General features: G+C 72.7%; 103 protein-coding genes and 2 pseudogenes (2 of these 105 running past the window's edge). 53 read left to right on the top strand and 52 right to left on the bottom strand.

Annotated elements, in window-relative coordinates; all coding sequences use genetic code 11:
* Positions 1–1,550, bottom strand: a pseudogene (locus tag OG490_RS02450) (AMP-binding protein); its annotated part reaches 115 nt to the left of the window's first position; the annotation flags it as partial.
* 363 nt (positions 1,551–1,913) lie between these two features.
* On the bottom strand, positions 1,914–2,375 hold the full coding sequence (locus OG490_RS02445; RefSeq protein WP_330294607.1) for an ATP-binding protein: 462 nt from the start codon (positions 2,373–2,375) through the stop codon (positions 1,914–1,916).
* A 323-nt stretch (positions 2,376–2,698) separates the two neighbouring features.
* Between OG490_RS02445 and OG490_RS02440 the strand changes: the two genes are divergently transcribed.
* Positions 2,699–3,634, top strand: coding sequence for an alpha/beta hydrolase (locus OG490_RS02440; RefSeq protein ID WP_330294606.1), 936 nt, complete (start codon positions 2,699–2,701; stop codon positions 3,632–3,634).
* Between the two features lie 368 nt (positions 3,635–4,002).
* Here the strand turns inward: OG490_RS02440 and OG490_RS02435 are convergent, their stop codons facing one another.
* Positions 4,003–4,458: a GNAT family N-acetyltransferase gene (locus tag OG490_RS02435; RefSeq protein WP_330294605.1), complete on the bottom strand. Its 456-nt coding sequence runs from the start codon at positions 4,456–4,458 to the stop codon at positions 4,003–4,005.
* A 129-nt stretch (positions 4,459–4,587) separates the two neighbouring features.
* Between OG490_RS02435 and OG490_RS02430 the strand changes: the two genes are divergently transcribed.
* Entirely contained in the window at positions 4,588–4,728 is a 141-nt protein-coding gene (locus OG490_RS02430; RefSeq protein ID WP_330301197.1) for a hypothetical protein, read from the top strand.
* On the opposite strand, the pseudogene OG490_RS02425 reads toward OG490_RS02430, so the two are convergent.
* From OG490_RS02425 to OG490_RS02405, 5 genes and pseudogenes are all read right to left on the bottom strand, one after another.
* Positions 4,701–4,835, bottom strand: a pseudogene (locus OG490_RS02425) (IS630 family transposase); the annotation flags it as partial. The gene OG490_RS02430 and the pseudogene OG490_RS02425 sit on opposite strands and share 28 nt — an antisense overlap.
* Before the next feature lie 56 nt (positions 4,836–4,891).
* Positions 4,892–5,533 carry a gamma carbonic anhydrase family protein gene (locus tag OG490_RS02420; protein WP_330294604.1) on the bottom strand — a complete coding sequence of 214 codons (642 nt, stop codon included), beginning with the start codon at positions 5,531–5,533 and terminating at the stop codon, positions 4,892–4,894.
* Between the two features lie 236 nt (positions 5,534–5,769).
* Positions 5,770–6,795: a LacI family DNA-binding transcriptional regulator gene (locus OG490_RS02415; RefSeq protein ID WP_330294603.1), complete on the bottom strand. Its 1,026-nt coding sequence runs from the start codon at positions 6,793–6,795 to the stop codon at positions 5,770–5,772.
* A gap of 156 nt (positions 6,796–6,951) precedes the next feature.
* Positions 6,952–8,613 (bottom strand): carboxylesterase/lipase family protein, encoded by a 1,662-nt coding sequence (locus tag OG490_RS02410; protein ID WP_330294602.1) that lies wholly within the window; start codon positions 8,611–8,613, stop codon positions 6,952–6,954.
* A gap of 355 nt (positions 8,614–8,968) precedes the next feature.
* Positions 8,969–9,706: a phosphatase PAP2 family protein gene (locus OG490_RS02405; RefSeq protein WP_330294601.1), complete on the bottom strand. Its 738-nt coding sequence runs from the start codon at positions 9,704–9,706 to the stop codon at positions 8,969–8,971.
* Positions 9,707–10,531: 825 nt separating this feature from the next.
* On the opposite strand from OG490_RS02405, the gene OG490_RS02400 reads away from it, so the two are divergent.
* The 6 genes from OG490_RS02400 to OG490_RS02375 all read left to right on the top strand — a co-directional run bounded on the left by OG490_RS02400 (position 10,532) and on the right by OG490_RS02375 (position 19,094).
* Positions 10,532–11,797, top strand: a complete 1,266-nt coding sequence (locus OG490_RS02400) for an MFS transporter (RefSeq protein WP_330294600.1) — start codon at positions 10,532–10,534, stop codon at positions 11,795–11,797.
* Between the two features lie 89 nt (positions 11,798–11,886).
* Positions 11,887–12,819 (top strand): 5'/3'-nucleotidase SurE, encoded by a 933-nt coding sequence (gene surE / locus OG490_RS02395; RefSeq protein WP_330294599.1) that lies wholly within the window; start codon positions 11,887–11,889, stop codon positions 12,817–12,819.
* A gap of 89 nt (positions 12,820–12,908) precedes the next feature.
* Entirely contained in the window at positions 12,909–14,546 is a 1,638-nt protein-coding gene (locus tag OG490_RS02390; protein ID WP_330294598.1) for a carboxylesterase/lipase family protein, read from the top strand.
* Between the two features lie 312 nt (positions 14,547–14,858).
* Positions 14,859–16,376: a lipase family protein gene (locus OG490_RS02385; RefSeq protein WP_330294597.1), complete on the top strand. Its 1,518-nt coding sequence runs from the start codon at positions 14,859–14,861 to the stop codon at positions 16,374–16,376.
* A gap of 114 nt (positions 16,377–16,490) precedes the next feature.
* Positions 16,491–17,996: a hypothetical protein gene (locus OG490_RS02380; RefSeq protein ID WP_330294596.1), complete on the top strand. Its 1,506-nt coding sequence runs from the start codon at positions 16,491–16,493 to the stop codon at positions 17,994–17,996.
* A gap of 6 nt (positions 17,997–18,002) precedes the next feature.
* Complete coding sequence (locus tag OG490_RS02375) at positions 18,003–19,094, top strand: beta-ketoacyl-ACP synthase 3 (RefSeq protein ID WP_330294595.1); 1,092 nt, start codon at positions 18,003–18,005, stop codon at positions 19,092–19,094.
* Positions 19,095–19,152: 58 nt separating this feature from the next.
* Here the strand turns inward: OG490_RS02375 and OG490_RS02370 are convergent, their stop codons facing one another.
* Entirely contained in the window at positions 19,153–19,923 is a 771-nt protein-coding gene (locus OG490_RS02370; RefSeq protein WP_330294594.1) for a lysophospholipid acyltransferase family protein, read from the bottom strand.
* A 172-nt stretch (positions 19,924–20,095) separates the two neighbouring features.
* On the opposite strand from OG490_RS02370, the gene OG490_RS02365 reads away from it, so the two are divergent.
* Together OG490_RS02365 and OG490_RS02360 are read left to right on the top strand one after the other, a co-directional pair.
* Positions 20,096–20,347, top strand: coding sequence for an acyl carrier protein (locus tag OG490_RS02365; protein WP_330294593.1), 252 nt, complete (start codon positions 20,096–20,098; stop codon positions 20,345–20,347).
* The gene (locus OG490_RS02360) at positions 20,347–21,549 is read left to right on the top strand and encodes a beta-ketoacyl-[acyl-carrier-protein] synthase family protein (protein WP_330300744.1); all 1,203 of its coding nucleotides are present in this window, start codon (positions 20,347–20,349) and stop codon (positions 21,547–21,549) included. The genes OG490_RS02365 and OG490_RS02360 overlap by 1 nt, the downstream gene beginning before the upstream one ends.
* A gap of 67 nt (positions 21,550–21,616) precedes the next feature.
* Here the strand turns inward: OG490_RS02360 and OG490_RS02355 are convergent, their stop codons facing one another.
* On the bottom strand, positions 21,617–22,552 hold the full coding sequence (locus tag OG490_RS02355) for an ion transporter (protein WP_330294592.1): 936 nt from the start codon (positions 22,550–22,552) through the stop codon (positions 21,617–21,619).
* Positions 22,553–22,757: 205 nt separating this feature from the next.
* On the opposite strand from OG490_RS02355, the gene OG490_RS02350 reads away from it, so the two are divergent.
* Positions 22,758–24,113 (top strand): CoA transferase, encoded by a 1,356-nt coding sequence (locus OG490_RS02350; RefSeq protein ID WP_330294591.1) that lies wholly within the window; start codon positions 22,758–22,760, stop codon positions 24,111–24,113.
* 67 nt (positions 24,114–24,180) lie between these two features.
* Here the strand turns inward: OG490_RS02350 and OG490_RS02345 are convergent, their stop codons facing one another.
* Complete coding sequence (locus OG490_RS02345) at positions 24,181–25,950, bottom strand: putative Ig domain-containing protein (RefSeq protein WP_330294590.1); 1,770 nt, start codon at positions 25,948–25,950, stop codon at positions 24,181–24,183.
* A gap of 260 nt (positions 25,951–26,210) precedes the next feature.
* Here OG490_RS02345 and OG490_RS02340 point away from each other — a divergent pair, with 260 nt between their 5' ends.
* The 3 genes from OG490_RS02340 (at position 26,211) to OG490_RS02330 (ending at position 31,877) form a co-directional block, all read left to right on the top strand.
* Entirely contained in the window at positions 26,211–29,243 is a 3,033-nt protein-coding gene (locus tag OG490_RS02340; protein WP_330294589.1) for a LuxR family transcriptional regulator, read from the top strand.
* A gap of 28 nt (positions 29,244–29,271) precedes the next feature.
* The gene (locus OG490_RS02335; protein ID WP_330294588.1) at positions 29,272–30,918 is read left to right on the top strand and encodes a serine/threonine-protein kinase; all 1,647 of its coding nucleotides are present in this window, start codon (positions 29,272–29,274) and stop codon (positions 30,916–30,918) included.
* 71 nt (positions 30,919–30,989) lie between these two features.
* A complete protein-coding gene (locus OG490_RS02330) occupies positions 30,990–31,877 on the top strand; it encodes a DUF4436 family protein (protein ID WP_330294587.1) in 888 nt (295 codons plus the stop codon).
* 96 nt (positions 31,878–31,973) lie between these two features.
* Here the strand turns inward: OG490_RS02330 and OG490_RS02325 are convergent, their stop codons facing one another.
* From OG490_RS02325 to OG490_RS02295, 7 genes are all read right to left on the bottom strand, one after another.
* Positions 31,974–33,419 (bottom strand): glyceraldehyde-3-phosphate dehydrogenase, encoded by a 1,446-nt coding sequence (locus OG490_RS02325; RefSeq protein ID WP_330294586.1) that lies wholly within the window; start codon positions 33,417–33,419, stop codon positions 31,974–31,976.
* Positions 33,420–33,511: 92 nt separating this feature from the next.
* Entirely contained in the window at positions 33,512–34,234 is a 723-nt protein-coding gene (locus tag OG490_RS02320; protein WP_330294585.1) for an NADPH-dependent FMN reductase, read from the bottom strand.
* Positions 34,235–34,302: 68 nt separating this feature from the next.
* Complete coding sequence (locus OG490_RS02315; protein ID WP_330294584.1) at positions 34,303–35,070, bottom strand: 3-hydroxybutyrate dehydrogenase; 768 nt, start codon at positions 35,068–35,070, stop codon at positions 34,303–34,305.
* 117 nt (positions 35,071–35,187) lie between these two features.
* The gene (locus OG490_RS02310) at positions 35,188–36,612 is read right to left on the bottom strand and encodes a 3-hydroxybutyrate oligomer hydrolase family protein (protein WP_330294583.1); all 1,425 of its coding nucleotides are present in this window, start codon (positions 36,610–36,612) and stop codon (positions 35,188–35,190) included.
* A gap of 35 nt (positions 36,613–36,647) precedes the next feature.
* Positions 36,648–38,144, bottom strand: coding sequence for an extracellular catalytic domain type 1 short-chain-length polyhydroxyalkanoate depolymerase (locus OG490_RS02305; RefSeq protein WP_330294582.1), 1,497 nt, complete (start codon positions 38,142–38,144; stop codon positions 36,648–36,650).
* Between the two features lie 184 nt (positions 38,145–38,328).
* Complete coding sequence (locus OG490_RS02300) at positions 38,329–38,973, bottom strand: CoA transferase subunit B (RefSeq protein WP_330294581.1); 645 nt, start codon at positions 38,971–38,973, stop codon at positions 38,329–38,331.
* Between the two features lies 1 nt (position 38,974).
* Positions 38,975–39,799, bottom strand: coding sequence for a CoA transferase subunit A (locus OG490_RS02295; protein WP_330294580.1), 825 nt, complete (start codon positions 39,797–39,799; stop codon positions 38,975–38,977).
* Positions 39,800–40,141: 342 nt separating this feature from the next.
* Here OG490_RS02295 and OG490_RS02290 point away from each other — a divergent pair, with 342 nt between their 5' ends.
* Together OG490_RS02290 and OG490_RS02285 are read left to right on the top strand one after the other, a co-directional pair.
* Entirely contained in the window at positions 40,142–40,762 is a 621-nt protein-coding gene (locus OG490_RS02290; protein WP_330294579.1) for a hypothetical protein, read from the top strand.
* Positions 40,763–40,872: 110 nt separating this feature from the next.
* Positions 40,873–41,391 (top strand): proline dehydrogenase, encoded by a 519-nt coding sequence (locus OG490_RS02285; protein WP_330294578.1) that lies wholly within the window; start codon positions 40,873–40,875, stop codon positions 41,389–41,391.
* Between the two features lie 29 nt (positions 41,392–41,420).
* Here OG490_RS02285 and OG490_RS02280 read toward each other — a convergent pair whose 3' ends face one another.
* Positions 41,421–42,005 (bottom strand): MepB family protein, encoded by a 585-nt coding sequence (locus OG490_RS02280; RefSeq protein ID WP_330294577.1) that lies wholly within the window; start codon positions 42,003–42,005, stop codon positions 41,421–41,423.
* Positions 42,006–42,093: 88 nt separating this feature from the next.
* Entirely contained in the window at positions 42,094–43,062 is a 969-nt protein-coding gene (locus OG490_RS02275; protein WP_330294576.1) for a LysR family transcriptional regulator, read from the bottom strand.
* Between the two features lie 71 nt (positions 43,063–43,133).
* Between OG490_RS02275 and OG490_RS02270 the strand changes: the two genes are divergently transcribed.
* The gene (locus tag OG490_RS02270) at positions 43,134–43,973 is read left to right on the top strand and encodes an NAD-dependent epimerase/dehydratase family protein (protein WP_330294575.1); all 840 of its coding nucleotides are present in this window, start codon (positions 43,134–43,136) and stop codon (positions 43,971–43,973) included.
* A 15-nt stretch (positions 43,974–43,988) separates the two neighbouring features.
* On the opposite strand, the gene OG490_RS02265 is transcribed toward OG490_RS02270, so the two are convergent.
* Positions 43,989–44,741, bottom strand: coding sequence for a GntR family transcriptional regulator (locus OG490_RS02265; protein ID WP_330300743.1), 753 nt, complete (start codon positions 44,739–44,741; stop codon positions 43,989–43,991).
* 291 nt (positions 44,742–45,032) lie between these two features.
* Here OG490_RS02265 and OG490_RS02260 point away from each other — a divergent pair, with 291 nt between their 5' ends.
* Genes OG490_RS02260 through OG490_RS02240 form a run of 5 tightly spaced genes read left to right on the top strand, consistent with a single transcriptional unit; the run spans position 45,033 to position 49,864 of the window.
* Entirely contained in the window at positions 45,033–46,199 is a 1,167-nt protein-coding gene (locus OG490_RS02260; protein ID WP_443065736.1) for an ABC transporter substrate-binding protein, read from the top strand.
* Positions 46,199–47,098 (top strand): ABC transporter permease, encoded by a 900-nt coding sequence (locus OG490_RS02255; RefSeq protein WP_330294574.1) that lies wholly within the window; start codon positions 46,199–46,201, stop codon positions 47,096–47,098. Before OG490_RS02260 ends, OG490_RS02255 begins: the two co-directional genes overlap by 1 nt.
* Positions 47,086–48,078 carry an ABC transporter permease gene (locus OG490_RS02250; protein ID WP_330294573.1) on the top strand — a complete coding sequence of 331 codons (993 nt, stop codon included), beginning with the start codon at positions 47,086–47,088 and terminating at the stop codon, positions 48,076–48,078. Before OG490_RS02255 ends, OG490_RS02250 begins: the two co-directional genes overlap by 13 nt.
* Positions 48,079–48,083: 5 nt before the next feature.
* Positions 48,084–49,202, top strand: a complete 1,119-nt coding sequence (locus OG490_RS02245) for an ABC transporter ATP-binding protein (protein WP_330294572.1) — start codon at positions 48,084–48,086, stop codon at positions 49,200–49,202.
* Complete coding sequence (locus OG490_RS02240; protein WP_330294571.1) at positions 49,199–49,864, top strand: HAD family hydrolase; 666 nt, start codon at positions 49,199–49,201, stop codon at positions 49,862–49,864. The genes OG490_RS02245 and OG490_RS02240 overlap by 4 nt, the downstream gene beginning before the upstream one ends.
* A gap of 6 nt (positions 49,865–49,870) precedes the next feature.
* On the opposite strand, the gene OG490_RS02235 is transcribed toward OG490_RS02240, so the two are convergent.
* The 4 genes from OG490_RS02235 to OG490_RS02220 form a co-directional block, all read right to left on the bottom strand.
* Positions 49,871–50,191 (bottom strand): hypothetical protein, encoded by a 321-nt coding sequence (locus OG490_RS02235; RefSeq protein WP_330294570.1) that lies wholly within the window; start codon positions 50,189–50,191, stop codon positions 49,871–49,873.
* A 63-nt stretch (positions 50,192–50,254) separates the two neighbouring features.
* Positions 50,255–50,737, bottom strand: a complete 483-nt coding sequence (locus OG490_RS02230) for a hypothetical protein (protein ID WP_330294569.1) — start codon at positions 50,735–50,737, stop codon at positions 50,255–50,257.
* A gap of 121 nt (positions 50,738–50,858) precedes the next feature.
* A complete protein-coding gene (locus OG490_RS02225; protein WP_330294568.1) occupies positions 50,859–51,242 on the bottom strand; it encodes a cupin domain-containing protein in 384 nt (127 codons plus the stop codon).
* 11 nt (positions 51,243–51,253) lie between these two features.
* Positions 51,254–51,427: a hypothetical protein gene (locus OG490_RS02220; RefSeq protein WP_330294567.1), complete on the bottom strand. Its 174-nt coding sequence runs from the start codon at positions 51,425–51,427 to the stop codon at positions 51,254–51,256.
* Positions 51,428–51,604: 177 nt separating this feature from the next.
* Between OG490_RS02220 and OG490_RS02215 the strand changes: the two genes are divergently transcribed.
* Positions 51,605–52,417 carry a GntR family transcriptional regulator gene (locus OG490_RS02215; protein ID WP_330294566.1) on the top strand — a complete coding sequence of 271 codons (813 nt, stop codon included), beginning with the start codon at positions 51,605–51,607 and terminating at the stop codon, positions 52,415–52,417.
* Here OG490_RS02215 and OG490_RS02210 read toward each other — a convergent pair.
* Positions 52,407–53,006 (bottom strand): phosphonate degradation HD-domain oxygenase, encoded by a 600-nt coding sequence (locus tag OG490_RS02210; protein ID WP_330294565.1) that lies wholly within the window; start codon positions 53,004–53,006, stop codon positions 52,407–52,409. The genes OG490_RS02215 and OG490_RS02210 overlap by 11 nt on opposite strands.
* Complete coding sequence (tmpA, locus tag OG490_RS02205) at positions 53,003–54,121, bottom strand: 2-trimethylaminoethylphosphonate dioxygenase (protein ID WP_330294564.1); 1,119 nt, start codon at positions 54,119–54,121, stop codon at positions 53,003–53,005. The genes OG490_RS02210 and tmpA overlap by 4 nt, the downstream gene beginning before the upstream one ends.
* Positions 54,122–54,421: 300 nt before the next feature.
* Between tmpA and OG490_RS02200 the strand changes: the two genes are divergently transcribed.
* Positions 54,422–55,498 carry a DUF2330 domain-containing protein gene (locus OG490_RS02200; RefSeq protein WP_443065927.1) on the top strand — a complete coding sequence of 359 codons (1,077 nt, stop codon included), beginning with the start codon at positions 54,422–54,424 and terminating at the stop codon, positions 55,496–55,498.
* Between the two features lie 43 nt (positions 55,499–55,541).
* Here the strand turns inward: OG490_RS02200 and OG490_RS02195 are convergent, their stop codons facing one another.
* The 3 genes from OG490_RS02195 to OG490_RS02185 form a co-directional block, all read right to left on the bottom strand.
* A complete protein-coding gene (locus OG490_RS02195) occupies positions 55,542–56,285 on the bottom strand; it encodes a phosphatase PAP2 family protein (RefSeq protein WP_330294563.1) in 744 nt (247 codons plus the stop codon).
* A gap of 135 nt (positions 56,286–56,420) precedes the next feature.
* Complete coding sequence (locus OG490_RS02190; RefSeq protein ID WP_330294562.1) at positions 56,421–57,350, bottom strand: alpha/beta hydrolase; 930 nt, start codon at positions 57,348–57,350, stop codon at positions 56,421–56,423.
* A gap of 270 nt (positions 57,351–57,620) precedes the next feature.
* Positions 57,621–58,673, bottom strand: coding sequence for a zinc-dependent alcohol dehydrogenase family protein (locus OG490_RS02185; protein WP_330294561.1), 1,053 nt, complete (start codon positions 58,671–58,673; stop codon positions 57,621–57,623).
* 91 nt (positions 58,674–58,764) lie between these two features.
* On the opposite strand from OG490_RS02185, the gene OG490_RS02180 reads away from it, so the two are divergent.
* A complete protein-coding gene (locus OG490_RS02180) occupies positions 58,765–58,893 on the top strand; it encodes a hypothetical protein (protein WP_330294560.1) in 129 nt (42 codons plus the stop codon).
* Between the two features lie 77 nt (positions 58,894–58,970).
* A complete protein-coding gene (locus OG490_RS02175; RefSeq protein ID WP_330294559.1) occupies positions 58,971–59,546 on the top strand; it encodes a GNAT family N-acetyltransferase in 576 nt (191 codons plus the stop codon).
* Between the two features lie 16 nt (positions 59,547–59,562).
* Here the strand turns inward: OG490_RS02175 and OG490_RS02170 are convergent, their stop codons facing one another.
* Together OG490_RS02170 and OG490_RS02165 are read right to left on the bottom strand one after the other, a co-directional pair.
* Entirely contained in the window at positions 59,563–60,351 is a 789-nt protein-coding gene (locus OG490_RS02170) for an ATP-grasp domain-containing protein (protein WP_330294558.1), read from the bottom strand.
* Complete coding sequence (locus tag OG490_RS02165) at positions 60,348–61,340, bottom strand: ATP-grasp domain-containing protein (RefSeq protein ID WP_330294557.1); 993 nt, start codon at positions 61,338–61,340, stop codon at positions 60,348–60,350. The genes OG490_RS02170 and OG490_RS02165 overlap by 4 nt, the downstream gene beginning before the upstream one ends.
* A gap of 334 nt (positions 61,341–61,674) precedes the next feature.
* Between OG490_RS02165 and OG490_RS02160 the strand changes: the two genes are divergently transcribed.
* From OG490_RS02160 to OG490_RS02130, 7 genes are all read left to right on the top strand, one after another.
* Complete coding sequence (locus OG490_RS02160; RefSeq protein WP_330294556.1) at positions 61,675–63,369, top strand: ATP-binding protein; 1,695 nt, start codon at positions 61,675–61,677, stop codon at positions 63,367–63,369.
* On the top strand, positions 63,366–63,767 hold the full coding sequence (locus OG490_RS02155) for a roadblock/LC7 domain-containing protein (RefSeq protein ID WP_215035734.1): 402 nt from the start codon (positions 63,366–63,368) through the stop codon (positions 63,765–63,767). Before OG490_RS02160 ends, OG490_RS02155 begins: the two co-directional genes overlap by 4 nt.
* Positions 63,764–64,135: a DUF742 domain-containing protein gene (locus OG490_RS02150; RefSeq protein ID WP_330294555.1), complete on the top strand. Its 372-nt coding sequence runs from the start codon at positions 63,764–63,766 to the stop codon at positions 64,133–64,135. Before OG490_RS02155 ends, OG490_RS02150 begins: the two co-directional genes overlap by 4 nt.
* Positions 64,116–64,817, top strand: coding sequence for a GTP-binding protein (locus OG490_RS02145; protein ID WP_443065735.1), 702 nt, complete (start codon positions 64,116–64,118; stop codon positions 64,815–64,817). The genes OG490_RS02150 and OG490_RS02145 overlap by 20 nt, the downstream gene beginning before the upstream one ends.
* The gene (locus OG490_RS02140; RefSeq protein ID WP_330294554.1) at positions 64,814–66,052 is read left to right on the top strand and encodes a cytochrome P450; all 1,239 of its coding nucleotides are present in this window, start codon (positions 64,814–64,816) and stop codon (positions 66,050–66,052) included. The genes OG490_RS02145 and OG490_RS02140 overlap by 4 nt, the downstream gene beginning before the upstream one ends.
* A complete protein-coding gene (locus tag OG490_RS02135; protein ID WP_330294553.1) occupies positions 66,049–67,284 on the top strand; it encodes a cytochrome P450 family protein in 1,236 nt (411 codons plus the stop codon). Before OG490_RS02140 ends, OG490_RS02135 begins: the two co-directional genes overlap by 4 nt.
* Positions 67,285–67,374: 90 nt before the next feature.
* Entirely contained in the window at positions 67,375–68,106 is a 732-nt protein-coding gene (locus OG490_RS02130) for a DUF7873 family protein (protein ID WP_330294552.1), read from the top strand.
* Between the two features lie 431 nt (positions 68,107–68,537).
* Here OG490_RS02130 and OG490_RS02125 read toward each other — a convergent pair whose 3' ends face one another.
* The 3 genes from OG490_RS02125 to OG490_RS02115 all read right to left on the bottom strand — a co-directional run bounded on the left by OG490_RS02125 (position 68,538) and on the right by OG490_RS02115 (position 70,957).
* On the bottom strand, positions 68,538–69,269 hold the full coding sequence (locus OG490_RS02125) for a zf-HC2 domain-containing protein (protein WP_330294551.1): 732 nt from the start codon (positions 69,267–69,269) through the stop codon (positions 68,538–68,540).
* Entirely contained in the window at positions 69,266–69,847 is a 582-nt protein-coding gene (locus OG490_RS02120) for a sigma-70 family RNA polymerase sigma factor (protein ID WP_330294550.1), read from the bottom strand. Before OG490_RS02120 ends, OG490_RS02125 begins: the two co-directional genes overlap by 4 nt.
* Positions 69,848–69,955: 108 nt before the next feature.
* On the bottom strand, positions 69,956–70,957 hold the full coding sequence (locus OG490_RS02115; RefSeq protein WP_330294549.1) for a DUF1996 domain-containing protein: 1,002 nt from the start codon (positions 70,955–70,957) through the stop codon (positions 69,956–69,958).
* 145 nt (positions 70,958–71,102) lie between these two features.
* Between OG490_RS02115 and OG490_RS02110 the strand changes: the two genes are divergently transcribed.
* Positions 71,103–71,846, top strand: coding sequence for a DUF1838 family protein (locus OG490_RS02110; RefSeq protein WP_330294548.1), 744 nt, complete (start codon positions 71,103–71,105; stop codon positions 71,844–71,846).
* Positions 71,847–71,878: 32 nt separating this feature from the next.
* Here OG490_RS02110 and pip read toward each other — a convergent pair whose 3' ends face one another.
* On the bottom strand, positions 71,879–72,841 hold the full coding sequence (gene pip, locus OG490_RS02105) for a prolyl aminopeptidase (protein WP_330294547.1): 963 nt from the start codon (positions 72,839–72,841) through the stop codon (positions 71,879–71,881).
* A 453-nt stretch (positions 72,842–73,294) separates the two neighbouring features.
* Here pip and OG490_RS02100 point away from each other — a divergent pair, with 453 nt between their 5' ends.
* Entirely contained in the window at positions 73,295–75,070 is a 1,776-nt protein-coding gene (locus OG490_RS02100; protein ID WP_330300739.1) for a S8 family peptidase, read from the top strand.
* A 224-nt stretch (positions 75,071–75,294) separates the two neighbouring features.
* Positions 75,295–78,060, top strand: coding sequence for a helix-turn-helix transcriptional regulator (locus OG490_RS02095; RefSeq protein WP_330294546.1), 2,766 nt, complete (start codon positions 75,295–75,297; stop codon positions 78,058–78,060).
* A 24-nt stretch (positions 78,061–78,084) separates the two neighbouring features.
* Here the strand turns inward: OG490_RS02095 and OG490_RS02090 are convergent, their stop codons facing one another.
* From OG490_RS02090 to OG490_RS02075, 4 genes are all read right to left on the bottom strand, one after another.
* On the bottom strand, positions 78,085–78,990 hold the full coding sequence (locus OG490_RS02090; protein ID WP_330300738.1) for a glycoside hydrolase family 19 protein: 906 nt from the start codon (positions 78,988–78,990) through the stop codon (positions 78,085–78,087).
* Positions 78,991–79,153: 163 nt separating this feature from the next.
* Positions 79,154–79,564, bottom strand: a complete 411-nt coding sequence (locus OG490_RS02085) for a rodlin (protein ID WP_330294545.1) — start codon at positions 79,562–79,564, stop codon at positions 79,154–79,156.
* A gap of 383 nt (positions 79,565–79,947) precedes the next feature.
* Positions 79,948–80,139: a DUF5302 domain-containing protein gene (locus OG490_RS02080; RefSeq protein ID WP_330294544.1), complete on the bottom strand. Its 192-nt coding sequence runs from the start codon at positions 80,137–80,139 to the stop codon at positions 79,948–79,950.
* A gap of 81 nt (positions 80,140–80,220) precedes the next feature.
* Entirely contained in the window at positions 80,221–80,664 is a 444-nt protein-coding gene (locus tag OG490_RS02075) for a MarR family winged helix-turn-helix transcriptional regulator (protein ID WP_330294543.1), read from the bottom strand.
* 143 nt (positions 80,665–80,807) lie between these two features.
* Here OG490_RS02075 and OG490_RS02070 point away from each other — a divergent pair, with 143 nt between their 5' ends.
* From OG490_RS02070 to OG490_RS02060, 3 genes are all read left to right on the top strand, one after another.
* Complete coding sequence (locus OG490_RS02070) at positions 80,808–82,358, top strand: MFS transporter (RefSeq protein ID WP_330294542.1); 1,551 nt, start codon at positions 80,808–80,810, stop codon at positions 82,356–82,358.
* 149 nt (positions 82,359–82,507) lie between these two features.
* Positions 82,508–84,256 (top strand): glycosyl hydrolase family 18 protein, encoded by a 1,749-nt coding sequence (locus OG490_RS02065; RefSeq protein ID WP_330294541.1) that lies wholly within the window; start codon positions 82,508–82,510, stop codon positions 84,254–84,256.
* A gap of 74 nt (positions 84,257–84,330) precedes the next feature.
* Positions 84,331–84,957 (top strand): HutD/Ves family protein, encoded by a 627-nt coding sequence (locus tag OG490_RS02060; protein ID WP_330294540.1) that lies wholly within the window; start codon positions 84,331–84,333, stop codon positions 84,955–84,957.
* Here the strand turns inward: OG490_RS02060 and OG490_RS02055 are convergent.
* Positions 84,945–86,093 (bottom strand): FAD-dependent oxidoreductase, encoded by a 1,149-nt coding sequence (locus OG490_RS02055; protein WP_330294539.1) that lies wholly within the window; start codon positions 86,091–86,093, stop codon positions 84,945–84,947. The two genes, OG490_RS02060 and OG490_RS02055, sit on opposite strands and share 13 nt — an antisense overlap.
* An 81-nt stretch (positions 86,094–86,174) precedes the next feature.
* Here OG490_RS02055 and OG490_RS02050 point away from each other — a divergent pair, with 81 nt between their 5' ends.
* Together OG490_RS02050 and OG490_RS02045 are read left to right on the top strand one after the other, a co-directional pair.
* Positions 86,175–86,780 carry a TetR/AcrR family transcriptional regulator gene (locus OG490_RS02050; RefSeq protein WP_330294538.1) on the top strand — a complete coding sequence of 202 codons (606 nt, stop codon included), beginning with the start codon at positions 86,175–86,177 and terminating at the stop codon, positions 86,778–86,780.
* A 169-nt stretch (positions 86,781–86,949) separates the two neighbouring features.
* Entirely contained in the window at positions 86,950–90,345 is a 3,396-nt protein-coding gene (locus OG490_RS02045; protein WP_330294537.1) for a CARDB domain-containing protein, read from the top strand.
* An 18-nt stretch (positions 90,346–90,363) separates the two neighbouring features.
* Here the strand turns inward: OG490_RS02045 and OG490_RS02040 are convergent, their stop codons facing one another.
* Together OG490_RS02040 and OG490_RS02035 are read right to left on the bottom strand one after the other, a co-directional pair.
* Positions 90,364–92,178 (bottom strand): galactose oxidase-like domain-containing protein, encoded by a 1,815-nt coding sequence (locus OG490_RS02040; protein ID WP_330294536.1) that lies wholly within the window; start codon positions 92,176–92,178, stop codon positions 90,364–90,366.
* A gap of 162 nt (positions 92,179–92,340) precedes the next feature.
* Entirely contained in the window at positions 92,341–92,700 is a 360-nt protein-coding gene (locus OG490_RS02035) for a DUF6204 family protein (protein WP_330294535.1), read from the bottom strand.
* A 247-nt stretch (positions 92,701–92,947) separates the two neighbouring features.
* Between OG490_RS02035 and OG490_RS02030 the strand changes: the two genes are divergently transcribed.
* Entirely contained in the window at positions 92,948–93,172 is a 225-nt protein-coding gene (locus OG490_RS02030) for an acyl-CoA carboxylase epsilon subunit (protein ID WP_330294534.1), read from the top strand.
* A gap of 99 nt (positions 93,173–93,271) precedes the next feature.
* On the opposite strand, the gene OG490_RS02025 is transcribed toward OG490_RS02030, so the two are convergent.
* Complete coding sequence (locus OG490_RS02025; protein ID WP_330294533.1) at positions 93,272–94,906, bottom strand: FAD-dependent oxidoreductase; 1,635 nt, start codon at positions 94,904–94,906, stop codon at positions 93,272–93,274.
* Between the two features lie 286 nt (positions 94,907–95,192).
* On the opposite strand from OG490_RS02025, the gene OG490_RS02020 reads away from it, so the two are divergent.
* The 7 genes from OG490_RS02020 (at position 95,193) to OG490_RS01990 (ending at position 100,506) form a co-directional block, all read left to right on the top strand.
* The gene (locus OG490_RS02020; protein ID WP_330294532.1) at positions 95,193–96,302 is read left to right on the top strand and encodes a SchA/CurD-like domain-containing protein; all 1,110 of its coding nucleotides are present in this window, start codon (positions 95,193–95,195) and stop codon (positions 96,300–96,302) included.
* Positions 96,303–96,424: 122 nt separating this feature from the next.
* Positions 96,425–96,871 carry a cupin domain-containing protein gene (locus tag OG490_RS02015; protein ID WP_330294531.1) on the top strand — a complete coding sequence of 149 codons (447 nt, stop codon included), beginning with the start codon at positions 96,425–96,427 and terminating at the stop codon, positions 96,869–96,871.
* Entirely contained in the window at positions 96,868–98,151 is a 1,284-nt protein-coding gene (locus tag OG490_RS02010) for a beta-ketoacyl-[acyl-carrier-protein] synthase family protein (RefSeq protein WP_330294530.1), read from the top strand. The genes OG490_RS02015 and OG490_RS02010 overlap by 4 nt, the downstream gene beginning before the upstream one ends.
* Complete coding sequence (locus tag OG490_RS02005) at positions 98,148–99,383, top strand: beta-ketoacyl synthase N-terminal-like domain-containing protein (RefSeq protein WP_330294529.1); 1,236 nt, start codon at positions 98,148–98,150, stop codon at positions 99,381–99,383. Before OG490_RS02010 ends, OG490_RS02005 begins: the two co-directional genes overlap by 4 nt.
* A 31-nt stretch (positions 99,384–99,414) precedes the next feature.
* Positions 99,415–99,672: a phosphopantetheine-binding protein gene (locus OG490_RS02000; RefSeq protein WP_330294528.1), complete on the top strand. Its 258-nt coding sequence runs from the start codon at positions 99,415–99,417 to the stop codon at positions 99,670–99,672.
* Position 99,673: 1 nt separating this feature from the next.
* A complete protein-coding gene (locus tag OG490_RS01995) occupies positions 99,674–100,153 on the top strand; it encodes an SRPBCC family protein (RefSeq protein ID WP_330294527.1) in 480 nt (159 codons plus the stop codon).
* 20 nt (positions 100,154–100,173) lie between these two features.
* Positions 100,174–100,506: a TcmI family type II polyketide cyclase gene (locus OG490_RS01990; RefSeq protein ID WP_330294526.1), complete on the top strand. Its 333-nt coding sequence runs from the start codon at positions 100,174–100,176 to the stop codon at positions 100,504–100,506.
* A gap of 127 nt (positions 100,507–100,633) precedes the next feature.
* Here OG490_RS01990 and OG490_RS01985 read toward each other — a convergent pair whose 3' ends face one another.
* Positions 100,634–101,035: a hypothetical protein gene (locus tag OG490_RS01985; protein ID WP_330294525.1), complete on the bottom strand. Its 402-nt coding sequence runs from the start codon at positions 101,033–101,035 to the stop codon at positions 100,634–100,636.
* A gap of 175 nt (positions 101,036–101,210) precedes the next feature.
* Between OG490_RS01985 and OG490_RS01980 the strand changes: the two genes are divergently transcribed.
* The 3 genes from OG490_RS01980 to OG490_RS01970 are packed head-to-tail and all read left to right on the top strand — an operon-like array spanning position 101,211 to position 103,914.
* Positions 101,211–102,443, top strand: coding sequence for a sensor histidine kinase (locus tag OG490_RS01980; RefSeq protein WP_330294524.1), 1,233 nt, complete (start codon positions 101,211–101,213; stop codon positions 102,441–102,443).
* A complete protein-coding gene (locus OG490_RS01975; protein WP_330294523.1) occupies positions 102,431–103,087 on the top strand; it encodes a response regulator transcription factor in 657 nt (218 codons plus the stop codon). Before OG490_RS01980 ends, OG490_RS01975 begins: the two co-directional genes overlap by 13 nt.
* Positions 103,084–103,914 (top strand): hypothetical protein, encoded by an 831-nt coding sequence (locus OG490_RS01970; protein ID WP_330294522.1) that lies wholly within the window; start codon positions 103,084–103,086, stop codon positions 103,912–103,914. The genes OG490_RS01975 and OG490_RS01970 overlap by 4 nt, the downstream gene beginning before the upstream one ends.
* A 3-nt stretch (positions 103,915–103,917) precedes the next feature.
* Here OG490_RS01970 and OG490_RS01965 read toward each other — a convergent pair whose 3' ends face one another.
* From OG490_RS01965 to OG490_RS01950, 4 genes are all read right to left on the bottom strand, one after another.
* Positions 103,918–105,336, bottom strand: a complete 1,419-nt coding sequence (locus tag OG490_RS01965; RefSeq protein WP_330294521.1) for a GH1 family beta-glucosidase — start codon at positions 105,334–105,336, stop codon at positions 103,918–103,920.
* Positions 105,337–105,407: 71 nt separating this feature from the next.
* Entirely contained in the window at positions 105,408–106,241 is an 834-nt protein-coding gene (locus OG490_RS01960) for a carbohydrate ABC transporter permease (protein ID WP_330294520.1), read from the bottom strand.
* Positions 106,238–107,128 carry a carbohydrate ABC transporter permease gene (locus OG490_RS01955; protein WP_330300737.1) on the bottom strand — a complete coding sequence of 297 codons (891 nt, stop codon included), beginning with the start codon at positions 107,126–107,128 and terminating at the stop codon, positions 106,238–106,240. The genes OG490_RS01960 and OG490_RS01955 overlap by 4 nt, the downstream gene beginning before the upstream one ends.
* Positions 107,129–107,197: 69 nt before the next feature.
* The gene (locus OG490_RS01950; RefSeq protein ID WP_330294519.1) at positions 107,198–108,505 is read right to left on the bottom strand and encodes an ABC transporter substrate-binding protein; all 1,308 of its coding nucleotides are present in this window, start codon (positions 108,503–108,505) and stop codon (positions 107,198–107,200) included.
* Positions 108,506–108,754: 249 nt separating this feature from the next.
* Between OG490_RS01950 and OG490_RS01945 the strand changes: the two genes are divergently transcribed.
* The gene (locus OG490_RS01945; protein ID WP_330294518.1) at positions 108,755–110,404 is read left to right on the top strand and encodes an FAD-dependent monooxygenase; all 1,650 of its coding nucleotides are present in this window, start codon (positions 108,755–108,757) and stop codon (positions 110,402–110,404) included.
* On the opposite strand, the gene OG490_RS01940 is transcribed toward OG490_RS01945, so the two are convergent.
* The 3 genes from OG490_RS01940 to OG490_RS01930 all read right to left on the bottom strand — a co-directional run.
* Positions 110,367–111,419, bottom strand: coding sequence for a LacI family DNA-binding transcriptional regulator (locus OG490_RS01940; RefSeq protein ID WP_330294517.1), 1,053 nt, complete (start codon positions 111,417–111,419; stop codon positions 110,367–110,369). The genes OG490_RS01945 and OG490_RS01940 overlap by 38 nt on opposite strands.
* 114 nt (positions 111,420–111,533) lie before the next feature.
* A complete protein-coding gene (locus OG490_RS01935; protein ID WP_330294516.1) occupies positions 111,534–113,057 on the bottom strand; it encodes a glycoside hydrolase family 64 protein in 1,524 nt (507 codons plus the stop codon).
* Positions 113,058–113,077: 20 nt separating this feature from the next.
* Positions 113,078–113,185, bottom strand: the final stretch of a protein-coding gene (locus OG490_RS01930) for a glycoside hydrolase family 16 protein (protein WP_330294515.1). 1,440 nt of this gene lie beyond the right edge of the window; the window shows 108 of its 1,548 coding nt (coding positions 1,441–1,548); its start codon lies beyond the right edge, outside the window — the gene reads right to left on this strand; the stop codon is at positions 113,078–113,080.

Genomic DNA, 113,185 nt, shown 5'->3' with positions numbered 1-113,185 from the left:
GACTGGAGCTCCAGGACGGTCGCCGGCCCGGCCGGGACACCGTCGCGCAGCACCACGTACGCCTTCACGAGCATGCCGCGCCGCTCGTCGGGGACCCCGACGACACCGCAGTCCACCACGTGGGGATGACCGGCCAGGGCCTTCTCGACCTCGGGCCCCGCGATGTTGTAGCCCGAGGAGACGATCATGTCGTCGCTGCGGGCCACGTACCAGAAGTAGCCCTCGGCATCGCGGATGTAGGTGTCGCCGGTGATGTTCCACCCGCCCCGGACGTACGTGGACTGGCGCGGGTCGTCGAGATAGCGGCAACCGGTGGGACCGGTCACGGCGAGCAGGCCGGGCTGCCCGTCGGGGACGGGCGTACCGTGCTCGTCGACCACGGCGGCCCGGTAGCCGGGCACGGGGCGGCCCGTGGAACCGGGCCGGATGTCCTCGTCGGCCGCGGAGATGAACACGTGCAGCATCTCGGTGGCACCGATGCCGTCGATGATGCGCAGCCCCGTAGCGGCGTGGAACTCCTCCCACACCGCGGAGGGCAGCGGCTCGCCCGCCGATACGCAGCGCCGCAGGCCGGCCAGCCGGCCGGTGGCGCCCTCGGCCATGATCGCCCGGTAGGCGGTGGGCGCGGTGAACAGGACGGTCACCCCGTGCGCGGCGACCAGGTCGGCCAGCTGCCGGGGCGTCGCCTGCTCGATGAGCAGGGTCGAGGCCCCGACGTGCAGCGGGAAGACCACCAGGCCGCCGAGGCCGAAGGTGAAGGCGAGCGGCGGGGTGCCGGTGAACACGTCGTCGGGGCCGGGCCTCAGGACGTGCCGGGAGAAGGTGTCGGCATTGGCGAGCACGTCCCGGTGGAAGTGCAGGGTGGCCTTGGGCCGCCCGGTGGTACCGGAGGTGAAGGCGATCAGCGCCACGTCGTCCGCGGCGGTGTCCACGGTGTCGAAGACACCGTCCTTGGCATCGCAGAGGGCCGAGAGGTCACCGGGGCCGGGGCCTCCGTACGGGATCACTCGCAGGGCGGGGGAGGTCGAGGTGTCGGTGGTGGCTACGGCTACGGCTTCGGTGGGCGCTGAGGTGGTCGCTCCCGCCGAGGTGAGCTCGTCGAGGTAGCGGTGGTCACACAGGGCGACGGCGGGCCGGCTGATCCCGCACAGCTCGGAGAGCTCGGCGGCGCGCAGCAGCGGCACGGTGGTGACCGCCACGCAGCCGGCCTTGAGCACGCCGAACCAGGCGGCCACGAGCCAGGGATTGTTCGGCCCGCGCAGCAGCACGCGGTTCCCGGGCACCAGGCCCAGGTCCTCGGTGAGCACCTGGGCGACCTGGTCGGCACGTCGGCGCAGTTCGCCGTAGCTCCAGCGCTCGGTCGGAGTGAGCAGGCAGGGGCGGTCGGGGCCCCAGCGCTCGACGGCGTCGTCGAGCAGGCTGCGGGCGCAGTTGAGCCGGTCGGGGTAGTTCAACTCCGGCAGATCGAAGTGGAGTTCGGGCCAGAGGGAGAACGGGGGAAGCCGGTCGCGGCAGAAGGAGTCGGCATGCGCCGAAGGGGAGAGCTCCATGGGGCGGCACCTCAATCAGGGAGCAGCAGGGGAGATGGGGCAAGTATCTCGATATTTTGGCGTCCGTCAATTCTTCGCGATATTTCGATGAGCGGTCGGGGCTCCGGCGCCGGGTCCGGGGCGGCTTCGGAGCCCCCTTCGGCGCCTTCGGTGGCGCCCCCTTCGGCGCCCTTTACGGGGTCACCCGGCGACCCCTTCGGTGCCGCCCGGGCGGTCGCCGCAGGCGTCACTCCGGGGAGGTGGCCCGGGATGTCACCCCGGCCGCATGCGCCTCATTCGACGGCTCTCCGCGGGTCCCCCCGGGGTCCTCTCGGGTGCGCGGCACCGCACTTCCGGAGTCCTGCGCGCCCGCGGCGGCGGGCCTCAGGCGGCCGGGACGCGTACGCGGACGGACTTTCCGAACTCGTGGGCCGTGACGGTGAGTTCGCCGCCCGTCTCGGCCGTCATCAGCTGCACGATCAGCAGGCCCCGCCCGTCCTCGGAGTCCGGGTCGACCTCGGCCCGCGGGTGCGGCAGCCGGGGGAGCGCGGCCGCCCCGTCGGAGACCTCGAGCTGCAGCCATCCGCCCCGCAGGGTGATCCCGACGCGCATGCGGCCGGTGGCCGCGGCGTGCAGGACGACGTTGCCGACGAGTTCGCTGACGGCCAGCAGCAGGACGTCCGCGATGTCGGCGGTGACCCGCCAGCCTTCGAGGAGGGTGCGGACGCGGGACCGGACCTGGGGCACGGTGGCCGCGGTGGGGGTGGCGGCCCAACGGGCGAATCCGCGGACCGGGGCGGAGGTGTCGACGACCGGGCCGGCGGGGGAGGGGGCGGTGGTGAGCATGACGTGCTCCCGGAGGGGAAGGCGACGGCACCCACGCTGTGACTCGTGTAACCGGCAGCCAATTCGGACTGCCCGTGGTCTTGTGGTCTGCGGAAACGCGTCGCTAGAGTCGTGATTACACGTGTAACACGCTAAGTCTCACCAGGGCCCCGCGCAAGCATTTCGGACATACGTTACGAAGCCGTGCCCCACGCCTGTGCCTGGACCTGAACCCGGACCCGGATTCGTCGGCCCCCGAGGCCGCGCAGATTGGAAGGCCTGCAATGACGCAATCGCCCCCTGTCACTGCTGTCACCCCTGTAGCTGCTGTCCCTGCCTTCGACATGGCTGATATGACGTGGCCGCCTCCGCCGTTCCTGGCGCCGGTGGCACCGGTCACGGACGCGGAAGGGGTCCGGCACTTCCACGGGGTGACGTACGCGACGACCCCGGGATTCCGGCCGCGACTGCTGGACGTGCGGGTCCCGGCGGGCGAGGGACCGTTCCCGGTGGTGGTGTGGATCCACGGCGGCGGCTGGCTCGACGGCGACCGCCGCTACCCGCCGCCGACCGTCCCCGCCGAGCTCCTCCACGGCACCGTCACGGCCGCCGGCCTCGCGCTGGTCTCCATCGACTACCGGCACAGCCTCGAGGCACCCTTCCCCGCCCAGCTCCACGACGTGAAGGCCGCGATCCGCTACATCCGCAAGTTCGCATCCGCCCTGGGCCTGGACGGCGACCGGATCGGCGTCTGGGGAGAATCCGCGGGCGGGCACCTCGCCGCCCTCGCGGGCCTCACCGGCCCCCACACCCCGGAGGCGACCGCCCTGGAAGGCACCCACGGTGTGGGTTCGGGTGACACCAGCGTCCGCGCGGTCGTCGACTGGTACGGGGTCTCCGACCTGACCACCCTCGCCGACCACCCCATGCCCGCCATGCCCCCCATGCCCGCCGGGATGGAGTTCCCCGACCCCTACACCGCCCTCCTCGGCGGCACCGAAACCGAACGCCCGGCCCTGGCCAAGGCCGCAAGCCCCGTCACCTACGCCACCGAGGGCTCCAACCCTCCCCCGTTCCTCCTGATCCACGGAACCCACGACGGACTGGTCCCCTACAGCCAGAGCGAACAACTCACCACCGCCCTCACCCAGGCCGGAGGCCACGCCACCCTGCGCCCCGTCCCCGACGCCGACCACATCTTCCTCGGATCCCCCGACATCCAAGACATCGTCACCGAATCCGTCACCTTCCTCACCCACCACCTCACCGCGAAGGCCTGACGACACCCCGCACTCCCGACGCCTGAACCGGCCCCGCGTGCCGGCCAGGCGAATCGGAGGGGCGCCCGCGTGAGCCGCGTACGCGGACGCGCACGGGCGCCCCGGCGGACCGGCCTGGGCGGAGCCCACGTACAACACACGGGTTCCACGCGGCTGTTCAGGCGGTGCCACCGGCTCCGGACGCCGGGTGCGGCAGGACGGCCCAACCCCCCGATCCTCCCGCCGCGGGGGAGGCCGGGAGTCTCAAGCCGAACTGCCCAGCCCGGGGGAGGTGCTGGTGCCCGGGACCGCCGGGGGGCGGCCACGGGCGCCGGGCGCCGCCGCGGAGGGGGCGGCGGCGCCATCAGCACATGGTTGGAACGGACTCGTCACGCCGGAGCCGCGTAGCAATGCACGGTCACCGTCCGGGTCGGACCCCACCGCTGGTCGACGGTGCCCAACAAGGTCCACCCCAGGCGTTCGTACAGGGCTGCTGCCGACTTGTCGGCGGCCAGGACGTCGAGGACCGGGTGCAGGGCACGTCGTTGCGCATCCTGCACGGCCCGCGCCATCAGCCGGGCGCCGATCCCATGGCCGCGGGCCGCGGGTGACACGAACAAGCGGCTCACCACAGCGCTGCTCTCGACGGGAGCACCCTCGCGGCGGCTCCACAGCCCTGCTGCCGCATCGCCGTCTCCGCTGCGGGACAGGCCGATGTGGCCCACCACGCGCCCGTCCAGTACCGCCACCCAGGCCGCGAGCAGGGAAGGCTGCGTCAGCCACTCGCCGGGGTACTCCGGCCAGTTCAGCGGGTAGCCGTCGCAGCCATGGACCTCCGCCAGCACCTGGACGCATCCGTCCAGATCGGACCTGTCGCGCCGCCGTATGAGGCAGGGCGAGGATTCCTCGCCGGTAGAAACATCCTGTGGGTTCACCGAAGCATGCAAACACAACCCGGCCGACCAGGCACGTCCGTGATCTGGCCGAACTCGCCGGTGAAGACGGTCTACGGGCGCCACCGGCTGTATCTGCTGCGGCGGGTCCCATCCGCGGCCGACGCCGTGGGTGATGTGGACTGGGGCGGCCCCGGCCGCCTGCCCACGTACTTCGGATAGAGGGAGTCGAAGCCGTCGGCGTTGGAGTTGTGGATCACATCCCGGACCCGGTCCGCGCTGGTGAACGTCACCTCGGCGATCTTCGCCACGGGCATGCCCTGTGCGGATGACCAATCCGGACGGCGCGTCACCTCAGCACAGCGCAAGGGTCGCTGATGCGGCGCTAGCCGGGATTCAGAACCTCATCGTCCGCGTGCGTGCCGAACTCGGCGACGCGCACCTCCGCGATGCGCTCGTACCGGTTGATCCGGTCGGTCCACTCCGCGTCGACGCCGAACGCCACCTGCGCGAAGCCCACCCGCCCGACGGCCTCGGCCAGGCCCGGATCTCCAGGGGCCAGCAGCCGCACCGGCGCGCCAAGCGCCACGGTGTGCGGCGGCACGAAGTACTCGTCCGGCAAAACGGTGCGCGCATGGACGAGCGCGCCGACAGCGACGACCGAGCCGGCCCCCAACCGTGCGCACTGCAGGACCGTCGCCGCGGTCGCCACATAGACGCACCTGCCGACCTCACAGCCCAGCAGCGTGGCATGCGGCCCCACGAAGACGTGGTCGCCGAGAAGCACCGGCTGATCGCCGGCGACCGCAGACCCGCGCAACACCGCGTTCTCGCAGATCACCGTCGCCTCCCCGACCTCGATCCGAGACCCCTCGGCATCGAGCACCGCTCCGTACATCACCCGCGCCCTCGGCCCCACGCGGACATCACCGACGAGCGTGGCCGTCGGGGCGACGTAGGCGGTGGGATGGACCTGCGGTTCATGTCCGCGGTGCCGGATGCGGATTCCCTGCGCTTCAGCGATCATGAGCGGATTCTCGCCCGACCGACCGCGAGCATGCTGGCGAATTTCCGATGTCGCGTTCGCCGAGACATGCACTAGTGCCGCGTCAGGCAACGTTCGCCCCGTCGCGACGCCCGGCACGCACTCTCACCGCACCGGCCGGAAGGTCAAGTACGTCCAGTACGAGCCCTTCCGGCCGGTGCGGTGAGAGCACGCACCGGACGCCGCTCCTTCACGGGCGAACATTGCCTGACGCGGCACTAGCTGGTCTGGCGGTGGACCAGGACTGCCTCTATGTCCGGGAACGGGGCGGTCGTGCCCGTCTCGATCAGTTCGTGTACGGCGTCCGCGATGAGGGCGGGTGGGGCCAGGTCCAGGCGGATCGAGGTCAGGGCGGGCTGCTGGAGGGCGGAGAGGACCAGGTCGTCGGAGCCCACGATCGCCACGTCGTCCGGTACGACGATGCCCTCCGCGCGGAACGCGTGCAGCAGGAGCGCTGCGTACTCGTCGTTGTAGGCGAACACGGCGTCCAGGCCGAGGCTCGGCCAGCGGCGGGCCAGGTCGGTCGCGGACTCGCGGGTGTAGGCGAGCTCCACCGGGACGACGGTGGCCATGTGGCGGGCGGCCACGGACTCGGCGCCGGCCAGGCGGGGGGCGGCGAGGGCGCCGAGGCCGCGCTCCTGGGGCATGACCACGCCGATACGGGTCCGGCCGCGGGCGATCAGGTGCTCCGCGGCGATGGCGCCGATGCGGGCGTGGTCGAAGCCGATGGTGTGCACGCCCGGTACGGGGTGGGACGCGAAGGCGAGCAGCCCCCGTACCCCGGCGCGCCGCAGCAGCTCGGCGGCCTGCGGGGTGAACCGGTCGCCGTCGAGGGCGATGACGGCCGCAGGCCGCAGCTCGGCCCAGGCGCGGGCGGCGTCGAGGGGGTCGGTGAAGCGCCCCGCGTGCAGGACGGCGGTGTAACCGTGCCGGTCGAGCTCGCTGTGGAGATCGTCGACCCAGTCGCTGACGAGGCGCCCGACCGCGGAGATCGACGAGGGCATCAGGACGAGGTTGCTGCGACCGGCCCGCAGGGACCGGGCAGCGGCGTGCGGCACGTAGCCGAGCTGTTTGGCGGCGTCGAGCACGCGGGCGCGGGTGGCTTCGCTGACGCGATGGCCCTGGGTGTCGTTGAGGACGAAGGAGACCGTGGCCCGCGACACCCCGGCCAGACGCGCCACGTCGGCACTGGTGAGCGACGTGCGGGCGGGGGTGGGAGTGGTGGCGGGAATGTCTTTGGCCATGACGTCCCTCGACGCTCCTTTTGATCGGCTCGCTGCCTTCCCTTCGAAGGTTACACGAGTTAGATCAACGGAGCGCGGGGCCGCCCAGACGTGCGGGCCCGCCCGCCGGGGCCGGGGCCGGGGCAGGTGCCGGGCCCGGTGCCGACGCCGCTCCGGTCAGGTCGCCTGCGGGGGCCGCGGGGCCGCCGCCTCGTGGAGCCGCCGGGAGTCCCCGGCCAGGTCGTCCAGGGCGGTGACCACGGAGTCGAAGCGCATCGTCGTGCGCGTGTCCTTCCCGTACGGGTTCCAGTGCGGCATGTCCGGATGGTTCGGGTCGCCGGTGCGGGCGAAGGCGATCCAGGCGCGGTGCATGGTGTGCGCGAGCCCCTCGCGGACGGCCGGGTTCAGTCCCGCGGTGAAGGGTGCGTGGGCCCACTGGTCGAAGTTCGCGAAAACGAAGGGGAGTTCCAGGCAGTGCGCCGCACCGAGCCGGCCCTCGTGGGCGGGAGAGGGGAGGTCGAACTGGTACGCCCACACCGGCCGGCCCGCTGCGGCCCTGGCCTCGGCCAGGCGGACGGCGGGGACCCGAAACAGCTCGTCCGTGATGAGGTCCATCAGGACGTCGGCCGGCCGGGCGCCCGGCCGGGTGCGCTCGTACGCCGCGTACACGTCGGGCGCGGCCTCCGTCCCGAAGGTGTCCGCGATCCGGCCGGTCACCTGCTCGCGGTCGGCGGCGGCGAGGCCCTCGTTCAGGGCGAACCCGAAGTTGGCCTCCTCGCGGGTCCAACCGATCATCACCTCGAGACCGGCCGCGGCCCCGTGGAGCAAGGCCTCGGCCGGGTGGCGGTGCAGGGTGACGTCGTCGACGACGGGCAGGAACGGTGTCGGCCAGTAGCCCCAGCGCATCGTCCGGGCGAAGAGCCCGCCGCCCGCGCCGATCAGCGCGGGCCAGGGCAGGTCGCGCAGCTCGGCCAGGGTCTTGACCCCGGCGATCTCGAGGAAGGCGGCGGTGCGCTCCGCGTAGGCCTCGGGGGCGGGGAGGTCGAGGCCGAAGGGCGGGCTCATCAGGATCACGCGCCGGATCAGGCCCTGGGTTTCGGGGAGTCCGGCGAGGGCGGCGGTGGACACCGCGCCGCCCGACTGCCCCGCGACGGTGATCGAGTCCGGGTCGCCGCCGAAGGCGGCGATGTTCTCCCGAACCCAGCGGAGGGCGGCCAACTGGTCGGTCAGCCAGTGGTTGGCGCCGCTGCCCTCGCCGAAGTCGGCCCCGTCGTAGGGGGATTGGTCGCCGGAGTCGTGAGAGGCGTCGGACTCGCCGCCGCCGGCGCTGAACCCCGTATCGGCCCCATCGGCCCCCGTAGCGCTCTCCGGGCCGGTGTAGAGGTAACCCAAGGGGCCGATGCGGTAGTTGATGCCGACCACGACCAGGTCTCCGTCGCGGGCGAAGGTCTCGCCGGAGTACACGGGGAGTGACCCCGAGCCGGAGACGAAGCCCCCGCCGTGGATCCAGACCAGGACGGGACGCCGGGCGTCGTCGGCCGCCGGTGTCCAGATGTTGAGGGTCAGGCAGTCCTCGTCGAAGGGAGGTGATCCGTGCCCGCCGAGGACCGGGTCGCCGCCCTCCATGTACATCTGCGGGGCGCTGGGGCCGTCGGCGGTCGCGTCCCGGGTACCGCTCCAGCCGGGATGCGGCCGGGCGGGCCGCCAGCGCAGGTTACCGACCGGGGGTTCCGCGTAGGGCACGGCCCGGAAGACGGCGAGCCCGTCCTCGATCGCGCCGCGCAGTCGTCCTGCGGGCAGGTCCACCACTGCCTGGTCCGGGCCTGGGGTGTGAGCCATGGGCCAATCCTTCCTGGGGCGCGCGCCGAGTGCACGCCGACCTGTCGAGAGTATGGCGTGAAATTGTCGAGCGTCAATGTTGCTCGATGTCCGGGCGCCTCGCGGGTGGGTGGGTAGGTGGGTCCGGGCGGCGCGAGGACAGGCCGGGTCGCGAGGGGCCGGGGTTGCGAGAGGTCGGGGTTGCGAGAGGTCGGGGTGTGGCCTGAGCCGGGCCGGGGCCCGAGCCGGGCCGGGGCCCGAGCCGGGCCGGGCCCGGGCGGGCCGGCCCGGCCAGGCGGGCGGGTCTCCGCTCGCACCCCGGCCACCCCGGCCGCCTCGGCCGGGCCCCTTTCGCGCCCCGCCCGGCGGCCTCCGCTCACATCCAGAGGGTGTCGGCCGCCCTGCGCTCCGCCTCCGTCTCCAGCAGGGGCGCGAACGCCCGCCACAGCAGAAGGCAGGTGCCCGCGGCGGCCAGGGCGCCGCCGACCGTGTCGGTCAGCCACTGGGCGTGCAGCCAGGTGCGGCTCCACATCATGGCGACGGCGTACCCGGTGCCGAAGAGCCACCACCAGCGCCGGGCGGCGCCCGGCGGGAACAGCATCACGGCTACGGCGATCACCAGGGCCACGGCGCTGAAGACCTGGCCGGAGGGGTACGAGCCGTCGTTGACCAGGACCCAGGTGTACGGGGGCCGGGGCCGGTCGGCGAGCTGCTTGAGGGGCATCACCACGAGCACGCTGCCCGCGATGGCGGTGGTGAAGACGAAGAGCGCCGACCGCCAGCGCCCGTACATGCACAGGCAGGCCATCACCAGCAGGGGCAGGACCGTCCCCAGCGGGCCGCCGAGGCGGTCGAGCACGGTGGCGAACCCGGTGGCCGCATCGCCGGGTGAGCCGTCGGTGGAGCCGGCCCAGGAGTCGTCGAGGCCCTGGAAGAAGGGCCGTTCGTCCAGGCGGAGGAGCAGCCCGATCAGCAGGGACAGCAGGATCAGCGCCGTGCCGGAGACGACGGCATGGCGTGGCGGGGCCGCGGGTGTCGCGTGGCGCGGTGGCCGGGCGGCGAGCGGGGGCTGTGCGGGGGAGGAGGTGGGGAAGGGGGCGGGGGAACGGGGCATGGCGGGGCCTTTCGCGGTCGCCTCCCCGGGTGGTGGGGGCACGCGGGAGAGCGGTGTGCGGATGTGGGGCGGGATTTGGTGAAGCGGCCCGGACGGGGCGGGCCCGGAGGCGGGGTCGCAGGAGTGGCGCGGGCCCGGCAGGCGCGGCTTCGGGGCCGCCGCCCGGTGACGGTGTCGTCCGGTTGCGGAGCCGTCGCGGTGCGGCACGGAGTATTGCGGAAGCGTGGCCGCCGCCACAAGGGCAAGAGGGTTTCCGGTCACGACGGGGCTGGTCAGTGGCTGTGGATACGTGGTTACACGTGCCTGGCTAGGCATTCGTCCATGGGTCACGATCTGGGGAGCGACTCGCACCGACCCTTGGCGGGAACGTGGATTGGGTGCTACACAGTGTCCAAGCACCGGAAGTGACACGTGTAACAACATCGCGTTAACCGCACCGCGCCAACCGCACCGCGCTCATCGCACCACGTGGATCGTGCAGCTCACCCGTCGCACCGCGACACGTGAACCAGCACGTCGGCCGTAGGCGGCCGCGGCATCTCCCGGTGACGCCGCAGCTCGTCCACGACAGCGGTGGCAACAGCAGAAGCAAGAGCACCAGCACCAGCACGAGAACCAGCAAGAGCAACAGCGAAACGGCGTCTTCCCCGTCCCTGCACCGCCCTCCGGCGCTGCCCCTGGTCCGCACGCGGTCCGCCCGCCCAGTGCCCCGCACCCCGTCCGCACCTCCGGGCCGCACGCCACCTCCCTGCGGAAGCCCGCCGCGGAAGTTCTCCGCGTCACCTCCCCACGCCCCTCCCCGTTCCGTCCCCCCGAGGAGTCGTCATGGCCACGAACGAGCTCACCGATCCGCCGCCGTCCGTCCCGGCCGATCCCGAACCTCCCCACCGCCGCGGACTCCTGCTCCTGCTGCTGGTCGCCAACTCCGCCATGATGGCGGTCTACATGGGCGTCGGTTCCGTCCTGCTGCCCACCCAGATCGCCGCGATCGCCGGCGACGACAAGGTCGCCGTCCTGGGCCTGATCGGCGGCGTCAGCGCGATCTTCGCGACCGCCTTCAATCCGATCGCCGGCGCCCTCTCCGACCGCAGCGGCCGCCGCAACCCCTGGGTGCTGGGCGGGGCCCTCGCCTCGCTCGCGGGCCTCGCCTTCCTCGGCAGCGTCAGTACCGCCCTGCTCGTCGGCATCGGCTGGTGCCTGATCCAGGCGACCATGAACGTCTACCAGGCCGCCGTCACGGCGATCGTGCCCGACCGGGTGCCGGTCGCCCGGCGCGGGACCGCGTCGGCGCTGGTGGGGCTGGGATTGCCCATCGGCGGCACGGTCGGCGTGCTGATCGCCTCCCAGACCTCCGAGCATCTGCGCATCGGCTACCTCGTCTTCGGCGGGGTCATCGCCGGAGCCGCGCTGCTGCTCACCCTCTTCTGCCGTGATGTGCCGCGCCCCGAAACGGCGGCGGCCCCGGCCGCGACCGCCGCCCCCAGGGGGGCCCAGGTCAAGGCGTTCCTCTCGTCCCTCGGCCACCACGACTTCCGGTGGGCCTTCATCGGGCGGGCCCTGATGGTCCTGGGCTACTTCTCGGTCGTCGGATACCAGCTCTACATCCTCGACGACCACATCGAACTCCCCGATGGGCTGACCGCGCCCGCCGCGATGGCGGTGCTCACCCCGGTCTCGATGGTGGCCATGGCCGTCTCCACGGTGGTCGGCGGGATCCTGTCCGACCGCTGGAACCGCCGCAAGGTGTTCGTCGGGGTCTCGGCGGCCCTGGCCGGGCTGGTCATGGTGGTTCCGGTGGTCAGCCCGACGTGGACGGGCATGCTCGTCTTCAGCGCGCTCAACGGCCTGGCCTTCGGATGCTTCATGGCCGTGGACACCGCGCTCGTCACCCTCGTACTCCCGCGGGCCGAGGACGCCGCCCGCGACATGGGAGTCCTCAACATCGCGAACGCCGGGCCGCAGATCATCGCCCCGTTCGTGGCCTCCGCGGTCGTCACCGGCCTCGGCGGGTACACCCCGCTGTTCCTCGTGGGCGGCGCGCTCTCCCTGATCGGCGCGCTCGCGATCCTCCCGATCCGCAGCGTGCGCTGACCCGGATCCGGACCTGGACCCGGGTCACGACCCGGATCTGCCCGTCGCCTTCCTCCCCTCTCTCCGATCCCTCTCCCAAGGAGCCTTCCGTGCAACGCAAGCGAGTTCTGCCATTGGCCGCCATGCTGCTCTGCGCGCCCGCCCTCGCCGGTACGGTGCCTGCCGCGGCCGCGGCTTCGCCGCAGGCCGGGCCGGCTTCCGCCCCGGTGCCCGCGGGCCCGCTGCGGATCCTGCTCACCAATGACGACGGCTACAACGCGCCCGGCATCCGGATAGCGTTCGAGCGGCTGACCGCAGCCGGTTACGACGTCACCATGGTCGCGCCGCTCACCAACCAGAGCGGCGCCGGCACGAAGACCTCGAACACCCCGTCCCTCACGGTGCGCCACCCCGAACCGAAGGTGTGGGCCGTCGACGGCACCCCCGGCGACTCGGTGGCCTTCGGCCTCTCCGAGGTGTTCGCGGGGCAGGCTCCGGACCTGGTCGTCTCGGGCACCAACTTCGGCCCGAACGTGGCCGGCCTCGCCACCCACTCCGGAACGGTCGGCGGCGCCATCGCCGGCCTGGAGGGCGGCGTACCCGCCATCGCCCTGAGCACCGGCGGGGTCACGGCCCCCGACCCCGTGACCACGGTCAACGCGATGGGCCCCACGGTCGACTTCGCGATCAAGCTGATCGAGCGGCTGCGTACGCACGCCAGCCCCGGCGGCCCCCTGCTGCCCAAGGGCGTCGGCCTGAACGTCAACCACCCCGTCGTCGGCGCCGACGGCAAGGGCACACCGGCCGGGCTGGCGTCGACCTTCCAGGACCCGCAGCCGCTGCTGAAGGCCGACTACACCGACGCGGGCGACGGCACTTGGAAGCTCGGCGTGAAGGTGGACCTGCGGACCCCGGCCCGGGGCGGTGACGTGGAGGCGGTGAGCGCGGGCAAGATCGCCATCAGCCCGATGAACGCCGACTGGAACACCGGCCCGGCCGACTTCGCCCTCACCTCCACCCTGATCGCCGGGCTGCGCCCGTAGTTCCCACCGCCGGCCGGGGGCGGGGGGCGGGGCGCGCCGCGCTCCGATGTGCCCGCTGCCCCCGGATCCTTTCGACACCAGGAGTACGGATGCGATGGCTCTCGACCCGGATCGCCCGGGTCTCTCCGGCAAGACCCTTATCCGCTACGGCATTTGCGCTGGCCGTCCTGTTCGCCGCAGCCCTCCCGGCGGCGGCGGCCGCCTCGCCGGGCAGCGGCCCGGGCGGCGGCCCGGACGGTTCCTCCCGTCCGGTGGTGGCCCTCGCGCAGGGCGCGCTGCGGGGTCGGGCCGAAGGCGGGGTGCAGGAGTTCCTCGGCGTCCCCTATGCCGCCCCGCCGGTCGGCGAGTTGCGGTTGCGCGCCCCCGCGGAGCCGCAGCGCTGGAGCGGGATCCGCGAGGCCGACCGGCAGGCGCCCGCCTGTCTGCAGTTCTCGCCGTTCGGGCTGCGGGATCCCCGGGCGGTCAGCGAGGACTGCCTCTACCTGGACGTGTACCTGCCCCGGGGTGTCCGCGCGGACGCCCGGCTGCCGGTGATCCTGTGGATGCACGGGGGCGCGTACAGCCAGGGCACGGGCACCCAGTTCGGCGGCGGTGCGATGGCCGAGCTCACCCACAGCGTCGTGATCAGCATCAACTACCGCCTCGGCCAGCTCGGTTATCTGGGTCTTCCCGAACTGACCCGCCAGGACGCGCGGCACTCCGGCTCCTTCGGCCTGATGGACCAGATCGCGGCGCTGCGCTGGACGCGCGAGAACATCGGCGCGTTCGGCGGGAACCCCGGCAACGTGACGGTCTCCGGCCAGTCGGCGGGCAGCGGCTCGGTGTGTGCGCTGCTGGCCGCGCCCTCGGCGGCCGGGCTGTTCCACCGGGCCGTGCTGCAGAGCGGGCCGTGCACGCTGCTCCGTACGCCGGACAGCGCGCGGGCCGAGTCCGAGGCGCGGGCCTTCGCGGCCGGGGCGGGCTGCGCCGATCCGGCCGCCGCCGTCGCCTGCCTGCGGGCCGCCCCGGGGGCGGCGCTGGTGGACGCGGCCCGCACGGCAGCGACTTCGGGTCCGGCGTCGGGTGACGGCCTGCTGCCGCAGGAGCCGGCCGTCGCCATCGCGGCCGGGACCTGGAACAAGGTTCCGGTCATGATCGGGAACACCCGCTCCGAGGACCGCTTCTTCGTCGCGCTGACCCAGCCGGGTCTGACGGAGCAGCAGTACGCGGAGCAGGTCCTGGCGGGCTACGGAGCGGCGGGACCGGAGGTGCTGGCCCGCTACCCGGTCGCCGCCTACGGATCCCCGTACCTGGCGCTGTCGGCCCTGATGACCGACTCGACCTTCGCCTGCGAGACCGCCGCGACCGCGCAGCTGTTCGCCCGGCAAGTACCCACCTTCGCCTACGAGTTCGACGACCCCGACTCGCCGACGCTGGCGGGGGCGCAGGTTCCGGGCCTGGACGAGTCGAACGCGCACAGCGCCGAACTGGCCTATCTGTACGAGTTCACCATGGGCGACCGACCCCTGACGCCCGTCCAAGTCGCCCTGGCCACGCGGATGAAGCGCTACTGGGGCGCCTTCGCCCGCTACGGCGCCCCCCTGGCGGCGGGCCAGACCCCGTGGCCGGTCACCGGACCGGCGGGCGCGGTCCTGACCCTCAGCCCGACGGCGACCCGGATCGACCCGGCGTTCGCGGCGGACCACCAGTGCGGATTCTGGAAGGCCCAGCCGCCCCGGTCGGTCTGAGAACGGTCTGAGGACGGCCGGAGCGTCCGCTCGTCAATGCGGGACCCCGACGATCATCCCTTGGAGCGCGCCGGAATTACGGCGGGCACGGGGAGGGCGGCCGCCGCGCCGGGCGCCCGACGGGCTCCGGCGTCGGCGGGGTTCCGGGGACGTTCCGGGCTCCTGGAGGGGGGAGTCCGGAGCGTGAGAACGACGGCGGCCCGCGTGGAGTGGATCACGCGGGCTGCCAGCATGCCGGTGCAGGCAACGGCGACCAGGCAAGGCCGTTGCGCAGGCATGAGAGGCGGGAACGTGACTGCTCAGGCTCAGGCAGTGCAGGAAACAGCTCGGTCGCTGCCCTCGCGGCGAGGCTCCGCGGCTGCCGCCGAGAACGGGCCGGAGAAGCCCGAGGGGGGCCCGGTCGCAGGCCGGTCGACCGCCGGGCCGATCGCCGGGCCGACCGACCGGTTGCCGGTCGAGTCGACCGGCCGGTCCACCGTCCTCGGCCGGACCGACGCCGAACTCTTGGTGACCGCTTCGGTGCTGCTGGCGGACGCGGCCCTCGCGGCGAAGCAGGCGGGCGCGGAGCTGACGGGCGCGCTGACCAGTCGGCGGCTGGGGCTGGAGGCGCTGCGGCGTCCCGGCTGGGCCCTCGGCGCGGCGGTGTCCTGCGTCAAGGCGCTGACCACGGCTTCGGGACTCGGCTTCGGCGCCAACGGAGGACTGCTCGGTGAACTGGCCCGGACGGCAGGGAACATGACCTACCGCCGCCCGGCAGCGGTGGCCATGGCCGTCGACGCCTTCGCCATGCGGATCAGGGCGATCGCGGCCGAACACCCGAACCTGGACTCACCGCTCGCCAGGCGGCTGACGGACGCCATGGTGGCCGGGAACCGGCTGGAGGCGCTGCGCGCCATGCACGCGCTGATCGAGCGCCTCGGGGTCACGCGCGCCCTGACCACGATCAGCCCCGTGATCATGGAGCTCCTCGCCCTGATGGGCCTGCTCGACGAGAACCCGGGCAACGACGGCTTCTCCTGGGTGACGCTCGCCGGCGGAGTGCCGGCCACCGACCCGTTCCTCGGGCTGCCCAGCGCCCTCCTGAAGTACCTCAACCCCGGGCCGGGGCGGGCCGAGCGGACGGAGGCGGACTCCATCCTGGCGAAGGTGCTGACCACGTCCGCCAACGACATCGTCAGCTACATCAATGACATCGGGGCCCTCGGCAACCACGGACTGGTACTGCTGCGCCGCGTCGAATGCGCCGACGGCGCCGTCCGGTACGTCCTGTTGATGCCGGGGACCAGCTTCGCGCTGCTGAGCAACAGCACCCCGCAGGACGTGGTGGGCGCCTTCGACGGGGTGCTGCGCACCGATACGACGTACACCCGCGCCGTGCGGAAGGTGCTCCTGCGGGCCGGGGTGCCGGCCGGGTCGGAGCTCATGTTCGTCGGACACAGCCTGGGCGGGCTGACCGCGATGAACCTGGCGGCCGACGTGGAGATCTCCTCCCGCTACCGGGTCACGCACGTGGTCGCCGTCGGCTCCCCGATCGACGGCAAGCGGCCCGCCGACCACACCACCCAGGTGATCAGCCTGGTCAACAACCACGACGTCATCCCGATGCTGGACGGGCGGGGGCCGGCCTCGCCCAATGACATCCCCGACAGCTGGGTCGAGCTGGCCTGGCTGGACGAGTCGTACGACTATCCCCTCTCGCACGCGCCGCAGGCCTACTCGGACACGCTGCGCGGGGCCATGGCGGACCACCGGGAACGGGTCAACAAGCTGATCGGCGCCTACGACGGCGAGATCGTCGGCAACCAGCCCTACATGCTGCGCGACAGGTAGCCCGAAGCGACCCGAGGCAGTCCGCGGAGCCCCGTAGAGCCCCGTAGAAACCTCAGTCAGCCTCAACCGACCTCACGCCAGCTCGAGTCAAGTGATCCCGAGGGAGACCTTCCGATGGCTTCTGCCGACAGTACGACCACGGCGGTGCGGCGCCCCGCGAGCGCCTGGGCCCTGGAGAACGCCGTGTTCAGCGCGGCCATGGCCGCGCAGCGCCTGCCCTGGACCGACGCTCCGGCCCGTGCGCTGGGCCTGGACGCACTGACCCCCGACGGGGTGGCGCGGTCCCTGCTGGCGCACCTGCGGCGCACCCGCTCCGGGCGGCCGGTCCGGCTGCGCACCCCGTTCGGGGAGTTCCTCGTACCGCTGACCCCCGCCGAATCCGAAGCCCTTCTCGACCGGGCCGGGGAGGAGGGGCGGTCGGAGCCTCCGGTGGGGCTCACGGCGGGCGGGCACCGGTACGGGCTGCCGCCGCACGCGGCGCTGCACACGGACCCGCACCGGGACCTCACCGCACCGGACGGGGACCTGTCCACCCACGTGGGCCGGGCGGTGGAGGAGGCGATCGGGGCCCGGCGCACGGACGGCACCCTGGAGTGGCAGGACTGGCACGACACCATGATGCGGCTGAGCCGACGCCTGGTGATGGGCAACGAGGCCGCCGAGGACACGCTGCTGAGCGAGCTCGTCGCCCGGTCGCAGGCCGCGGGCACCGACACGGCGGACCGCAGGGCCCGCGAGGAATGGGCCGCGGCCCTGCGGCGCCGGCTGGCCCCGTACCTCGAGAACCCGGACCCCGCCTCCCTCGTCGGCAGGCTCGTAGCGCCGGAATCGGGGCCGGACACGGACACGGGCACCGGCGCGGGCACGTCCACGCACACGTCCACGGACACGGTGGGCGGGGCCGCCGTGCACGCGCTCGCCCTGGTGTCGCTGGCCGCCACCACGATCGCCCTCCAGGCGCTCGCCCTGCACACGGTGGAGCCGACGGCCGCACCGGAGGAGTCCGTGGACCGGGCGCTGCGCCACTACCCTCCGGTGGCCGCCGCCGTGTACCGGGTACGGGCCTCCTTCGTCTGGGAGGGCCTCGCAATCGACGCCGGGACGGAGATCCTGTCCGCGCCGGGCTGGCTGGAGCCGCCCAAGGAGGCCGCCCTCCCCGGCGCCTGGCCCTCGGCGCTGTGCGCGGGACCCTCGGACTGCGCGGCGACCCGGTTCGCGGCGCTCGTCGCCGCGGAGATCGTGCGCGCGCTCACGACGGCCGCGCGGCCGTTCCTCGTCTCGCCGGTCCTCACCGCGGACCGGCTGCCCGCGACGCTCGATCCGCGGACGCTGCTCGTGTCGGTCGGGGAACTCTCCGCGCACCCCACCGGAAGGCGGGTGCCGACCGCGGTACCGGCCTCGGCGCACGGCTGCACACCCGCGACCTACGGAGTCCTCGCGCGGGCCAGCGCGGAGCGGCTGGAGTCGCACGCCGAATCCCTGGCGGCCTGCGCCGAGGATCCCGGCTGGAACGAGGACGAGGCGGGCGAGAAGTTCCGCATGGTGCTGATCGGCCACGCCGAGCGCTGCGCGAAGGCCGCCGACGGCGTCCGCCGCGCGGCGGACCGGCTGGAGGGCTGAGCAGAGATGACCAGCGACATCCCCACCCCCGCAACCCCGCCCGTACCGCGTCAGGGCCGCGCCGCGGTCCTGGCCGGGCTCGGCGCCTATGTTCCCCCGCGCGTCCTCACCAACGCCGAGCTGTGCGGGGAGCGGCCGGTCGGCGACGAATGGATCCGGACCCGCATCGGTGTGGGCAGCCGCCGCATCGCCGACGGGGAGGCCACTGTGGACCTGGCCGTACGGGCCGGCCGGCGCGCGCTGACCTCGGCGGGCGCGCACGGGAGCCACGCAGCGGGCGGCAGGCGTGCGGGGGCCGACGCGGTCGTCCTGACCACCATCTCCCCGGACCGGCTGCTGCCTGCGGGCGCTCCCGAGGTGGCGGCGCGCCTCGGGCTCGGCACGGTACCGGCGTTCGATCTGGGGGCGGGTTGCAGCGGCTTCCTCTACGGCTTGGGCGTAGCGACATCGATGATCGTCGCCGGGACCTTCGACCGGGTCCTGCTGGTCGCCTCGGACGTCTTCAGCGCCTTCCTCGACCCGAAGGACTGGCTGATGTCCGCCATCTTCGGCGACGGGGCGGCAGCCGTGCTCCTGCGCGCCGGCAGCGCCGACGAGCCCGGCGCGTTCGGGCCGTTCGACCTGGGCAGCGACGGTTCGCAGGCCGACCTGCTGGAGATCCCGGGCGGCGGTGCGCGGGCGCGCAAGCGTGCGTTCGCGGATCCGGCCGAGGAGTTCTCGCCCTACTTCCGGATGGACGGGCCCGCCGTGCGCAAGCAGGCGGTCGTCGGAATGTGCGATTCGGTGACCCGGGCCCTGGACCTGGCCGGCTGGTCGCTCGCGGACCTGGACGCGCTGGTCGCGCACCAGGCGAACCAGCGGATCCTGGACGGCATCTCCGACGAGTTGAACCTGCCCCCGGGGAAGGTCCTGTCGCACATCGAGACCCACGGGAACACGGCGGCGGCCTCGGTACCCGTACTGCTGGCGCAGGCGGCCGCCTCCGGGACGCTCACGCCGGGCCTGCGGGTGGCGCTGACCGCGTACGGCGCCGGACTGGCCTGGGGGTCGACCACCTTGGTCTGGCCCGATGTGCGCCCGGTGACGCAGGAGGACTGAAGCCGCGACGGCCGGGCGCACGGGACGGCGCCCGGCCGACGGGTTCACCGGGGCGGGGCTACCAGAAGGGCGTTCCGCGCCGCTGCCGCTCCCGGTCCACCAGAGTCTGTACGGCGTCCTGCGCCTCGGTGCACAGCGACCGGGCCGCCGCCGACCGGGCACCGTAGGAGGTGGGCCGGGGCGGCGCCGGGATCGGCTCGCCCACGGTGACGAGCCACTTCGAGGGCAGCGGGAAGACCGGGGTCAGCGGGAACCAGGGGAGGTCGAAGAGGCGCGCCAGGGCCGGGATCTGACCGAGCCTTGGGTACGCCTCCTCGGCGCCGATGATGGACACCGGGACGACGGGGGCGCCGGCCTGCACGGCGGTCACCGCGAATCCGGGGCTGAAGGGGCGCAGCCGGTACCGCTCGCGGAAGGGCTTTTCGAGACCGGAGATTCCCTCGGGAAACACTCCGACGAGTTCACCGGCGGTCAGGTGTTCCAGTCCCAGCAGCGGGTCCACCGGAAAGGCGCCGTTCTTTCGGGCGTAGGAGCCGATGACCGGAAATCGGAACATCGCCGGTGCCGCGGGGAAATGCGGGGTGCGCTGGAGATTCCGTGCGAGCGCCTTCATGAGGATGAAGGCGTCGAGCCCCCAGGAGCCCGAGTGGTTGGCGACGATCACGGCGGGCCCGTCCGCGGGGATGTTCTCCCAACCGGTGCTCTCCAGCCGGAAGTAGTCGTCCATCAGCCAGTCGAGCAGGTGATCCCATGCGTCCTCTCCCGCCTCGCCGAGCCGCTCCCTCGCGTACCTGAGCTCGGCGCCGCCCACCTCGATCACATCGGTCATGCTTTCCGACACAAGTAGTCTCCGCTTTCACAATTCGAGTCAACTGGAAGAGGGCAAGAAGCAGATTTTTGAGTAATCGTCCGGTCGTGATATTCCTCTGAGCATCCCTTTCCTCACCGGTTGTCGGCGCCACGTTGCTTCAATGGCCGGAATATCGCAAATGAGAGCTGCCGTGACCACTTCCGCACCCGAATCCGTGATGGACCTGATCAGTGAAATCCTCGTCGGAACGTTCGAGGTCCCCGCGGACGAAGTGACGCCGGACGCCCTGATGCGGGATCTGCTGGTCGACTCGCTCATGGTGGTCGAGATGGCCATCGCCGTTCACGAGGCGCTGGGCGTCAAGGTGGACGAGGAGGAGCTGAAGGACACCACCCTCGCCCGGTTCGCCGAAGTCCTCGAAGCGCGGCGGACCAGCCGTTGATCAGGCGCCCGGAGGTCGTCGTGACCGGGCTCGGCCTGGTCACTCCGGCCGGCTGCGACCGGGACACCACCTGGGAGGCCGTCGTGGCGGGCCGCTCGACCACCGCGACCGATCCCGCGCTGGCCGGACTGCCCGTCTCCCTCAGCTGCCGCGTACCGGAGCTGGACCACCCGGTCCTGCGCTTTCGCGGAGCGGCCCACCTGGATCCCGTCGACCGCTTCGGCCTGGTGGCCGTCGCCCAGGCGCTCGACCACGCCGGACTCGATCCCCGCGCCTGGGACGGCAGCCGCGTCGCCGTCGTCACCGCCGGGTCGGTGGGCGGTGCACTGACCCAGGAAAGGGCCCTTGCCCGGATGGCGGAGCTCGGCCCCGGGTTCGTCTCCCCCTACTTCCTGCCCGGCTATCTGGTGAACATGGCGTGCGCCAACATCGCCCTGCGGTTCGGAGTGACGGGCCCCTCGCTCTTCTCCTCCACCGCCTGCGCCTCGGGCACCGTGGCGATCGGCCTCGCGCGCGACCTCCTGACGACCGGCCAGTGCGACATCGCCCTCGTCTGCGGTGCCGACGCCTCGCTCACGCGCCTGATGGTGACCGGCTTCACCCAGCTGGGAGCCCTCTCCGGCACCGGGTCGCGCCCCTTCGACACGAACCGCGACGGTTTCGTCGCCGCCGAAGGCGCGGGCGCGCTGGTCCTGGAGCGCCCCGAGCACGCCGCCGCCCGCGCCGCCCGGCCCCTCGCCAGGCTCATCGGATACGCCGCCACCACCGACGCCCACCACCTGGTGTCCCCGCACCCCGAGGGGCGCGGAGCCGAGCGGGCCACCCGGGCCGCCCTCGCGGACGCCGGCATCGCCGCGCACGAGGTGGACCACGTCAACGCGCACGGCAGCTCCACCCGGCAGAACGACACCGTCGAAGCCGCCGTCCTGCGCCGGGTGTACCCGCACCGGCCGCCCGTCACCTCGGCCAAGGGCGCCCTCGGCCACACCCTCGGGGCCTGCGGGGCCATCGAAGCGGCGCTCACCGTCCTGGCCCTCGCGCAGGACACGGTGCCGCCCACGGCCGGGCTCACCACCGTCGAACCCGGCCTGGACATCGACGTGGTCGCGGGCAAGGCCAGGGACCACAAGTCCTCGGTCGCGGTCAGCAACTCCTTCGGATTCGGCGGGCACAACGCGGTGGCCGTACTAGCCCGCGCCTGAAGGCGTACCGGTACGGGAAAGGGCGCCCACCCGAGGCAGGGGGGCGCCCTCTTCCGTACCGGTACGGCTATCGCGCGCCCGCCGAGGCATGCGCCGGCTGCGCCGAGATCCCGGTCCCGTCCGCCGCTGCCGGCAGCACCTGACCGGGATCGAGCTGGGCCTCCATGTCGTCCAGGGCGCTGCGCACCGCCGCGATCCGCAGCCGCAGTTCGTCGGCCGGGTCCACCACGCCGTTCCGGGACTCCCTGAGTGCTGCCTTCTCGCTCTCCTCCTCCATCTCGCGGGCCTCCTCGAGGGCGTTGAGGACCACGCCGATCAGCACGTTGACCAGGACGAAGGAAGCGAAGAGCACGTAGGACGCGTAGTAGAGGATGCTGAAGGGGGAGACGGCGAGCCCGGCGTGGACGGCGTCCCCGAGTCCGTCGAGCGTCATCAGGAGGAACAGGGTCAGCCCGGCCCGGCCGATCGAGCCGTAGTGCGCGGGGTCGCTCCCCGCGAAGCTGATCCATCCGATCATCGCGTAGACGTAGATGATCAGTGCGCCCACGAACAGGAAGCTGACGGTACCGGGGAGGCTGCGGCCCACGGCGACCAGCAGGACCCGCAGCTGGGGCATGAACCGCGCGGTCCGCAGCACGCGTGCCAGCCGCAGCAGCCGCAGCAGGGTGGTGTTCTCCCGCAGGAACGGAATGAAGGCCGAGGAGACGACCAGGAGGTCGAAGACGTTCCACGGATCTTGGAAGAAAGCTTTCGGCCGGTCGGCGTGCGCACCCAGCCGGATCAGCATCTCCAGCGAGAAGGCGATCACGCAGAATCGTTCGGTCGTGGTGAGGACGGCGCTGTACTCGGCGGACAGGCCGCTGTACGTCTCGATGCCCAGCAGCGCGGCGTTGAAGAGGATCACCGCGAAGACGATGAGCGAGAACGCCGGCGCCTCGCACACCTCACGGCAGTGCGCGGCGAACCTTTCGCGCCCGGTCTCCACCGTGGTCGGGTCTGTCATCGTGCTCCCTCGTACAGCCACCGGCCGACCGGCCCTCACCTGCCGGCCTGTGCCGCGACGGAGGGATGCGGCCGCCGGGGCGCTGATCATGTTCCGCGTCGTGTAACGCCCGAGGGGCGGATTCGAGACGCCCTGCGCCGCCACATCGCCCGATCGGGGCACGGGGACCCGCTCCGGACGGCGTCCGGGCGAGCAGGATGGGTCCATGAAGAGTCATGAGGGCGGGACGGCGCAGGCATGGGCCGCGCTGGGCGGGGCGGGCGGGCTGGCGGATCGGGTCGGCTACGGAGGTGCGAGCGGGCTGGCGGACGGACCGCTGCCGGTACGGGAACTCGCGCGGGCCGCGGTGGGGGTCTGCGCGCTGGCGGCGGCCGAGCTGGCCGCCGTACGGGCCGGGGGCCGGGCTCAGGACCTGGCTCCCCTGGTGGTGGACGAAGGGGCCGTGGCCACGGCGTTCGTCAGCGAGCGCCACCTGCTGGTCGAGGGGCGGACGCCGGTGTCGTTCGCCCCGCTGTCCGGATTCTGGCGGGCCCGCGACGGCTGGGTGCGGACGCACGCGAACTACCCGCACCACGAGGACGCGCTGGTCCGCGTACTGGGAGCGGGCACCCCCGAGGGCGTGGCGGCGGAGATCTCCCGGCGGGCGGCCGTGGAAGTGCAGGAGGCGGTCTACGCGGCGGGCGGCCTGGCGGTGGCGGTGGCCCCGGAGTTCGGAGCGCCCCAACCGCTGGTGGACATCACGAGGTCGGGCGCCCGGGGGCGGCACCTGGGCCCGGGCGCCGGGCCCTCGTCGCCGCCGCTGGACGGGGTCCGGGTCCTGGACCTGACCAGGGTCATCGCCGGGCCGGTCGCCACCCGGACCCTCGGACTGCTGGGCGCCGACGTGCTGCGGATCGACGCGCCGGGACTCGCGGAGTCGGACGACGCGTACGCCGACACCGGGTTCGGGAAAAGGTCCGCGCTGCTGGACCTGGGCACCGCGGCCGACCGGTCGGTCTTCGAGGGGCTGCTCGACGCGGCCGACGTGGTGGTGACGGGCTACCGGCCGGGCGCGCTGGAGCGGTACGGGCTCGGGGAGCGGGAACTGCTCGCGCGGCGGCCGGGGCTGGTGGTGGCGCAGCTCTGCGCCTGGGGACGGCAGGGCGCCTGGTCGGGGCGCAGGGGCTTCGACTCGCTGGTCCAGGCCGGCTACGGGATCTCCGCGGCGTACGGGGACGAGCGCGGACCCGGGGTGCTGCCGGCGCAGGCGCTGGACCACGGCACGGGGTACCTGATGGCGGCCGGTGTCCTACGGGCCCTCGCGGACGGCGGTGGGAGGTCGATGCGGTTCTCCCTCGCCGGAACGGCGTCCTGGCTGGTCCGCGACCTGCCGGCCACGGCCATGGCCACCGCCGGGGCTCCGGCGCGGGATTACCGCCCGGAGCCCTGGCTGAGGGAGACGCAGTCGGGCTACGGAAGGCTGCGGTACGCCGCTTCGCCGCTCGGAGTCGGCGCCCGGGGCGACGGCGCCTGGAGCGTCGGCCCGTCCCGGTGGGGGACGGACCGGCCCGTCTGGCTCTGATCCCGTGCGGGCCCCGGCCGGGGTGACCGGCCGGGGCCCGCACGCAGGGCGTCACCGCACCAGCGGGCTAGAAGTAGACGTTCCAGCTCACGTTGACCGAGGAGGACTTGCCCGCCGCGTCGGTCACGGTGAGGGTGCTGCCGCCGAAGCCCCAGGTGGTGGGGGAGCCGGTGACGACCCCCGTGGCCGGGTTGAGGCTCAGGCCGGCGGGCAGCCCCGTGGCCTTGAAGGCGTAGGGCCTGGTCCCGCCGGTGACCTGGAGGGCGAGGCTGACGGACTTGCCGATGTAGACGACCTGGTTGCCGGGGTTCTGCAGGACCGGGGCGGTGCCCGTGACCGTGGTGAGCGTCCAGGAGAACGTGGCCGAGCCGGCCTTGCCCGCGTGGTCGGTGGCGGTGACGGTCACGCTGGAGGTCCCGGCCGTGGTCGGGGTTCCGGTGATCGTCCCGGTCGAGGAGGCGATGGCCAGGCCCGCCGGGAGGCCCGTCGCGGACCAGGTGTAGGGGGCGGTGCCGCCCTCGGCGCTGTTCTTCAGCTCGACCGCGGTGCCCACGACGCCGCTCTGGGCGGAGACGGCGGACACGGTGACGTTGCCGGGCTGCGGGCTCGAAGTGACCAGGGTGGCACCGAACTTGGCCAGGGCCTCGTTGACGGGCTGGAAGATGGTGAACTTCTCACCGCTGCCCGAGGTGCAGGTGGCGCTGCCGCCGCCGGAGTGCAGCCCGACCGCCTTGCCGCCGGTCGCCGTCACGTAGGACCCGCCGGAGTCGCCGCCGGCCGAACAGGCGCTGGAGTAGGACAGCCCGTCGACGACCACGTTGCCGTAGTCCACGCTCTGGTCGACCTTGGTGACGTCGCCGCAGCGCATCCCGGTGGTCTGCCCGGAGCGGCATATCGCCGTTCCGACGACGGCGTCGGCGGAGCCGGTGACCGTGACATCGCCTTGTCCGAAGCCCGAGACGGTGGGAACGACGTTCCAGCCGGGCTGGTCCACGTCCACGATGCCCATGTCACCCTCTTGGGCGTTGACGCTGCCGACGCCGTTCTTGTTGGACGTGCCCACCCGGGTCCCGTCCTTGCCGTAGGCGGCCTGGTTGGCGTCGTTGGTGCAGTGTCCGGCGGTCAGGAACGCCTTGGTGCCCCCGCTGGTGCGGGTGACGGGGAAGCCGATGGAGCACGGGCTCTCGGTACCCGGAATCCACTTCTCGCCGCCGACCACGTCCGACTGCTGGCGCGGGGCGTCCGAGGTCTCGCTCACGTGGACGAGGTCACCGAACGCGCTGATCCTCGCGACGAAGGCTTCGGTGGACGCGTCGCGCGCCGACCGGTTCACGGTGACGTCGATCCGGTTGTTCCGGGCGTCCGGACCCCAGGAGACCACTCCCGCGACGCCGGCGCCCACAGCACCCCGGACGGCGCGCGCCGTCGCATCCAACTCGGCGCGACCGTAACGGACTTGATGGGCCACCGCGCCCGCGTCCCGCACCAGCTCCGCGTCCGCGGCAGTGGTGACCGCCGCGTTCAGCCGCCCGGTCGAGGAGTCGAACCACATCCCCGAGACCCGGTCTCCGGCCCGCTCCCGGACGAGGGTGGCGGCCCGGTTCGCCGCCGCCTCGGCCCCGACGCGGTCGCGCACTTGGGCCGCGGTGAGGTGGAAGTCGCGCTGCATGGCCTGCAGGATCCGCGGGGGCACGGACGGTCCGGGCTGCGCCGCCGGCGCGCCCGGGGTGGAGGAGGTGGCGTGTGCGGGCAGGGCGCCCAGGCCGCCGAGGACGACGGCGGCCGTAACGGAGGCCCACAGGGCCCTGCTTGACGGCCTGTTCGACAGATTTCGCACGGAAATCCCTTCGTGGGGGGTGTATCGGAGGGGTGGGCCGGTACCTACGGAGTGCACGATCGGCGGGGAAGCCCGGTCGGCTCGGGAACTCGTCCCACCCCTGGAGCCCGTATCCGAGGGGAGTCGCAGAACCGGGCTCCGGGGTGGCCAACAGAGTCGTCCCGGAGTGGTGTTGGGGGCATCGGGGGAATCCCTTGACTCGGCCACCCGCCCGCCCCGGCCGTTGTCACCGGGCCGGCCGGCGCCTACGGTGCCCCCTCGTGAGGCCAGACACGGACATCGACGGCAACGCCCGGAATCGGGCGGGTACGTACTCGGGACCGGGCGCGGCGGGTGCGGGGGTGGGTACGGGAGCCGGTGCGGCCGCCCGCGTCGTCGCGGTGCTGGAACGCGAAGGGCGGGTCTCGCTCGCCGGGCCCTGGGGCGCCGGCAAGACGACCCTCCTGGAGGAGGTCCTGCGCACCCTGTCCGCCCCGCCCGAATCGCCTGCCCGCCCCGACGGGCCCGGCCGGACGGTGCTGCGCGTGACCACCGTCGAGGGCGATCAGGAGCACGCCTTCGGCGCACTCGCACAGATGCTCACCCACTGCACCCCGGCCGAACTCGGCTCCCTCTCCGGCGCGCAGGCCCGGGTGGTCGACCGGATCCTGCACCGCGGCGCACAGGACCCCCTCGACGCGTCCGCGCAGTTGCCCGCCCGGATCGCGGTGACCGCACTGCTCGGCGCGGGCGACCGGATCCTGTCCGTGGACGGCGCCCAGTGGCTCGACGCGGCCAGCGCCGACGTACTCGGCTACGCGCTGCGCACCCTGGCACCCCCGCGGCTCACCGCGATCATCACCGAACGGGTCCAGGGCCGGGCCCAGGCGGCCGCGCGACTCCTCGGGGGCCACCCCACCCAGATCGACGTCCCCCTGCTCGACCCCGAGGAGACGGCCGCCCTGCTCTGCGCCCACGGCCTGCCCACCCGCTGGGCCGGGCCGCTGCAGAGCCACTGCGGCGGCCACCCCCTGCTGACTTCCCTGTCCTGCAAGGCACTTGCCGCCCTCCCCGCATCGGAGCTCCGGCGGCCCGCCATGCCCGCGCAGGCGGTCGACGCGGCCGAGACCTGGCTGCGGGCCACGCTGTCCGCGCCCGCCCGGCACACCCTGATGCTGGCCTCCCTGACCAGCCGCCCCACGCTGCGCCTCCTCCTGAGGGCGGGCCGCTCCGACGCCGAGGAACACCTGGCCCAGGCGAGGGCCGCCGGAGTGCTGCGGGCCGCCCCCGCGGCCGGTGGCCCGGCCTTCGCCGGCCCGGCCGTCGCGGGCCCGACGATGCCTGCCTCCGCAACCACCGCCCCCGCCGACGCCGTTCAGTTCCCGGCGGAGGCCCTGGCCCAGGCCGCGGCCCGCTCGGAAGGCCGCCCGCGACGGGTGTCGGCCCACCTGACGCTCGCCCTGGCCGTCGGAGACCCGGTCCACGAGGTCCGCCACCGGGCACTCGCCGCGGACCTGCCCGACCAGGGCCTGGCCGAGGACACGGAAAGTGCCGCGGCCACCGCCCGCGGAGCGGGCGAACGGGCCCTGGCCGCCGAACTCTTCCTGCTCGCCGCCGAGATCACCCCGCCGACCCGGGCCGCCCTGCGCATCCGGCGGCTCTCCTCCGCGGCCCAGGAAGCGGCCTGCGCGGGCTCCGTCGACATTGCCCGGCAGGCGGCCGACGCCCTGACCGCGACCCGGGCGGACCCCGCCGACCAGGTCACCGCACTGCTCGCCCTCTTCGACGCCCACGGCCAGGCCCTGGCCGGCCTGGAACCGCTGCTGGCCCGCTGCCGGGAGCTGGCGGCGGGCCACCCCGAGCTGCTCGCCGCCGTGGAGCTGCGTGCCGCGATCGCCGCCAACCTCGCGCACGGAGCCCCCGGCCTGGCCCTGCGCGCGGCCACCCGGGCCGCCGAACTCGCCGCGGTCGGCGGCCACCGCCCCCTGCAGGCCGCCGCGCTGACCATGCGGGCCCGGATGGAACGCGTCCTCGGCGCCGCCGAAGCACCCGACACCCTCACCCGGGCCCTCGCCCTCGGGATCCCCGCCCAACACTTCGGCATCCGCAACAGCGCCCAGTACCTCGCCGCCCGCCACGCCGTCTTCGACGACCGGCTCCGCGAGGCCCGTGAGCGGCTCGTGGAACTCCTGGCCCTCGCGGACCACGAGGGCGAAGCCGAGGACCTGGTCGACATCTGGCGCAGCCTCGCCGAAGTCGACACCCGGCTCGGCGCGTGCGCCCCCGCGCTGGCATGGGCCGACCGGGCCGTGCGGCTGTCCACCACCGCGGGCCTGTCCATGGGGCCCGCCTGGTACACCGCCGCGCTGACGCAGAGCGCCGCCGGATCCTTCGCCGCCGCCCTGCGCACCGCCGCCTGCGGAGCCCGGGCGTCCCAGGAGGAGGGCGACGGACTGTACGTCGCGCGGAACCTCTGGGTCATGGGCGCGGTCCAGCTCCACACCGGGGACGCGGCCGGAGCGGTGGCCTCGCTCACGGCCGTCGCCGAAGCCGAGGAGCAGGCCCCGGCGGCCGACCCCGGCATGTTCCGCTGGCGGCCCGACGCGGTGGAGGCCCTCACCTGCGCCGGCCACCTGACCCGGGCCCGCGAGCTCCTGGACCGCGCCCGCCCGGCCGAAGGCCCACCCGACCCCGGCACCGGCCCCGGCCGCGACTCGGGGCCCGCCCCCGGTCCCGGGTCCGGTCCCCGGGCCGCACTGGACCGTGCGCACGGGATCCTGCTGGCCCGCACCGGAGCCGGGGACGAGGCGGCCGAGCTCCTGAGCCGGGCGGCAGCCGCCTTCGAGGGACTCCACCTGCCGCTCGAGCAGGCCCGTACGCTACTCGCCCTGGGCCGGGCCGAACGGTCCCGTAGGCGACAGGCCGCCGCACGCACGGCCTGGGAGGCGGCCCAGGCCGTCTTCGACGGCACCGGGGCCCGCCCCTGGCAGGAGCTCACCCGCGAACTGCTCGACCGGGCGGGCGGAGCGGCCCCCGCGGGGACGGGCCCCGCCGCCGGCGCGTCCCCGCGCGGTACCCGGCTGACCGATTCGGAGTCCCGCCTGGCGGACCTCGTCTGCCAGGGGGTCACCAACCAGCAGGCGGCCCAGTACATGTTCATCTCGGTCAAGACCGTCGAAGGCATGCTCAGCCGCATCTACCGCAAGCTCGGAGTCCGCTCGCGCACCCAGCTCGCGGCGGCCCTCACCGCGACCCGAGCCGGCGGCCGTGCACCTCAGGGCCCGTGCCTCGTCCGACCGGCAGAGGCTGACTGAAATTCCAGTCAGATAGGATCCGGTGCCCATGACGACAGAACGCCCCGTTACCGCCCCCCATCTGCACGCCCTGGCCGCCGACGACCCGCACGAGGTCGGCGGTTATCGCGTTGTCGCACGGCTGGGCGCGGGCGGGATGGGGCGCGTCTACCTCTGCTACACCCCGGGCGGACGCCCCGTGGCGCTCAAGGTCGTCCGGCCCGAACTCGCGGGCGACCCCGAGTTCCGCCTCCGCTTCGCCCAGGAAGTGGCCAGCGCGCAGCGGATCCACGGGCTCTACACCGCCCAGGTCGTCGACTCCGGAGTCGACGCCGCCCTGCCCTGGCTGGCCACCACCTACGTGCCCGGCCCCTCGCTCCAGCAGGCGGTGAACCGGTACGGCCCGCTGCCGCTGCGCACCGTGCTCCTCCTCGTCGCCGGCATAGCCGAGGCGCTCCAGGAGATCCACCGTGCGGGCGTGGTCCACCGCGACCTGAAGCCCGCCAACGTCCTGATCGCGGCCGACGGGCCGCGCGTCATCGACTTCGGCATCGCGCGCGCCGCCCACGCCAGTCGGCTCACCAGTACCGGACTGCGCATCGGCTCGCCCGCCTTCATGGCCCCCGAACAGGCCCTGGGCCGGGCGGCCACCCCGGCGACCGACGTCTTCGCGCTGGGCGCGCTCGCCGTGTACGTGGCCGGCGGCGCGCCGCCCTTCGGCGAGGGCCCCGAATCCTCCTCCCTCTACCGGGTGGTCCACGAGGAGGCCGACCTCACCCGGGTCCCGGTCGAGCTGCAGGAGCTGCTCCGGCACTGCCTGGCCAAGACCCCCGAGCACCGGCCGACCACGGCCCAGGTGATCGAGGCCGTGCGCCGCCATCCCGCGGTCGGCGGGCAGCTGCGCTTCGCGGACGACTGGCTGCCGCAGCAGGTCAGCAGCGAGATCCTGCGCCACGCGGACCTGCCGGTGGCGCCCGCCACCGCACCCCCGGGCCCGCCGCCCGCCACCGCGCTCCTGACGGCCTTCGAATCGGCGCACACCATGGCCGCCCCGGGCGCCCCCCACCCCCAGTCGCAGCCGTCGCCCCCCGCACCGTCCCGCGGCCGCCGACGGGAAGCGTCCGGGCGCCGGACGGGGATCCTGGTGGTGGCGGCGGTCGTCGCCGCGCTGCTCGCCGGGGCCGCGGGTGCGTTCGTACTGCTCGACGGGGACCCGGATCCGGGGGCCGGGGACGAGGGCTTCGCGGATGCCGCCGGGCCGGTCCCCACTCCCAGCGCCACTCCCAGCCCCACGCCCACGCCGACCCCGGCCTCCGTGCCCGGCTACACCGGCGTCTACGCGGGCACCGAGCTGACCTCTCCGGACCAGAGCTACGAGTTCGACCTCAAGGGCGGCCGGGTGGCGCCGCAGGATTCCGTTTCCTGGTACGTCGGGCGGACCGCCACCGAGTTCTACGTCCCCGAGAACAGCGACGCCTACATCCTGCCGGGCGGCCGCAGCGGGCTCGCCGACTGCCTCAAGGGGATCGAGAGCCAGCCCGTCACGGCGCTCCCGTTCACCACCCTGAAGGCCGGCCGGAGCTTCTGCGTACGCGCTCAGGACAGCCGGGACGTCGGCATACTGACGGTGATCACCACGGGCTCGGGGGAGGGGCCGGTCAAGGTTTCGGTGGACTACTACCACCGGAACGGCTGATTGACTGAAAATCCGGTCAGTGCCACAGTGGGGCGCCGCAGCCGTACGCACCACCATCCACGGAGAGCCCCATGCCCGGGACCAACCCCCTCGCCCCCGCCGGCCGGCGCCTGCTCGTGCCCGCGCTGGTGGCCCTCGCCATCGCCGCCGCGATCGCCGTGGGGATCTGGCTCCAGTACGGCGAACGGCAGGCCATGGACACCCGCTACACGGCGGGCAGTTCGGCCGCGGACCGGATCGACATCAGCGCCTCGGTGCAGCGGGTGGACGCGACGGGCCGGGAGCTCACCCTGCGCCTCCTCGTCACCCCGCACGGCGCCCTGGCGGAGGAGGGCGGGCTGGCCCCCGCGCAGGACCTGGTCCTGCAGACCTCCTCCTCGGTACGCGGGGACCTCTCCTTCAAGGCCCACAACCGGATCTCCGCCGTGGACGTGCCCGTCACCCTGACCGGCGGCTCCATCACCGACTACCCCTTCGACGCCTACGAGGCCGTCATCGAGTTCAGCGCCCAGCAAGGGGGGCGGAACGTCCCCGTGCGCATGGCGCTGTCCAACAGCGACTCGCTCTTCACCGCGCGGGCGGAAACCGTCGACGACCCCGACGCGGCCGTCCTCGACCTCTCCCTCGCACGCTCGAACAGCGTGCTCATCTTCGCCGTCTTCATGATGGCCGCCATGTGGGCCCTCGCCGTCGCGGTCCTCGTAGCCACCTGGTTCCTGGTCACCCGGCGCAAGGGGCTGGTGTGGCCCGCCCTCGGCTGGATGGCCGCCACCCTCTTCGCGCTCGCGGCATTCCGCAACACCGCCCCCGGATCGCCGCCGATCGGCTGCATCCTCGACTACATCGCCTTCCTCTGGGTGGAGCCGGTCATCGCGTTCTGCGTGGTCACGGCGGTCGCCGCGGGCGTCCGGGCCGAATCCGCCGCGGAGAAGGAGTCCCAGGAGTCCAAGAACCCCTGAGCGTCGAACGCCGAACGCCCCCCGAACGACCTTCGAGGTCGCGCGGGGGGCGTTCGGCGTTACAGGGCCGTACGGGCCCGGTCGGCGGGGTCGGGCTCAGGCCGCCGGGGCCGGGTAGGTCGGGTACTCCACGCCGGAGACGTGCTGGACGACCCGGATGACCTGGCACGAGTAGCCGAACTCGTTGTCGTACCAGAGGTAGAGGATCGCGTTGTCGCCGTCGACCTTGGTGGCGCCCGCGTCGACGATCGAGGCGTGGCGCGAGCCGATGAAGTCGCTGGAGACCGCGTCGGGCGCGTTGGTGAAGTCGATCTGGCGGCGCATCGGCGAGGTCAGCGAGACCTCGCGGAGGTAGTCGAGGACTTCCTCGCGGTTGGTCTCGCGGCCCAGGCGCAGGCTGAGGATCGCGATGGAGACGTCCGGCACCGGGACGCGGATGGAGCTGCCGCTGATCGGGGCCTTGAGGTCGGGCAGCGCCTTGGCGACGGCGGAGGCGGCGCCGGTCTCGGTCATGACCATGTTCAGCGGCGCGGAGCGGCCGCGGCGGTCGGCGCTGTGGTAGTTGTCCAGCAGGTTCTGGTCGTTGGTGAACGAGTGGACGGTCTCCACGTGCCCGCGCAGGACGCCGTACTCGTCCGCCATCGCCTTCAGCGGCGGGACGATCGCGTTGGTGGTGCAGGAGGCGCAGGACAGGATCTGCTCGTCCGGCTTGATCGTGTCGTGGTTGACACCGTGCACGATGTTGGGGACGTCGCCCTTGCCGGGAGCCGTCAGGACGACCTTCTCGACACCGGGGCGCAGGTGCTTGGACAGCCCCTCGCGGTCGCGCCACTTGCCGGTGTTGTCGATGAGGATGGCGTCCTTGATGCCGTACGCCGTGTAGTCGATCTCCGACGGGTCGTTGGCGTAGATCACCTTGATCTCGTTGCCGTTGGCGATGATCGTGTTGCTCGCCTCGTCAACGGTGATCGTGCCCTGGAACTGGCCGTGGATCGAGTCGCGGCGCAGCAGCGAGGCGCGCTTGACGAGGTCAGCCTCACCGCCCCCGCGGACGACGATGGCGCGCAGGCGCAGGCCGTTGCCGGAACCGGTCTTCTCGATGAGCAGGCGGGCGACGAGGCGGCCGATGCGGCCGAAGCCGTAGAGGACCACGTCGCGGCCCTCGCCGCGCTCGATCTTGTTGTCACCCGTGGCACCGGACACGGCGCCGGCGGTGAACTCCTCCACGGACAGACCGCGGTCGTCCGCCGCGTACGCCGCGGCGAGCATGCCGAGGTCGATCTGCGAGGGGCCGAGGTCGAGCGTGGTGAGCGCCTGCAGGAACGGCATCGTCTCGGTGACCGAGAGCTCCTCGCCGTCGATCTGGCGGGCGAACCGGTGGGTCTTCAGGATGCTGACCACGGACTTGTTCACCAAGGAGCGGCTGTGGAGGAGGATCGTTACGTCCCGCTCCCGGTGCAGCTTCCCGATGACCGGGATCATCGACTCCGCGATCTTCTCGCGGTTCTTCCAGTTGGTGAACGCGTCGTCATTGACAGTCACAGAAATTATCTTTCGAGCTAGGCGGCGCTCATATGCTAACCCGTGGGTCTTTAGTCCCTACAAGCGCCCCCTGCTCCTCCCGCTCCTCCCGCTCAGCCCTCGGCGCGCTGAGTGACGGGAGCGCTGCTCTCATCACCGAGGAACTCGTACCAGCGGCGCTGGAGGCACAGGTAGCGGGTATCGGCCTCGGCCAGGGCGAGGAAGGAATCGACGGTGTCGGCCAGCCGCCGGTGCAGACCCGGATCGGTCAGAGCGCCGTCGTCGTCGAAGGCGGAGTGCGCCGCGGCGAGGCTGAACATGTCGGGGTAGACCCGCGCCCCGAGGTGTTCCAGCGGGATGCGCAGCGCCCACAGGCCGCGGTTCCCGCCGACCATGGAGGGGGACGCCGACACCAGCAGGGTCTGCTTGTCCTTGAAGGGCTGCGGGCGGAACCGCGAGACCCAGTCGACGGCGTTCTTCAGGACCCCGGGCACGGAGGCGTTGTACTCGGGCGAGGCGATCACGAGGGCCTGGGCCGCGACCAGGCGTTCGCGCAGGGCCGCCGCTCCCGGCGGCTGGCCCTCGGCCGCCTCGTCGTCACCGTCGTACATGGGCATGGAGAAGTCGCCGATCCGGGCCAGGTCCACGGTGGCGCCGGACCGCTCCACCTGGCGGGCGAGGAGGGCGGCCAGCCGGGCGTTCACGGAGCCCTCGCGGGAGGATCCCGCGAGGACGAGGACCCGTAGCGCCCCCGGTCCCGTGGAGATGTTCAGGTTGTCCGGGTCGGCCGGACCGACCGGATCGTTCGCGGCGTCGGGGCTGTTGGCATCGGTCACGTGCGGGACCGTACGGGAACCAGGGCGCGCGCCCGCGCCGCGGCGCACGGGGTGTCACCCGGACGGGGTCAGTTGGCTCCCCAGCCGCCGTCCAGCGGGAGGGAGGAGCCGGTGACGTAGCCGGTGTGCGGGCCGCACAGCCAGACGGCGGTCGCGGCGACCTCCTCGGGCTCGATGAGCCGCTTGATCGGGGACCGGGTCAGCATCACCTCCGAGAGGACGTCGCCCGCGCCGATGCCGTGCGCGGCGGCCTGGTCCAGGATCTGCCCCTCGACGAGGGGGGTGCGGACGTAGCCGGGGCTGATGCAGTTGCTGGTCACCCCGTAGGGGGCGGCCTCGATCGCCGTGACCTTGCTGAGCCCCTCCAGGGCGTGCTTGGCCGCGACGTACGCCGCCTTGTACGCGCTGGCGCGCAGCCCGTGCACGCTGGAGATGTTCACCACCCGGCCCCAGCCCGCGGCGTACATGTGCGGAAGCACGTGGCGCAGCAGCAGGAAGGGCGCGGTGACCATCACCTGCTGGATCAGGGCGAAACGCTCGGGCGGGAACTCGGTGATCGGGGCGACGTGCTGGAGTCCGGCGCTGTTGACCAGGATGTCGACGGCGCGGGGCAGCTCCCCGATGGCGGCCGGATCGGCCAGATCGGCCTCGTGGGCCTGCCCGCCCACGAGGGCGGCGACGGCCTTGGCCGCCTCCGCGTCGATGTCGACCACGTGCACGGTGGCCCCGGCCTCGGCCAGGGCGACGGCGCAGGCCCGGCCGATGCCGCTGGCGCCGCCCGTCACCAGGGCCACGCGCCCCAACAGGTGTGGAGCAGAAGGAGATTCGCTCGTCATGGCTCGAAGCGTAGGGAGCGGCCGGGGCCGGGCCCACGGTGTCCATCCCCATACTCGGCTCCGCCGGTATGGGGCCGGCCCCCATGCGCACGCCGTGGGCAAGGGGGCCGTGCGCCGTCAGCCGCCGAGCGGGCAGCTGGTCAGCAGCGTCGCCGGGTCGGCCGTCGGATCCCGGGGGACCGTGTGGCCGGCCGGCGGGCGCACCCCGCGTCCGATCCAGTCCTCCAGCGCCGTGAAGGCGGCGCGATGGCAGGGGGTGAGGGGCCGCAGCCGGTCGGGGAAGGCGTCCACGAGCGAGTCCACGTGGGTGCCGCCCTCGATGCGGTAGTAGCGCAGCAGCCCGCCCCGGCCGGCCCGCCGCACCATCTCGGCGTAGACGTCGGAGTCCTGGGAGATGGGGAGCAGGACGTCGAGGGTTCCGTGCAGGGTGATCAGCGGCTTGCCGATCCGGCCGGTGAGCGCGATCTTCGCGACGGCCTCGTGCACCTGCGCGGGGCGCTGCGCGTAGGCGTAGTCGGCGTCGCAGGCCGGGGTGCCCGGTGCGCAGAAGGGGGTCCCGGCCTCGGCCGGGCCGTCGAAGCCCGGGTCGAGCTCCTCGCGGTAGATCCGCTGGGTCAGGTCCCAGTAGTAGCTGTGGTGGAAGGGCCACAGGAACTCCGAGCCGGCCGGGAAGCCCGCGGCGAGCATGGCCGAGTGGGCCTGCTCGGCCTCCGGTCCGCCGGCCGCGTAGCGGGGGTAGGCGGCCAGGGCCGGCGGCAGGAACGTGAGGAGGTTCGGCCCGTCGGCCCGCCAGAGCGTGCCCTCCCAGTCCACCCCGCCGTCGAACAGCTCCGGATGGTTCTCCAGCTGCCAGCGCACCAGGTAGCCGCCGTTGGACATGCCGGTGGCGAGGGTGCGGGACGGGGGCCGGTGGTAGCGCTGCGCGACGACCGCGCGGGCGGCCCGGGTGAGTTGGGTGACCCGGGTGTTCCACTCGGCGACGGCGTCGCCGGGCGCCTGGCCGTCGCGGTGGAAGGCGACCCCGGTGTTGCCCTTGTCGGTGGCGGCGAAGGCGTAGCCGCGCGAGAGCACCCAGTCGCCGATGGCCCGGTCGTTGGCGTACTGCTCGCGCACACCGGGGGAACCGGCGACGACGAGCCCGCCGTTCCAGTGGTCGGGGAGCCGGATGACGAACTGGGCGTCGTGGTTCCAGCCGTGGTTGGTGTTGGTGGTGGAGGTGTCGGGGAAGTAGCCGTCGATCTGGATGCCGGGCACGCCGGTGGGGACGGCCAGGTCCTTGGGGGTGAGTCCGGCCCAGTCGGCCGGGTCGGTGTGCCCGGAGGCCACCGTCCCCGCTGTCGTCAACTCCTCCAGGCAGTCCGCCTGTTGGCGTTCGGCTCCCGGTGCGTGGAGCCGGGCGCGGCCGGCGCAGTGGGGACCGGCGGCTCCGGCGGTGTTGGTGGCGTCGGCGTCGGCCGGGGGAGCGGCGCCCGTCAGCAGGGCCGTGGCCAGGGCGGTCGCGGCGGCCACGGCCAGGGTGGTGGAGCGGATGGTGGGTGGCACGGAGGGGCCTCCAGAAGGGGCGGGTCGGGGGAGTCTCACGGGCAGTTCGCGTCGGCGATGACGAAGTAGCCGGCGGGTGCCTCCTTCAGCGTGTGCGTGACGAAGAGGTTGTAGAGGCCCATGTTCTGGTGGGAGCCCTTCGCGTAGGCGTAGCTGCCGTCGGTCGTGGCCCGACCCGCCTGCACCTGCTGGTAGTTGTTCGCCTTCCAGCACACCGCCACCGCGCCCGTCGTGCTCACCGTGACCGGCGCCGAACGGGCGCCCACGGCCCCCGTGCCGTCGCGCGCCGCCACCGTGTAGGCGTGGCCCGTGCCCGGGGCGAGGCCGGTGTCCGTGTACGGGGGCGCGCCCGGGGTGGCGACCAGGGTCCCGTCCCGGTGGACGGCGTAGTCGGCGGCGCCCGCGACCTGGTTCCACGTGAGGGTGATGCCGGTGTCGGATACCGCGGCCGGGGCGAGGCCGGTGGGCGCGGGCAGGCCGCTGCCGGGGTCGGTCGCTGAGCCGTCCAGTCCGAAGAACTCCGAGATCCAGTGGCTGGAGCAGATCGAGGCGAGGAAGTAGGGGGCGCCGGTGTGCCCGCACTGCTCGGGACCGGATCCGGGGTCGACCGGGGTGCCGTGGCCGATGCCCGGGACCCGGTCGACCTCGACGGCCACCGTGCCGTCCGCGGCGAGGTACTCCTCGTGCCGGGTGGCGTCGGGGCCGATGGCCGAGGTGCGGCCGGGGGTCTGGGACAGGCCGTGCAGGGCGGTCCACTGGTCGCGCAGCTCGTCGGCGTTGCGGGGGGCGACGCTGGTGTCCGAGTCGCCCTGCCAGATCGCCACCCGCGGCCACGGGCCGGTCCAGGTGGGGTAGGCGTCGCGGACCAACTGGGCCCAGGCGGCAGGGCTCTTGTCCACGCCGGGGTTCATGCAGGTGTAGGGGCCGCTGTCCTTGGTGCAGTCGTAGGGCAGCCCGGCGACCACCGCCCCCGCGGCGAACACGTCCGGATAGGCCGCGAGCATCACCGCCGTCATGGCGCCGCCGGCCGACAGGCCGGTGACGAAGGTGCGGGCGGGGTCGGTGGAGTAGGCGGAGGCGGCGTAGGAGACCATCTGCCGGATGGAGGCGGCCTCGCCCTGTCCGCGCCGGTTGTCCGCGGTCTGGAACCAGTTGAAGCATTTGTTGGAGTTGTTCGCGGAGGTCGTCTCCGCGAGGACCAGTACGAAGCCCTGGCGATCGGCGAGTTCGGGCAGCCCGGAGTTGTCGGCGTAGGTCTGGGCGTTCTGTGTGCAGCCGTGCAGGGCGACCACCACCGGCGGGTGGGCCGGAAGGGAGGCCGGCCGGTACGCGTACATGTTCAGCTGCCCCGGATTGGCGCCGAACCCGGTGACCTGCTGGAGGGTGACGGCCGCGCGGGCGGGGGAGACGGGCCCGGCCAGGACGCCGCCGGCGGCGAACAGCAGGAGCGCGAGGAACCGTACGAGCAGGCGTACGGGGCCTCGTGCGCGGGGCGGGGCCGGAGGTTGGGGTGGGGTGTGGCGCGGGGACATGGCGGCTCCCTGGGGTGACGGGCGGTGCGCGGGCCCGTCGTCGGGGGCCTGCGGTGCCCGTCACCGTAGGAGTGGCCCGGGTCGCGACGGGATGGCATGGGGAGCCACAATCCGGCCACCGCTTGACCGTTCCACAGGGGTTGCGTGAACCGCTGGACGGCTGTTAATGCCGTGTAGTGCCGTGTCAGGCGACGCCGGACGGGATCCTGAGCTCGGCCCCCGTCGCCGCCCGGACCTCCTCCAGGCCGACCCCCGGGGCGAGTTCGCTCAGCAGGAACCCCTCGGGGGTGATGTCGACGACCGCGAGTTCGGTGATCACCCGCTGCACGACGGCCCGCCCGGTCAGCGGCAGCGTGCACCGTTCCACGAGCTTCGGCGTGCCGTCCTTCGCGGTGTGCTCCATGAGCACGAGCACCCTGCGCGCGCCGTGCACCAGGTCCATGGCCCCGCCCATTCCCTTGACCATCTTCCCGGGGACCGTCCAGTTGGCCAGGTCGCCCGAGGCGGACACCTGCATCGCGCCCAGTACGGCGGCGTCGATGTGCCCGCCGCGGATCATGCCGAAGGACAGCGCCGAGTCGAAGAACGAGGCCCCCGCCGCCACCGTGACCGTTTCCTTGCCCGCGTTGATCAGGTCGGGGTCCACCTCGTCGGCGGCCGGGTACGGTCCCACCCCGAGGATTCCGTTCTCGGACTGGAGCACCACCTCGATCCCCGGAGGGAGGTGGTTGGGGATGAGGGTCGGCAGCCCGATCCCCAGGTTCACGTAGGTACCGTCCGCCAGTTCACGGGCGGCGCGGGCCGCCATCTGCTCACGCGTAAGAGTCATGTCACACGCCGCCTTCCCGGTCGGTGGTGCGGCCGGCGGTCGCCGGGCGCGAAGTGCCGGGGGCGCGCACCGTGCGGCGCTCGACGCGCCGCTCGGCCGCCGGATCCCCGGGGCGTACGCGGACCACCCGCTGCACGAAGACGCCGGGTAGGTGAACGGAGTCCGGATCCAGCTCTCCCGGCTCGACCAGCTCCTCCACCTCGGCGATCGTGATCCGCCCCGCCATCGCGGCCAGGGGGTTGAAGTTGCGCGCCGAGGAGTGGAAGACGAGGTTGCCGTGGCGGTCCCCGGCCGCCGCCCGGACCAGGGCGAAGCCGGTGGTGATGCCCTCCTCCAGGAGGTACTCCCGGCCGCCCCAGCTGCGTAGCTCCTTGGGCGGCGAGGCCACCGCGACGCTCCCGTCGGCCCGGTAGCGCCAGGGCAGACCGCCCTCCGCCACCTGGGTACCGGCCCCGGCCGGCGTGTAGAACGCCGGGATACCGGCGCCGCCCGCCCGCAGCCGCTCCGCGAGCGTGCCCTGGGGGACCAGCTCGACCTCCAGCTCGCCGCTCAGGTACTGCCGGGCGAACTCCTTGTTCTCACCCACGTACGAGCTGGTCATCCGGGAGATCCTGCCCTCGCGCAGCAGCAGCCCCAGGCCCCAGTCGTCCACCCCGCAGTTGTTGGAGACCACCTCCAGGCCGGTCACCCCCTCCCGCTCCAGCAGCGCGCCGATCAGCACGCCCGGAACCCCGCACAGCCCGAAGCCGCCCACCGCCAGCGAGGCCCCGGCGGGGATGTCCGCCACCGCCTCGGCCGCGCTCGCGACCTCCTTGTCCAGACCCATCGCATGCCCTCCTCCGCCCGCCCGGGGCCGCCGGTCGCCCGACCGGACCGGTGCGGCCGGGCCGACCCGACCGACCCTAGGAACCGCCGGCCCGCCCTGGCCATGGCGCCCGGGCACACACCCGGCGGGCCCCCTGTGTGGATCCGGCGACCCGCGGAACCGGCGGACCGGCCGTTGCGTCCCAGTCCCGCAGGTCCGGAACCGCAACGCGAGGGGGAACCGATGGTGCAGCGAACCACCCTGCGGACAGAGGGTGTTGTGGTCACGGGAGCAACCGTGGGCAGGGGCAGGGGCAGGGGCAGGGGCAGGGGCAGGGGCAGGACCAGGGCCGCGGCCGCGGCGGTGAGCGCCGCCGCCGTCGTCCTGCTCGCCGGATGCGGCAACGGGGTGCCGGGTCAGCCCGCAGGGCCCGCCCCCCTTCCGCCCAGGGCCGTGGAGTTCTGCCCTGCGGCCGACTCCGCCCCACCGACGGCCCCGCCGACGCTGATCGACGGCACCCCGGCCAACACCCCCGAGGCCGCCCGCCTCTCCCAGGCCGTCGGGGAACAGGGCCGCGGCGCCTTCGCCGACGTCTACTCCACCCAGATCACCGACCATCCGCCGGGACGGGTCGCCCTGTGCGTCACCGACCTGGCCCGCGGCCGCCTCCTGGTGGCGGCGGCGCACGCGGCCGACCCGGGTGCGGATCCGGACCGGGTCGATCTGTACAAGAGCCGGTACTCCCGGCGGACCCTCGCCGCCGCCGTCGAGAAGATCCTCGCCGTGGACGCCGGATTCCCGGTCTACACCCTCTCCGGCGGTCACGGCGAGGCGGTGGAGATCACCACGAGCGAGGAGGGCGCCGCCTCGGCGCAGTTCAAGGCCCGCCTGGAGAAGGCCACCGGAGGCATCCCCGTCACGATCACGAAGGGCGAGCCCATCGGCCCGCTGACCGGAGACGCGGGGATGACTCCCGCACCCTAGGCCGTCCCTTCCGGATCTTGCCGGAGCCCGGCCCGAGGCGATCACGAAGGCCCCCTGGGGACGAAGCCCCGGCGAACCGGATGAACAGGAGGAACGGCAGACTGGGGCCCATGGACTCAGGACTCGCCGCACTGCTGGGCGCCGCCGTCGGTTCCGCCACCACCCTCGGGGCCGCGATCGTCAACGGCCGTGCCCAGGCACGGTCCCAGCACGCCCAATGGAGCCGCCAGCACCGCCGTGACGCGTACGTCGGCTACCTCAGCGCTCTCCACGACCGCGACATCGCCATGGATGCCGTCCTCGAGGAGCTGCGTTCGGACCAACCCGACCTGCACGACATCGACGAGAAGACACGCCGCTTCGTCGCTCTGGCCCGCGAGGTCCACCGCGCCTGCGAACTCGTCATCCTCGAAGGGCCGGCGCCCCTCGCGGAAGTCGCGGAACGCGTCACCGTCGCCTCCAGCGACCTCTCACACGTGATGCGACGGATGGCCGGGAACGCCCACGCGGGATACACCACCCACAAGGCCGATGACATCGCCCTCGCCGCCGAACGAGAGCGAACCCTCTACCAAGCGGTCAAAGACTTCCGCCTCGCGGCCCGCAGCACCATCGGCGAGACCAACTGACCCGGGAACTCCTGGACTCGGGCCTGCCGTCAGAGTGCCCTCCCTCTCGCATCCCGCGGGTGGTAGAGCTCCCGGGCGCGGGTCAGGTCGACGGGCCCGTCCTGGTCCAGGTGCAGGAAGAAGCCCAGCTGCCAGGCCTGCGCACTGCCGGCCTGGCGGTTGGTGGTGGTCACCCACGGCGGGTAGACGCGGAAGGCCCGTTTCCCGCCGGAGCCGTTGGCCGATACGACGCCGTGCCGGCGGAGCGCGTCCATGGGAAAGACGAACTGGCCGAAGTTTTGGTCGTCGCGGCTGCTGATGACGAACAGGTCGACGGGGTCCGTGGCGTCGAAGGGCTGGATGGGCCCGGCCGGGGACCTCTTCCAGACGGTGACGAACTGGCCGACCTTGGTGGGGGTCGTCCTGGCCGCGCGGAACCGGACGGCGAGTCCGTCGAGGGTGAACTCGTGGGCGGCGTAGTCGGAGCTCTCGGCTTCGGGGACCGGCTGCGAGCAGGCGAACCTGCAGGGGTCGTAGACGAGCGACTTCGCCGCGATGAGATCTGCGTGGGCCGGGGCGGTGTCCAGCCAGGGTCCGGGGCGGAGATCGGCTGAGTGCTCTCGGTCCGTGATCATCCGCCCACTCTGTCACGGGCGCCGGGACGCAGCCGACTTGACCGGGGGCGGCGGTGCGTGACCGTGCGGCCGGATCATGCGGTCGTCCTCACGAGAGCTGTTCCACCGCCTCGACCAGGGCCTCGGTCAGCGACCGCGCCCAGGGCAGCGGCTTGCGTCGGCGCGGCGACACCACCCCGATGTGGCGGACGGGGCGCGGCGGTTGGATTCGTACGACGCGGACGGCCGCGCCGGGGACCGCGCCCGGGACCGCGGTCTGCCCGGCGTACGGCGCGGGGGAGTCGCGGGGGGCCGGCGAGACGCGCCGGATCAGCGAGACCTCCGGGATCAGCGCGACGCCGACGCCCGCGCCGACGAGGGTCTGCGCGAAGAAGTAGTCCGTGGTGGAAGCCGCCACCTGGAGGTCGAAGCCGGCCCGCTCCGCGTACCGCCGCAGGTACGCCTCCGTCTTGAGGCAGCCCAGCACCCAGCGGTCGGCGGCGAGTTCGCAGAGATCCACCGACTCGCGCTCGGCGAACCGGTGACCGCTCGGCAGGACCAGCGACAGCGGATCGTCCATCAGCGGCAGCCAGTCGAGCGCGGCCCCCGCCCGCAGCGGCAGCGGCCCGTCGAAGTGGTAGGTGAGCGCGAGGTCGGCCGCGCCGCCTCGCACCATGGGCACCGCGTCCTCCGGCTCGGCCTCCAGCACCGTCAGTTCCACCTCGGGATGGACGGCGACGAACCGCGAGAGCGCCCGCGGCAGCAGCTGGCGGCCCCCGCTGGTGAAGGTGGCGACGCGCAGGCGCGGCCGCTCGGCGGTGATCCGGTCGATCTCGTGGCGGACCTGGTCCAGCTCGGCGGAGATCGTCTCCGCCGCCTCCACGAGGAGCCGGCCCGGCTCGGTGAGCGTGACCCCGCGCGTGCTGCGCACGGCGACGGGGTGGCCCAGACCCCGCTCCAGCGCGGCGATGTGCTGGGAGACGGCGGAGGGGGTCAGCATCAGCGCCCCGGCGGCCTTGTTGAAGCTGCCGTGCTCGGCCACGGCGCGCAGGATGCGCAGCCGCTGCACATCGATCATCAGTTTCCCTTACGACGGGTTCAGTATTTCGGCAGTTCCACTGATGACGCTACAGGGGCAGAGTCCTGTCCATGAAGAAGATTCTCGTCATCGGCGGAAGCCGCTACTTCGGCAGGCGCCTGGTCACCCTGGAGCGGGACGCGGGCAACGAGGTGACCGTCCTCAACCGCGGCTCCGCCGTCCCGCCCCGGGGCGTGGGCCACCTGGTCGCCGACCGCGACGACGAGGAACAGCTGCTCGCGGCGCTGGGGGAGCGCACCTTCGACACCGTCTACGACCAGGTCCTCTACACGCCCCGCCAAGCCCGTCTCGCCCGGCGCGTCTTCGCCGGCCGGACCGGGCGGTACGTGATGACCTCGACGATGGAGGTCTACGACCCTGCGCCGCCCACCCCCGAGGCGCTCGCCTACGCCGAGGGCAAGCGGCAGGCCGAGGCCGTCCTGGCGCAGGATCCCGCCTTCGCCCACGTCGCCGTCCGCACCGCGCACGTACTCGGCGGCGGCCGGGCGGAGTTCACCGGGCGGCTCGCGCACTACGTGGAGCGGATCGGCTCCGGGGACCCGGTGGACGTGCACCAGGCCCCGTACCCGACCTCCTTCATCCACCACCACGAGATCGCGCGGTTCCTGCACTGGGCGGGGGAGCAGTCCTTCACCGGGCCGGTGAACGCCGCCTCGCACGGGGATCTGGACGTGCTCGGGCTGGGCGAGGCCGTCGGCGCGGCGGTCGGCCGGGCGCCGCGCTACCGGATCGTCGGGAGCGGCGGCGGGTCCGCCGCCGAGGCCTCGCCGTTCTCCTTCGACCGCGCCTACGCGATGGACAACAGCAGGGCGGCCGGCCTCGGCTTCGACTTCGGCCGGGTCGCGGACTGGCTCCCGGAGGCCATCGAGGAAACCGTGGCGGAGCTCTGATGCCGAAGAAACGGCCTAACCCTCCCCGGCGCGGCGCCCCAGCGGCGTTGCTACTGCCGAGTTGCTCACACTGAAGGTGACGCTTCCCGACCGGTAGCGGTCGTCCGACCACTCGATCGGGCGGCCCGTCCGGGTCGCGGAGACGTGCCGCTGGCGCAAAAGCGGGCTGCCGCGCCGGATTTCGAGGAGCCGGGCGTCCTCGCTGCCGGCCGCGAGCGCGTCGATCAGGTGCTCGCCGTAGTGTGCGGTGATCCCGGAGTCGTTCGCCAGACTGTCCATCACCGAGCGGCAGTCCTCCGGCATCGCCTCGACCGCCGCCGCGACCCAGTCGGCGTAGGCCGTCCGCTCGACCATCGCGGGCTCTCCGTCGAGCAGCCGCAGCCGCAGTACGGCCAGGATCTCCGTCCCGGGCGGCAGCGCCAGCCGGTCCGCCTCCTCGGCCGTGGCCGGGCGGCGGGTGCGCGACAGGAACCGGCTCGCCGCCTGATGGCCGACCCCCTCGGCCCACTGGGCGAAACTGTTGAGTTCGCCGAAGCTGTGCTTGCGTTCGTGGCGCAGGACGATCCGGCGGGCGCCCTGCCGGGAGCCGATCAGCCCCTCGGCGGCGAGCGTCGCCACGGCCTGGCGGACGGTTCCGCGCGAGGCCGACCAGTGGGCGGCCAGGTCGCTCTCCGAGGGCAGTTGGGCCCCCACGGGGTACTCCCCGGAGGCGATCGACCGGCGCAGCGCCTCCGCGATCTCCAGATACCGCACCGTAGCCGTGCCCATGTTTCTCCCGTGCCCCTTGGTGTGAAGGTCCCCGCCGCGCGCCGTCACCCAGCCTAGGCCGAGCCCGGTCCGAGCCGGGTCCGAGCCGGGTCCGAGCACGGTCCGCGCCGCGGGCGTGAAGATCATCATGGCCAGCTCCTGTCACGAATGCATTCGGCCAATTCGGGTCTTCGTCGAGACGTGGACCAAGCGACAGCCTCCGTTCACCGTCCGTACAGGGACCCAGGGCGAACTGGGGTCAACTTGTTCAGACAAGTGAACCCCTCAAGGATCCAGTCTCCGGGAGAGACCGTGCTCAGTTCCTCCGCTCGTCGCGGTGCGGCCGTTCTGCTCAGTGCCGCCGTCCTCACCACGCTCAGCGCGTGTGGTGCCGCACCCGACCAGCCCGCCGGCAAGGCCGCCGACGGCAAGGCCAAGACCCAGCCCGGCTCCGCCACCTCGGTCGCCGACTTCGGCGGCATGGAAGCCCTCGTGGCGGCCGCCGAGAAGGAGGGCACGCTCAACGTCATCGCGCTGCCCGCGGACTGGGCGAACTACGGTGAGATCCAGAAGGCGTTCCAGGCCAAGTACCCCAAGGTCAAGATCAGCGCCGAGAACCCGGACGCCTCCAGCGCCGACGAGATCGCCGCGGTCAAGTCCCGCAAGGGCCAGACCCGCGCCCCCGACGTCCTGGACCTCGGCATCGCCTTCGCCCGCAGCGGCGCCGGCGAGAACCTCTTCGCCCCCTACAAGGTCACCGCCTGGGACAAGATCCCCGGCTCCCAGAAGGACGCGGACGCCCGCTGGTACAACGACTACGGCGGCTACGTCTCCATCGGCTGCGACGCCGCCCGCATCCCGAACTGCCCGCAGTCCTTCGCCGACCTGACCAAGCCCGAGTACAAGGGCAAGGTCGCCCTCAACGGCAACCCGACCAAGTCCGGCTCCGCCTTCGGCGGCGTCTACGCGGCGGCCCTCGCCAACAAGGGTTCCTTCGGCGACATCCAGCCCGGCATCGACTTCTTCGGCGCACTGAAGAAGAGCGGCAACTTCATCCCCGTCGAGTCCACCCCGGCCACGGTCGAGAAGGGCGAGACGCCCATCTCCATCGACTGGGACTACCTCAACGCCGGCTACGCCGAGCAGTTCAAGGGCAAGGGCGTCGACTGGAAGGTCGCCATCCCCACCGACGGCGTCTACGCCCAGTACTACTCCCAGGCCATCAACAAGGACGCCCCGCACCCCGCGGCCTCCCGCCTGTGGATGGAGTTCCTCTACAGCACCGAGGGCCAGAACCTGTGGCTGCGGGGCCACGCCCGCCCGGTGCTGCTCCCCGTCATGACCCAGGACGGCACCGTCGACAAGGACGCCGTCACCAAGCTCCCGCAGGTCCAGGGCACCCCGAACTTCCCGGCCTCCGCCGAGCTCGACAAGGCCAAGGCCACCCTCGCCGAGAAGTGGGACAAGGCCCTCAGCTGATGTCCGCCACCACCACCCCCCACACGACGGGGACCGCCGGCGGCACCAGCCGCCGGCGGCGCGGCCCGCGCACCTGGCTCGCCGCCCTCCCCCTCCTCGCCTTCACCGGGCTCTGCTTCGGCATCCCGCTGGGCGCCATCGCCTTCGGCGCGGTCACCCGCACCGACCCGGCGACCGGCGCCACCTCGCTGACCGGGGAGCACCTCGCGCGCTCCCTCCAGGGCCCGTACCTCGGCTCGCTCATCGGCAGCGTCCAGCTCTCCTCCCTCACCGCACTGGTGGCGGGCCTGGTGGGCGTCCTGATCGCGCAGGCCGTGGTCACCTCCCGCTCGCAGGCCCTGCGCGGCGCGGCGCTGACCGCCTCGGGCGTCCTCGCCAACTTCGGCGGGGTCCCGCTGGCCTTCGCGTTCATCGCCACCGTCGGGATCTCCGGAGTCGTCACCCAGCTCGCCGACCTCACCGGTCTGGGCTGGAGCCTCTACTCCTTCACCGGCCTCACCGTGGTCTACCTCTACTTCCTGACCCCGCTGATGGTGCTGGTGATCGTCCCCGCACTGGACGGACTGCGCCCCCAGTGGCGCGAGGCCGCCCAGAACAACGGGGCGAGCGGATGGCAGTTCTGGCGCCACGTCGGGCTGCCCGTCCTCGCGCCCTCCCTGCTCGGCGGGTTCGTGCTGCTCTTCGGCACCGCCTTCGCCGCGCACGCCACGGCCGCGGCCCTCGTCGGCGGCTCCGTCCCGCTGGTCACGCTCAAGATCGCGGACGCACTGTCCGGGAACGTGCTGACCGGCCAGGAGAACGTCGCGCTGGCCCTCGGCCTCGACATGATCGTGATCGCCGGCCTGGTCATGGCGGTCTACCTGCCCCTCCAGCGACGGAGCGCCCGATGGCTGCGATGACCCCGACGCCCGCCCAGAACCCGGCCCCGACGTCGGTCGCCGCCGGTCCGGACGCGCGGGCGACCGCCCAGACCGCCCCGGCCGCGGGATCCGCGCCCGGCGCCGCCCGCAAGCCCCGTAGGTCCCGCCCCCGCCCCAGGGTGTGGCGCGGAGCCGTCCTCGGACTCGCCGGCGCGTACTTCCTGCTCCCGCTCGTCGCCTCCTTCGTGTTCACCGTGCACGTCCCCGGCCAGGGCATCAGCTTCGAGGCGTACACCCAGCTGCTCTCCGCCGACGGGTTCACCAAGAGCCTGCTGCTCTCGCTCGGCCTTGCCGCCGCGACCATCGTGCTGTCCCTGCTCCTGGCCGTGCCCGCACTGGTGGCCGTACGCATCGGCTCGCCGAAGCTGCGCCCGGTCGTCGAGGTCATGTGCATGCTGCCGCTGGTCGTACCGCCGATCGCCCTGGTCACCGGTATCACCACCGTGCTGCGCTGGGGCCCCGACCACCTCTCGAGGACCCCGCTCTACCAGACCTTCCTCGCCGTCCAGAACCCGGACTTCCCCGTCGTCCTGGTCCTCGCGTACACGGTCCTGGCGCTGCCCTTCGTCTACCGCTCCCTCGACGCCGGACTGCGCGCCGTGGACGTCCCGACCCTGGTCGAAGCCGCCCGCAGCTGCGGTGCGAGCTGGCCGTACGTGGTCCTGCGCGTACTCCTGCCCAATCTGCGGGCCGCCCTCGCCGGAGCCGCCTTCCTCACCCTGGCCCTGGTCCTCGGCGAGTTCACCATCGCCTCGCTGCTCGGCTTCCAGCCCTTCGCCGTGTGGATCGTGTCCATCTCCGGAGCCCACGCCCGCATGTCCGTGGCCGTCTCCATCCTCAGCCTCCTCATCACCTGGCTGCTGCTGCTCCTCCTCTCCCGCGCCGGAACCGCCCCCGCGACGGTGTCCCCGGCGCCCGCCACCTCCCGTACCTCCCGCACCTCCGGCAAGGAGTCCTGACCCGCATGTCCCTCACCCTTCCCGAGGCCAGGAAGCCGTCGGACGGCGATGCGGCCCCCGCCGGGGCGCGCGTCGAATTCCGCGGCCTGCGCCGTGCGTTCGGCTCCACCGTCGCCCTCGACGGACTCGACCTCACCATCGAGCCCGGCGAACTCGTCGCCCTCCTCGGCCCGTCGGGCTGCGGCAAGACCACCGCGCTGCGCGTGGTCGCCGGTTTCGAGCAGCCCGACTCCGGCGAAGTCCTCCTGGACGGACAGGACATCACCCGCGTCCCGGCCAACCGCCGCGACGCCGGAATGGTGTTCCAGTCGTACAGCCTCTTCCCGAACCTCAGCGCCCGCGACAACGTCGCCTTCGGCCTGCGCGTCCGCAAGGTCGGCGCGGCCCAGCGTCGCGAGCGCGCCGCCGAGTTGCTCGACCTGGTCGGCCTGCCCGACCACGGCGACCGCTACCCGCACCAGATGTCCGGCGGCCAGCAGCAGCGCGTCGCGCTCGCCCGTGCCCTCGCCCTGCGCCCGCGCGTCCTGCTGCTCGACGAGCCGCTCTCCGCGCTCGACGCGAAGGTACGGGCCAACCTGCGCGAGGAGATCCGACGCCTCCAGCTCTCGCTGGGCATCACCACCGTGTTCGTCACGCACGACCAGGAGGAGGCCCTGTCGATGGCCGACCGGGTCGCCGTGCTCAACGCGGGCCGCCTGGAGCAGTGCGCCGCCCCCGCCGAGCTGTACGAGCGCCCCGCGACGCCGTTCGTCGCCGAGTTCGTCGGCACCATGAACCGGCTCCCCGGCCGGCTGACCGGCTCCGGGACCGTGGAGGTGGCCGGCTCCCGGCTGCCCGTGGACGGCCCGGTGCCCTCCACCTCGGACGTCGAAGTCCTCGTACGCCCCGAGAACATCACGGTCTCGGCGGACGAGCAGGGCACGGCGACCGTCGTATCGGCCTCCTTCTTCGGATCGGTCACCAGGCTCCACCTGGACCTCCCCGGCGGCGCCCGGGTCAAGGCGGACCTGCCCTCGCGCGACGCCGGAGCCCTCGTACCGGGCGCACGGGCGACGGTCGGCCTGGCCGAACGCCCCGTCCTCGTCGTCGCAGCAACGTCTGCCGCCGCCGGGACCGGCTCGTGAGCGAACTCGCCGCGGTCCTCTTCGACATGGACGGCACCCTCGTCGACACCGAGACGCTGTGGTGGCTCACCACCGAGGAGATAGCCACCGGCCTCGGGTACGCCCTGACCGAAGCGGACGCCCCCGAGGTGGTCGGCCGGGCGGTGGAGGACACCGCAGCGCACCTCGTACGGGCCTCCCGTGCGGGCGACCCGGCGGAGGTCGCCGAGGCCCTGACCGGGAGCTTCTTCCGCCGGGTCGAAGAGGGCGCGCCGATGCGGCCCGGGGCGCAGCGGCTGCTGACCGCCCTGGAGGCCGAAGGCATACCCTTCGCGCTGGTCAGCGCCTCGCCGCGGGTGGTCGTGGATTCGGTGGTCGGGGGCTCGCTGGCCCACGTGCCCTTCGCCTTCACCCTGTCCGCCGACGACACGGCCCTGACGAAGCCGCACCCGGACCCGTACCGGGTGGCCGCCGAGCGGCTGGGAGCGGAGCCGCGGGCTTGCGTGGCGGTCGAGGACTCCCCGGACGGAGCGGCCTCCGCCGAGGCCGCCGGCTGCGGACTCCTGGTGGTCCCCTCGCTCCTGCCGGTACCAGCCTCCCCGGTACGCACCTTCGCGCGCTCCCTGACCGAGGTCACCCCGAACACCCTGCGCGCCTGCCTGCCCGCTCCGCGGGGAGCGTGAGGCCGGTCAGCCTTGCGTGCACGCCGGGGTGGCCTCGGCTCCGGGGACCGGGGTGATCTGGCCGGTCCACGTCCAGGGTTCCACGCGTGGGTCCCAGTACACCTGGACGGCGGCGCCGTGGAAGTCGCGGGCGAGTTCCACCACCAGCGTGGTGGCAGCGGTCAGTGCCGTCTCGGGGTCGAGCAGTTCCGGGCTGAGGCGGCCGCAGAGCATCCCGCCCTCCACGGTGAGAACGCTGTAGCGCCAGCCCTCCGGGGTCGCCAGAAGGACGATTCCCTTCGGCAGGCCGAACGGCGGCCGCTGCTTCTTCTTCCGTCGTCCCGCCACCCGGCCATCCAACACGGTGGGGCCGACCCGGAGTGCGCCGGGGCGACGATCGGGGCCCCGGGATCAGCCGGACAGGTCCAGGAGGCGCAGGATGCCGGTCGCGTAGGCGGCCGACACCGAGTCGGGGCGGTGGGCCGCCGCCGCGCGGAGGGTCGGCAGGGCCGTACGGATGTGGGCCGCGCACTGGCCGTACAGGCCCGCCTCGTGGGAGGTTCCGTCGTCCTCGCAGCCGAGCAGCCGAAGCAGCGCCCACAGCAGGGCCTCGCGGGTCGACTGCCGGGGCGGTCCGGCGGACCAGACGGCCATCAGGACCCCGCACACCGCCGGGGCGGGCGCGCGCAGCCCGCCGGCGTGGAAGGCGTGGCCCTCCAGCGCGTGGAACGCGGCCGGGTGTCCCTCGGCCGCGTCCCACAAGGTGTCCACGAGATGCCCGGCAGGGCGGCCGCAGCCGCACGTGACGGAGTCCCAGCCGTGCCGGGTGATCTCCCGTACGACCGTATCGGGCACCAGCGGACTGGTGCGGGGCTGCTTCTCCGTCGTTCTCACGGGAGAAGTATGGGATCAGGCCATTGGCCGGTCCAGACCCACCCCCCCCGGTCGGACGTCAGTGACCGTGGGCCGGGAGTCGGTGACCGTGGGCCCGGAGTCGGTGGCCGTGGGCCGGGAGTCAGTGGCCGTGGCCCTGGCAGCCGCAGCCCTTCGCCGCGCCGCGGGGAAGACCCTCCGTGAACTCGCTCTGCGAGAAGACGGCGAGGACCGTCGCCGGCTCGGTGCCGTGGTTCGCCAGGGTGATCTCCTTTCCGGCGGGCAGCATCGCGAAGGTGCCCGGGGTCACCGTCTTGGCCCCGCAGCCGCACGAGGCCTCCACCGTCCCGGCAACGCCCGTGAGCAGCAGCTCCGAAGCCCCGTGCCCGTGCGCCGGAATGGTGCCGCCGGCCGGCACCTGGATCCGTACGGCCGCGAGCTCGCGGAACGGACCGCCCTCGGGGTCGAGGCGCAGCACCGGACGGCCGGCGGTGTCGGGGGTGGTGTCGATGGTCATGCCGAACATGGGTGGTTCCTCTACGAATCGGTGTGCAGCTCCACCGAGCAGAGCCCGGGGGAGAGGAAGGGATGGAGCACGGCCTCGGCGGCGGTGCCCTCCAACAGGCCGTCGAGCATGCCCTGGTGGACCGAGCAGATCACCTCGGGCCGGGCGGCGGCCATGACGCGGTACGGACACCCGTGCAGCTGCACCCGCCCGTCGCCCCCAGTCGCGTCCCGCGGCCCAGGCCCGCCCGGCCGCGCGCAGGCCCGGTCATGGCTCGAATTTAAACGACATGGATCATCCGAATACCGGGCGAAACGTCCCGACCTCCCGGGTCTTTCGCCTCGCCCGGCCGGGCCCGCCCGGGATCATGAAAGGCTGGACCCGTGAACGAGGCACCGCGCGACACCGACACCGACACCGGCACTGACCCCGGCGCAGCCCCTGGCACCGGACGCAGGACACCGCTCTACCTGAAGGTCGCCGCGGCCCTGCGGACCGCCATCACGGCAGGCGAGTACGGCTCCGGCGCCCGACTGCCCGCCGAGGACGAACTCGCCCGCCGCTACGGCGTGTCCAGGGGTACGGTGCGCCAGGCGCTCGCCGCGCTGCGCACCGACGGGCTGATCACCTCGCGGCGCGGCACCCGCCGGGTCGTGCTCGGTGGCGGCCCGGGGAAGTCCGGAGGCGTCGCCGAACTCCGCAGCTTCACCCGGTGGGCCCGCTCGCTCGGTGAGGAGCCGGGCGGCCGGACCGTCTCCGTGGAGCAGGGCGAGGCCGACGCCGAGGAGGCGGAGCAACTGCGGATCGACGTGGGCGCCCCCGTCCGCCGCGTGCTGCGGCTGCGCACCCTGTCCGGGGCCCCGGTGATGGTGGAGCGCACCACCTACCCGGAGGCGGTCGGCGCCCTGGTCGCGGCCATGCCGCTGGACACCGTCTCCTACTCCGACCAACTCGCCGTGCACGGAGTCCTGTTCACCGACGCCCATCACGTCATCGACATCGCCGCCGCGGACGGGGACGATGCGGAGCTGCTGGGCTGCCCGGTCGGCGCGGCGCTGCTGCGCGAACGGCGCCGGGCCACCGACCCGGCGGGGATCCCCGTGGAATGGTCGCAGGACCGGTACTTGCCGGGGACGGTGGCCTTCACCGTGCACACGACGGCCGCCAGCGCCCTGGGTCGCCGGCTCAGCTCCTGATCAGCAGCCCCTCCAGCAGCGGACGGAAGTGGTCGAAGCCGGGGGTGGCCATCTCGGGGTCCTTGGCCTGCTCGTCCCAGCGCCGGACCGCCACCGCGTCGGCCGCGCCCGGCAGTGCCTCGAACGCGCGCACCTGCTCGGCGGTCATGGGGCCGCCCTGCACGCGCAGGGTGTGGACGGAGGCCTCGGACAGGAGCTCGAAGTAGCCGGGCTCGGCCGTGCACAGGTACCGCTTGGCGGCCACGTGCAGCCGGACCGGCTCGGTCACCTCCGGCCCGAACCACCGGCCGAGCCAGTCGGCCCCGGTGTGGCTGTGCCGGTTGTCCAGGCCGCCCTCCATCAGATCGCGGCCGGTCACCGTTCCGTGGAAGTGCCCGATGTCGTGCAGCAGCGCGGCCGCCACCAGGTGGGCGGGGGCCCCGGCGGCCTCGGCGAGGGCGCCGGCCTGGAGCATGTGCCCGGCCTGGGTGACGGCCTCGCCGAGGTACTCGGCACTGCCCTCGCCCTCGAAGAGGCGGGCCAGCTCGTCGATGGGGCCGGGGGCCTCTGCGGTGATGTCGGTGTCCGTGTCGATGTCGGCGGTGTTCACGCGGAAGCTCCTTCACGGCGCAGGACGGCAAGGGTGGAGAGGAGGCCGTCCAAGTCGGCGTAGGTCCCCTGGAGGTGCCGGCCGCCCGATTCGGCGAAGGCCGTACGGGCGTGCAGCAGGCGCGTGTTGTCGAAGACCACGCAGTCGCCGGGGGCGAGCCTGAAGTCGAGTCGGAGCTCCGGCCGCTCCAGTATTTCGCCGAAGAGGCGGTAGGCGGCGTAGAACTCCTCCAGCACGGCGGCCGGTTGGTGGAGGGTGGAGATGGACCGGTTGTTGAAGCGGACCTCGCGGACGCGGCCGAGCGGATCCACCCCGATCAGCGGCTGGTGGGCCCGCAGTTCGGTGCGCGCGTCGGCGAAGGCGAACTCCACTGGCACTCGGGTCAGCGCCTCGAAGGCCTCAGGCTCCCGTTCGCGCAGCAGCGAGGCCGCGTGGAACCCGTCGACCAGCCCGGAGTCGCCGCCCTGGGCCTCGTTGCGCAGACAGTGCAGGAGTTGCAGGGTCGGCACCGGGTCCCGGTAGGGGTTGTCGGTGTGCGGGGTGATGCGGGCGCCCGTGAAGGCCAGGTTGTTGGGGTCGGCCTCGACGCGGACCTCGAAGAGTTCGCCGTAGTTCGTCTCGCGGACGAACCCGAAGGTGCGCGCCACGTCCAGCACCATCCGGTCCCGGCACGGCACGTCCCGCAGCAGGACGAACCCGAGCCGCACCACGCTGTCCAGGGCCCGCTCGCGGACCTCGCGGGAGCTGATGTACGCGTCCCAGCGCACCTCCGGGATCCGCCCGGCCAGATCCGCGGCCGCCCACAACTGCTTGTCCGCCTCGGTCCGGCCGTCTCCGGCGCGGGCCCCGGCGCTGCTGCCGGCCCCGTCGGGGGCGTGGGCGTCGAGCCACTCGACCGCGTACACGGAGTGGTGGCCGTCCGGCTGCCAGACCACCTCCCAGCCGGGCCCGCCGTCGGCGGTCGGCGCCTCGTGCACCGAGCCGATGGCGAGGCCGGCGGGCAGTTCTGTGATCTGGAACAGCTTCTGTCCGGTGCGCGGGTCGCGGCACTCGGCGCAGGGGCAGTTGTCGCGCAGCCAGGGCGCGGGCGGGCGGGTGATCGCGGTCGCGGACATCGGGGCTCCTGTCATCGTCCGGAAAGTTGTATATACAACTCTGGGCTGCCCGCATGCTGACAGGGCCGGATGACGCGGAGATGGCGAACAGATGGCCGGAACCGGCGGAAACGGCGAGGTGGTCCGGGCGGACCGGGCGGGTCCGCAGGTCGAGGCGGGACGTGTGCGCATGCTGAGACGGCCGGGAAGAGGCGGAACCGATTCCGGGAGGCCGTCGTCTGACAGCGCATGGGGACGAGTGTGCGGAAGACGGGGCTGCTGACCGGGCTGCTGACCGGGCGGAAGGCTGGACGGGCCGCCGTGCGGACGAGGCGGCGGGTCGGGGTGTTGCTGTTGGCGCTGCTGGCCACCCAGTTGGGATCCCTGATCTCCCCGGCCTACGCCTGCGGCTGCGGCGCGATGATCCCGGGGGCCGGCGGCCGGATCGGAGTCTCCCGCGAGGCCTCCGTGGTGCGCTGGGACGGCCGGACCGAACAGATAGCGATGCGCTTCACCGTCGGCGGCGACGCCAAACGGGCCGCATGGGTCATGCCGGTGCCGCGGCGGGCCACGGTGACGCTGGGCGACGCCGACCTGTTCTCACAGCTGGTCGACCTCACCGCGCCCGAGTACCGGACCCGCAGCTACTTCTGGCCCCGCCACGGCGACTGGCCCTTCGCCTCCGGCTCGCGGGACGTCGCCGGAGCCCCGCCGCCGGGCGCCGGAGAAGCCCAGGTCGGCGTCGTCGGCCGGGAGCGGCTGGGCGACTTCGACGTCGCCCGCCTGACGGCGACCGACCCCGACGCACTGCGCACCTGGCTGGAGGCCAACGGCTTCAAACTCCCCGACGGCCTCTCCACCGAGTTGAAGCCGTACGTGGACCAGCACTGGGAGTACGTAGCCGTGCGCCTAGTACCCCGGGAGCAGGGCGCCACCCTGGGCGGCACCCTGGACCCGCTCCTGATCCGCTTCGACAGCGACCGGCTCGTGTATCCCATGCGCCTGTCGCGGCTGGCCAAGACCGCCCAGTCCCTCGGCCTGTACGTCCTGGCCGACCACCGCATGGAGCCCGCCTCCGCGATCGGCGGCAACGCGCCCGAGGTGACCTTCGCCGGGCGGATCACGCCGAAGGGGTCGGTCGCCGGACTGGCGGGCACGGCACCCGTGTTCCTGACGGCGATCGACCAGAGCTTCCCCGTCCCGTCCAGGATCGACGGAGACCACGAACTGCGTGCCGCCGCCGCGGACACCCCGTACCGCCAGGTCGAGTACAGCGACGAGCTGCGCACGGCCGGAGGGATTCCGGTCTGGATCCTGACGATCGCGGGTGCGGTCGCGGTCGTGACCCTGGCGGGCCTGGGGCTGGGCCGGCGTCTACGGACGAGGCGGACGCGGTAACGCGTGTAACGCCTGTAACGCGCGGGTCACACGCGCGGTCGGGTCATCGGGCGGCAGCGGCGGTGGCGGGCTCCGGCTCCACGGCCTTCGCGGGGCGGGCGATCCGCCGTGCCTCCCGGGCCAGCGCCGGGGCGCAGATCCACCAGGCGATCAGCCCGGCTCCCGCACCGGCCATCGCCCCGGCAGCGGTGTCGCTGAGCCAGTGCGCGTGCAGCCACGTACGGCTCCACATCATCACGAGGGTGAAGGCGGTGCCGCCGATCCACCACGCCCGGCGCCGGGCCGCCGGCACGAGCACCGCTCCGACGATGACCACGAGGAGGGCCGCCCCGGCCGCGTGACCGGAGGGGAAGGAGCCGTGGTCGACCCGGACGAGGGGATGGGCCGGGCGCGGCCGGTCCACGAGATGCTTCAGGCCCTGGACGACCAGCATGTTGCCGGCCATGTACACGGCGAACACGAAGCCCGCGGACACCCAGCGGCGGCGGACGAGCAGGAAGATCAGCAGGGCGATCGGCACGACGACCCCCAGGGGGCCGCCGAACCAGTTCAGGGCCGAGGCGACCGCGGAGTAGAGCCCCTCGTGAGGCCCGCCCATCCACGTCAGCCAGCGATCGTCCAGCCCCTGGAAGGGCGGCCGGACCACGTCCCCCCGCACGACGAGCGCGAGCGCGGCGGCGGAGCCGAGCAGCGCGAGCCCGAGGACACCGGCGCGCCGGATGCCCGCGTCCGCCACGGTACGACGTGCTTCGGATCTGGCGGGAGGGGTGGCGGGGATCGTGGACATGACGTGCTGCCTTTCGCGGGGCTTCAGGTGGTGAGGGGAAGGAGGAGTGGCGGGTAGGTCGGGGATGAGGGGTCGCCCGGGTGGAGCGAAGGGGGCGCGGGTGGATTCCGCGCCCCCTTCGATGCCGGAATCCGGCTATGCGGTGAGGTGGTGGGTGAGGAAGGTGACGGATTCGGTGACGATGTCTTGGATGTCGGGGGATCCGAGGAAGATGTGGTCGGCGTCGGGGACGGGGCGCAGGGTGGCGTGGCCTCCGGCCTGGGTGAGGGCGGTGGTGAGTTGTTCGCTCTGGCTGTAGGGGACCAGTCCGTCGTGGGTTCCGTGGATCAGGAGGAACGGGGGAGGGTTGGAGCCCTCGGTGGCGTAGGTGACGGGGCTTGCGGCCTTGGCCAGGGCGGGGCGGTCGGTTTCGGTGCCGCCGAGGAGGGCGGTGTAGGGGTCGGGGAACTCCATGCCGCCGGGCGTGGGGGGCATGGCGGGCATGGGGTGGTCTGCGAGGGTGGTGAGGTCGGAGACCCCGTACCAGTCGACGACCGCCAGCACGTTGGTGTCTCCGTCGGCGACGCCGTGGGTGCCTTCCAGGGCGGTCGCCTCCGGGGTGTGGGGGCCGGTGAGGCCTGCGAGGGCGGCGAGGTGGCCGCCGGCGGATTCTCCCCAGACGCCGATCCGGTCGCCGTCCAGGCCCAGGGTGGATGCGAACTTGCGGATGTAGCGGATCGCGGCCTTCACGTCGTGGAGCTGGGCGGGGAAGGGTGCCTCGAGGCTGTGCCGGTAGTCGATGGAGACCAGCGCGAGGCCGGCGGCCGTGACGGTGCCGTGGAGGAGTTCGGCGGGGACGGTGGGCGGCGGGTAGCGGCGGTCGCCGTCGAGCCAGCCGCCGCCGTGGATCCACACCACCACCGGGAACGGTCCCTCGCCCGCCGGGACCCGCACGTCCAGCAGTCGCGGCCGGAATCCCGGGGTCGTCGCGTACGTCACCCCGTGGAAGTGCCGGACCCCTTCCGCGTCCGTGACCGGTGCCACCGGCGCCAGGAACGGCGGAGGCGGCCACGTCATATCAGCCATGTCGAAGGCAGGGGCGGGAGTGGGAGGGGATTGCGTCATTGCGGCTCTTCTCCGTACGGCAGGGGAGGCTTCGCGTGATCGTGGTCGCACCAGCGATGTGATTACACGTGTAATCAATGACTGTAGCCACGCGTTTCCACCCACCACAACCCCCTGTGGCCTGACCTTTTAGGACGGACCGGGGGTGCGGGGGCGGGGGCCGTGGGTGTGGGGCGTAGGCGGGGGCGCAGGTACGGGGTGGGCGCGGACGGGGGTGGACGGGAGCGGGGCTCAGCCTCCCGCCACGCCCCCCGGCCGGATGATCGTGACCCCGCGCCCCGGCGCCGTACCCATCGCGGCGAGTGCGGCGGGCGCCGCGTCCAGCGGGATCGTGGCCGTGACCAGGAGGTCCGGCCGCAGTGCTCCGGAGCGGACCAGTTCCATCATCGGCGGGTACGCGTGCGCCGCCATTCCGTGGCTGCCGAGGATCTCCAGCTCCCACCCGATGACCCGCTCCATCGGCAGCGCCGTGGCCCCCTGCGCCGTCGGCAGCAGTCCGACCTGTACGTGGCGTCCGCGCCTGCGCAGCCCCGCCACCGATGCCGCCGCCGTCGCAGGGGAACCCAGGGCGTCGAGCGACAGGTGCGCGCCGCCGCCCGTCAGCTCCCGCACGGCCTCCGCGGTATCGCCCCGGGCCGGGTCCACGCCGTGCGCGGCGCCGAACTTCCGGGCCAGTTCCAGCGCCCCGGGCGCGGTGTCCACGGCCACCACCCGTGCCCCCGCGGCCACGGCGATCATCACGGCCGACAGCCCGACACCACCGCAGCCGTGCACCGCGACCCATTCGCCCGGCGCCACCCTGCCCTGTGCGACGACGGCCCGGAAGGCCGTCGCGAACCGGCAGCCGAGTCCGGCCGCCGTGTCGTACGAAAGCTCCTCCGGCACGGCCACCAGGTTCACGTCGGCGTGCTCCAGGGCCACGTACTCGGCGAAGGATCCCCAGTGCGTGAACCCGGGCTGCGTCTGCCGGGCGCACACCTGGTGCTGACCGGCCGCGCATTCTGCGCAGCTCCCGCACGCGCAGACGAACGGGACCGTGACCCGGTCCCCGGGCCGCCAGCCGGAGACTCCCGGACCCACCGCCTCGACCACGCCGGCCAGTTCGTGGCCGGGTACGTGGGGCAGCACGATGTCCGGATCGTGGCCCATCCACCCGTGCCAGTCGCTCCGGCACAGCCCGGTGGCCTCGACCCGCACCACCGCCCCGCCGACGGCCGGAACCGGATCGGCCACTTCGCGTACCTCGGCCCGTTCCCCGTACCGCTCGAAGACCACAGCGCGCACGCCGACCACCCTTTCCTCACGCCCACTTGTCCGGCTCCGATCCCCGGTGCGAAGCTCCCGGGACCACCGCACACACCATCAGGGGGAAACCATGACCCGCAAGCGCGCCACGGCCGCCGCCGTCTCCGTCCTGCTCGCCCTCACCGTCACGGCGCTAGGGGCGAGCTCCCAGGCCTATGCGAAGGCCGCGGGGGACAAGAAGGTCGAGGTCATCAAGTAGGAGGGCGGGTGCGGGCATCGGTACGGGTACTCCGAAACCCGTTGCCACCGGAAGTGCCCGCGTACGATCCTCCGGAGATGAACCTTCCCCAGCCGGTGATCACATCGGATGACCTGACCCTGCGGCGTTTCGATGGGGAGGCGGACCTTCCGGAGCTCTTCCGGCTCATCGAGGAGTCGCTGGAGCACCTGCGGCCCTGGATGCCCTGGGTCGCCGAACACAGTCCGGCCCGGACCGCCGAGTTCCTGGCCGGGCGGGCGGAGCTCTGGGAGAGCGGCGAGCAGTGCAGCTACGCGATCCTGCTGGACGGGGCGATGGTCGGCACCTGCGGGCTGCACCGGCACGAGGACACCCCCGAGGGCTGCCGCGAGATCGGCTACTGGCTGCACCCCGCCGTCACCGGCCGGGGCGTGGCCACCCGTAGCGCCCGCGCGCTGGTCGAACAGGCCTTCCTGCTGCCCGACGTCGACTGCGTGGAGATCGTCCACGACCCGGCCAACCGCGCCAGCGCCGCCGTCCCGGCCCGGCTCGGCTTCACCGAACACCTCCGCCGCCCGGCGGAAGCCCTCGCCCCGGCCGAGACCGGCGAACTCCAGATCTGGCGGCTCACCCGAGAGCAGGCGAAGGTCCTGCTCGCGGCCGAGTCCTCCTGAGGGCAGGGCCTGCGCCCTACCCCTTGGCCCGTCCCAGTGCGAGGTCCGCGAGGGCTTCGGGGGCGCCCGGCTGTTCGCGGATGCCGGGGAATGCGTTGACGTCCACGATCAGCGGGGCGCCGTCGGCCGTGGCGATGATGTCCACGCCGTAGACGTCCAGGGCGAAGACCTCCCCGACCCGGCGGGTCAGATCGGCCCAGCCCGCCGGGAGCCGGGGCAGCGGGAGGGTCGGGCCGCGGCCCTCCGGGGAGAGTTCGGAGCGGCGCAGGGCCGCGAAGACCTGGTCGCCGATGGCCCACAGCTTGTGGTCCCAGCCGCTGTTCGGGGCGAACTCCTGCACCACCACCGGCTCCTCGGACCAGCTGCCCGTCAGTTCCCCGAGGGCCGCGGTCCCGTCCACCCGGGCCACGAGGTCCGCCCGGCGGCTGTGCCGGCTCTTGACGACCACGGGGGAGCGCATAGGGGCTCCGGCCGCCCACTGGGCGAGCGTGGCGAAGGTACGGGTTCCGGCGAACGGGAGTCCGGCCCGTACGGCCAGCTCCGCCATCAGCGTCCGGTCCTGGCACAGCGTGGTCGCCGCGGCCGAGTTCACCACGGGGGCCCCGCGCTGCTCCAGCCGCCGGGCGAGGTCCAGCCCGCGCGGGGTGTGCGCCTTGAGGAGGTATACGTCGGCCAGCGCGCCGGCGGGTTCGTCCGCCGAGCCGGGGTCCAGCGCCTCGACCTCATGACCGGCGGCCCGCAGCAGTTCGGCGGCCGCCGACAGCAGCGGATGCCCGGGGTTGTCCGTGATCAGGCCGATCCTCATACGGCCTCTCCCGCCGAAGCGCCGGTGGCGGCCGTGGCCGTAGCCGTAGCGGTAGCCGTCGCGCCGGGCGCGGAAGCCGCGGTGGCCTGCAACGGGATCGACAGGGGTACCGGTCCCGGAACGGGCGCCGACACCGGGGCCGCTGCCCAGGACGGGGGAGCGGTGGAGTAGCCGGAGCCGCCGGCCCGCGCGAGTCCGAGTACCGCTCGGGCCACCCGCGCGGCCGCGTCGGGTACCTGACGGAAGCTGGGGAAGTCGTTCACGTCGACGACCACCGGCCCTTCGGGACCCAGCAGTACGTCCAGCCCGTACAGATCGAGCCCGTACACCTCCCCGACCCGCGCGCCGATCTCCGCGATCTCGGCGGACAGCGGGACGAGGCGCTCCGGGACCGGGCAGTCCGGGTACAGCGGAGAACGGCGCTCGGTGGCGAAGAGTTCCCCGCCGACCGCGTACACCTTGAGGTCGGTCCCCGAGTTCGGCACGTACGGCTGCGCGATGAGCATGCCCTCGCCCGCCAGCTCGGGCAGCATCGCGGTCAGCTGCTCCGGCGAGGACACCAGGTGGACACCGCGCCCCGAGCTGCCGTCGGCGGGCTTGACGACCAGCGGGTACTCCGAGTCCGGGATCTCCGCCAGGAGTTCCGGTCGGGCCGCCGCGTAGGTGGTCGGCAGCGGCAGGCCCCGGCCGCGCCCGATGGCCGCGGCCAGCGCCTTGTCCCGTACGCCCCGGATCGAGCGGGCGTCGTTGACCGTGGTCATCCCGGCCGCGGCGGCGGCTTCGAGCAGGGTCAGCCCCGGCCCGCCGGACACGGTTTTGAGCACCCAGGCGTCGTGGTCGCCGGAGCCCACCGCCGCGCTCATCCGCAACAGCGAACCACCGGGCCGCACCACATCCACCTGATGGCCCCACGCCGTGAGTTGCCGGACCACCTCGTTCGGCATGCCGTCGTGGCGGTAGTGCTCCTCCACCAGGAAGCAGAGCTTCATGGACCTTCCCCATATTCCCCGGACGTCCGCCGATCCCGTCCGGCGAGTTGTGACGTCACAGGATGTCATGGACCGCAATGTGATGATCGGTCCGTGTGGGCAGGGCCCGCCAAGAGCCCCCCGCGAGCCCTGCCGCCCCGCCGCAGCGGGAGGGGGGCATCTCGGAGCGTGAGATTCGCCGCTGGGTCAAAACGGTATGGAAGATTCTTTAGCGGTCATAAATGAGTAGGAAATCTGTCAGGAGCTGTCCAAAAGGATCAGCAACTCTCCTATAGTGATGCCTCGTTGCCAGGAACCTTCCCCTCCATTTCCGCCCGGTATGAGGCTTTGATTGATGACGGCGTCGCCCTCCCCCCTTCGCCCCTCCGTGCTGGCCCTGCTGATCACCGCAGCCGCCGGTGGCGCGCTCACCACGGCGGCGGTGGCCGCGGCCCCGTCGTCCATCGGCACCCCCCTCGCCTGGTTCTTGGGCGCGGGCGTGCTGCTGCTCGCGGTCGCGGCCTTCGCCGTGACCTGGTCCTCGCGCACCGCCCGGGTCCAGCGCAGGCGGATATCCGGCCTCGGCGCCGAACTCGCCGCCCGTGACGGGCACATCGCCCGGCTGACCGCCGACGCGGCCCGCGACACGGCCGCGCGCACCGCCGAACGCGCCCGCCTCTCCGCCGACCACGCCGCCGCACTGGAGCGGCTGACCGGCGATCACGCGGCCGTGCTGGAGCGGCTGACCGGCGATCACGCCGCCGAACTCGACGGCCTCACCGCCGCCCAGAACGCCTCCCGCGAGCGGCTCGGCGGCGAACTGCGCCGCGCCGAGTCGGGCCGGGCCGCCGCCATGGCGGCCGCCGCCAACGCGGCCGGCCGGATGCAGGCCCTGGCCACCGGGATGCTCGCCGACCTCCGCGAGATGGAGCACCGGCACGCAGACGAGGACGTCCTCACCGACCTCCTGCACCTCGACCACCGCACCGCCCAGGCCGGCCGCCTCGCCGACTCCATCGCCGTTCTCACCGGGGCCCGTTCGGGCCGCCGCTGGGCGAAGCCGATCGTCATGGAGTCCATCCTGCGCGGGGCGATGGGCCGCATCGGCGGCTACCAGCGGGTCCGGCTGCACTCCACCAGCGAGGCGGCCGTCGCCGGGCACGCCGCCGAGGGCGTCATGCACGCACTGGCGGAACTCCTCGACAACGCCGCGAACTTCTCCCCGCCGACCGCCGAGGTCCACGTCTACGTGGAGGAGGTGCCGGCCGGGATCATCATCACCGTCGAGGACAGCGGCCTCGTCATGAGCGAGGTCCAGCTGCGCCGCGCCGAACAGGCCGTGACCGCCGAATCGCTGGACCTGGCCGGGCTCTCCGGCACCCGGCTCGGCCTCGCGGTCGTCGGCCGGCTCTCCCGCAAGCACGGACTGACCGTCTCCTTCCGGCCCTCCGCACGCGGTGGTACGGGCGCGCTGATGATGCTCCCGCAGGAGCTGATCAGCCACGGTCCCGCCGAAGCCCCGACGCCTGCCTCGACCCCGACCCCCGCCCCCGCGATACCGGCCCGGGCCACCGCCCCGGCCGCCGAGCACGAGGCGGAGGCCAAGCCCGAGCCCGAGGCCGTCCACTCCACCGCCGCCGGGCAGGCCGCGGGAGCCCGCGCGCAGGACCGTACGCCCGCCGCGGGCACCGACCCCCGGTACGGGTACGGGAACGGGTCCGCGCCCGAGGCGGCCTCCGAGGCCTACGAGCCCTCCGAGTCCGAATCCACCGGCGAGCACCCCGAATTCGGCGACAGCGGCCTGCCCCAGCGCCGCCGCGGCCGGACCCTGGCCGCCGCACACCCGGCGGGACCCGACGCCCCCGGCCCCCAGGCCCGTACGGCGGCCGCGCCCACCGGGGCCTCCCGGTCGGCCGCCCGCTTCGGCAGCTTCCGCCAGGCCGTCCGCGCGGCCGGAGCACCGGGCGCCACCGGCAGTGGCCCCGGCGAGCCCGCCGAAGAGCAGCAGTCAGCGCACACCACAGCCCCGGAAGGCGAAACGCGATCATGACCGGCTCCACCACCGACGAGACGCTCAACTGGCTCCTGGAAGGCCTCCTGGAACGCACCCCGGGCGCCCGCCACGCCCTCGTGCTCTCCCGCGACGGCCTCAAGCTGTGCCGGACGCCCGAGCTCTCCGTCGACCAGGCCGACCAGCTCGCCGCGATCGCCGCCGGCATCCAGAGCCTGTCCCACGGGGCGTCCATCGAATTCGGCGACGGAACCGGCGGCGTCCGCTCCGCCATGACCGAGTTCTACGGCGGGATCCTGTTCATCGTCGAAGCCGGCGAAGGGGCCCACCTCGCGCTCGTCGCCACCGAGGACGCCGACGCGGGCCTCGTCGGCCACAACATGTCCGAACTGGTCGAGCAGCTCGGCGAACACCTCATCGCCAGGCCACGGGGATGAGCAGGCCGAGGCCGGGCCGGGACGATTCCCCGGACCGGCTCTACACCCTCACCGGTGGCCGCAGCCGCTCCGGATCGGACGTCTTCGACCTGGTCACCCTGATCGTCGCCGAGTGCGACCCGGTGCCCGGCATGCAGTCCGAGCACGCGGCCATCCTGCGGATGTGCCGGTTTCCGACGGCCGTCGTGGAGATCGCGGCCGAGCTCGGGCTGCCCGTGTCGATCGTACGGATCCTGCTCGCCGACCTCCTCGGCACCGGCCGGATCAGTGCCCGGCATCCGCGGTCGGCGTACTCGGCGCACGCGGCGTACAGCCTTCCCGACCCCGACATCCTGGAGCAGGTGCTCGTTGGACTCCGCAATCTCTGACGCGACCATCCCCGGCGCCGTCCCCGCGCCGGAGGCTGCGCCGGACCAGCCCCGCACCGCCCTGAGCAGCACCGCCGACAACGGTCTGAAGATCGTCATCGTGGGCGGTTTCGGCGTGGGCAAGACCACCATGGTCCGTTCGGTCAGCGAGATCCGCCCGCTGAACACCGAAGAGACCATGACCAAGGCCGGCGAGGCCGTGGACGACGTCGACGGAGTCGCCGGGGTCGCCGGGAAGAACGCCACCACCGTGGCCTTCGACTTCGGCCGCATCACCCTCGACGCCCGCAACGTGCTCTACCTCTTCGGCGCCCCCGGCCAGGAACGGTTCTGGTTCCTGTGGGACCGGCTGTTCTCCGGCACCCTGGGCGCCGTGGTCCTCGTCGACACCCGCCGGCTCGCCGACTCCTGGTACGCCATCGACCGCTTGGAGCACCACGGCACCCCCTTCGTCGTGGCTTGCAACGACTTCGGCGGACCCGAGCACACCCCCGAGCAGATCCGCGCCGCCCTCGACCTGCCGGCCGACGTCCCCCTCGTGTTCTGCGACGCCCGCTCCCGCGAGTCCAGCAAGCACGTACTCATCTCCCTCGTCCAGCACCTCCAGACGGCGGCCGCCGCCGGCGGTATGCCGAGCGCCTCGCCGAGCGCCCCGTCCACGACCCCGGAGCCCGCCCCGTGACCTGCCCCGCCGCCCCCGAGCACCAGCCCGTCTACCTCGGCGGCCCACGGTTCCAGACCGACCCCGTCGAGCTGTACCGGGAGATGCGCCGCGACCACGGCGCCGTCGCCCCGGTCGTCCTCGACGGAGACGTACCGGCCTGGCTGGTCCTCGGCTACCGCGAACTGCACCAGGTCACCAGCGACCCGGTGCTCTTCTCCCGGGACTCCGACCTGTGGAACCAGTGGGACCGCATCCCGGCCGACTGGCCGCTGCTCCCGATGATCGGCCGCAAGCAGCCGTCGATCCTCTACACCGTCGGCGAACGCCACCGCGAGCGGGCCGCCGTCATCTCCGAAGCCCTCGAAGCCGTTGACCCCTTCGAACTCAAGGGCCACGCAGAGCGGTTCGCCGACGAACTCATCGACGAGCTCTGCGGCAAGGGCTCCTGCGACATCGTCGGCCAGTACGCGATGCTCCTGCCCCTGCGCGTCCTCGCCCGCCTCTACGGGTTCTCCGACGACCAGGGCCCCGGCCTCGTCACCGCGATGAACGACATGATCAACGGGCGGGAGGGCGCGCTGGAGGGCCAACGCCACCTCGCCGAATCCATGATCGCCCTGCTCGCCGCCAAACTGGCCGAGCCCGGCACCGACGTGGTCTCCCGGATGCTCGCCAACCGGGCGGGCTTCACCGTGGAGGAGGTCGCCCAGGACCTCATGGTCATGATGGCCGCGGGCCACCAGCCCACCGCCGACTGGATCGGCAACTCGCTGCGCCTCATGCTCACCGACGACCGCTTCGCCGCCTCCCTCGCGGGCGGCCGGCACAGCGTCGGCGAAGCCATGAACGAGGTGCTGTGGGAGGACACCCCCACCCAGAACGTGGCCGGCCGCTGGACCTCGCGCGACACCAACCTCGGCGGACAGGCCATCGGCCGCGGCGACCTCGTCCTGCTCGGCATCGCGGCCGCCAACGGGGACCCGCACGTACGCACCGACGCGGGCGCCCTCACCGGCGGCAACAACGCCTTCTTCTCCTTCGGGCACGGCGAACACCGCTGCCCCTTCCCCGCCCAGGAGGTCGCCGAGGTCATCGCACGCACCGGCATCGAGGTGCTCCTCGACCGGCTGCCCGACGTCGACCTCGCCGTCCCCGCCGGGGAGCTGACCCGCCGCCCCTCGCCGTGGCTGCGCGGACTCACCGAACTTCCCGTGACCTACACACCGACCCCCGCCCTTGGAGCCACCCGATGACGTGCCCGATCGATCACACCGGCCCCGCGCCCATCACCCTGGACCCCTTCGTCGCCGACCTCGACGCCGAGAGCGCCGCGCTGCGCGCCGCCGGACCGCTGGTCGAGGTCGTCCTGCCCGGTGACGTCCGCGTGTACGCCGTCACGCACCACGCCGAAGCCCGCAAGCTGCTCACCGATCCCCGGATCGTCAAGGACATCAACGTGTGGGGCGCCTGGCAGCGCGGCGAGATCCCCATGGACTGGCCGCTGATCGGCCTCGCCAACCCCGGCCGCTCGATGCTGACCGTGGACGGCGACGAGCACCGCCGGCTGCGCACCCTGGTCGCGCAGGCCCTGACCGTACGCCGGGTGGAGAAGCTGCGGGCCGGCATCGAGGCGCTGACCACCGGCATGCTCGACAAGCTGGCCGCGCTCCCGTCGGGTGGGACGGTGGACCTCAAGGCGCAGTTCGCGTACCCGCTGCCGATGAACGTCATCAGCGACCTGATGGGCGTGGACGCCGAGGAACACCCGCGCCTCAAGGCCCTGTTCGAGAAGTTCTTCTCCACGCAGACCCTGCCCGAGGAAGTCCCCCAGATGATGGCGGACCTCGGCGCGCTCTTCTCCCGCATCGTGGAGTCCAAGCGCGAGAACCCGGGCGACGACCTCACCAGCGCCCTCATCGAGGCCTCCGAGGACGGCGACCACCTCAGCACCGAGGAGATCACCAACACCCTCCAGCTGATGGTCGCGGCCGGTCACGAGACCACCATCAGCCTGATCGTCAACGCGGTCGTCGCGCTGGAGACCCACCCCGAGCAGCGCGCGCTCGTCCTCAAGGGCGAGGTCCCGTGGGAGGACGTCATCGAGGAGACGCTGCGCTGGTCCACCCCGACCTCGCACGTCCTGATCCGCTTCGCCGCCGAGGACGTGGAGGTCGGGAGGCGGATCCTGCCCAAGGGCGCGGGCCTGATCGTCTCCTTCGGCGCGATCGGCCGCGACGAGGCCCAGTTCGGCGAAACGGCCGGGGAGTTCGACGCCACCCGCACCCCGAACCGCCACATCTCCTTCGGCCACGGCCCCCACGTCTGCCCCGGCGCGGCCCTCTCCCGCCTGGAAGCCATCGTCGCCCTCCCGGCCCTGTACGCCCGCTTCCCCGGCCTTACCCTCGCGGTCCCCGCGGACGAGCTCCGCAACAAGCCGATCCTGACCCAGAACGACCTCTTCGACCTCCCCGTCCACCTCGCCTGACCCCCGGCCGCGCCCCCGCCCGGGTCGGGAGGGGGCGCAGCGGCCGTTAAATCGGATGTGCGTACGGGGGAGCCTTGTTAGGTTCACCGTGTGCCGAAGCTGAATCAGATCATCGCAGTCGAAAAGGGCGTCAAGTCCAAGGCCCTCCAGGAGCTCACCCAGGCTCACCAGGACGTGCAGAAGCCCGCCCTGCTGGCCGGCATCTCCCGGACCTATCAGCCCAAGGACGAGGAGGGGGAGCAGCTGCCCCCCGAGTCCACCCGGGTGCAGATCAAGGCCGAGGACGCGCTGCGGGCCACCGCGGGGACGCTGACGCGGCTCTTCGACGTGACGGCGACCAAGGACTGGGCGAACCGCACGGCCGTCGCGGACGTGGTGGTCGACGGCACGGTGCTGCTGCCCCAGGTGCCCGTGCCGTACCTGCTCTTCCTCGAGAAGCAGCTCACCGACCTGCACACCTTCGTACGCAAGCTGCCGGTGCTCGACGCCTCCGAGTCGTGGAACCTGGACCCTTCGACGGACTCCTGGAAGACCGACCCGGTCCGGACCATCCGCACGAAGAAGGTCCCGCGCAACCACGTCAAGGCCGAGGCCACCGAGAAGCACCCGGCGCAGGTCGAGGTGTACTACGAGGACGTGGCCGTCGGCTACTGGACCACGGTGAAGTTCTCCGGCGCGCTGCCCGCACGGCGGGTCAACGAGCTCCTCGACCGCGTCGAGAAGCTCCAGCAGGCGGTCAAGTTCGCCCGCGAGGAGGCGAACAACTCCGAGGTGACCGACCAGCGGGTCGGTGACGCGGTATTCGGCTACCTCTTCAGGTAGCCCCACATTCGCCCTCCGTCGCGAGCGGGGGGTGCGCGATGAGCGCAAGCTGAAACTGATGTTGAAGCTGATAAAGGGGTGTCAGTTGGGGGTTCGAATCCCTCCCCCCGCACCACGTGCGGGGGTGGCCCAAGCCTGGCAGAGGCGGCCCCGTGAAACTCAGATTCTCGCTCCAGTCTCAGTATTCGCCGCCGAACACCGGATCGACCGAGCGCGGGCGAACATCGACGGATGGGGGTTCAAGTCCCCCCGGCGCCTCTCTCGTGGCGCTGTAGTTCAACGGCAGAACACGTCGATCTCAAAATGATCCGCGGCTCTTAAACGCCGCCGGTGTGCGCAAATGGGTGGCAAACTGGAGCCCGGGAGCTGGACATGCTCCCGGGCTCCGTCACGTTCGCGGACCGGTTTGCGGACGCGACTCGGGGTGGCGGTTACGCGGCCATCGGGACCGATACGAAGGTCGTGCCCGACTCGTTCTCCACCAGCACCGACTGGACGTCCGCCGGGTCCACCGCCGCCGAGCCGTCCAGTGCGGCGCCCTTGCCCTCGCCGTGCTCGGCCATGCCGACCACCCAGCCGCCCGCGGTGGTGCGCGTACCGTCGCGGGAGACCACGACGATGCGGCAGCGCTGGCCCGCCGGGACCCCCGTCACCGCCGCGTGCACCCGTACCCACTTCGCGGCCGGAGTCACCTGTACGGTCATCCGCGCGCCCGTGCCCGCATCCGTGGCGGAAGCCACCTTGGTCCCCTCCACCGGCGCCGAAGGCCGGGCCGAAACCGTCGGCGTGGGCTGCGGGGGCAGCGCCTCGCTGCGCGCGCCGCCGCCACCCAGCTGGGTACCGGCGAAGAACACCGCCGTCAGCGACGCCGCCACGGCCAGTCCCGTCAACGCCGTACGACGCCTGCGCGCCCCCGCGGCCTCCTGCCGCATCTGCCGCAGCGTGCGCTGGAGCAGCAGGTCACCGCCCTGGGGCGGACCGTCGAGAAAGGCCTCGGGCGGCACCTCGCCCAGCGCCGCCTCCATTTCGCGCAACGCGGTCACCTCCTGCCGGCACTGCACGCAGCCCTCCACGTGCTCCTCGACCCGGCGGACGTCCGCTGCGTCCAGGACGCCGAGAACGTACGGGCCGAGCAGTTCCTCCTCGTGCCGCTGCCGGTTCATGCCACCACCTCCTGCAGTCCGCCGGGCTGCTGGGACGGCCTGCCCGTTCGTTTGCTTTCGCCGAAGACTTCCCGCAGTGCCTTCAGCGCGTAGTGCGAGCGCGATTTCACCGTGCCCGCCGGGATGCCGAGGGTGTCCGCGGCCTCGGCGACGCTGAGCTGGCGGTAGTACAACTCCGTCAGCACGTCCCGGTGTTCCGGCGAGAGCCGGTCCAGGGCGCCCAGCACGGTCATGGCGTCCACCACCGCGTCCGCGTGGTCGGCCTCCACCGGGGGATGGGCCGGCGAGCCGGAGACCTCCGGCGGCCGCGCCGCCTTGGCCCGGTACCGGTCCGTGATGATGTTGCGGGCCACCGTGAGCAGCCAGCCGCGCACCGAGCCCTTCCCGTTGACCAGGACCTCGGAGTGGCGCCAGGCCCTGATCAGGGTCTCCTGGACGATGTCCTCGGCCGCGGCCCGGTCCCCGGTCAGCCGGGTGGCGTACGCGAGCAGCGCATGGCCGTGCTCCTCGTACACCGACTTGATCAGTGCTTCGTCGGTAGAGCCCCGCCGAGTGCGGGGCCACAGTGGTCCGGCCATCTCACCCTCTCCGTCTTCCTCGCTTACGTGGTGCGGTCGGAACACGCCACCCGCCCGGCTGCGGTTCACGTGACCTGCGTCACGTACGTGGTGGATGTCCGGTTCCGGTCAGGTCCGGCAGACCCGGTCCTGGTTGAGGCAGTCCACCAACTGGGCCATCCGCGTGTCGGTCATCACGTTCACGAACATCGCGTGGTCCGTCTTCGGACTGTGCAGCTGCTCGGGGAAGGAGTCGAGCGCGACCGGCACCCCGGGCGGCACCTCGTAGGCGAGGGAGATCCGCAACTCGGGCACCGGGAAGGTGCCCTGCGGGCAGACCCCGCCCGCGGCCGGGAAGAGCAGGTGCGAGCGGTGTCCGGGGCTGGTGGTGTCCAGGCCGTTCCAGCAGCTGGGAAAGGCGAGGGTGCGGGTGAGGCGCTCGCCCGCGGGGCAGCGGGGATAGCGGGTGGTGGAGCGGTCGGGGGAGCCCGAACACCCCCAGCGGGCCCGTACGTCGGCGTCGGAGTCCGCAGTGAAGGCCACCGCGTCGCCGGTCATCGCGTTCAGGAAGCGGGGCATGGCCACCACCTTGCTCACCGGGCTGCCGAGGAACTCCACCGAGACCGAGGCCTCCGGGACGATCTCGCCCGCGTTGCCGTGGCCCGCCGAACCCTCGTGCGCATGCGTGCCCGGCCGGTCCGTGCGGCGCAGCACCGGCCAGTAGTACGCGGAACGGTCGCCGCCCACGCAGCTGGTGGCGGCCGTGTCCAGCGAGGCATCGGTGGAGAAGGCGTCCGTGGAGAGGTTCCCGACGTAGGCGTGCGTGTGGTGGGCGCCGGAGCGCAGCCCGGGCGAGACCACCAGGTTGTCCTCGTTGTAGTGCCCCTCGGCGTCGCGGCCGCACTCCACCGACATCCGGCCCGTGGAGGCGTCGGGGCCGCCGGTGCGGGGCTCGGCGGGCGACGGCGGGACCTTGCGGATGTCCACGAAGTCCCCGGGCGCCGGACCGGCGCCGGCTGCCGCCGGTGTCCGCGGGCCGCCCACCCGCGCGGCCCCGAGCACGGCTGCGAGCAGCCCGCCGCCCAGCACCAGGCAGATCAGCAGCGTGAGCAGTCGGCGTTCGTTCCCCATGTGGGTCACGGTTGCCGCCCGCCGCCGCCTGCGTCAACCTCGCGTCCGAAGGGCGGGCACCGGGCGCGCTCCGGTGACCGGAACCGGGTCCCGACCGGCCGGTCCGGTGCTTGTCCGGCGGGTGCGGACCGCGCAGAGTACCCGTATGACTCCCGACGATCTCTTCCGGGCCTTCGCTCGCACCCGTGCCTCCCTCGACGGCGGCGAGGTCGCCTTCTGGTGGACCGGAGACATCCACGCCTGGGCCCCCGGCGAGCCCTACCGGCGCCTCTTCGGCTTCGAGGGCCTCAACATGGCTCGCCTGGTGGAGGACGAGGCCCCGGGGGCCCACCAGCTGCTCACCCGCGAGGCCGCGTTCTACCTGGACCCGCAGAGCCGGGAGATCCTGGAGACCTGGCAGGACAAGCCGGTGGTGCACGTCTGGAACGACCCCGCGAACCAGCGGTGGCGGCCCTTCCCGGTCCCCATGACCGAACTCGGCGACCAGGTCTGCTTCAGCCTGGAGATCCCGCTCGCCTACCCCTCACCGCTGCCGGTCGCCCAGTACCCGCAGAGTTCGGCCGAGGACACCTACCGGGCCCTGGAGCTCTTCCAGTTCTTCGCCCCGGCCTCCGTGCTGACCACCGACGCGCCCAGTGTCCCGGCCACCATGTCCTGGACCCGGATGTCCCCCTGGCTGCCGTGGATGGAGCAGGGCCAGCGCCCCGGCGGCCTCACCTTCCACTGTCGCGGCCGCAAACTCGGTTCCTACGAGGAGGTCCCGGAGCGCACCCGCGCGTACATCGCCGCCCACCACCCGGAGTTCGCCCACGCCCCGGAGAAGTGGACCGAGCCGAACGAGACGAGCTGGACGTACTTCCGAAAGCTCAATCCGCCGACGACCAGCTGATCCGAAGGCCCGGGGCGCCCGGAGCCCCGCGGTCAGCCGTCGGCCGCGAACCGGTCGAGGGCCCGGAGCACGTGGTCGCGCGTGGTCGCGTCGCCCAGGTGCCCGGCGTCCTCGACCACGACGAGCTCCGATCCGGGCCAGGCCCGGTGGAGTTCCCACGCCGTGACGAGCGGGCTGCCCATGTCGAGCCGGCCGTGGATCAGCACCCCCGGGATCCCGGCCAGCCGGTGGGCCCCGCGCAGCAGCGCGCCTTCCTCGAGCCAGGCGCCGTGGGAGAAGTAGTGCGCGCAGATGCGCACGAAGCCGAGCCGGGCCGCCGGCGGGCGGCCGGTGTAGGGGAGGGCGGCACCCTTGGTCTCGCCGGACAGCACCGCGTCCTCCCAGGCGCACCAGTCGGCCGTGGCCTTCTCCCGTACCGCCTCGTCGGGGTGTTCCACGAGACGGGCGTAGGCGGCGACGGGGTCCGCGTCGCGCGGGATGCCGCCGGCTCCGTCGAGGAAGCGTTGCCACTGCTCGGGGAAGTACCGGCCGACGCCCCGGTAGAGCCAGTCGGTCTCCGAGCGCCGGGTGCTCGTGACGGCGGGGACGACGATCTCGGACACCCGCTCCGTGTGCCGCTCGGCGTAGGCCAGGATCAGGGTGGACCCCCACGAGCCGCCGTACAACAGCCAGCGGTCGATGCCCAGATGTTCGCGCAGCCGCTCCATGTCGGCGACCAGGTGCCAGGTGGTGTTGTGCCGCATGTCGGTCGCCGGATCGCTCGCGTGCGGGGTGCTGCGGCCGCAGCCGCGCTGGTCGAACAGGACGGTGCGGTACCGCCGCGGATCGAAGAACCGGCGTGCCTGCGTACCGCATCCCGAACCCGGCCCGCCGTGGACGACGACCGCCGGTTTCCCGTCCGGATTGCCGCACACCTCCCAGTACACGAGGTTCCCGTCGCCGACGTCGAGCATGCCCCGGTCGTAGGGCTCGATCGGTGGGTACAACTCGCCCACTTCGGGACCTCCTCGTCTCTGCGTGTCGTCCGTTCCGCCACCCTACGACGCTGCGCGCGGCCGGTGTGAGGACCGGGGGAGGGCCAGGTGAGGACCAGGTGAGGGGGCCGCGAGGGGGCCGACAAGGGTTTTCCCCCTATCGCGTTCATCTCGGCGTTGCCTACTGTCTGCCCACCGGCGATCCTCCCCGTCCGAACTGCCCCCGCGCCCACCCCACATGGCGCGAAGCCCTAGGCCGGATGTTGCCGGAGCCACCGTTGCCCCGCCCCGACGTCGCGGCGGGCAACGTGGCGAGCAGCGGTGGCCGGGCGGGCTTGACCAGCCCGTTCCGGTCCCGCGGCCGCCGGTTCACCTCCCACACTGCACCAACCGGCCGACGCGGCCCGCCCCGCGACGGCGCTCGAAAGGGAACACGTGCACGCATCAAGAAGCAGGCTCATATCCGTGGTGGCGATGTCCGTCACCCTGCTCGCCGGAACCGCCACGACCTCGATGGCGCTGTCCGCCGCGGATCCCTCCCCTGCCGCGCAGACCCCCGTCGCCGCCGTGGCTCCCGTCGGGGCCGCCCCCGTCGAGAACCTCATCGTCGGATACAAGTCCTCGGCCTCCGAGGCAAGTTCCAACGACGCGGCCGCCGCCGACGCGACCGCCAAGGGCAAGAAGGCTTCCAAGAAGGCGAAGTTCGAGCGCCGCCTGGGCACGGGAGCCGCCCTCGTCAACCTGGGTGGTTCCACCGCCCCCTCCGACGCGGCCGCCGTCATGGCCCAGTTCCGCGCCGACCCCGACGTGGCCTACGTCGAGCCGGACTCCCGCGCGTACGCCATGGCCGTCACCCCCAACGACACCGAGTACGCCAAGCAGTGGGACCTCTTCGAGCCCGCCGCCGGCATGAACGTCCCGGCGGCCTGGGACAAGACCACCGGCTCCGGCGTCACCGTCGCCGTGATCGACACCGGCTACGTGGCCCACTCCGACGTGGCCGCGAACATCGTCGCCGGCTACGACTTCATCTCCAGCTCCTCCGCCGCCCGCGACGGCAACGGCCGTGACAACAACCCGGCCGACGAGGGCGACTGGAGCGCCGCCGAGGAATGCGGCACCGGCTCCAAGGCCAGCGGCTCCTCCTGGCACGGCACGCACGTCGCCGGCACCATCGCGGCCGCCACCAACAACGGCAAGGGCGTCGCGGGCATCGCGTACGGCGCGAAGATCCAGCCCGTGCGCGTGCTCGGCAAGTGCGGCGGCGCCACCTCCGACATCGTCGACGCCATCACCTGGGCCTCCGGCGGCTCCGTCGCGGGCGTCCCGGCGAACGCCACCCCCGCCAAGGTCATCAACATGTCCCTCGGTGGCTCGGGCGCCTGCACCGCCACCTACCAGAACGCGATCAACGCGGCCGTCGGCCGCGGCACGACCGTCGTGGTGGCCGCGGGCAACAGCAACGCGGACGCGGCCGGCTTCTCGCCCGCCAGCTGCAACAACGTGATCAACGTGGCCTCCACCAACCGCGTCGGCGACCGCTCCTTCTACTCCAACTTCGGCGCGATCATCGACGTCGCCGCCCCGGGCGGTGAGACCCGCCGCGCCACCGACACGCCCGGCACCGTCACCACCCCCGAGAACGGCATCCTCTCCACCCTGAACGACGGCGCCACCACCCCCGGCGCCGAGATCTACAAGCCGTACCAGGGCACCAGCATGGCCGCCCCGCACATCGCGGGTCTCGCCGCACTCGTCGTCGCGGCCAAGCCCTCGCTGACCCCGGCCCAGGTCGAGGCGGCCATCAAGGCCAACGCCCGTGCGCTGCCCGGCACCTGCACCGGCGGCTGCGGCACCGGTCTGGCCGACGCGGCCGCGACGATCAACGCCGTGACCTCCGGCCCGGTCACCCCGACCTTCGAGAACACCACGGACTTCGCGATCGCCGACAACGCGACCGTGGAGAGCCCGATCACCGTCAGCGGGGTGACCGGCAACGCCCCGGCCACCCTCAAGGTGGGCGTGAACATCGTGCACACCTACATCGGTGACCTGAAGGTCGACCTCGTCGCCCCCGACGGCAGCGTGTACACCCTGCACAACCGCGCCGGCGGCAGCGCGGACAACATCAACCAGGTCTACACCGTCAACGCCTCCTCGGAGGTCGCCAACGGCACCTGGAAGCTCCGGGTCAACGACAACGCCGGCGGCGACATCGGCAAGATCGACTCCTGGAACCTCGCCTTCTGAGCGGGATCCCCACCTCGCCCCCAGTGCGACTGACGGGGCGATAGTACGGACCAGCAAAGCCCGTCGGACCTGCCGATACACCTCGTACCGGCAGGTCCGGCGGGTTTTCCGGTCACCTGACTGATTTCTGCGTCACAATCCGGGCCCGCCGGGCATCCGACCTCGTATTGTCGCGTCTCACAGGAAGGGCACAGGGACGGGGACCGAGAGGCTGGTGGCTGTGCGTGGTGGCGGCGACGGGGAACGCTGACACGACCGTCGGACACGGTGAACTGATCAAGGCGGTGGACCGCGCGCTGACCACGCACGGACGCGCCCTGCTCACCGGGCCCGCCGGCGCGGGCAAGACCGAGCTGGTGCGCGCCCTCACCGAGGCCGCCGCGCGACGCCACGAGACCGTGCTGCGCCTGGCCCCCGAGCCCGCCGACCGCTGGATACCCGAGGCCTCCGCCGCCGCCCTCCTCGCCTCCGTACCCGCCGCCGCGCTGGAGCAGCTCTCCGGACCGCAGCGCACCGCCATCGCCCTGCTGCGCCGGGAGACCGACGCCCCCCGGGTCGGCCGCGACCACGTCGCCCTGCGCCTGGCCGTCGTGGAGGTGCTGCGCACCCTCGCCGCCCGCGGCCCGGTCCTGCTCGCCCTCGACAACGCCCAGTGGCTCGACGCCGAGAGCACCGACCTGCTCCGGTTCGCGCTGCGCCTGACCCCGCCGCGCGTACGCGTCCTCGCCGCGGAGTGCGTCCTGGGCGGAGCCCCCCTCGCCGAGCCGCTGTGCGGACCGGGCACCCCGCAGATCAGGGTGCCCCCGCTCGGCACCGACGAAATCGCCGAACTGCTCGTCCGCCGAGGCCTTCCGGCCCGCCTCGCCGGCCGGATCCACCAGGCCAGCGGCGGCAACCCGCGCCTCGCGCTCGCGCTCGGCCACTCGCTGGCCGAAGCCGCCGGGACCCGTGACGGCGGGGCCCACCACGCCGATCCGCTGCCCGTCTCCGGCCAGGCCCGGGAGGTGGCCCGCCGGCTCCTCGGAGTCCTGCCCGCGCAGGCCCGCCGCACCCTGCTGCTCGCGGCCCTCGCCGCGCGCCCCACCACCGCCCTGCTGCGCCGGGCCGGCCGCCCCGACGCGGAGGCCGAACTCGCCCTGGCCGAAAGGGCCGCGCTGGTCACCGTGGAAGAGGACGGAGCGGTCCGGTTCACCGCAGGGGCCCTGCCGACCGCCCTGGCCGCCGACGCGGGCTGGCCGGAGCGGGCCGCCGGGCACGCCGCGCTGGCCGCCGCCGTGGACGACCCGATCCAGGCGGTACGCCACCGCGCGCTCGCCGTGGACACCCCCGACCGGGAGCTCGCCGCCGAGATCGCCGAAGCCGCCGCGGCCTGCCGACGCCGGGGCCAGCGGGCGCTGGCCGCCGAACTCGGCCTGCTCGCCGCCGACCGCACCCCCTGGCACCTGCCCGGCGAGGAACTCGCCCGGCTGGTCGGGGCCGCCGAGGACGCCGGATGGTCCGGCCGCGCCGACCTCGCCCGCCGGGCCGCCCGCGCCGTGCTCGCCCGCGACGCCTCGCCCGCCGACCGGGTCCGCGCCCGGCTGGCCGTCATCGACGCGGCCGGCCAGGCCCTCGCAGCCCTCGACGAGACCTTCGCCCACGCCGCGGCCGACGCCGAGGGCGAACCCGCCCTCCAGGCCGCCGTCAGGCTGCGCACCGCCTGGAAGCACAACCTCAGCGACGGCGATCCCGTCCGCTCCCGCGACGCCGCCGCCGAGGCCGGGGTGCTGGCCGCGGCCGGCGGTGACCAGGTCGCCGAAGCGATGGCCCTGACCGTACGGGCCCGCATGGGCCGCATCCTCGGGGACGCCGGAGCCGAGGAGATCCTCACCGAGGCGCTGGCCCTGCCCGCGCCCGAGGTACCGCTCGGCATGCGCAACGCCCCGCAGTACCTCGCCGTGCGCCATGCCCTCTTCGACGACCGGCTCGTCGACGCCCGGGGCCAACTGCTCGTCCTGCTGCCCGCCGTGCAGCGCACCGGCTCCGCCGAGGACGTCTTCGAGGTGCTGCGCAGCCTCACCGAGGTCGAACTGCGCCGGGGCAGGTGCGCGGCCGCCACCGGACACGCCCGCCACGCCCTGGAACTGACCACCGAGGCAGGACTCTCACCCGGCCCCGCCTGGTACGTCGCCGCGATGGCCGAGGCCATGGGCGGCAGCTTCCCGCGCGCCGCCGGATACGCCCTGCGCGGCATCCAGGCCTCCGAGGAGGAGCACGACCAGGTCTTCCTCTCCCGCAGCCTCTACGCGCTGGGGCTGGTCGAACTGGCCACCGGCGAGGCCGCGAAGGCCGTGGCCACGCTGCGGCGGGTCGCCGACCTGGAGGCGGCCCAGCAGGTGGTGGACCCCTCGATCCTGCGCTGGCACGGGGAGCTCGCCGAGGCCCTGGTGGCCGCCGACGCGCCGGACGAGGCCGCCGAACTGATGGCCCGGGTCCGTACGACGGCCCTGGAGCTCGGCCGCACCAGCGTGATCGCGGCCCTCGACCGGGCCCGGGGCCTGTGCCTGTCCGCGCAGGGCGAGGCGGAGGAGGCGGTGGCCCTGCTCGAGGCCACCGCCCAGCGTTTCGCGCTCCTCCAACTCCCGCTGGAACGTGCCCGTACGCTGCTCGCGCTGGCCCGCGTGGAACGGCGCCGACGCCGGCGCGCACCCGCCCGAGCCGCGCTGCGGGCGGCCTCCGAGCTCTTTGCCGAGGCGGGCGCCACCCCGTGGACCGAGCTGGCGCGCGAGCCCTCCCCGGGCGAGAGCGGCGGCGGGACGCGGACCCTGGCCGCCCTCACGGAGGCCGAGACCCGGCTCGCGCTGCTCGTCGCCCAGGGCGCCAGCAACCAGGAGGCGGCCGCGAAGCTCTTCGTCAGCGTGAAGACCGTCGAGGCGCGCCTGACGCGGATCTACCAGAAGCTCGATGTCCGCTCCCGGGCCCAGCTGGCCACCCTGCTGCGGGCGCGCTGAGCCGGGGAGCCGGCAACTCGGCTCTCAGCAGCTCAGGTTGTTGCCCGGGGTGACGCCCAGGAGCTGGGTGAAGCTCTGGTACGCGTTCACCCGGCTCTGCACCTGCGCCGGGTTGCCGCCGTTGCACTCGAGGGATCCGTTGATGGAGCGGATGGTCTCGCCGAAGCCCGCGCCGTTGACCATGGCGGCGTGGGGCGTCATGGTGCCCGGCCCGTTCTGCGTGTTCCAGTACCAGAGGGCCGTCTTCATCGCGACGGCCGGGTCCTGCTCGACCAGGTAGGGGTTGGCGAGCAGGTTGATGCCGAGCGCGTCCCCGGCCGCCTTGTAGTTGAAGTTCCAGCTGAGCTGGATGGGGCCGCGCCCGTAGTAGGCGGCCTGCCCGGCCGGACAGCCGTAGGACTGGCTCGTGTCGCAGTAGTGCGGGTAGTTGGCGGTGTTCTGCTCGACGATGTAGACGAGTCCGCCGGTCTCGTGCGAGACGTTGGCGAGGAAGGCGGCCGCCTCGCGCCGCTTGACGGTGTCGTCGCCCGTGTTGGCGAAGCCCGGGTAGGCGGACAGGGCCGCGACCAGGCCGTTGTAGGTGTAGAAGGGGTTCCGGTTCGGGAACATCTGGTTGAACTGGGCCTCGCTGACCACGAATCCGGAGGGGTTGCCGGTCCCCGGGTCGGTCGAGCCCCCGCCGCCGCAGGTGCCCTGGTCGGACCAGACGCCCCACTGGCCGGTGGTGCCGGGGGTCTCGCCCTGGGTCCACCACTTGGCCAGCCAGTTGTGGCCGCCGTAGGAGGCGTTCATGCCGTTGGTGTAGACGGCGGAGGAGGCCCAGGCGCCGGCGCAGGCGGGAGCGGCGGCGGCGGGGGAGGCGGGCAGCGCGATGGCGAGGCCGAGGGTGACGGCAGCGGCGGCGGCCAGGGAGAGGGCGCGGCGGCGCAGGGTGCGTATCACGGAAGTGCTCCTTGGGTGGGGGGAGTTGCCGTGGGGGAGACAACACCGCCCACTGAAGCGAAGCTGGTCTGGACCTGTCAAGGTCTAGACCAAAAGGAAACGCCGGTGCAATGCCCCGAAGGGCACCGCACCGGCGTGGCCGCGCGGTGGGTCAGCTGTTGGCGGAGAGGTTGCCGGAGAGGACCGGGATGTTGTCCACGATGTGCGACAGGGCCTCGTCGCCCTTGGCCTGGGTGGAGTTCTCGGCGCACTGCTGGTTCTGCGGGCTGGACAGGACGGGGATGTCCTGGACGCCGACGTTGACCGCGGCGAGGATCGACTGGGCGTTGACCTTCGCGGGCAGGCCGACGCAGAGCTTGTTCAGGGAGCCCTGGATGGCGCTGAGCTGCGGGCTCATGTTGCCCGAGGTCTCCTGGTTGCCGTAGATCTGCGAGGACTCGTTGCCGTTGACCGTGTTGACGCCGTTGTCGTTGCCGATCGCCATCGCCGGGGAGGCTACGGCGGCACCGGCACCCAGGACGGCTGCGGTGGCGGCTGCGGTGGCCATGAACTTCTTGAACATGTGGGAGATCCTTCTTCTGTCGCACTGTCGCATGAGATAGCTGCCCTCGGCGGGACGAGCTGCTCAACTGCCGTGGACACCGGGGGTTATCGCCCATCACCCGACTGGCCGAACAGTCCACCCCGCAGGTGACGTCCGGCATCGGCCGATTGACTCAAGGCCGGGGGTGCGCAGAGGTGCACGGAGTGCGAGGGGGGTGCGCAAAGTGCGAGGGAGTGCGCAGAGGTGCGCAAGGCGCAAGGGGGGTGCGCGAAGTGCGAGGGGTGCGAGATGTCGCGAAGGATCCCTGGGCGCCGCCCCCGACCGGATCCGGACCGTGTACCGGTCCCTGACCCCGTCGAGGCCGGCTGCCGCGCCGTCGCGTCGCCGCGACCGCGCCGTGGTCAGCCGGTCTTGCGGCGGACCTTCTTGTTCTTGCCGCCGGGGTTGCCACCGGCGCCCTGGATCTTCGCCCGGCTCTGGTGCGCCTGCTGGGACTGCGCATTGGCGGCGTTCCGCTCCAGGGCCTCCTTGAACTTTCGCTTGGCTTCCTCGGCCGGCGATTCGTTCTGCGGGGTGTCGGTTTCTTCTGACATGTGTCCTCCTGGAATGTTCTGAAGCCGTTGCAGTCTGTCAGGTGGCGTTTCCCCTGGCCAGCGCGTACGGGCCCGGTGGCCTCAGGCGTCCTTCTCCAGGGTCGGGCGGAGCCGCTCCAGCAGGGAGTAGAGCGTCGCGCTCTCGGTGTCGTCCAGGACGTCCAGGGCACCGTGGGTGGCCTGCATCTCCTCGCGGACGCGGCGGATCACCTCGCGGCCGGCGTCGGTGGCCACCACGTTCTTCACGCGCCGGTCCACCGGGTCGGGCTCGCGGCGCACCAGCTCGCGGGCCTCCAGCCGGTCCACGATCCCGGTGACGTTCGACGCGTCGCACACCAGCAGGGCGGCCAGGCCGCGCATCGGCAGGGGGCCGTTCAGCTGGGCGAGGACCTTGGCCTGGGTGGAGGTGAGGCCGTAGTGGGCGGCGGCCGCCGCGAAGTCGCGCCACTGGGCGGTGCCGATGGCGGCGAGCAGCTCCAGGAGCTCCAGCTTGGTGGGGGCGGCGGATGGGGTGGTGGCGCTCATACCGGGAGCGTACTCAAGATGCTTCATATTATCAACCTTTTACTTGACCATCTGAACTATTGAGGTCTACCGTCTGGTGGAGTCGAAGTACTTGATGACGTCAAACATCTGTGATCTGAAGCACTGAGAAGGTCCCCCCTGCCATGAGCACCACCCCCTCCGCCACGGCCACCTCCCAGGCCGGCGGGCACCGGAACGAGACGGTCATCGTCTTCGCCCTGAGCCTGGCCGCCATGGTCGTGTCGATGATGCAGACGCTGCCGGTCCCGATCCTGGGCCTGATCCGCAACGACCTCGGCACCACCACCGCCAATGTCAGCTGGGTGACCACCGCCACCCTGCTGTCCGCCGCCGTCTTCACCCCGCTGCTCGGCCGCTTCGGCGACCAGCACGGCAAGAAGCCGACGCTGGTGGCCGTGCTCGGCGTCATGGTCGCGGGCTCGGTCGTGGCCGCCCTGGCGTCCTCGCTGCCCCTGCTGATCCTCGGCCGCGTCCTCCAGGGCGCCGCCACCGCGATCTTCCCGCTGGCCCTCTCCGTCCTGCGCGAAGAGGTCCGCCCGCAGAAGCTCCCCGGTGCGATGGCCCTGGTCAGCGGCACCCTCGCGTTCGGCAGCGGGCTCGCGCTCGTCGCCACCGGCCTGCTGACCTCCGGCGCCGACGCGGACTACCGCAACGCCTTCTGGATGGCCACCGGCTTCGCGGTGCTCGCGCTGCTCGCCGTCGTCTTCCTGGTCCCCGCCACCCGGCACAAGACCGGCGGTCGCACCGACTTCCTCGGCGCGCTCACCCTGGGCATCGCCCTGCTGCTGCTCCTGCTGCCGATCTCCCAGGGCCACGAGTGGGGCTGGGCCTCCGGCCGCACCCTGGGCAGCTTCGCCGGCGCCGCCGTCATGACCGCCGTCTGGGTGCTGACCGAGCTCAAGGTCCGCGAGCCCCTCGTCGACATGCGGATGTTCGTCCACCGCCCGGTCCTCATGGCCAACCTGGCCGGCATCCTCGTCGGCTTCGGCATGTTCGCGAACTTCCTCGGCGTCTCCTATCTCGTCCAGATGCCCAAGGCCCTGACCGGCTACGGCTTCGACGCCTCGATCCTGCGCGCCTCCGTGGAGTTCCTGCTGCCCGGCGCGATCGTCTCGCTCCTCGCCTCCCCGATCGGCGGCCAGCTGGTCCGCCACCGCGGCCCGCGCGTCGCACTCGCCATGGCCTCCGCCCTGGGCGCCGTCGGCTTCGGCTGGCTGGCCCTGGACCACGGCCACAGCGCCTCGGTGATCGGCGCCGGCCTCGTCGTCGGTGCGGCCGTCAGCTTCGGCTACGCGGCGATGCCCGCCGTCATCATGGCGAGCGTCCCGCACCACCAGAGCGGCATCGCCAACGGCATCAACTCGATCTCCCGCTCCACGGGCAGCGCGATCGGCAGCGCCATCGTCACCACCATCCTGGCGTCCAAGACGATCGAGCACCTGCCCGCGGGAGTTCCCCCGCTGCCGGCCGAATCCGGTTTCACCCTCACCTTCGCCATCGGCGCCGTCGCCTTCGGCCTGGTCGCGGTGATCAGCGGGATCGGCCTGCGCGGAGCGCACGGACCCCGCGTCGTCGAGGGCTCCGCGGAGACGGCCCCCGCCGCGTCCGGCGCCCCGGCTGCCGCCCCGGCTCCCGGCTCGGCCCCCGCTCCGGTTCTCAGCGACTCGCACTGAAGCCCAGTACACGGCCCCGCCGCGGCCCCGGTCCCCTCAACGGGGCCCGGGGCCGCGGCGATTGGGGCGGTCGGCGCACTTGACCCGAGGGTGGTCCAGACCAATCATGGGGCGTCCGCCCGCTCGCTTTCGCCCCACCGGGAGCTTCGTTGAGACGTCCCAGGCACCTCCATGCCCTTTTCGCGGCCTTCACCACCGCCGTCGCGTCCGCCGGTCTCGTCATCGGCGCCGGCACGGCCGCGCACGCCGCGACCCCGCTGCCCGCACACGTCTTCGCGCCGTACTTCGAGGCCTACTCCTCCGACAGCCCCGCCGATCTGGCGCAGAAGTCCGGAGCCAAGTACCTGACCATGGCCTTCGTGCAGGCCGAAGCCAAGGGCTCCTGCACCCCGTACTGGAACGGCAGCACGAGCCAGCCGATATCCGCCTCCGTCTTCGGCGCCGACTTCACCACGATCCGCTCGCGCGGCGGCGACGTCATCCCCTCCTTCGGCGGCTACGCGGCCGACAACGGCGGCACCGAGATCGCCGACAGCTGCACCAACGTGGACTCGATCGCCGCCGCGTACGAAAAGGTCATCACGACCTACGACATGACCCGGCTCGACATGGACATCGAGGACAACTCGCTGACCAACAAGGCGGGGATCGACCGCCGCAACCAGGCCATCAAGAAGGTCCAGGACTGGGCCGCCGCGAACGGCCGCACGGTGCAGATCTCGTACACCCTGCCCACCACCACGAGCGGCCTCGCGAGCAGCGGCCTCGCGGTCCTCAAGAGCGCCAAGACGGCCGGCGCCCAGGTGGACGTCGTGAACCTGATGACCTTCGACTACTACGACAACGCCACCCACAACATGGCGACCGACACCCAGAACGCGGCCGCCGGCCTGTACAGCCAGCTCGCGACCCTCTACCCGGCCAAGACCCCCGCCCAGCTCTGGGGCATGATCGGCGTCACCGAGATGCCGGGCATCGACGACTTCGGCGCCGCCGAGACCTTCACCACCGCCGATGCCACCGCCGTCTACAACTGGGCCACCGCCAAGGGCATCAACACCCTCTCCTTCTGGGCCCTGCAGCGCGACAACGGCGGCTGCCCCGGCACCGGCGGCTCCGACACCTGCTCGGGCATCGCCCAGGACCCCTGGTACTTCACCCACACCTTCGCCCCCTTCACCGGCGGCGGCGGACCCGTCGCCGACGACTTCTCCCTCTCCGTGGCGCCCGGCTCGGCCTCGGTCGCCCCCGGCGGCTCCACCACCGCCACCGTGACCACGGCGGTCACCTCCGGCAACGCCAAGACCGTCGCCCTCACCGCGACCGGAGCGCCCGCCGGGGTCACCGCCACCCTCAGCCCCGCCTCGGTCACCGCGGGCGGCTCGGCGCAGCTCACGGTCAGCGCCTCCGCCTCGGCCGTGCCCGGCACCTACCCGCTCACCATCACCGGAGCCGCCGGCACGCTCACGCACTCCGGAACCTTCACGCTGACCGTCTCCGGACCGGGCGGCGGCAGCGGAGCCCTCGTCAACGGGGGCCTCGAGAGCGGCTCGCTCGCGCCCTGGACCTGCGAGAGCGGCGCCTCGGTGGTCTCGACCCCGGTGCACGGGGGCTCGTACGCCCTGAAGACCTCGCCCACCTCCTCCCAGACCGGCGAGTGCGCGCAGACCCTGACCCTGACCCCGAACACCAAGTACACGCTGAGTGGCTGGGTGCAGGGCAGCTACGCCTACCTCGGCGTGCGCGGCGGAGCCACCGGCAGCACCTGGACCAGCTCTGCCGGCTGGACCAAGCTGAGCGTCCCGTTCACCACCGGCGCCTCGGGCACCGTCACCGTCTACCTGCACGGCTGGTACGGGCAGGGCGCGGTCTACGGCGACGACCTCGCGGTCGGCTAGAGCCCGGAACACGCGGTCGGATCGATAGGCTCCTCCGGGCCCGGGACGCCTCTCCCCGGGCCCGGAAGGGTGCCATGACCAGCGAACGAAGGATCCGGATCCTGCGGGCGGCCGACCGCCCGGCTGCCGGATGGAAGAACGGCGGGGGAGTGACCCGCGAGATCGCCGCGTTTCCCCCGGGGGCCGGGATGGACGACTTCGGCTGGCGGATCAGCCTCGCCGAGGTCACCGCCGACGGGCCCTTCTCCGTGTTCCCCGGAGTGGACCGCACGCTCACCCTCGCCGAGGGCGCGGGCATGGACCTGGAGATCGGCGACCTGGAGAACGGCGGGGTACGGGACCTCGTGGACCGGCGCTACGAGCCGCGCAGGTTCCCCGGGGACGAGCCGACCGCATGCCGGTTGCTGGCCGGCCCGGTCGTGAACTTCAACGTGATGTACCGCAGGGGCGCCGTGACGGCCGACACCGCCGTCGTACGCGGCGACCTCGCGCTCACCGTCCGGCCCGGCGAGACCCTGCTGGTCATCGCCCTGGAGGGGAGCGCCGAGATCGAGGGCGCCGACGAGTTCGAGGGCGCCGCCGGACTGGGCCCCTACGACGCCCTCCTCGCGACCGGATCGCAGGAGCTGCTGCTACGGACCTCCGGACGCGCGGCGGTGGTCCGCCTCGGGCACGGCTCCGGCGGAGCTCAGCCCGTGTAGGAGAGCATCCGCTCCACCATGGGGTGCGGGGCGCCGGGGCCGAAGCACAGGTCGAGGTTGTCCGCGGATTCGGCCGCGGCGGCCTCGGAGCGCGGGAACATCGCCTCCTCGTAGGCCGCGAGGGCCCCTTCCCGGTCCTCCGGACAGGCGGCGACGGCGGCGGCGAGTTCGGCGCCGTCGAGCATGGCCAGGTTGGCGCCCTCCCCGGCGAAGGGCGACATCAGGTGCGCGGCGTCCCCGATCAGGGTCACCCCGGGGGTGCGCGCCCAGCGGTGTCCGACGGGCAGCGCGTGGACGGGCCGGCCCAGGAGCGGGGCGTCGCTGTCGGCGACGAGCGCCAGCAGGTCCGGGTCCCAGCCGGTGAACCGCTCCAGGACGGCCTCCGTCGCCGGGGCGGATCCGGCCGCCCACTCCTCGGCGGTGCGCAGGGCCGCGTAGACGTGCACGGAGCCGTCCGACTCCCGGTGGGCGAGCATCCCCCGGCCCTCGTCGAGGGCGAACATCATCCCGCCGCCCACCAGGGCGGCGCTCGCGCGGTGGCGGACATCGGCCTCGGACAGGTGCGCCTCGACGAAGGAGAGGCCGCTGTACTCGGGGACGGCGTCGGACACCAGCGGGCGGACCTTCGACCAGGCTCCGTCGGCGCCGACGAGCAGATCGGTGGTGAAGACGGAGCCGTCGCGGAGCGTCACCTCGTGGCGGCCGTCGCCGAGGGGCCGTACGCCGGTGACCTTGGCGCCCCAGCGGACGGCGCCGGCGGGCAGGGAGTCCAGCAGGAGGGCGCGCAGGTCGGCCCGGCTCACTTCGGGGCGGCCGCCGTCGTTCTCTTCGTCCTGATGCTCCAGGTGGACGGTGGCGCGGCGGTCCAGGATGCGCATGGCCTGGCCGCCGGGGAGCACCAGTGTCCGGAACCGGTCGTGGAGGCCCGCCGCGTGCAGCGCGGCCTGGCCCGATTCCTCGTGCAGGTCGAGCATGCCGCCCTGCGGGCGGGCGTCGGCGGAGTCGTCGAGGTCGAAGAGGGCCGCTTCGATCCCGTGCCGGTGCAGGACGCGGGCCATGGTGAGGCCGCCGAGTCCGGCGCCGACGATCGCGAGGGGGTGATGGACGGGGTGGATGTCAGCTGCGGAGGAGGTCATGGCTCCAGAAGAACATAATGACTACGAAAGTGCAACGGATACATTTTCGAAGTTACTGCGGTCGAGCTCTATGCTGGATCCATGACACGCATCAGCAACGCGACGGAAGAACCCGACGGCCCCGGGCGGCGCGAACGCAAAAAAGCCGCAACGCGGCAGGCGCTCTCCGACGCCGCCCTGCGGCTGTTCCTCGAGAAGGGCTTCGACCGGGTCAAGGTCGCCGAGATCGCGGCGGCCGCGGACACGGCCCTGACCACCCTGTTCGCACACTTCCCCGGCGGGAAGGAGGCGATCGTCCTGGAGGACGGAGCCGAGCGCGAGGCGGCCCTGACCGCGGCGGTGCGCGGCCGGGCCGGGGGCGTGTCCGTGCTGGAGGCCCTGCGGGCGTTCTTCGCCGGCCGGGGCCCCTTCGCTCCGGACCCCGGCCCCGAATTCCTGCTCAAGGTGCGCCTCGTCGTGGCCACTCCGGCGCTGCGTGCCTACGCCCGTCAGATGTGGACCGGCTGCGAGGAGGCCCTGGCGCGGGTGATGGCGGAGGAGTGCGGGCGCCCCGCCGACGAGCTCTCGCTGCGGATCCTGGCCCGCTACGTCCTGGAGATCCCCGATCTGGCGGGTTCGGGGCCGGACCCGCGCCGGGCCCTGGACCTCGCCTTCGACCACCTGGAGCGGGGCTGGCCGGGGGTCTGAATCCGGCCCAGCCGTGCGCGGGGCGTTGACAAACTCGTCACCTGCTAGAAACCTGTGGCGCCATGGCCGCATATCAGCGATCAGATCACTCAAAAATTGAAGAACGGCGCGCAAGTTCCAAGCAAGCGCGGCTTCGTCTGGCCGGTCCCCCCATGGAACAGAGGACAGCATGAGATGGAAGCAAGGCGGTCGGCTGATGCTGGCCGGCACGGTCGTCGCCGGACTGGTGTCCGTCGGACTCCTGCCCGTCACCTTCGCCGCCGCCGCGGGCGGACCCAACCTCGCCCTCGGCAAGGCGGTCACCGCGAGCGGATCCCTCGGCGGATACGGGGTCTCGGGCATCAACGACGGGAACCAGGGCTCGTACTGGGAGAGCCCGTCGGGCACCTTCCCCCAGTGGGTCCAGGTGGACCTGGGCAGCAATGTGGCCGTGGACCAGGTGGTGCTGAAGCTGCCCGCCTCGTGGGAGACGCGCACCGAGACGCTGACCGTCCAGGGCAGCACCGACGGCAGCGCCTTCAGCACCCTGTCCGCCTCGGCCGGACGGGTGTTCAACCCGGCCCAGTCCAATACGGTGACCGTCGGCTTCGCCGCCGCGACCGTCCGCTACCTGCGGGTGAGCATCAGCTCCAACACGGGCTGGCAGGCCGCGCAGATATCCGAGCTCGAGGTGTACGGCGCCGACGGCGCGGGCAACCCGGGGGACCCCGGTGATCCCGGCACCCCGCCCCCGGCCGGGGTGAACCTGGCCAGGGCCAAGCCCATCGAGGCCTCCTCCACCACCCAGTCCTTCGTGGCGGCCAACGCCAACGACGACAGCGTCACCAGCTACTGGGAGGCGGCCGGCCAGCAGTCGACGCTGACCGTCAAGCTCGGCTCCAACGCGGACGTCACCGGCGTGGTCCTCAAGCTCAACCCCGATGGCGCCTGGTCCAACCGCACCCAGAACCTCGAGGTCCTGGGCCGCGAGCAGTCGGCGGCCGGGTTCACCTCCCTGAAGGCGAACGCCGCCTACGCCTTCAGCCCGAGCGGCAACCAGAACACCGTGACCATCCCCGTCACCGGCCGGCTCGCGGACGTCCAGCTGAAGTTCTCCGGCAACACCGGGGCCGGCGGCGGGCAGGTCGCCGAGTTCCAGGTGATCGGCTCCGCCGCCCCCAACCCCGACCTGACCGTCACGGCCCTCGACTGGGCCCCGGGGGCGCCGTCCGAGAGCGACGCCGTCACCGTCAACGCCACCGTCCGCAACGCCGGCACCCTCGCCTCCCCGGCCACCGCCGTCAACGTCAGCGTGGAAGGCGCGGTCGCGGGCAGCGCCCAGGTCGGCGCGCTGGCCGCCGGAGCCTCGGCCACCGTCCCGGTGCCCGTGGGCAAGCGTCCGATGGGCAGCTACACCGTCTCGGCCGTGGTCGACCCGGCGGGCGCCGTCGTGGAGCAGGACGAGACCAACAACAGCCGCACCGCCGCCGCGAAGCTCGTCGTCGGCCAGAGCCCGGGGCCCGACCTGGAAGCCCTCTCCATCGCCACCGACCCGGCCAACCCGGCCGTGGGCGCCCCGGTCTCCTTCACCGTGGCCGTACACAACCGGGGCACCGCCGGGGTGGCCTCGGGCACCGTCACCCGGCTGGTCGCCGGAGCCACCACCCTCAACGGCCCCACCCCGGCCATCGCGGCCGGTGAGACCGTCAACGTGCCGGTCAACGGGACCTGGACGGCGGTCGGCGGCGGCGCCACCCTCACCGCCACCGCCGACGGGACGGGCCTGGTCGCGGAGACCAACGAGAACAACAACAGCTACTCCCGGGCCCTGGTGGTGGGCCGCGGCGCGGCGCTCCCGTACGCCGAGTACGAGGCGGAAGCCGGAACCTACACCGGCACGCTCCTGCAGACCGACGCCAAGCGCACCTTCGGGCACACCAACTTCGCCACCGAGTCCTCCGGCCGCGAATCGGTGCGGCTGAACTCGACCGGCCAGTACGTCCAGTTCACCTCGACCGGCGCCGCCAACTCGATCGTCGTGCGCAATTCCGTCCCGGACGCCGCGAACGGCGGCGGCGCCGACGCCACCATCAGCCTCTACATCAACGGGAGCTTCGCACAGAAGCTCAGCCTGTCCTCCAAGTACAGCTGGCTCTACGGCAGCACCGACAGCCCCGAGGGTCTGACCAACACCCCCGGCGGCGACGCTCGCAGGCTCTTCGACGAATCCCACGCCCTGCTCGCGCAGAGCTACCCGGCCGGCACCACCTTCCGCCTCCAGCGCGACGCGGGCGACACGGCCTCGTACTACGTCATCGACCTGGTCGACCTGGAACAGGTGGCCCCGCCGGCGGCCAAGCCCGCCGAATGCACCTCGATCACCGACTACGGTGCGATCCCCAACGACGGCATCGACGACACGGTCGCCATCCAGAAGGCGGTGACCGCGGACCAGAACGGTCAGATCGCCTGCGTCTGGATCCCGCAGGGCCAATGGCGCCAGGAGCAGAAGATCCTCACCGTCGACCCGCTGCACCGGGGCCAGTTCAACCAGGTGGGCATCAGCAACGTCTCCATCCGCGGCGCGGGCATGTGGTACTCGCAGCTCTACACGCTGACCGCGCCGCAGAACGCGGGCGGCATCAACCACCCCCACGAGGGCAACTTCGGCTTCGACATCGACGACAACACGCAGATCTCCGACATCGCGATCTTCGGCTCGGGCACCATCCGCGGCGGGGACGGCAACGCCGAGGGCGGAGTGGGCCTGAACGGACGCTTCGGCAAGAACACGAAGATCACCAACGTGTGGATCGAGCACGCCAACGTCGGTGTCTGGGTCGGCCGCGACTACGACAACATCCCGGCCCTGTGGGGCCCCGGCGACGGTATCGAGTTCAGCGGAATGCGGATCCGCGACATCTACGCCGACGGCATCAACTTCGCCAACGGCACCCGCAATTCGACGGTCTTCAACTCCTCCTTCCGCACCACGGGCGACGACTCCCTCGCGGTGTGGTCCAGCAAGTACGTGAAGGACCAGTCGGTGGACATCGGACACGACAACCACTTCCGCAACAACACCATCCAGCTGCCCTGGCGGGCCAACGGCATCGCGGTCTACGGCGGTTACGGCAACACCATCGAGAACAACCTGATCTTCGACACGATGAACTACCCCGGCATCATGCTGGCGACCGACCACGACCCGCTGCCCTTCTCCGGGCAGACCCTGATCGCGAACAACGGGCTCTTCCGCACCGGCGGTTCCTTCTGGGGCGAGGCCCAGGAGTTCGGTGCGATCACGCTCTTCGCGGCCAACCTGCCCATCCCCGGGGTCGTCATCCGCGACACCGACATCCACGACTCGACCTACGACGGGATCCAGTTCAAGACGGGTGGCGGCGCCGTACCCGATGCGAAGATCACCGACGTCACCATCGACAAGTCGAACAACGGGGCCGGCATCCGGGCCCACGGCGGAGCGCGCGGCAGCGCGACCCTGTCCCACGTCACCATCACCGGCTCGGCCGACGGGAACGTCCTGGTCGAACCGGGATCGCAGTTCGTGATCAGCGGCAGCTGACCGCAAGGCTGTTCAGGTTCAGCGCTTGCCGAGTTTGATCCACTTCGCCGTGCCGGGCACGCCCTTCGCGTCGAGGAGGAACAGCATGTAGTACCCGGGCGGGGCGTCGGCCGAGGTGGCCGGCGCCCGCAGCCCGATCGTGCGGCCGCGGACGCCGGTCATCCGCAGCTCCAGATGGCGCTGGCTGGTGTTCACCGCGTGGGTGACGGTGGTCGGCGCCAGCAGCACGGCCCGCCGCACCTCGCCCGCGCCGGCGCTCTCGACGGAGAACTCCGCGTCGTGGGCGATCTCGCCGGCCGGGACCCGGTCGAGCGCCGGGCGGCCGCCCCGGTGCAGGTAGGCCGGCTCGTAGAGCTCGATGGAACCGTCCATGCCGTCTTTGATGTCGGGGTCGTTGGCGATCTGCTGGAGCTCGTCCCCGGTGACCATCACCCGGCCGTCCGGCAGCACCAGCGCGTTGGAGTGGTACCCCCGGGGCAGCCGCTGGGCCGGGCCCAGCCGCCACCGGCCGTCCGCGTCCCGCAGCTCGGTCTGCCGGTACTTCAGGTCGGCCTTCGGATTGAACGGGCCGAAACCGTAATCCCGGGTGGACAGCGCCCCGTTGACGGTCAGCAGCGTCGCGTCCGGCAGGATCAGCGTGTCGTCCTGGGTCCGGCCGAAGGCGCGCGGCTCCTCGGTGGTCCAGGCCCCGCCCGACAACCGGTAGGTGTTGGGATCCAGCGGATCCCCGCCGAGCACCAGCACGGAGTCCGGGCCGCGGAAACCGGCGGGCAGCGCAACGGCGGATCCGTAGCCCCGGAAGTCGGCGGGGCGTCTGGGCAGATCGGTACGGGTCTGCGTGCCCGTGTCGAAGAGCCACTGCTGGTCGGCATCGCGCCCGAGCCCGTAGATCATGCCGTCCCGCAGCGAGAACAGGTGCGGGTAGTCGTTGCGGAAGGGGGCGTCGGAACGCAGCCGCTGCGAGGCGATGTCCAGCGGGATGTCGAACGGCCTCCAGGGCACCGCCCGTCCGGGCGCGGGGAACCGCTCCACCACCGGGGTGGGGGTCCCCGTACCGCGCTCGGACTGGCCGGACATGATGATCTGGCGCCCGTCCGCGCCGGTCACCACCGACGGGTACCAGCGGCCCACCGCCATGTCGCGGTTGCGGTACCAGCCCTCGGTCCACGGGTCGAAGACGAAGGAGAGCTTCGCGCCGCTGCCGCCCTTGCCGCCCGTGTTGCCGCCGAACACCCCGAGCATTCCGTTGGGCAGGAAGGAGTGGCCCGCGCAGAAGAACGGCGCCGGACGCGGCGCGTGCGTACCGTCCGGCATCAGCACGACGGGCGGCGTGACCTTCTTGAACGCGCCCGCGCCGGTCCCCTTCGCCGGGTCCCACAGGTAGGCGCGGCCGGCGTTGGCCGGGCCGATCCGGTCGGTGGGCCCGGTCTCCTTGGTGGGGTCGGTCTCCACACGGGAGAAGGAGAAGAGCAGCACCTTGCCGGTGGGCAGGAGGGCGAGGTGCACACCGAAGTCGGGGGAGGGGAAGTACTCGGTGAACCGTCCCGACACGGCCGCGTCGAAACCGGCATTGGCCTCGCGCTGCGACACGCGCAGCGACTCCAGGCTCGCCGTGCGCCGCGACTGCGGATACTCCCCGGCGCCCTCGGTCGCACGGCGCAGCTCGGCGTGGGCCCGCGCGTGCTCCGCGCCGACGACGGCGGCCTCCGCCGAAGCGGCCCCGCCGTCGGCGTCGTGTCCGGGCGCCGCGGCGGAGGCCGGAGCGGCCTGGAGGAGCAGGGCGGAGGCGACCGCGGCCGCGGACAGGAGGGCGGACCGGAGCAGGCGGCGCATGGGACTCCTCGGCGCAGGCGGATCCCGCGAGGCGGCCAGATTAAGAGAAATCACCACAAAATGACCATCGTGGCACGATCAATGCCCCACCCGTGAGCCGTTCGGCCGAGCCGTGCGCTTTGAGTGCGCTGGGTGCGCTGGGTGCGCGAACCTTTGAGGCTCCTACGCCTCCCCGCGGGCGGCCGCCTGCCGCTGGCGCTTGCTCTGCGGGGCCAGCGTGAGGTCCTGGGCCCGCGAAGTGAGCCGCTTGAAGCCGTACCCGCGCTCCGTCAGCCAGCCCTCGGCCGCGAGCTCGGCGTGGGCCGTCGCGTCCAGGATGTCCTCCTCGGCCTCGCCCCCGGCCAGGAAGCGGAACGTGAAGGAGGGCCGGGCGGCCAGGTCGTACGTGAGGTCGCCCTCGGGGGTGAACTTCGCGTGCAGGATGTCGTGCTGCGCCGCGTCGGCCAGCAGCTCGGCGCGCTGCGCCTCGGTGAGGCCGTCGAAGGACCCCCGGACGGTGATGCGGAAGGTGCGGGTGCTCATCCCTTCAGCCTAGGCCGCGCGCCTCGGCCCCCGCACCGGGTTTTCCGGCGGCCCGCCACTCCGATGGCGCAGTGCCCGCACACCGTCGCAGCCCTGTGGCCGCCCGGTCCGCGCACCGCTGACCTGGGCGGTCGCCGATTTCCCGGTGTGCCGGGTGTCCCGCCCGCCGCTAGCGTCGGCTGCGTCCGGAGTCCTCGGTGGCTCTGCGAGGGGGGCCCGCGATCCGTCTCTGCGAGAGGCCGTGACGATGCTGAAGGACGCACCGATAGCCCCGATAGCCAGCCTGCTCCGTGTGGAGAAGGGCGTGGCCGCCCCCGAGGAACTCGCCGCCATCGCCGTGGTGGTCGCCTGCTTCGCGCGCCGCAACTCCGGCCCGGCGCAACAGAGCCCCACCGCCACCGCCACCGCCCGCCGCAGGCGCCCCGCGCACCACGGCTCAGGCTGCTGGGCGGGCTGCTGGGCCTGCGCCTGACGCGGGGCCCCGTAAACGCCCCTGCCCCCGGCCCGCTTACGGGCCGGCGGCAGGGGGACCAACCTCGGCGGTCGGCGGTCCGGGCAGGTCGGCTCCGGTTCAGCTCCGGCTCAGCACCTGCGACAGCGCCGAGGACAGTGCGGCCTCGGGATCGGCCACCGCGCCGTGCGAGCGCCACGCGACGAATCCGTCGGGGCGCACCAGCACCGCCCCGGCCTGCGACAGTGCGTGCACCGCGGCCCAGTCGGCGCCCGCCTCCTGCACCAGGTCGGCTCCCTCGGCGGATCCGATCACGTACGTGTCCAGTCGCGCCGACAGCCGCTCGGCCGCCCGCTCGGCGGCCTCCCGCCACGGCGTGCCCGCGCCGCTGAGCAGCACGAACGAGCGCTCGTACAGGTCCAGCGTGGACACCCGCTCGCCGTCGGCGCGGGTCAGCCACATGTGCGGGGCGCGGGTGCCGACGTCACCCGTCATCCGCATCCCCTCCGGGATGACCGGCCGGTCCGGGTCGGCGCCGACCACCGCGCCGCGCGGGTACGCGTACGCCATCGCCGTCGTCATGACCCCGCTGCCCGGTCCGCCGGCCATGGTCGGCGGCGGCGCGTACCCCGGGTGGCTGTGTTCGGCCGAACGCGCCGAGGCGCGCTCGGCGGTCGCCAGTGCCACCGGCAGCCGCTCGGCCTCGTAGGTGTCGAGCAGCCCGATCCCGGCCGATCCGTCGAGGACCGCCGCGATCTTCCAGGCCAGGTTGTGCGCGTCCTGGATGCCGGTGTTGGAGCCGAACGCCCCGGTGGGGGACATCTCGTGGGCCGCGTCGCCGGCCAGGAACACCCGACCGGACGAATACCGCTCGGCAATCCGTTCGGCCGCGTGCCACGGCGCCTTGCCGCCGATCTCCACATCCAGGTCCGCAACGCCGATCGCGGCCCGGATCTGCGCGATGCACCGCTCCTCGGTGAAGTCCTCCAGGGTCTCGCCCCGGTCCGGGTGCCAGGGCAGGTGGAAGACCCACTGGGTGTCGTTGTCCACCGGCAGCAGGGCCCCGTCGGCACCCGGCTTCATCAGGTAGCAGACGATGAAGCGCAGATCGCCCAGCACCTCGACGAGCCGGCGCGAGCGGAAGGTGACGCTGACGTTGTGGAACAGCTCGCCGCTGCCCGTCTGGGTGATGCGCAGCTCCTCGCGTACGGGGCTGCGCGGTCCGTCCGCCGCGATCAGGAAATCGGCGCGCACGGTGATGTGCTCACCCGTCTCCCGGTCCTTGACCAGGGCGTTCACCCCGGTCGCGTCCTGGTCGAAGCTCATCAGTTCGGTGGAGAAGCGGATGTCGGCGCCCTGCGCACGGCTCTGCGTGGCGAGGATCGGCTCGATGTTGTTCTGGCTGCACACGCACCAGGCGGCCGGGCTGAACTTGGCGAGCGCGCCCGCCGGGTCGATGGCCTTGACCAGCCACTTGTGGTCGCCGCCCAGCAGGGAATCCGTCTGGAGGATGCCCATGTTGTTCTCCAGCGCGGAGGCCGCCTGGCGGATGGCGCCCTCCGCCCCGGCCACCCGGAAAAGCTCCATGGTCCGGGCGTTGATGCCGCGGCCGCGCGGGTGGTCGGAGGTTCCGGCGTGCTTCTCGACGAGCATGTGCCTGACGCCGTGACGGCTCAGGAACAGCGAGGTGGACAGACCCACGAGGGAGCCGCCCACGACGAGAACCGGTACGCGAACATCTGCGGTGTCTTCCATCAGCTGCGAGCTCCTGATTTCTGTGTGGGGGAGTGCATTCCTTTATGCCCCCGATCGGCAGCCAGGCCCGGGCGATTCGCCCGTTGTCACCCGCTTGATGCGGAGATGTAGCGGTACGTCCCCTCGCGGATGACGATGAGCGACAGCGGTTCCCCCGAAGACACACCGGCCTGCCGTTCCCCCGAGGCGGCCGCCGGGCCGGTCGGTGACCGCCCATGACGGACGAGGGTCCGTACGCGATGGAACTCCACGCCCTCACGAAGGGCCCTCACGAAGGAGTGAGCAGATGACGACCACCCTGTCCGAACGGGTGTCACAGTCCGCCTTCGACGGCTCCATGCTCCGGGTGGTCCTGCTGATGGACCTCCACGAGGGAGCCCAGCAGCGGTTCTTCGAGGCCTACGAGCAGATGCGCCACGACATCGCGTCGGAACCGGGGCACATCAGCGACCAGCTCTGCCAGTCCTTCGAGAACCCCTCGCAGTGGCTCATCACCAGCGAGTGGGAGAGCGCCCCGCAGTACCTCGCCTGGGTCAACAGCGAGCACCACGCCGAGCAGGTGCGCCCCCTCGGCGCCTGCGCCCGCGCCATGCGCCCGCTCAAGTACACCGTCCTGCGCGAGACCGGCCGCGGCTACCAGGAAGCCCGGCGCCCCGGCGGCGCACGGCTGCAGGAATCGCCCCGGCTCGGCGCCGGCATCGTGCGCCACGCGCTGACCTTCACGGTCAAGCCCGGCAGCGAGGAGAAGGTGGCCCAGATCCTCTCCAGCTACGCGTCCCCGGCCGCCGACGTCGACGGCCACACCCGGCTCTGCCGGACCTCGCTGTTCATGCACGGCAACCGCGTCGTGCGTACGGTGGAGGTCCGCGGCGACCTGATGTCGGCGCTGCGGCACGTCTCCGAACAGCCCGAGGTGCGGGCCGTCGAAGAAGCCATCAATCCGTACCTGGAACAGGACCGCGACCTCGGCGACGCCGAGTCCGCCCGGATGTTCTTCATGAAGGCCGCGCTGCCGGCCGTCCACCACGTCGCCGCGCGGGAAGCGGGCGCCGAGGACCGGTCCGACGTCCGCAGGCACGCCCTCTTCTACCCCGCCAAGCCCGGCTGCGGACCGGCGCTCGCCAGGTTCCTGGCCCGCCAGGACGAGGACGCGGCCCACCGCCCAGACGCCCCCACGGTGAGCAGCAGCATCTTCCAGCGCGACGACATCGTCGTCCGCCTCATCGACGTGCGGGGCCCGCAGGGCTCCGGACTGGAGACCGCCTTCGGGGTCCGCGGACCGCGCAAGGCGGCCGTCCTCGCCCGGCTGATGACCGCCGGGGACCATGACAGCTCGTCCGCCCTGCGCCACACCATGAGCCTGATCACCGACCGCCGGGCCCCCGCCGAGCACTGAGCCTCGACGGCACGCACCACGACCACCCCACCCCGGACCGCGGGACCCCCGGCCCCCGATCCCTTTCTCACCCCCACCCGCCAGCCCCGTCCAGGCTCCCCACCGCCAGGAGGATCCCCGTCATGACCAGACAACGCCCACCGCACATCGTGGACCTCAGCCAGACGCAGCCCAACACCCGGCGCGGCGGGGACCTGAGGGCCGTGCTCACGCCGACCTCGGTGGGCTGCACCAGCGGCTTCATGGGCCTTGCCGTCATGGCCCCGGGCGAGCACATCGCCGAGCACTACCACCCGTACTCCGAGGAGTTCGTGTACGTCATCAGCGGCACGCTGGAGGTCGACCTCGACGGCGAGGCCCACCCGCTCCTCACCGACCAGGGACTCCTCGTCCCGCTCAACGTGCGCCACCGGTTCCGCAACGTCGGTGACACCGAGGCCCGCATGGTCTTCCACCTCGGCCCGCTGGCCCCGGACCCGAAACTGGGCCACGTGGACACCGAGGAGGCGGTCCATCCGGAGGGCTCCGCCTGGGAGCGGCCGCCGGACCGTGCGGGCGTGGTCTCGTGACCCGCCGCCGTGTGGCCGTCACCGGGGTCGGCGTCGTCGCCCCGGGCGGGATCGGCACCAGCGCCTTCTGGGACCTGCTGTCCAACGGCCGTACGGCCACGCGCGGCATCACCCTCTTCGACCCGACCGGGTTCCGCTCCCGGATAGCCGCGGAGGTCGACTTCGACCCCGCCGAACACGGCCTCACCGCCGAGGAAGCGGCCCGCGCGGACCGGTACATCCAGTTCGCGCTGGTCGCCGCCGGCGAGGCCGTGCGCGACGCGGGCCTCGACCTCAGCACCGACGAGGCCTGGCGCACCGGAGTCTCCCTCGGCACGGCCGTGGGCGGAACCACCCGCCTGGAGCACGACTACGTGGCCGTCAGCCAGTCCGGCGCCTGGTGGGACGTGGACCACCGGCTCGCCGGACGCCACCTGCACCGCGCGTTCACCCCGGCCACCCTGGCCTCCGCCGTCGCGGAGAAGACGGGAGCGCGCGGACCGGTCCAGACCGTCTCCACCGGCTGCACCTCCGGACTCGACGCCATCGGGTACGCCGTCCACTCCATCGCCGAAGGACGGATGGACGTCTGCATCGCCGGCGCCTCCGACTCACCCGTCTCACCCATCACCGTGGCCTGCTTCGACGCCATCAAGGCCACCTCCCCGAACAACGACGACCCCGCCCACGCGTCCCGGCCCTTCGACGCCGACCGCGACGGCTTCGTCCTCGGCGAAGGCGGGGCCGTCCTCGTCCTGGAGGAGCTGGAGCACGCCCGGGCCCGCGGTGCGACCGTCTACTGCGAGATAGGCGGGTACGCCACCTTCGGCAACGCCCACCACATGACCGGCCTGACCACCGAGGGCCTGGAGATGGCCCGCGCCATCCAAACCGCCCTCGCCCAGGCCCGGGTCGACCCGCGCGAGATCGACTACGTCAACGCGCACGGCTCCGGAACCAAGCAGAACGACCGCCACGAGACCGCGGCGGTCAAGAGGGTCCTGGGCGACCACGCCTACAAGACGCCGATGACCTCCATCAAATCGATGGTGGGGCACTCGCTCGGCGCCATCGGGGCGATCGAACTGGCCGCCTGCGTCCTGGCGATGACCCACCAAGTGGTCCCGCCGACGGCCAACTACGAGACCCCCGACCCCGAATGCGACCTGGACTACGTCCCGCGCGTCGCCCGCGAGCGCACGCTGCGCAGCGTGCTCTCCGTCGGCAGCGGCTTCGGCGGCTTCCAGTCCGCCGTCGTCATGAGCCGGTCCGAGGAGTCGAAGGAGGAGGTGGTCTCGTGAGCGACCGTACGGTCATCACGGGCATCGGGGTCGTGGCGCCCAACGGAATCGGTGCCGAAGCCTTCTGGAAGGCGACCCAGTCGGGCGGCTCCGCCCTGGGCCGGATCACCCGGGAGGGCTGCGAGCACCTCCCGCTGCGCGTCGCCGGCGAGGTACGCGGCTTCGACGCGGCCTCGATGGTCGAGGAGCGCTTCCTCGTCCAGACCGACCGCTACACCCACCACGCCCTGGCCGCCGCCGACCTCGCCCTGGAGGACGGACGGCTCGGCCGCGCCGACTACGAGGACGACCCCTTCTCGATCGGCGTGGTCACCGCGGCCGGCTCCGGCGGCGGCGAATTCGGACAGCGCGAGCTGCAACACCTGTGGGAGCAGGGCCCGCGCTACGTCGGCCCCTACCAGTCCATCGCCTGGTTCTACGCCGCCAGCACCGGGCAGATCTCCATCCGGCGGGGCCTCAAGGGGCCCTGCGGGGTGGTGGCCGCCGACGAGGCGGGCGGGCTCGACGCCTTCGCGCACGCCGCCCGCGCCATCCGCCAGGGCAGCCGGGCCATGCTCGTCGGAGCCACCGAAGCGCCCCTGGCCCCGTACTCCATCGTCTGCCAGCTCGGCTACGAAGGGCTGAGCACGCACGAGGACCCGGAGCGGGCCTACCGGCCCTTCACCGACAAGGCCTGCGGCTTCGTCCCCGCCGAGGGCGGCGCGATGTTCCTCGTGGAGGACGAGGAGGCGGCCCGGCGCCGAGGCGCCTCCGTCCGGGCCGTCCTGGCCGGGCACGCGGCTACCTTCACCGGCCCGCACCACCCCGAGAAGGCGGCCGAGTCCGGCGAAGGCCTCGCCCACGCCATCCGGGGGGCCCTGCGGGACGCGGGCTGCGCCCCCGAGGAGATCGACGTGGTCTTCGCGGACGCCCTCGGCACCCCCGAGGCGGACCGGGCCGAGGCCGCCGCGATCGCCTCGGCCCTCGGAGCGCACGGGCGCACCGTCCCGGTCACGGCGCCCAAGACGGGCACCGGCCGGGCCTACTGCGCGGCCCCCGCCCTCGACACCGCCGCCGCGGTGCTCGCCCTGGAGCACGGCATCGTCCCGCCCACGCCGAACGTCTTCGACGTGTGCCACGACCTCGACGTGGTGACGGGCAGCGCCCGCCCCGCGGAGCTGCGCACCGCGCTCGTCCTGAGCCGGGGCCTCATGGGCTCCAATGCCGCGCTCGTGATCCGCATCCCTTCCTAGAGACACCTCCTAGAGACAGAAGGAGCCGCTCATGTCCGAACGACTGACCGTCGAGGAGCTGGCCGCCCTGATGAAGTCCGGCGCCGGCATCACCGTCGACCCGGCCGAGATGAAGAGCCGTCCGGACTCCAAGTTCGACGACTTCGGCCTCGACTCGCTGGGCCTGCTCGGCATCGTGGGCCTGCTGGAGAACAAGCGCGGCCGGGCGCTGCCCACGGACGCCGACCGCTGCAAGACCCCCAAGGAGTTCCTCGAACTCGTCAACACCAGCCTGATGACCGGAGCCTGAGATGGCAGGACACACCGAGAACGAGATCACCGTCAGCGCGCCCATGGACGCCGTCTGGGAGATGACCAACGATCTCCCCTCCTGGCCCGGGCTGTTCAGCGAGTACGCCTCGCTGGAGATCCTGGAGGAGGACGGGCCCACCACCCGCTTCCGCCTGACCATGCACCCCGACGAGAACGGCACGGTGTGGAGCTGGGTCTCCGAACGCACCCCCGACCCCGTCACCCGCACGGTGCGCGCCCGCCGCGTCGAGACCGGCCCGTTCGAGCACATGGACATCCACTGGCAGTACTTCGAGGTGCCGGGCGGCACCCGGATGGTGTGGACCCAGGACTTCGCCATGAAGCCGCAGGCACCCGTCGACGACGCCGGGATGACCGCGCGCATCAACCAGAACTCGAAGATCCAGCTGGAACTGATCCGGGACAAGATCGAACAACGCGAACGCGAGAGCCGTACGCCCGCGGCCAGCCGCGTCTGAGACGAAAGGCAGACTTCCGGATGCACCGCGCTCTCATCGTCGCCCGTATGGCGCCGCAGTCCGCCCCCGACATCGCCGAGCTCTTCGCGGCCTCGGACGCGGGCGAACTGCCGCACCTCGTCGGGGTCACCCGCCGCAGCCTCTTCCAGTTCGGCGACGTGTACATGCACTTCATCGAGTCCGACCGTCCTCCGGGCCCGGCCATCGCCAAGGTGACCAGCCACCCCGAGTTCCAGGACCTCAGCGACCGGCTCACCGCCTACGTCAGCCCGCACAACCCCGAGACCTGGCGCAGCCCCAAGGACGCCATGGCCCAGGAGTTCTACCGCTGGGAGAGCCCCCGTACGCGATAGCCGTACGGTGCCCCGCGCGACCGGCAGGCCTCGGGCCCCGCACCCACCTGGTGCGGGGCCCGCCACCGTCCCCGCCCTCCCACCGGCCCCGGTCTTGGCCCCGGCCACCGGCCCCGCCCTCGCGGGCCTACGCACGACGGGCCGCCACCGCCGCGCAGGCCACCGCCAGCGGCAGCTCCGCCCCGAACGCCAGCAGCAGCGCCAGCGTCTGCTCGCTCCCGGCCGAGGTCGCGACATCGAACCAGGCGTCCATCAGCAGCAGGGCCGCCGTCGCCGCCGCCACCGGAACCACCCGGGTGTCCTTGCGGCGCAGCAACAGTCCCGTCCCCGTCAGACCCGCGGCCAGCATCACGTCCAGGCCTATCCACGCGGTGGCCCAGTTGGACACCTCGACGGTCTGCGGCAGCGTCTTCGCCAGCACCACCATCCACGGCACCAGGGCCAGCCCGGCTCCGGTGAGCACCGTCGACACACGGGGCGCCGTGCGGACGGCCGGGCGGGTGCGGAACTGCGGTGCGACGAGGGCCATGGCTGTGGGTCTCCTTCCGCCCCGCGGTCCGTCCGCCGGGCACACCACAAGACTCGTCCGCCGGGCCGCCCGAATCAGTAGCCCCACGATCCGAACCGGGGGTGGTGCCAGGTACACCCCGGACCGGGTACCAGCGGGGTGGAAACGCCCTGGCCAGGGCGATTACCGTACGCACATGGCAAGTTCCGGCGCGCTGCGGCGTACATTCACCTGGACCACGGCGCATGCGCCCTGGTCCTCATGGGCATGGCGCAACACCGCTTTCACGGCGGCCGCGATCCCGCCCGCACTACCCCTCGGGCTCGGCCTGATGCTCCTGCTCACGGGCCCCGGACACAGCCCCGTCCCGCTGCTGCTCGTCCTCGTGCTGTCCCCGCTGCTCACCGCCCTCCAGCGCAACCGCTGCTGGTCGCTGCTCGGAGTGGACATACCGCCCGTGGTCCGCGAACACCCCTGGCACAGCTTCCGGGGCCTGAGCGAACGGCTGCGCTCAGAGGCGACCTGGCGGCAGTACGGCTACCACTTCCTGGTCAGCCCGCTCGCCGCCCTCGGCGGCGCACTGCTGCTCCTCACCTGGGTTGCCGGCGCCGTCTGCGCCAGCGTCTACGCGTGGTCCTGGGCCGTCCCGAGCTGGAGCCGGCAGCTCGATCTGGTCACCGTGCTCGGGGCCCTGCTGCTGCTGGCCGCACCCTGGTTCGCGGCCCTCCTCGCCCGGCTCGACACGGCCGCCGCCCTCTCGCTCCTGGGCCCCAACCGGGCCCGCGAACTGGAGCGCCGCGTCGAGGACCTCGCCGAGAGCCGGGCCGACGTCCTGGACGCCGCCGACCTCGAACGCCGCCGCATCGAGCGGGACCTCCACGACGGGGCCCAACAGCGCCTGGTCTCCCTCGCCATGAACCTCGGAATAGCCCGCGCCACCCTCCCCGGGCTGCCCCCCGAGGCCAAAGCCGTCATCGACGAGGCCCACCGCGAGGCGAAGGAGGCCATCGAGGAACTCAGCAGCCTCGTCAGAGGCCTTCACACGCCCGTCCTGGAGGACCGCGGGCTCGACGCCGCGCTCTCCGGCATCGCCGCCCGCGCGCCCCTGCCCGTCGAACTGACCGTGAACCTGGCCGTGCGCCCGGGCCCCACCGTCGAGGCCGTCGCCTACTTCGTCGTCTCCGAAGCCCTCGCCAACATCGCCAAACACGCCCGTGCCCGGCACTGTTCGGTGCACGTCGCCCGGACCGCCGACGACGTACTGCGGCTCACCGTCACCGACGACGGCGTGGGCGGCGCCGACCCGGCCAGGGGCACCGGACTGACCGGCCTGCGCAAACGCGTAGGGTCGGTCGACGGAAGCATCAAGATCGACAGCCCCATCGGGGGCCCGACCACCCTGACCGTGGAGCTGCCGTGCGTGCCGTGATCGCCGAGGACTCCGTCCTCCTGCGCATCGGACTGGTGAAAGTCCTCGAAATGGCCGGCTTCGAAGTGGCCGCCGAAACCGGCGACGCCGAGGGCCTGCTGTCCGCCGTCGAGGAACACAAACCCGAACTCGCCCTCGTCGACGTCCGGATGCCGCCCGGCTTCACCGACGAAGGCGTCCGCGCCGCCCTCATGATCCGCCAGCAGAGCCCCGGCACCGCCGTCCTGCTCCTCTCCCAGCACGTGGAGGAGCGCTACGCCGCCGACCTGCTGTCCGCCCCGAGCAGCGCCGGCATCGGCTACCTCCTCAAACAACGCGTCGCCGACGTCGAGGAGTTCATCGACGCCCTGCGCCGGGTCGCGGGCGGCGGGACCGCCCTCGACCCGCAGGTCGTCGCCCAGCTCCTGCTGCGCCGCGGCGGCGGCCCGGACCCCCTCGAACGCCTCACCCCGCGCGAGCGCGAGGTGCTCTCCCTGATGGCCGAAGGCCGCTCCAACGCCGGGATCGCGGCCGAGCTCGTCGTGAGCGAGAGCGCCGTGGCCAAACACATCAACAGCATCTTCGCCAAGCTCGACCTCTCCGTCGCCGACGGCGACCACCGCCGTGTCCTCGCCGTGCTGCGCTTCCTGGACGGCAGCCCGTGACGCCCCCGCCGACCGGAGCCGTGGCCCCGCCACGCCCCAAGCGGCGGCTCGCCTGGATCCTCGCCGCCCTGCTCGGCGCGGTCTTCGTCGTCCTGCCCGCCGCCTGGCAGGCCGGGGCGTACGGGGTCACCCGCACGGGCACCCTCCACGGCGGCAGCGCCGGTCACCCGGTGACCGCCCTGCGCATCACGGGCGGCAGTGCGAACATCACGGTCCGCCCGCGCGGGGACCAACAGGTCGGCTACCGCGCCGAGATCGCCTGGTCGAGCAAGAAGCCCGTCATCGAGGAGAGCTGGCAGGACGACACCCTCACCCTGACCCCGCACTGCCCCGACGAGGACTCCTGGCTCACCGTGGGGCTCTCCTGCTCCGTCCAGCTCGGCGTCGCGGTGCCCGCCGGCCTCCCGGTCACCGTGACCGCGGACTCCGGCCGCATCGACATCGGCGGCCTCGGCGGCGCCGTCGACGCACGGGTCGACTCCGGAGAGCTCCACCTCACCGGCCTGCGCGGCCCGGTCCGCGCCCGCGTGGGCTCCGGCAGGGTGGCCGCCGAGGCCATCACCGCGCCCGAGCTCGAACTCGCCGTCGGCTCCGGCATGGCCGCCGTCGACTTCGTCAGCCCGCCGCAGAAGGTCACCGCCGACATCGGTGAGGGCCGCCTCGCCCTCACCGTCCCCGACGCCACCACCTTCCGGGTCGCCACCCGGATCGGCTCGGGCCGCGTGGACCTCGGACCCGGGCTGTCCGATCAAGCCTCTTCGCGGACCCTGGACCTCACCGTGGGCTCGGGCCGCGTCGACGCCCGGTACCTGGAGCTGATGCCCTGAACCTCACGGCGCGAGACCGCCCCGGGCGATGACCTCCGCGTACCAGCGCGCGCTGTCCTTGGGCGTACGCAGCTGCGTGGCGAAATCCACGTGCACGATGCCGAACCGCTTGCTGTAGCCGTATGCCCACTCGAAGTTGTCCAGCAGCGACCACAGGAAGTAGCCGCGCACGTCCGCCCCGTCCCGGATCGCCCGGTGCACGGCGGCGAGGTGTTCCCGTAGGTACGCGATCCGCTCCGGATCGCGCACCTCGCCCCCGGGACCGGGGTGGTCCTCGTAGGCCGCGCCGTTCTCCGTGACCAGCAGCGGCACCCCGGGCAGCTCGTCGCGCAGCCGCGTCAACAGCTCGTACAGCCCGCCCGCGTCCACCGGCCAGTCCATCGCCGTACGGGGACCGGGCGGGGGAGGGAACCGTACGAGCCCCCCAGCCCCGGGCCAGGGCGATGGCGAGGGCTCGGCGGCGGGCGCCTGCGACCCGGCGGCCGCGACCACCGTGGGGGCGTAGTAGTTCAGGCCCAGCCAGTCGATCGGCTCGCAGGCGGCCGCGAGATCGCCGTCCCGGACGAAGGACCAGTCCGTGAGGGCGGCGGTGTCACGGATCAGGTCCTCGGGAAGCCGCCCGCGGAAGACCGGGTCCAGGAAGATCCGGTTTCCCACCGCGTCGATCCGCCGGGCCGCGTCCGCATCGGCGGCCGAGTCCGTCAGGGGCCGCACCACGTGGAGGTTGAGCGTCAGGGACACCTCCGCCGACGGGGGCAGCGCCGCTCGCAGCGCCCGTACGCCCAGCCCGTGGGCCAGGTTGAGGTGGTGCGCCGCCCGCAGCGCGGCCTCGGGCTCGGTGCGGCCGGGGGCGTGCACCCCGGACGCGTAGCCGAGGAAGGCCGAACACCAGGGCTCGTTGAGGGTGGTCCAGCTGCCCACCCGGTCCCCGAGCGCCCCGGCGACCAGTCCCGCGTACTCGGCGAACCGCTCGGCCGTCTCGCGGCGGGGCCACCCGCCCCGGTCTTCGAGCTCCTGCGGCAGGTCCCAGTGGTAGAGCGTGGCCACCGGCCGGATCCCCGCCTCCAACAGCGCGTCCACCAGACGCCGGTAGAAGTCGAGCCCCCGGGACAGGGCGGGCCCCCGCCCGGTCGGCTGCACTCTCGGCCAGGCCACCGAGAAGCGGTAGTCGCTCACGCCGAGCCGCTTCATCAGGCCCACGTCCTCGGCCATCCGGTAGTAGTGGTCGGCCGCGGTGTCCCCGGTGTCGCCGCCCAGCACTTTGCCGGGCGTACTGCTGAAGGTGTCCCAGATCGAGGGCGTACGCCCGTCCAGCGCGGCCGCCCCCTCGATCTGGTACGCGGCCGTCGCGGTGCCCCACCGGAACCCCGGGGGAAAGGGGAGCGCCGCCCCCGTGGCGGGGGACGCGTCGACAGTGGTCATGGAAGGCTCCTGGAAGAAGTGGAGGAGAGGGAGGGCCGGGGAGGCAGGGCCGGGGAGAGAGGGGGCGGAGCTCAGCCCTTGACCGCGCCCTGCATGATGCCGCCCACGATCTGCCGGCCCAGCAGGCCGAAGACCAGCAGCACGGGCAGCGTCCCGAGCAGGGTGCCCGCCATGATCACGGACTGGTCGTGGACGTAGCCGCCGCCCAGCTGGCGGAGCGCGACCTGCACGGTCGGCTCCTGCGAGGACAGCGCGACCACCGGCCAGAAGAAGTCGTTCCAGGCCGTCATGAAGGTCAGCAGCCCGAGCACGGCCATGGCGGGCCGGGCCACCGGGAGCACGATCGACCGGAAGATCCGGGCGTACGAGGCCCCGTCGACCCGGGCCGCCTCGATCAGCTCGTCCGGCAGGGACTGCACGAGGAACTGCCGCATGAAGAACACGCCGAAGGCGGAGACCAGCCCGGGCAGCACGACGGCCTGGAGCTGGTTCACCCAGTGGAGCTTCACGATCAGCATGAACAGCGGGATCACCCCCAGCTGCGGCGGGATCATCATTGACGCGACGACGGCGCTCAGCAGCGCTCCGCGTCCCCGGAAGCGCAGCTTGGCGAAGGCGAAGCCGGCCAGGGTGGAGCAGAGCACCGTGCCCACGGTGATCGCGCTCGACACGATCAGGGAGTTGAGGAGGGCCTTGCCGATGTCCGCCTCCTCCAGGACGGCCTGGAGGTTGACCAGGAGCCGTGGGCCGGGCAGCAACGAGGGGATGGGACGCGCCAGTTCGGCATTGGAGCGGCTCGCCGCGACCAGGGTCCAGTACAGCGGGAACGCCGACACCAGCACCGCGCAGGCCAGCACCGCGTAGCTGAGCCGGCCACCGCGCCGGGCGGTGGGGGAAGAGCTCATCGACCGGCCTCCTTACGGTAACGGCGGCGCACGACGAGGGCGTTGACCCCGACCAGCGTCACGATCAGCAGGAACATCACCCAGGCGATGGCGGCCGCCCGGCCCAGGTGGAAGAAGCCCCAGCCCTGCTCGTACATGTACAGGCCCAGGGTCTGGTACTGGTGCGAGATGCCCCCGGACACGGACCCCTCGAAGAGCAGCGGTTCCCCGAAGAGCTGAGTGGCGCCGATCGTGGACACCACCACGGTGAAGACGATGGCGGGACGCAGTCCGGGCAGGGTGACGTGGAGGAACTGCCGCCACTTCGAAGCCCCGTCCACCTCGGACGCCTCGTAGAGCTCGCCGGGGATGGACTGCATGCCCGCCAGATAGATCAGCGCGTTGTAGCCGGTCCAGCGCCATACGACGATCGAAGAGACGGCGATCTGCGAGGCGGCCGTACCGCTCTGCCAGTCCACCGGGGCGAAACCGACCGCGCCCAGGAGGTCGTTGACGATTCCGAAGTCCCGCCCGAAGAGCTGGGCGAAGATCAGTGAGGCCGCGGCGACCGAGGTCGCGTACGGGAGCAGCAGCGCCGTGCGGAAGAAAGTGCGGGCGCGCAGGCGGTAGTTGAGGATGTGCGCCAGGCCCAGGGCGATCAGCAGCTGCGGAACCGTGGAGAGCACACCGATGGTGAAGGTGTTGCGCAGGGCCGTCCAGAAGAACGGATCGGTGAACAGGGCCGTGTAGTTGCCCAGGCCCCGCCACTCCATCTCGCCGGGGTTCTGCAACTCGACGCGGTAGACGGAGACGTACGCCGTATAGAGGAGCGGGAAGAGGCCGAAGGCGGCGAAGAGCGTGAAGAACGGGGCGACGAAGGCGTACGGGGCCAGGCCCCGCCGGGGTATGGGTCGGGTTCGGGTACCGGTACGAGGGCGGGTGCGGGGGCGGGTGCGGGAGTGCGAGTTCACGGCGGCTCAGCCCAGGGCGTTCTTGACGGCCTTCTTCGCGTTCGACCAGGCCGTCTCCGGCGGCGTGCCCTTGCGCTCCACCTCGCTCAGCGCGTTGGCGATCTGGTCGGCGATGTCCTTGTCGTGCGGCCCGAGCACCTGGACCGGGGCCTTCTCGGCGGCGTCGCCGAAGATCTGCCCGATCGGGGCGTCCGAGAAGTACGGGTCCTTCGCGTCCGAGATCTGCCCGATGGCCTTGACGGCGGAGGGGAAGTTGCCCTGCTTGCGGAAGAGCTTGGTCTGCTGCTCGGGCGCGGTGAGCCACTTCACCAGCTCGGCCGCCTCCTTCTTGTGCTGGGCGGCCCGGGGGACCGCCAGGTAGGAGCCGCCCCAGTTGCCCGCGCCGCCGGGCAGCCTCGCCACGTCCCACTTGCCCTTGCCCGCCTCGCCGGCCTGTCCCTTGATGTAGCCGAGCATCCAGGCGGGGCAGGGCATCGTGGCGAAGGAGCCGGAGGCGAAGGCTTGGTTCCACGGCGGCGACCACTGGTCCAGCTTGGCGCTGAGACCGTCCGCGGCGGCCTTGACCGAGGCCTCCCAGGCGGACTTCACGGCGGGGCCGTTCTCGTAGATCAGTGCGCCCGAGGCGTCGTAGTAGCGCTCCTTCGCCTGGCCGACCATGACGGCGTCGAGGCTGCCGACGCTGTCCAGCCAGGAGCTGCCGGCCGGCGCCTTGGCCGCGTACTGGCGGCCGAGCTCCAGATAGCCGTCCCAAGTGGCCCACTTGGTGGCCAGTTCCGTACGGTCGGTGGGCAGGCCCGCAGCCCGGAACAGGTCGCTGCGGTAGCACATGGCCTCGGGCCCGACATCGGTGCCGAGGCCGAGCACCTTGCCGTCCTTGGTCGTCGCGGCCGCCCACTTGGCGGCGGCGAACTCGCTCTGGAGCGCGCCCGCCCCGTACTCCTTGAGGTCGGTGAACTTGTCGGCCTGCTGCTGCGTCACCGAGGCGATCCGCCCCACCTCCAGGCCCTGGATGTCCGCCAGCCCGCCGCCGCCGGCGAGGTGCGTCTGGAGCGACTTCCAGTAGTCCTGCTCGTCCTCCGTGTCGGTCTGCTTGATCTTGATGTTCGGGTGGAGCTGCTCGTACTCGGCGTAGAGACCGGCCTCCTGGTAGCCGAATGAGCCGAACAGATCGATGGTGACCGTGACATGGCCTCCCGCACCCTCGGCGGACTTGGAGCCGGAGCCGGAACCGCAGGCGGCCAGCAGGGCTCCTGCGAGGACCATGGCGGCGAGGCCGAGCGTGGCTCTCCCGGCGGCTCGGGGGGTGGACGGCATGGTGCGGCCTCCTCGGCTTGGCGGATGCGGGTCTTCCGAGAGCGCTTTGAGAGCGCTCTCAGAGCGCGACTGGAGCGTGCACCCCATACGAGCGCCCCGTCAAGAGCCGTGCGGTGACCGGCCGGGAATCACCCCATTCGCGGTGACCGCGTTCGGGGCGAACGCGGCGCGCTGACATGCGATCGGGCGCGTGGTGCGGGAGATTGGAGTCGAGTGCGGAGCGTTCGGCCGCGACAGGAGGAGCCCGGCATGCCCGTAGCCAGTACCCAGGTGGACGTACTGATCGTCGGAGGCGGGCCGGTCGGCCTCACCGCCCGCGCGCTGCTGGAACGCTGGGGCGTACGCACCCTGTTGGTCGAGAAGCACGTCGATCTGTCGCCCTTCCCCAGGTCCCGGCTGGTCAACGTGCGGACGATGGAGATCTACCGCGGGCTCGGACTCACCGACAGGATCAGGGCCGCCGCGTTCGCGCCGGAGTACGGCCGGGTCCGCTTCCGCGACACCCTGTACGACCACGACTTCGCCACGGCGGCCATGGTCGGGGTGAACGCACCGGTGCCCGAGAGCCCCGCGATCGGAGTGGTCACCTCCCAGGACCGGCTGGAACCCACCCTGCTCGCCGCGGCGCGGGCCCCCGTGCGCTTCGGGTCCGAGCTCGTCGGCCTGGAGGAGGACGCCGAGGGCATCGTGGCCGTGCTCGCCGACCGGCAGGGCGGGGAAGGGACCCGCGTCCGTGCCCGCTACCTGGTCGCAGCCGACGGCGCGAACTCCACGGTCCGCCAGTTGCTGGCCATCGGCACCGCCGGGCCCGGAGAGCTGGGGAGCTTCACCACGGTCGTGTTCGACGCGGACCTCGGCCACTGGAGCGACCGGCAGCCCGCCGGGGTCTACTTCACCCCGAACGGATCGTTCGGCCCGGTCCATCCCGGAGGCAGCTGGTCCTGGTTCGCTCCCACGCCGGAGGACGCCGCCGGCGCCGATTGGCCCGCGCTGGTTTCGCGTGCCCTGGGCCCGGGCGCCGACGTACGGGCCGACGTGCTGCGGGTCCAGCACTGGGCGATGAACGCCTTCGTCGCCGAACGCTTCCACCACGGACGGGTCCTGCTGGCCGGCGACGCCGCGCACGCGATCCCACCGATCGGCGGCCTGGGCATGAACACCGGCGTCGCCGACGTGCACAATCTCTGCTGGAAGCTGGCCGGCGCCGTCCAAGGCTGGGCCGGGGCGGGCCTGTTGGAGACCTACGCGACGGAACGGGAGCCCGTGGCCCACCGGACCCTCCGGCAAGCGGTGGCCAACGCCCGGCTCATGGTCCAGGTGCTGACCCGGCGCCGCGAGCAGGCCGAAGGCGCCGAAGGAATGCCGGATCGTCGGCTCGAACTGCCGTGGTCCGAAAGGTACTTCGCCCAACTCGGTCTCGTGCTCGGCGTCGCCTACCGCTCCGGCGCCGTCCTCGCGGAGGACGGCGCCGCCCCGCCGGAGCGCGCCGACGGCGCGGACCAGGAACGGCCGGACCACGACGGCGTGGAGTACGTCCCCACCGCGGAGCCGGGCCATCGCATGCCCCACCTCTGGCTCACCCGCGACCGTTCGACGCTCGACGCCTTCGGGGAATGGTTCACCCTGCTCACGCCGGACCCCGTTCCCTGGGAGCGGCAGACCACCGCGGCAGGGCCGCTGCGCATCGAAGCCCTTCCCGCGGAGCACGCCGACCTCTGCGGCCTCGGCCCCCACGGGGCCCTCCTGGTCCGACCCGACGGCCACATCGGCGCCCGCTGGCGGGACCGGCCGCCGAGCGGCTCCGCCCTCGGCCTCGCCGTCGCCACGATCACCGGTTCGACGGCCACAGCACTAGGTCGGCCTAAGCCGAACCCCGCCGGACGAGTGCGGTCGGGGTGATCACCGATCCGGGCACTCCGTGCGCGCCGTGTGCCTTGTCCAGGGTCCGCAGCAGCAGCCGGGCCATCAGCCGCCCCATGCCCTCGATGTCCTGGCGTACGGTCGTCAGCGGCGGATCGGTGCTCTCCGCGACCAGCTCGGCGTCGTCGAAGCCCACCAGGGCCACATCGCCCGGTACGGACCGGCCGTGCTCGCGCAGCACGCCCAGGGCGCCCGTGGCCATCAGGTCGTTCGCCGCGAACACCGCGTCGAGCTCCGGGCAGCGCGCCAGCAGTTCGGCCATCGCCCGCGCCCCGCCCGCCGCGGTGAAGTCCCCCTCGGCGATCAGCGCCGGATCGGCCTCGAGCAGCACGTCCCGGTACCCGTCGAGCCGGTCGGTGGCCGAAGTCTGGTCCAGCGGACCCGCGATGTGCGCGATCTGCCGCCGCCCCAGGGACACCAGGTACCGTACGGCCTCGCGGGCGCCGCCGCGGTTGTCGGCGTCCACGTACGACACCGGCCCGTGCTCCCCGGTCGTGCCGGCGGCCCCGGTCCAGCCGGGGCGGCCCCCGTAGACCGTGGGCATGCCGATGCGGCGGGTGATCGCGGGCAGCGGGTCGTCGGTGTGCAGGGAGAAGGCGAGGGCGCCGTCGACGTGCCCGCCCGCCAGGTAGCGCTCGATCCGGTCGTAGTCGCCGCGGTCCTCCACGAGCAGCAGGACCAACTGGGTGTCGTGTGCGGTGAGTTCTTTGCTGATGCCGCGGATCTGGCGGGAGAAGAAGGGGTCGGAGAAGATCCGGATCTCCGGCTCCGCGATGATCACGGCGACGGCCCCGGTGCGCCGGGTCACCAGTGTGCGCGCCGCGTGGTTGGGCACGTAGCCCAGGTCCGTGATGGCCGCGCGGACCTGTTCCACCAGGTGCGGGCGGACCCCGTCGCCGCCGTTGACCACCCGGGACGCGGTGGCCCGCGACACCCCGGCGCGCGCCGCGACCGCCTCCAGCGTGGGCCGGCCGGTGGGAAGCTGTTCGGCCACGGGCGCTCCTCGTGCGGGTCCGGGGGACCGTTGTACGGCCCTTTCGGACAGCAGGGTAACCCGTACCGCCGGGAACGCTGAGAGCGCTCCCGGCGATACGGGCCGGTCAGGGTTTCACCAGCCGATGCCGAGGGTCAGCCCGGTCGGCGGGTCGGAGTTGCCGAGGATCTGTACGGAGGACTGGTCGTTGATGTCGTCGTAGGGGAATCCGTAGGCCCTTCCGTTCAGGCCCACGGTGTGGAAGAAGCCGGCGTAGTCGTTCTTCGCCGCCCCGCCGTAGTACGCCGCCGGGGAGTACCAGGTGGCGGGGTCCAGGGCGACCCCGCGGCTGAACGCGGCGCAGAACTCGGCGCCGAGCTGCTTCTCGGTGTCGTTGCCCGAGGCCAGCGCGCCCGCGCAGGCCATGACGTCGGGGGAGGTGGGCTTGCGCAGGACGAAGGGGCCCGCTCCGTTCTTGGTGAAGGTCAGGACGGATCCGCTCACCCGGCCCGTGAAGGTCTCGCCGAGCCGGGTCAGGGTGAACTGGTGGCCGGTGTAGTAGTTCCAGGTCTGGTCGATGTACGACGTCAGGTGGTTCTGTTGTGCGCCGCCCTCCAGGAAGAGGTTCGAGGAGCGCGGCGCCACGATCCGGTAGCCGTTCTGCAGCGGCCTGAAGGCCGCTGGAACGGCTGCCGCGTACCGCTGCATGACCTCGGCGCGGGTGAGGGCGATGCCCTGGGTGGTGTCGTACCCGCTGGAGGTCTGGCGCAGCCGGGAGGTGATCGGGAAGCCGAACTGGTCGACGGTCGTGGTGTTCCCGCCGAAGGCGACCTGGCCGTGGACGTAGGTGTACTCGTACCAGTCGTAGTACACGTCGCTGTTGGGGTCGTCGGGGTTGCGCAGATCGGGGCCGCCCCAGCCCTGGTCGTCGGGGGAGACCGGGATGTACACGGGGGAGCCGAGGGAGATGTAGATCCGGCCCCCGCGGATCGAGGCGGGGGAGGGGACCGTCCCGCCCGTCTGGGCGAGCGTGAAGGACATGTCCGGGTAGGCGACCCCCCGCTTGACCAGGTGGCCGGGGGCCCCGGCGTCCAGGTGGCTGATGTGGGCCATGGAGCCGTCGGGCTTCATGTACGACCACTGCCCCGGGGTCACCTGGCCGAGGACGGTGACGTGGATCTGCGCGTCGGTGTACGCGCCGCGGGTGTCGTTCCGGAAGGTGATCGGGAAGGTTCCGGTGCCTCCGCCGTCGTCGGAGCCGCCTCCCGTCCCGCCCGCGGTGGCGGTGAAGCGCGGGGTGTCGTAGAGCGGCCCGCCCTTCTCGTACGTGAACCAGTACGTGAGCGTGGAGCCGGGGGCCAGTGCGGAGACCGTCTGCTGCCAGGTCCCGCCGTTGTTCGTCATCCGGAAGTTCTGCTGGCCCATCCCTCCGCCGGGCAGGTAGTGGACGTCGACGAGGGCGGCCGGGGTGGCGGGTTGGAACCAGATCCGCATCGAGCCCGAGCCCAGGGCGGTGACCCCCTGGGTGTAGTCCGCGGCGGCCCGGGTGGGCGCCGGGGGGATCAGGAGGGCCCCGATCAGGGAGATCAGGCAGATCAGCCCGGTCGTCAGCAGGGCTTTGAAGGGGTGGGGGCCGAGCGGCCGTGGTGGTGGGTTCACGGGTGTGCGCCTCTCTCCGCTCAGTGCCCGAAGTCGAACCAGTTGAGGTTCACGAAATCGGCCGGCTGGCCGCTGGTGAAGGTCAGGTACACGTCGTGCGTGCCGGTGACGCCGGTGATGTTCGCCGG

Origin of the sequence: Streptomyces sp. NBC_00503 (assembly GCF_036346895.1) — a bacterium.
GTDB lineage: Bacteria > Actinomycetota > Actinomycetes > Streptomycetales > Streptomycetaceae > Streptomyces.
Note: the sequence above shows the minus strand (reverse complement) of the source record. Positions and strands in the feature narration are given on the sequence as shown.

Excerpts from the sequence above, each read along its gene's own strand:
- OG490_RS02445 (WP_330294607.1), bottom strand. The coding sequence starts at position 2,375 with ATGCTCACCACCGCCCCCTCCCCCGCCGGCCCGGTCGTCGACACCTCC.
- OG490_RS02440 (WP_330294606.1), top strand. The coding sequence starts at position 2,699 with ATGGCTGATATGACGTGGCCGCCTCCGCCGTTCCTGGCGCCGGTGGCA.
- OG490_RS02420 (WP_330294604.1), bottom strand. The coding sequence starts at position 5,533 with ATGATCGCTGAAGCGCAGGGAATCCGCATCCGGCACCGCGGACATGAA.
- OG490_RS02415 (WP_330294603.1), bottom strand. The coding sequence starts at position 6,795 with ATGGCCAAAGACATTCCCGCCACCACTCCCACCCCCGCCCGCACGTCG.
- OG490_RS02410 (WP_330294602.1), bottom strand. The coding sequence starts at position 8,613 with ATGGCTCACACCCCAGGCCCGGACCAGGCAGTGGTGGACCTGCCCGCA.
- OG490_RS02405 (WP_330294601.1), bottom strand. The coding sequence starts at position 9,706 with ATGCCCCGTTCCCCCGCCCCCTTCCCCACCTCCTCCCCCGCACAGCCC.
- OG490_RS02400 (WP_330294600.1), top strand. The coding sequence starts at position 10,532 with ATGGCCACGAACGAGCTCACCGATCCGCCGCCGTCCGTCCCGGCCGAT.
- OG490_RS02390 (WP_330294598.1), top strand. The coding sequence starts at position 12,909 with ATGCGATGGCTCTCGACCCGGATCGCCCGGGTCTCTCCGGCAAGACCC.
- OG490_RS02380 (WP_330294596.1), top strand. The coding sequence starts at position 16,491 with ATGGCTTCTGCCGACAGTACGACCACGGCGGTGCGGCGCCCCGCGAGC.
- OG490_RS02375 (WP_330294595.1), top strand. The coding sequence starts at position 18,003 with ATGACCAGCGACATCCCCACCCCCGCAACCCCGCCCGTACCGCGTCAG.
- OG490_RS02370 (WP_330294594.1), bottom strand. The coding sequence starts at position 19,923 with ATGACCGATGTGATCGAGGTGGGCGGCGCCGAGCTCAGGTACGCGAGG.
- OG490_RS02355 (WP_330294592.1), bottom strand. The coding sequence starts at position 22,552 with ATGACAGACCCGACCACGGTGGAGACCGGGCGCGAAAGGTTCGCCGCG.
- OG490_RS02350 (WP_330294591.1), top strand. The coding sequence starts at position 22,758 with ATGAAGAGTCATGAGGGCGGGACGGCGCAGGCATGGGCCGCGCTGGGC.
- OG490_RS02335 (WP_330294588.1), top strand. The coding sequence starts at position 29,272 with ATGACGACAGAACGCCCCGTTACCGCCCCCCATCTGCACGCCCTGGCC.
- OG490_RS02330 (WP_330294587.1), top strand. The coding sequence starts at position 30,990 with ATGCCCGGGACCAACCCCCTCGCCCCCGCCGGCCGGCGCCTGCTCGTG.
- OG490_RS02315 (WP_330294584.1), bottom strand. The coding sequence starts at position 35,070 with ATGACGAGCGAATCTCCTTCTGCTCCACACCTGTTGGGGCGCGTGGCC.
- OG490_RS02305 (WP_330294582.1), bottom strand. The coding sequence starts at position 38,144 with ATGTCCCCGCGCCACACCCCACCCCAACCTCCGGCCCCGCCCCGCGCA.
- OG490_RS02300 (WP_330294581.1), bottom strand. The coding sequence starts at position 38,973 with ATGACTCTTACGCGTGAGCAGATGGCGGCCCGCGCCGCCCGTGAACTG.
- OG490_RS02295 (WP_330294580.1), bottom strand. The coding sequence starts at position 39,799 with ATGGGTCTGGACAAGGAGGTCGCGAGCGCGGCCGAGGCGGTGGCGGAC.
- OG490_RS02285 (WP_330294578.1), top strand. The coding sequence starts at position 40,873 with ATGGACTCAGGACTCGCCGCACTGCTGGGCGCCGCCGTCGGTTCCGCC.
- OG490_RS02280 (WP_330294577.1), bottom strand. The coding sequence starts at position 42,005 with ATGATCACGGACCGAGAGCACTCAGCCGATCTCCGCCCCGGACCCTGG.
- OG490_RS02275 (WP_330294576.1), bottom strand. The coding sequence starts at position 43,062 with ATGATCGATGTGCAGCGGCTGCGCATCCTGCGCGCCGTGGCCGAGCAC.
- OG490_RS02270 (WP_330294575.1), top strand. The coding sequence starts at position 43,134 with ATGAAGAAGATTCTCGTCATCGGCGGAAGCCGCTACTTCGGCAGGCGC.
- OG490_RS02265 (WP_330300743.1), bottom strand. The coding sequence starts at position 44,741 with ATGGGCACGGCTACGGTGCGGTATCTGGAGATCGCGGAGGCGCTGCGC.
- OG490_RS02255 (WP_330294574.1), top strand. The coding sequence starts at position 46,199 with ATGTCCGCCACCACCACCCCCCACACGACGGGGACCGCCGGCGGCACC.
- OG490_RS02250 (WP_330294573.1), top strand. The coding sequence starts at position 47,086 with ATGGCTGCGATGACCCCGACGCCCGCCCAGAACCCGGCCCCGACGTCG.
- OG490_RS02245 (WP_330294572.1), top strand. The coding sequence starts at position 48,084 with ATGTCCCTCACCCTTCCCGAGGCCAGGAAGCCGTCGGACGGCGATGCG.
- OG490_RS02225 (WP_330294568.1), bottom strand. The coding sequence starts at position 51,242 with ATGTTCGGCATGACCATCGACACCACCCCCGACACCGCCGGCCGTCCG.
- tmpA (WP_330294564.1), bottom strand. The coding sequence starts at position 54,121 with ATGTCCGCGACCGCGATCACCCGCCCGCCCGCGCCCTGGCTGCGCGAC.
- OG490_RS02195 (WP_330294563.1), bottom strand. The coding sequence starts at position 56,285 with ATGTCCACGATCCCCGCCACCCCTCCCGCCAGATCCGAAGCACGTCGT.
- OG490_RS02190 (WP_330294562.1), bottom strand. The coding sequence starts at position 57,350 with ATGGCTGATATGACGTGGCCGCCTCCGCCGTTCCTGGCGCCGGTGGCA.
- OG490_RS02180 (WP_330294560.1), top strand. The coding sequence starts at position 58,765 with ATGACCCGCAAGCGCGCCACGGCCGCCGCCGTCTCCGTCCTGCTCGCC.
- OG490_RS02175 (WP_330294559.1), top strand. The coding sequence starts at position 58,971 with ATGAACCTTCCCCAGCCGGTGATCACATCGGATGACCTGACCCTGCGG.
- OG490_RS02170 (WP_330294558.1), bottom strand. The coding sequence starts at position 60,351 with ATGAGGATCGGCCTGATCACGGACAACCCCGGGCATCCGCTGCTGTCG.
- OG490_RS02165 (WP_330294557.1), bottom strand. The coding sequence starts at position 61,340 with ATGAAGCTCTGCTTCCTGGTGGAGGAGCACTACCGCCACGACGGCATG.
- OG490_RS02160 (WP_330294556.1), top strand. The coding sequence starts at position 61,675 with ATGACGGCGTCGCCCTCCCCCCTTCGCCCCTCCGTGCTGGCCCTGCTG.
- OG490_RS02155 (WP_215035734.1), top strand. The coding sequence starts at position 63,366 with ATGACCGGCTCCACCACCGACGAGACGCTCAACTGGCTCCTGGAAGGC.
- OG490_RS02150 (WP_330294555.1), top strand. The coding sequence starts at position 63,764 with ATGAGCAGGCCGAGGCCGGGCCGGGACGATTCCCCGGACCGGCTCTAC.
- OG490_RS02135 (WP_330294553.1), top strand. The coding sequence starts at position 66,049 with ATGACGTGCCCGATCGATCACACCGGCCCCGCGCCCATCACCCTGGAC.
- OG490_RS02125 (WP_330294551.1), bottom strand. The coding sequence starts at position 69,269 with ATGAACCGGCAGCGGCACGAGGAGGAACTGCTCGGCCCGTACGTTCTC.
- OG490_RS02120 (WP_330294550.1), bottom strand. The coding sequence starts at position 69,847 with ATGGCCGGACCACTGTGGCCCCGCACTCGGCGGGGCTCTACCGACGAA.
- OG490_RS02115 (WP_330294549.1), bottom strand. The coding sequence starts at position 70,957 with ATGGGGAACGAACGCCGACTGCTCACGCTGCTGATCTGCCTGGTGCTG.
- OG490_RS02110 (WP_330294548.1), top strand. The coding sequence starts at position 71,103 with ATGACTCCCGACGATCTCTTCCGGGCCTTCGCTCGCACCCGTGCCTCC.
- OG490_RS02100 (WP_330300739.1), top strand. The coding sequence starts at position 73,295 with ATGTCCGTCACCCTGCTCGCCGGAACCGCCACGACCTCGATGGCGCTG.
- OG490_RS02085 (WP_330294545.1), bottom strand. The coding sequence starts at position 79,564 with ATGTTCAAGAAGTTCATGGCCACCGCAGCCGCCACCGCAGCCGTCCTG.
- OG490_RS02080 (WP_330294544.1), bottom strand. The coding sequence starts at position 80,139 with ATGTCAGAAGAAACCGACACCCCGCAGAACGAATCGCCGGCCGAGGAA.
- OG490_RS02075 (WP_330294543.1), bottom strand. The coding sequence starts at position 80,664 with ATGAGCGCCACCACCCCATCCGCCGCCCCCACCAAGCTGGAGCTCCTG.
- OG490_RS02070 (WP_330294542.1), top strand. The coding sequence starts at position 80,808 with ATGAGCACCACCCCCTCCGCCACGGCCACCTCCCAGGCCGGCGGGCAC.
- OG490_RS02060 (WP_330294540.1), top strand. The coding sequence starts at position 84,331 with ATGACCAGCGAACGAAGGATCCGGATCCTGCGGGCGGCCGACCGCCCG.
- OG490_RS02055 (WP_330294539.1), bottom strand. The coding sequence starts at position 86,093 with ATGACCTCCTCCGCAGCTGACATCCACCCCGTCCATCACCCCCTCGCG.
- OG490_RS02050 (WP_330294538.1), top strand. The coding sequence starts at position 86,175 with ATGACACGCATCAGCAACGCGACGGAAGAACCCGACGGCCCCGGGCGG.
- OG490_RS02045 (WP_330294537.1), top strand. The coding sequence starts at position 86,950 with ATGAGATGGAAGCAAGGCGGTCGGCTGATGCTGGCCGGCACGGTCGTC.
- OG490_RS02040 (WP_330294536.1), bottom strand. The coding sequence starts at position 92,178 with ATGCGCCGCCTGCTCCGGTCCGCCCTCCTGTCCGCGGCCGCGGTCGCC.
- OG490_RS02035 (WP_330294535.1), bottom strand. The coding sequence starts at position 92,700 with ATGAGCACCCGCACCTTCCGCATCACCGTCCGGGGGTCCTTCGACGGC.
- OG490_RS02030 (WP_330294534.1), top strand. The coding sequence starts at position 92,948 with ATGCTGAAGGACGCACCGATAGCCCCGATAGCCAGCCTGCTCCGTGTG.
- OG490_RS02025 (WP_330294533.1), bottom strand. The coding sequence starts at position 94,906 with ATGGAAGACACCGCAGATGTTCGCGTACCGGTTCTCGTCGTGGGCGGC.
- OG490_RS02020 (WP_330294532.1), top strand. The coding sequence starts at position 95,193 with ATGACGACCACCCTGTCCGAACGGGTGTCACAGTCCGCCTTCGACGGC.
- OG490_RS02015 (WP_330294531.1), top strand. The coding sequence starts at position 96,425 with ATGACCAGACAACGCCCACCGCACATCGTGGACCTCAGCCAGACGCAG.
- OG490_RS02000 (WP_330294528.1), top strand. The coding sequence starts at position 99,415 with ATGTCCGAACGACTGACCGTCGAGGAGCTGGCCGCCCTGATGAAGTCC.
- OG490_RS01995 (WP_330294527.1), top strand. The coding sequence starts at position 99,674 with ATGGCAGGACACACCGAGAACGAGATCACCGTCAGCGCGCCCATGGAC.
- OG490_RS01990 (WP_330294526.1), top strand. The coding sequence starts at position 100,174 with ATGCACCGCGCTCTCATCGTCGCCCGTATGGCGCCGCAGTCCGCCCCC.
- OG490_RS01985 (WP_330294525.1), bottom strand. The coding sequence starts at position 101,035 with ATGGCCCTCGTCGCACCGCAGTTCCGCACCCGCCCGGCCGTCCGCACG.
- OG490_RS01980 (WP_330294524.1), top strand. The coding sequence starts at position 101,211 with ATGGCAAGTTCCGGCGCGCTGCGGCGTACATTCACCTGGACCACGGCG.
- OG490_RS01965 (WP_330294521.1), bottom strand. The coding sequence starts at position 105,336 with ATGACCACTGTCGACGCGTCCCCCGCCACGGGGGCGGCGCTCCCCTTT.
- OG490_RS01960 (WP_330294520.1), bottom strand. The coding sequence starts at position 106,241 with ATGAGCTCTTCCCCCACCGCCCGGCGCGGTGGCCGGCTCAGCTACGCG.
- OG490_RS01950 (WP_330294519.1), bottom strand. The coding sequence starts at position 108,505 with ATGCCGTCCACCCCCCGAGCCGCCGGGAGAGCCACGCTCGGCCTCGCC.
- OG490_RS01945 (WP_330294518.1), top strand. The coding sequence starts at position 108,755 with ATGCCCGTAGCCAGTACCCAGGTGGACGTACTGATCGTCGGAGGCGGG.